The 115,343-nt window shown below is 35.4% G+C and carries 92 protein-coding genes (1 of these 92 running past the window's edge); 22 read left to right on the forward strand and 70 right to left on the reverse strand.

Annotation, left to right across the window (positions count from 1 at the left end):
• The first annotated feature begins 179 nt into the window (after positions 1-179).
• Positions 180-656, forward strand: coding sequence for a helix-turn-helix domain-containing protein (locus AC4BB2_RS12330; protein WP_490473197.1), 477 nt, complete (start codon positions 180-182; stop codon positions 654-656).
• A gap of 642 nt (positions 657-1,298) precedes the next feature.
• Here the strand turns inward: AC4BB2_RS12330 and AC4BB2_RS12335 are convergent.
• The 7 genes from AC4BB2_RS12335 to pepV form a co-directional block, all read right to left on the reverse strand.
• Positions 1,299-1,769: a hypothetical protein gene (locus AC4BB2_RS12335; RefSeq protein ID WP_490473198.1), complete on the reverse strand. Its 471-nt coding sequence runs from the start codon at positions 1,767-1,769 to the stop codon at positions 1,299-1,301.
• Between the two features lie 98 nt (positions 1,770-1,867).
• The gene (locus AC4BB2_RS12340; protein ID WP_490473199.1) at positions 1,868-3,388 is read right to left on the reverse strand and encodes an ABC transporter permease/substrate-binding protein; all 1,521 of its coding nucleotides are present in this window, start codon (positions 3,386-3,388) and stop codon (positions 1,868-1,870) included.
• Position 3,389: 1 nt separating this feature from the next.
• Positions 3,390-4,343, reverse strand: coding sequence for an ABC transporter ATP-binding protein (locus AC4BB2_RS12345; RefSeq protein WP_490473200.1), 954 nt, complete (start codon positions 4,341-4,343; stop codon positions 3,390-3,392).
• Between the two features lie 186 nt (positions 4,344-4,529).
• Positions 4,530-8,120, reverse strand: a complete 3,591-nt coding sequence (locus tag AC4BB2_RS12350) for a WxL domain-containing protein (protein WP_490473201.1) — start codon at positions 8,118-8,120, stop codon at positions 4,530-4,532.
• 27 nt (positions 8,121-8,147) lie between these two features.
• Complete coding sequence (locus AC4BB2_RS12355) at positions 8,148-8,471, reverse strand: pectate lyase-like adhesive domain-containing protein (RefSeq protein WP_490473202.1); 324 nt, start codon at positions 8,469-8,471, stop codon at positions 8,148-8,150.
• A 365-nt stretch (positions 8,472-8,836) separates the two neighbouring features.
• On the reverse strand, positions 8,837-12,988 hold the full coding sequence (locus AC4BB2_RS12360; RefSeq protein ID WP_490473203.1) for a WxL domain-containing protein: 4,152 nt from the start codon (positions 12,986-12,988) through the stop codon (positions 8,837-8,839).
• Positions 12,989-13,507: 519 nt separating this feature from the next.
• Positions 13,508-14,923 (reverse strand): dipeptidase PepV, encoded by a 1,416-nt coding sequence (pepV, locus tag AC4BB2_RS12365; RefSeq protein WP_490473204.1) that lies wholly within the window; start codon positions 14,921-14,923, stop codon positions 13,508-13,510.
• 153 nt (positions 14,924-15,076) lie between these two features.
• Here pepV and AC4BB2_RS12370 point away from each other — a divergent pair, with 153 nt between their 5' ends.
• On the forward strand, positions 15,077-15,928 hold the full coding sequence (locus tag AC4BB2_RS12370; protein ID WP_490473205.1) for an NAD(P)H-hydrate dehydratase: 852 nt from the start codon (positions 15,077-15,079) through the stop codon (positions 15,926-15,928).
• 69 nt (positions 15,929-15,997) lie between these two features.
• Here the strand turns inward: AC4BB2_RS12370 and AC4BB2_RS12375 are convergent, their stop codons facing one another.
• From AC4BB2_RS12375 to AC4BB2_RS12390, 4 genes are all read right to left on the reverse strand, one after another.
• Positions 15,998-16,819, reverse strand: a complete 822-nt coding sequence (locus AC4BB2_RS12375; protein WP_490473206.1) for a DUF2705 family protein — start codon at positions 16,817-16,819, stop codon at positions 15,998-16,000.
• Positions 16,816-17,703, reverse strand: coding sequence for an ABC transporter ATP-binding protein (locus AC4BB2_RS12380; protein WP_490473207.1), 888 nt, complete (start codon positions 17,701-17,703; stop codon positions 16,816-16,818). Before AC4BB2_RS12380 ends, AC4BB2_RS12375 begins: the two co-directional genes overlap by 4 nt.
• A gap of 126 nt (positions 17,704-17,829) precedes the next feature.
• Complete coding sequence (locus tag AC4BB2_RS12385) at positions 17,830-18,552, reverse strand: pseudouridine synthase (RefSeq protein ID WP_490473208.1); 723 nt, start codon at positions 18,550-18,552, stop codon at positions 17,830-17,832.
• 64 nt (positions 18,553-18,616) lie between these two features.
• Positions 18,617-20,266 (reverse strand): putative polysaccharide biosynthesis protein, encoded by a 1,650-nt coding sequence (locus AC4BB2_RS12390; RefSeq protein ID WP_490473209.1) that lies wholly within the window; start codon positions 20,264-20,266, stop codon positions 18,617-18,619.
• A gap of 448 nt (positions 20,267-20,714) precedes the next feature.
• Between AC4BB2_RS12390 and AC4BB2_RS12395 the strand changes: the two genes are divergently transcribed.
• Entirely contained in the window at positions 20,715-22,235 is a 1,521-nt protein-coding gene (locus AC4BB2_RS12395) for a UDP-N-acetylmuramoyl-L-alanyl-D-glutamate--L-lysine ligase (RefSeq protein WP_490473210.1), read from the forward strand.
• Between the two features lie 116 nt (positions 22,236-22,351).
• Here AC4BB2_RS12395 and AC4BB2_RS12400 read toward each other — a convergent pair whose 3' ends face one another.
• On the reverse strand, positions 22,352-23,260 hold the full coding sequence (locus AC4BB2_RS12400; protein ID WP_490473211.1) for an AEC family transporter: 909 nt from the start codon (positions 23,258-23,260) through the stop codon (positions 22,352-22,354).
• Positions 23,261-23,429: 169 nt separating this feature from the next.
• Entirely contained in the window at positions 23,430-24,623 is a 1,194-nt protein-coding gene (locus AC4BB2_RS12405; protein WP_490473212.1) for a multidrug effflux MFS transporter, read from the reverse strand.
• 454 nt (positions 24,624-25,077) lie between these two features.
• On the opposite strand from AC4BB2_RS12405, the gene AC4BB2_RS12410 reads away from it, so the two are divergent.
• Positions 25,078-25,425, forward strand: a complete 348-nt coding sequence (locus AC4BB2_RS12410; RefSeq protein WP_490473213.1) for a winged helix-turn-helix transcriptional regulator — start codon at positions 25,078-25,080, stop codon at positions 25,423-25,425.
• A gap of 116 nt (positions 25,426-25,541) precedes the next feature.
• Positions 25,542-26,213, forward strand: coding sequence for an NAD(P)H-dependent oxidoreductase (locus AC4BB2_RS12415; RefSeq protein ID WP_490473214.1), 672 nt, complete (start codon positions 25,542-25,544; stop codon positions 26,211-26,213).
• 78 nt (positions 26,214-26,291) lie between these two features.
• On the opposite strand, the gene AC4BB2_RS12420 is transcribed toward AC4BB2_RS12415, so the two are convergent.
• On the reverse strand, positions 26,292-28,757 hold the full coding sequence (locus tag AC4BB2_RS12420) for a heavy metal translocating P-type ATPase (RefSeq protein WP_490473215.1): 2,466 nt from the start codon (positions 28,755-28,757) through the stop codon (positions 26,292-26,294).
• A 719-nt stretch (positions 28,758-29,476) separates the two neighbouring features.
• Between AC4BB2_RS12420 and AC4BB2_RS12425 the strand changes: the two genes are divergently transcribed.
• Positions 29,477-30,058, forward strand: a complete 582-nt coding sequence (locus AC4BB2_RS12425; protein WP_490474701.1) for a lytic polysaccharide monooxygenase — start codon at positions 29,477-29,479, stop codon at positions 30,056-30,058.
• 310 nt (positions 30,059-30,368) lie between these two features.
• Here AC4BB2_RS12425 and AC4BB2_RS12430 read toward each other — a convergent pair whose 3' ends face one another.
• The 3 genes from AC4BB2_RS12430 to AC4BB2_RS12440 form a co-directional block, all read right to left on the reverse strand.
• Entirely contained in the window at positions 30,369-31,382 is a 1,014-nt protein-coding gene (locus tag AC4BB2_RS12430; RefSeq protein WP_490473216.1) for a LacI family DNA-binding transcriptional regulator, read from the reverse strand.
• Positions 31,383-31,541: 159 nt separating this feature from the next.
• Positions 31,542-32,207 carry a beta-phosphoglucomutase gene (gene pgmB, locus AC4BB2_RS12435; RefSeq protein ID WP_490473217.1) on the reverse strand — a complete coding sequence of 222 codons (666 nt, stop codon included), beginning with the start codon at positions 32,205-32,207 and terminating at the stop codon, positions 31,542-31,544.
• Positions 32,200-34,479 carry a glycoside hydrolase family 65 protein gene (locus AC4BB2_RS12440; protein ID WP_490473218.1) on the reverse strand — a complete coding sequence of 760 codons (2,280 nt, stop codon included), beginning with the start codon at positions 34,477-34,479 and terminating at the stop codon, positions 32,200-32,202. The genes pgmB and AC4BB2_RS12440 overlap by 8 nt, the downstream gene beginning before the upstream one ends.
• A 243-nt stretch (positions 34,480-34,722) precedes the next feature.
• Here AC4BB2_RS12440 and AC4BB2_RS12445 point away from each other — a divergent pair, with 243 nt between their 5' ends.
• The 3 genes from AC4BB2_RS12445 (at position 34,723) to AC4BB2_RS12455 (ending at position 38,565) form a co-directional block, all read left to right on the forward strand.
• Positions 34,723-36,903 (forward strand): PTS transporter subunit IIBC, encoded by a 2,181-nt coding sequence (locus tag AC4BB2_RS12445; protein WP_490473219.1) that lies wholly within the window; start codon positions 34,723-34,725, stop codon positions 36,901-36,903.
• Positions 36,904-36,988: 85 nt separating this feature from the next.
• Positions 36,989-37,810, forward strand: a complete 822-nt coding sequence (locus AC4BB2_RS12450; RefSeq protein ID WP_490473220.1) for an endonuclease/exonuclease/phosphatase family protein — start codon at positions 36,989-36,991, stop codon at positions 37,808-37,810.
• A gap of 119 nt (positions 37,811-37,929) precedes the next feature.
• Positions 37,930-38,565 (forward strand): NAD(P)H-binding protein, encoded by a 636-nt coding sequence (locus tag AC4BB2_RS12455; RefSeq protein ID WP_490473221.1) that lies wholly within the window; start codon positions 37,930-37,932, stop codon positions 38,563-38,565.
• Positions 38,566-38,603: 38 nt separating this feature from the next.
• Here AC4BB2_RS12455 and AC4BB2_RS12460 read toward each other — a convergent pair whose 3' ends face one another.
• The 3 genes from AC4BB2_RS12460 to AC4BB2_RS12470 all read right to left on the reverse strand — a co-directional run bounded on the left by AC4BB2_RS12460 (position 38,604) and on the right by AC4BB2_RS12470 (position 42,139).
• Complete coding sequence (locus tag AC4BB2_RS12460) at positions 38,604-39,443, reverse strand: sugar ABC transporter permease (RefSeq protein WP_069635717.1); 840 nt, start codon at positions 39,441-39,443, stop codon at positions 38,604-38,606.
• An 8-nt stretch (positions 39,444-39,451) separates the two neighbouring features.
• On the reverse strand, positions 39,452-40,807 hold the full coding sequence (locus tag AC4BB2_RS12465; protein ID WP_490473222.1) for a carbohydrate ABC transporter permease: 1,356 nt from the start codon (positions 40,805-40,807) through the stop codon (positions 39,452-39,454).
• 96 nt (positions 40,808-40,903) lie between these two features.
• A complete protein-coding gene (locus AC4BB2_RS12470; RefSeq protein WP_490473223.1) occupies positions 40,904-42,139 on the reverse strand; it encodes an extracellular solute-binding protein in 1,236 nt (411 codons plus the stop codon).
• Between the two features lie 360 nt (positions 42,140-42,499).
• Here AC4BB2_RS12470 and AC4BB2_RS12475 point away from each other — a divergent pair, with 360 nt between their 5' ends.
• Genes AC4BB2_RS12475 through AC4BB2_RS12485 form a run of 3 tightly spaced genes read left to right on the forward strand, consistent with a single transcriptional unit; the run spans position 42,500 to position 47,664 of the window.
• On the forward strand, positions 42,500-44,365 hold the full coding sequence (locus AC4BB2_RS12475) for a glycoside hydrolase family 13 protein (RefSeq protein ID WP_490473224.1): 1,866 nt from the start codon (positions 42,500-42,502) through the stop codon (positions 44,363-44,365).
• A complete protein-coding gene (locus tag AC4BB2_RS12480) occupies positions 44,286-45,935 on the forward strand; it encodes a glycoside hydrolase family 13 protein (RefSeq protein ID WP_490473225.1) in 1,650 nt (549 codons plus the stop codon). The genes AC4BB2_RS12475 and AC4BB2_RS12480 overlap by 80 nt, the downstream gene beginning before the upstream one ends.
• Positions 45,936-45,990: 55 nt before the next feature.
• Positions 45,991-47,664, forward strand: coding sequence for a glycoside hydrolase family 13 protein (locus tag AC4BB2_RS12485; protein ID WP_490473226.1), 1,674 nt, complete (start codon positions 45,991-45,993; stop codon positions 47,662-47,664).
• Between the two features lie 183 nt (positions 47,665-47,847).
• On the opposite strand, the gene AC4BB2_RS12490 is transcribed toward AC4BB2_RS12485, so the two are convergent.
• On the reverse strand, positions 47,848-49,338 hold the full coding sequence (locus AC4BB2_RS12490) for a lytic polysaccharide monooxygenase (protein WP_490473227.1): 1,491 nt from the start codon (positions 49,336-49,338) through the stop codon (positions 47,848-47,850).
• A 387-nt stretch (positions 49,339-49,725) separates the two neighbouring features.
• On the opposite strand from AC4BB2_RS12490, the gene AC4BB2_RS12495 reads away from it, so the two are divergent.
• Complete coding sequence (locus tag AC4BB2_RS12495) at positions 49,726-51,189, forward strand: AcpB/EbpR/MafR family transcriptional regulator (protein WP_490473228.1); 1,464 nt, start codon at positions 49,726-49,728, stop codon at positions 51,187-51,189.
• Positions 51,190-51,326: 137 nt separating this feature from the next.
• Here AC4BB2_RS12495 and AC4BB2_RS12500 read toward each other — a convergent pair whose 3' ends face one another.
• The 3 genes from AC4BB2_RS12500 to AC4BB2_RS12510 form a co-directional block, all read right to left on the reverse strand.
• Positions 51,327-51,887: a DNA-3-methyladenine glycosylase I gene (locus AC4BB2_RS12500; protein WP_490473229.1), complete on the reverse strand. Its 561-nt coding sequence runs from the start codon at positions 51,885-51,887 to the stop codon at positions 51,327-51,329.
• Between the two features lie 109 nt (positions 51,888-51,996).
• The gene (locus AC4BB2_RS12505) at positions 51,997-52,695 is read right to left on the reverse strand and encodes a glucosamine-6-phosphate deaminase (RefSeq protein WP_490473230.1); all 699 of its coding nucleotides are present in this window, start codon (positions 52,693-52,695) and stop codon (positions 51,997-51,999) included.
• 112 nt (positions 52,696-52,807) lie between these two features.
• Positions 52,808-53,578, reverse strand: coding sequence for a C39 family peptidase (locus AC4BB2_RS12510; RefSeq protein WP_490473231.1), 771 nt, complete (start codon positions 53,576-53,578; stop codon positions 52,808-52,810).
• Between the two features lie 250 nt (positions 53,579-53,828).
• On the opposite strand from AC4BB2_RS12510, the gene AC4BB2_RS12515 reads away from it, so the two are divergent.
• The 3 genes from AC4BB2_RS12515 to AC4BB2_RS12525 all read left to right on the forward strand — a co-directional run bounded on the left by AC4BB2_RS12515 (position 53,829) and on the right by AC4BB2_RS12525 (position 55,738).
• On the forward strand, positions 53,829-54,194 hold the full coding sequence (locus AC4BB2_RS12515; protein ID WP_490473232.1) for a hypothetical protein: 366 nt from the start codon (positions 53,829-53,831) through the stop codon (positions 54,192-54,194).
• A gap of 343 nt (positions 54,195-54,537) precedes the next feature.
• Positions 54,538-54,918 carry an ACT domain-containing protein gene (locus tag AC4BB2_RS12520; protein ID WP_490473233.1) on the forward strand — a complete coding sequence of 127 codons (381 nt, stop codon included), beginning with the start codon at positions 54,538-54,540 and terminating at the stop codon, positions 54,916-54,918.
• Positions 54,919-55,003: 85 nt separating this feature from the next.
• Positions 55,004-55,738 carry a class I SAM-dependent methyltransferase gene (locus AC4BB2_RS12525; protein WP_490473234.1) on the forward strand — a complete coding sequence of 245 codons (735 nt, stop codon included), beginning with the start codon at positions 55,004-55,006 and terminating at the stop codon, positions 55,736-55,738.
• 49 nt (positions 55,739-55,787) lie between these two features.
• On the opposite strand, the gene AC4BB2_RS12530 is transcribed toward AC4BB2_RS12525, so the two are convergent.
• The gene (locus tag AC4BB2_RS12530; RefSeq protein ID WP_490473235.1) at positions 55,788-56,402 is read right to left on the reverse strand and encodes a hypothetical protein; all 615 of its coding nucleotides are present in this window, start codon (positions 56,400-56,402) and stop codon (positions 55,788-55,790) included.
• 164 nt (positions 56,403-56,566) lie between these two features.
• On the opposite strand from AC4BB2_RS12530, the gene AC4BB2_RS12535 reads away from it, so the two are divergent.
• A complete protein-coding gene (locus tag AC4BB2_RS12535; RefSeq protein ID WP_490473236.1) occupies positions 56,567-56,965 on the forward strand; it encodes a DUF1622 domain-containing protein in 399 nt (132 codons plus the stop codon).
• Positions 56,966-57,000: 35 nt separating this feature from the next.
• Here AC4BB2_RS12535 and AC4BB2_RS12540 read toward each other — a convergent pair whose 3' ends face one another.
• The 3 genes from AC4BB2_RS12540 to AC4BB2_RS12550 are packed head-to-tail and all read right to left on the reverse strand — an operon-like array spanning position 57,001 to position 59,972.
• Entirely contained in the window at positions 57,001-57,234 is a 234-nt protein-coding gene (locus AC4BB2_RS12540) for a hypothetical protein (RefSeq protein WP_490473237.1), read from the reverse strand.
• Between the two features lie 12 nt (positions 57,235-57,246).
• A complete protein-coding gene (locus tag AC4BB2_RS12545) occupies positions 57,247-58,566 on the reverse strand; it encodes a PTS sugar transporter subunit IIC (RefSeq protein ID WP_490474702.1) in 1,320 nt (439 codons plus the stop codon).
• Positions 58,567-58,589: 23 nt separating this feature from the next.
• Positions 58,590-59,972 (reverse strand): glycoside hydrolase family 1 protein, encoded by a 1,383-nt coding sequence (locus tag AC4BB2_RS12550; protein WP_490473238.1) that lies wholly within the window; start codon positions 59,970-59,972, stop codon positions 58,590-58,592.
• A gap of 200 nt (positions 59,973-60,172) precedes the next feature.
• Between AC4BB2_RS12550 and AC4BB2_RS12555 the strand changes: the two genes are divergently transcribed.
• Complete coding sequence (locus AC4BB2_RS12555) at positions 60,173-60,940, forward strand: MurR/RpiR family transcriptional regulator (RefSeq protein ID WP_490473239.1); 768 nt, start codon at positions 60,173-60,175, stop codon at positions 60,938-60,940.
• 60 nt (positions 60,941-61,000) lie between these two features.
• On the opposite strand, the gene AC4BB2_RS12560 is transcribed toward AC4BB2_RS12555, so the two are convergent.
• Positions 61,001-61,783: a hypothetical protein gene (locus tag AC4BB2_RS12560; RefSeq protein WP_490473240.1), complete on the reverse strand. Its 783-nt coding sequence runs from the start codon at positions 61,781-61,783 to the stop codon at positions 61,001-61,003.
• Positions 61,784-62,048: 265 nt separating this feature from the next.
• On the opposite strand from AC4BB2_RS12560, the gene AC4BB2_RS12565 reads away from it, so the two are divergent.
• On the forward strand, positions 62,049-62,783 hold the full coding sequence (locus AC4BB2_RS12565) for a class A sortase (RefSeq protein WP_490473241.1): 735 nt from the start codon (positions 62,049-62,051) through the stop codon (positions 62,781-62,783).
• A 485-nt stretch (positions 62,784-63,268) separates the two neighbouring features.
• Here AC4BB2_RS12565 and AC4BB2_RS12570 read toward each other — a convergent pair whose 3' ends face one another.
• From AC4BB2_RS12570 to AC4BB2_RS12645, 16 genes are all read right to left on the reverse strand, one after another.
• Positions 63,269-63,511 carry a hypothetical protein gene (locus AC4BB2_RS12570; RefSeq protein WP_490473242.1) on the reverse strand — a complete coding sequence of 81 codons (243 nt, stop codon included), beginning with the start codon at positions 63,509-63,511 and terminating at the stop codon, positions 63,269-63,271.
• 173 nt (positions 63,512-63,684) lie between these two features.
• The gene (locus AC4BB2_RS12575; RefSeq protein ID WP_490473243.1) at positions 63,685-64,755 is read right to left on the reverse strand and encodes an acyltransferase; all 1,071 of its coding nucleotides are present in this window, start codon (positions 64,753-64,755) and stop codon (positions 63,685-63,687) included.
• Positions 64,752-65,711 carry a glycosyltransferase family 2 protein gene (locus AC4BB2_RS12580; RefSeq protein WP_490473244.1) on the reverse strand — a complete coding sequence of 320 codons (960 nt, stop codon included), beginning with the start codon at positions 65,709-65,711 and terminating at the stop codon, positions 64,752-64,754. Before AC4BB2_RS12580 ends, AC4BB2_RS12575 begins: the two co-directional genes overlap by 4 nt.
• Before the next feature lie 46 nt (positions 65,712-65,757).
• On the reverse strand, positions 65,758-67,431 hold the full coding sequence (locus AC4BB2_RS12585) for a hypothetical protein (RefSeq protein ID WP_490473245.1): 1,674 nt from the start codon (positions 67,429-67,431) through the stop codon (positions 65,758-65,760).
• Positions 67,432-67,605: 174 nt separating this feature from the next.
• Positions 67,606-68,352, reverse strand: a complete 747-nt coding sequence (locus AC4BB2_RS12590) for a hypothetical protein (RefSeq protein ID WP_490473246.1) — start codon at positions 68,350-68,352, stop codon at positions 67,606-67,608.
• A complete protein-coding gene (locus AC4BB2_RS12595; RefSeq protein ID WP_490473247.1) occupies positions 68,349-69,323 on the reverse strand; it encodes a DUF5067 domain-containing protein in 975 nt (324 codons plus the stop codon). The genes AC4BB2_RS12590 and AC4BB2_RS12595 overlap by 4 nt, the downstream gene beginning before the upstream one ends.
• Positions 69,320-71,926, reverse strand: coding sequence for a YfhO family protein (locus AC4BB2_RS12600; protein WP_490473248.1), 2,607 nt, complete (start codon positions 71,924-71,926; stop codon positions 69,320-69,322). The genes AC4BB2_RS12595 and AC4BB2_RS12600 overlap by 4 nt, the downstream gene beginning before the upstream one ends.
• Positions 71,927-71,954: 28 nt before the next feature.
• Positions 71,955-72,599, reverse strand: coding sequence for a signal peptidase I (gene lepB, locus AC4BB2_RS12605; RefSeq protein WP_490473249.1), 645 nt, complete (start codon positions 72,597-72,599; stop codon positions 71,955-71,957).
• Between the two features lie 26 nt (positions 72,600-72,625).
• Positions 72,626-73,390, reverse strand: coding sequence for a signal peptidase I (gene lepB, locus AC4BB2_RS12610; protein ID WP_490473250.1), 765 nt, complete (start codon positions 73,388-73,390; stop codon positions 72,626-72,628).
• A 22-nt stretch (positions 73,391-73,412) separates the two neighbouring features.
• Entirely contained in the window at positions 73,413-74,078 is a 666-nt protein-coding gene (locus AC4BB2_RS12615) for a YccF domain-containing protein (RefSeq protein WP_490473251.1), read from the reverse strand.
• Positions 74,079-74,099: 21 nt separating this feature from the next.
• Positions 74,100-75,176, reverse strand: coding sequence for a WxLIP family cell surface protein (locus AC4BB2_RS12620; protein ID WP_490473252.1), 1,077 nt, complete (start codon positions 75,174-75,176; stop codon positions 74,100-74,102).
• A 115-nt stretch (positions 75,177-75,291) separates the two neighbouring features.
• Positions 75,292-76,104 carry a WxL domain-containing protein gene (locus AC4BB2_RS12625; RefSeq protein ID WP_490473253.1) on the reverse strand — a complete coding sequence of 271 codons (813 nt, stop codon included), beginning with the start codon at positions 76,102-76,104 and terminating at the stop codon, positions 75,292-75,294.
• 30 nt (positions 76,105-76,134) lie between these two features.
• Entirely contained in the window at positions 76,135-76,941 is an 807-nt protein-coding gene (locus tag AC4BB2_RS12630) for a WxL domain-containing protein (RefSeq protein WP_490473254.1), read from the reverse strand.
• Between the two features lie 3 nt (positions 76,942-76,944).
• Entirely contained in the window at positions 76,945-77,337 is a 393-nt protein-coding gene (locus AC4BB2_RS12635) for an EF2685/EF0750 family sortase-dependent surface protein (RefSeq protein WP_490473255.1), read from the reverse strand.
• A gap of 348 nt (positions 77,338-77,685) precedes the next feature.
• A complete protein-coding gene (locus AC4BB2_RS12640; protein ID WP_490473256.1) occupies positions 77,686-78,402 on the reverse strand; it encodes a winged helix-turn-helix domain-containing protein in 717 nt (238 codons plus the stop codon).
• A gap of 370 nt (positions 78,403-78,772) precedes the next feature.
• Positions 78,773-81,961: an L-type lectin family protein gene (locus AC4BB2_RS12645; RefSeq protein ID WP_490473257.1), complete on the reverse strand. Its 3,189-nt coding sequence runs from the start codon at positions 81,959-81,961 to the stop codon at positions 78,773-78,775.
• 406 nt (positions 81,962-82,367) lie between these two features.
• Here AC4BB2_RS12645 and AC4BB2_RS12650 point away from each other — a divergent pair, with 406 nt between their 5' ends.
• A complete protein-coding gene (locus AC4BB2_RS12650; protein WP_490473258.1) occupies positions 82,368-83,861 on the forward strand; it encodes a helix-turn-helix domain-containing protein in 1,494 nt (497 codons plus the stop codon).
• Between the two features lie 13 nt (positions 83,862-83,874).
• Here the strand turns inward: AC4BB2_RS12650 and AC4BB2_RS12655 are convergent, their stop codons facing one another.
• From AC4BB2_RS12655 to AC4BB2_RS12775, 25 genes are all read right to left on the reverse strand, one after another.
• Positions 83,875-85,404: a helix-turn-helix domain-containing protein gene (locus AC4BB2_RS12655; protein WP_490473259.1), complete on the reverse strand. Its 1,530-nt coding sequence runs from the start codon at positions 85,402-85,404 to the stop codon at positions 83,875-83,877.
• A gap of 485 nt (positions 85,405-85,889) precedes the next feature.
• Positions 85,890-87,584: an oleate hydratase gene (locus AC4BB2_RS12660; RefSeq protein ID WP_490473260.1), complete on the reverse strand. Its 1,695-nt coding sequence runs from the start codon at positions 87,582-87,584 to the stop codon at positions 85,890-85,892.
• A gap of 109 nt (positions 87,585-87,693) precedes the next feature.
• Positions 87,694-88,269 (reverse strand): TetR/AcrR family transcriptional regulator, encoded by a 576-nt coding sequence (locus AC4BB2_RS12665; protein ID WP_490473261.1) that lies wholly within the window; start codon positions 88,267-88,269, stop codon positions 87,694-87,696.
• A 171-nt stretch (positions 88,270-88,440) separates the two neighbouring features.
• Complete coding sequence (locus tag AC4BB2_RS12670; RefSeq protein ID WP_490473262.1) at positions 88,441-91,149, reverse strand: BspA family leucine-rich repeat surface protein; 2,709 nt, start codon at positions 91,147-91,149, stop codon at positions 88,441-88,443.
• A gap of 213 nt (positions 91,150-91,362) precedes the next feature.
• Positions 91,363-91,632, reverse strand: coding sequence for a hypothetical protein (locus AC4BB2_RS12675; RefSeq protein WP_490473263.1), 270 nt, complete (start codon positions 91,630-91,632; stop codon positions 91,363-91,365).
• 87 nt (positions 91,633-91,719) lie between these two features.
• Entirely contained in the window at positions 91,720-93,111 is a 1,392-nt protein-coding gene (locus AC4BB2_RS12680; RefSeq protein WP_490473264.1) for a sensor histidine kinase, read from the reverse strand.
• Positions 93,108-93,782: a response regulator transcription factor gene (locus tag AC4BB2_RS12685; protein WP_490473265.1), complete on the reverse strand. Its 675-nt coding sequence runs from the start codon at positions 93,780-93,782 to the stop codon at positions 93,108-93,110. The genes AC4BB2_RS12680 and AC4BB2_RS12685 overlap by 4 nt, the downstream gene beginning before the upstream one ends.
• A gap of 91 nt (positions 93,783-93,873) precedes the next feature.
• Positions 93,874-95,103 (reverse strand): ABC transporter permease, encoded by a 1,230-nt coding sequence (locus tag AC4BB2_RS12690; protein ID WP_490473266.1) that lies wholly within the window; start codon positions 95,101-95,103, stop codon positions 93,874-93,876.
• Positions 95,096-95,785, reverse strand: coding sequence for an ABC transporter ATP-binding protein (locus tag AC4BB2_RS12695; RefSeq protein WP_490473267.1), 690 nt, complete (start codon positions 95,783-95,785; stop codon positions 95,096-95,098). The genes AC4BB2_RS12690 and AC4BB2_RS12695 overlap by 8 nt, the downstream gene beginning before the upstream one ends.
• Entirely contained in the window at positions 95,769-96,971 is a 1,203-nt protein-coding gene (locus AC4BB2_RS12700; protein WP_490473268.1) for an efflux RND transporter periplasmic adaptor subunit, read from the reverse strand. The genes AC4BB2_RS12695 and AC4BB2_RS12700 overlap by 17 nt, the downstream gene beginning before the upstream one ends.
• 203 nt (positions 96,972-97,174) lie before the next feature.
• Entirely contained in the window at positions 97,175-98,659 is a 1,485-nt protein-coding gene (locus AC4BB2_RS12705) for a sucrose-6-phosphate hydrolase (protein WP_490473269.1), read from the reverse strand.
• 2 nt (positions 98,660-98,661) lie between these two features.
• On the reverse strand, positions 98,662-100,128 hold the full coding sequence (locus tag AC4BB2_RS12710; RefSeq protein WP_490473270.1) for a sucrose-specific PTS transporter subunit IIBC: 1,467 nt from the start codon (positions 100,126-100,128) through the stop codon (positions 98,662-98,664).
• A gap of 189 nt (positions 100,129-100,317) precedes the next feature.
• Positions 100,318-101,307: a LacI family DNA-binding transcriptional regulator gene (locus AC4BB2_RS12715; RefSeq protein ID WP_490473271.1), complete on the reverse strand. Its 990-nt coding sequence runs from the start codon at positions 101,305-101,307 to the stop codon at positions 100,318-100,320.
• A 40-nt stretch (positions 101,308-101,347) separates the two neighbouring features.
• Entirely contained in the window at positions 101,348-102,358 is a 1,011-nt protein-coding gene (gene ruvB, locus AC4BB2_RS12720; protein ID WP_490473272.1) for a Holliday junction branch migration DNA helicase RuvB, read from the reverse strand.
• Positions 102,359-102,370: 12 nt separating this feature from the next.
• Positions 102,371-102,982 carry a Holliday junction branch migration protein RuvA gene (gene ruvA / locus AC4BB2_RS12725; RefSeq protein ID WP_490473273.1) on the reverse strand — a complete coding sequence of 204 codons (612 nt, stop codon included), beginning with the start codon at positions 102,980-102,982 and terminating at the stop codon, positions 102,371-102,373.
• A 187-nt stretch (positions 102,983-103,169) separates the two neighbouring features.
• A complete protein-coding gene (locus tag AC4BB2_RS12730) occupies positions 103,170-104,843 on the reverse strand; it encodes a peptide ABC transporter substrate-binding protein (RefSeq protein WP_490473274.1) in 1,674 nt (557 codons plus the stop codon).
• Positions 104,844-105,022: 179 nt separating this feature from the next.
• Positions 105,023-105,460, reverse strand: coding sequence for a peptide-methionine (R)-S-oxide reductase MsrB (gene msrB, locus AC4BB2_RS12735; protein WP_490473275.1), 438 nt, complete (start codon positions 105,458-105,460; stop codon positions 105,023-105,025).
• A gap of 98 nt (positions 105,461-105,558) precedes the next feature.
• Positions 105,559-106,053 (reverse strand): acyl-CoA thioesterase, encoded by a 495-nt coding sequence (locus AC4BB2_RS12740; RefSeq protein WP_490473276.1) that lies wholly within the window; start codon positions 106,051-106,053, stop codon positions 105,559-105,561.
• A 31-nt stretch (positions 106,054-106,084) separates the two neighbouring features.
• Complete coding sequence (locus tag AC4BB2_RS12745; protein ID WP_490473277.1) at positions 106,085-106,639, reverse strand: Maf family protein; 555 nt, start codon at positions 106,637-106,639, stop codon at positions 106,085-106,087.
• 30 nt (positions 106,640-106,669) lie between these two features.
• Entirely contained in the window at positions 106,670-108,760 is a 2,091-nt protein-coding gene (gene mutL / locus AC4BB2_RS12750) for a DNA mismatch repair endonuclease MutL (protein WP_490473278.1), read from the reverse strand.
• 39 nt (positions 108,761-108,799) lie between these two features.
• Positions 108,800-111,367: a DNA mismatch repair protein MutS gene (mutS, locus tag AC4BB2_RS12755; protein ID WP_490473279.1), complete on the reverse strand. Its 2,568-nt coding sequence runs from the start codon at positions 111,365-111,367 to the stop codon at positions 108,800-108,802.
• Positions 111,368-111,369: 2 nt separating this feature from the next.
• Positions 111,370-111,738, reverse strand: a complete 369-nt coding sequence (locus AC4BB2_RS12760) for a YlbF/YmcA family competence regulator (protein WP_490473280.1) — start codon at positions 111,736-111,738, stop codon at positions 111,370-111,372.
• Between the two features lie 113 nt (positions 111,739-111,851).
• Positions 111,852-112,184, reverse strand: coding sequence for a hypothetical protein (locus tag AC4BB2_RS12765; RefSeq protein ID WP_490473281.1), 333 nt, complete (start codon positions 112,182-112,184; stop codon positions 111,852-111,854).
• Positions 112,185-112,218: 34 nt separating this feature from the next.
• Positions 112,219-112,656, reverse strand: a complete 438-nt coding sequence (locus tag AC4BB2_RS12770) for a recombinase family protein (protein ID WP_490473282.1) — start codon at positions 112,654-112,656, stop codon at positions 112,219-112,221.
• Between the two features lie 388 nt (positions 112,657-113,044).
• Positions 113,045-113,182, reverse strand: coding sequence for a hypothetical protein (locus AC4BB2_RS12775; protein ID WP_490473283.1), 138 nt, complete (start codon positions 113,180-113,182; stop codon positions 113,045-113,047).
• 137 nt (positions 113,183-113,319) lie between these two features.
• On the opposite strand from AC4BB2_RS12775, the gene AC4BB2_RS12780 reads away from it, so the two are divergent.
• Together AC4BB2_RS12780 and AC4BB2_RS12785 are read left to right on the forward strand one after the other, a co-directional pair.
• Positions 113,320-114,102, forward strand: a complete 783-nt coding sequence (locus tag AC4BB2_RS12780) for a Hachiman antiphage defense system protein HamA (RefSeq protein ID WP_490473284.1) — start codon at positions 113,320-113,322, stop codon at positions 114,100-114,102.
• Positions 114,099-115,343, forward strand: the 5' portion of a protein-coding gene (locus tag AC4BB2_RS12785; protein WP_490473285.1) for a DEAD/DEAH box helicase. It continues 1,188 nt past the right edge of the window; only the first 1,245 of its 2,433 coding nucleotides appear in the window; it begins with the start codon at positions 114,099-114,101; its stop codon lies off the right edge, out of view. The genes AC4BB2_RS12780 and AC4BB2_RS12785 overlap by 4 nt, the downstream gene beginning before the upstream one ends.

A 115,343-nucleotide genomic window follows, 5' to 3' on the forward strand; every position in this document is an offset into this window, starting at 1 on the left:
TATACGCATATATCCAACATGCAAGTTGTAGTTTACATCCTTAAATACTTAATAAAAGAGATTTATACTTGATTTCCAGTATTTTATTCTTAACATTTACTGTAAAATATAATTAATTTATAATGTGAATTATGTTAAAATTAATTTATGTACATTTATATTTACACAGGAGGAATAACATGGAATCTTTAGGTTACAAACTTAAATCATTGAGAATGGAAAATAACTACACACAAGAAGAATTAGCACAGCAATTGTTCGTAACAAGGCAAACTATTTCTAAATGGGAAAATGGAAAAACCATTCCAGACATTAAAACATTAAATCAAATTTGTAGCTTCTATAATATTCAGTTAGCGTCTTTAGTATCAGAAAACACCCCTGATCAAAAAGAGATGAAGCATCCTATAACGTATATAAAATACTTAGCTCTTTCAGTAAATGTTGTTATAATATTCATTCTTTTGTTTAATTTAATACAAAGCTCTTTTTTTGCTTACACACATGGCGCTTTTACATGGTTTATTTTGTTTTTACTTGCTGTTATCCTGTTATCAAACATAGTGATTATCTTCATTTTAGATAGTTATAAAGCCTATTTATTCAATGTTGTGATCCCAGTGCTAATACTTATTATTGTTAATGTTATGATATAAAATAAAACAAAAAAGCTAGCCAAACGAATCTCGTTCAGCTAGACAAAATAAAAAGGCACTTTGCAAGAAGATGAGTTGAAGTGATTAAAATCTTTATCACTTTGATTTTTGGGTAAAAAAAGACCACTATCTTCCACGCTAAAGTAAGGATAGTGACAACGTAATAATCTATCGAGCTTTAGTCAAAACTCAACTAAAGAGTCCGTGTATCCGCACTGGCTTTTTTTGTAATCATAATGAATAATGATTACCTTCTTGTTTATGATGTCTTTCTTACAACGAATACTATAGAGGAGAAGATTTCCTTGGGACTAAAACTATCTGAACAAGAAAGAAAAATAGTGACTATTTTGTCCGCTGGAGTAATTTAAACGATTATTATCTATTCTACCGTTGATTGCCAAGATCCTTCCAAACTAAACAAGCTGGGTGTCTGGAACTATTTTTAATAGTAAGAAAAACAAAGGCACCTGACTTCGGTTCTTAGCGAAAATGAACTACTAGATCATCTTGAATTGATTTTTGGAAAAAACATGATTTCACTAAAAAAAGCAAACAGATCACCATTTCAATGGTTACCAATATAAATAAAAAACAAAGTACAACAAGATGATCATTCACCTTGTGCACTTTGTTTTATTTTTACTCTAATCCTAAAACAGCATATTTCTTTGCAAACTCGTTCATACTTGGCAACATGATTCCTATCATGATCAGACTAAAAATCACTCCACCGATTGCCCATGAAAGCAGCTCGCCTTTACCAATAATAGAAACGATCATTGATAACCACAACATCGTCATTAATCCGACAGCTTTTATAAAAAATAATGTTCCGTTATATTTTTTCACTTTTGTAATAAAGACATCTGTATAAAAACGGTACTCCATGTAAATGACAAAGGTTTCTACTACTATCACTACAAGTACCTGAACTAGAAGAAAACTGCTTTTCGGGAATAGTGAGCCAAATAATGTCATAATTAGATCCAGCACTATCGCCAGCACTGGCAACAAAATCGTGCGCCATTTCCTATTCAAACTGTTATAGTATCCCCAAAATGATTTTTGTTGAATACAGTTTAGCTTTTGATCCATATTTTCTTCGTACATACCGATATCCCCCTTTTTTTCAGTTAAGCTCTCCTTTTACCTAATAATATTAAACGTATCACATCAAAATAAATGATTCAATGTCTTTTAAGAAAATACTACTGTTTCTCTAGCATCCCTTGTTTCGTCAAATAATCATGCGCAACCGCCGCTGGATCTTTTTGCTCTACATTGACTTGGTAATTCATCTCACTCATCTCTTCTTCGGTGATTTTGCCAACTAATGGCTGCAACAATTCTTTTAATTCTGGATATTTTTCAAGAGTCTCAGCTTTCAACAGTGGTGCCCCTTGATAAGGTGGAAATAATTGTTTATTATCCTTTAAAATAACCAAATCGTATTGCTTCAATTCACTATCCGTCGAATAAGCATCTACCACATTGACATCACCATTATTGATTGCTTGATAACGTAAAGATGGTTCCATTGACTTCACATCTAAATTAAGATTATACAGTTTTTGTAATCCTTTATAACCATCATCACGGTCGATAAACTCTAAAGTGAAACCAGCTTTCAACTGATTTTCGACTTTTTTCAAATCTTCGATTGTTTTCAATCCATTCTCTTCCGCAAATGATCGTTTTACTGCAACCGCATAGGTGTTTTGGTAACGCATTGGTTCTAGATAATCCATATTTTCTTGTTTTTTGATTTGGTCACGTGCGTATTCATATACTTCTCTTGGATCTTTCGATGTATTCTTATTGTCTTTCAAAAATGTTTCTAAGACTGTTCCGGTAAATTCTGGATATATATCGATTTCTCCAGATTTTAATGCGTTATAGAGAAAGCTCGTTTTTCCAAAGTTTGATTTTAGATTGACGTGGACATCACTATTTGCTTCAATTAATTCTTTGTACATGTTAATCAAGATATCTGGCTCTGCACCTAATTTCCCTGCTACAGTGATTTCTTTTTGCTCTGCTTCTTGATGAGTGTAAACAAATGATCCTACCAACAAAGCTAGCAACACTGTAAACGCGACTGCAATCCTTTTAACTGTGGCTTTTTCCAATAAATGGATACAAAAGTTAAACAAAACTGCCAAAACAGCTGAGGAAATGGCACCAATCAAAATGAGATAAACATTGTTTCGATCGATCCCTAATAGAATAAACGTCCCTAAACCACCTGCCCCAATCAAGGCTGCAAGCGTTGCTGTTCCGATAATCATAACGGTAGCCGTACGAATACCCGAAATGATATAAGGCAAAGCTAACTGTACTTCAAATTTGATTAGTCTCTCTCGTTTATTCATACCAAATGCAATAGCGGCTTCCTCTAAAGAAGGATCAATTTCCGTCAAACCAGTATAAGTATTTTGCAAAATCGGAAATAGTGCATAGATTACTAAGGCGACAATTGCTGGCGGACTACCAATACCGATGATTGGAATCAATAAACCTAGGAGTGCCAAGGAAGGAATCGTTTGGAAAACCCCAGTGATTTGTAAGACGAATTCAGCCGCTTTTTTATAATTAGTCAATAAAATTGCTAACGGAATAGCTAAAAGAATCGCAATCAGTAATGACAGTAAAGATAGTTGAACATGCTCTACTACAGCTTGAACGAAGTCTTCTTTTCGTGCTATGAATGTTTCTATTAGTTTTCCCATATTATTGATCACCTTTTTCTATCTTTGACTCTAAAAAGCGTAAAATCGTTCGATCGGTAATTTCACCAATTGGACCGTTGTCGTCTATAAGCACAACCGTTTCCCCATTTACAAGTTGACGAACTATCGCCGACAGTGTCGTGTCTAAGGTCACTTTTGTTCCACTATCTACTTGATTATCTTCCACAAATCCCAATTTTAACAACTCTTGTGCACAGTAGTTTTCCAGATTAGAATGATCTTGTTGGAAAAATTGTGCTACGAAGTTATTAACCGGATTACTTCGGATTTTCTCTGGTGTGTCTGTTTGAACGATTTTCCCATCTTTCATTACACAAATTCTATCTCCTAAAAACAACGCTTCATTCATATCATGCGTTACAAAAACGATTGTACTAGCTAGTTCTTTATGAAGCTCTTTGATTAATAGTTGCAACTGTCCTCTAGAAATTGGATCTAAGGCACTAAAGGGTTCATCCATTAAGATTATGTCTGGTTTAGCTGCAATCGCTCTTAAAATCCCTATGCGTTGTTGTTCGCCGCCAGACAATTCAGCTGGTTTTCGATGTAAATACTCTTCTGGTGGTAAGCTGACTTTTCTTAATAATTCTTTTGTTCTTTCCCGTCTTTTCGTTTTATCCCAATGTTTCATTTCGGGAATCAATTCAATGTTTTCAGCAACGGTTAGATTTGGGAAAAGAGCGATTTGTTGAAGGACGTAGCCAATTGTTAATCGTAGTTCTTTTACGTTGTAGTCGATCAATCTTTGATTGTTAAAGTAGATATCTCCATCGGTGGGTTCAATTAGACGATTGATCATTTTTAATGTTGTCGTTTTCCCGCTCCCGCTCGGTCCAACTAATACAAAAAACTCACCGTCTTCAATTGAAATATTGAAATTTTCTAGTACTAACTGGTCGTTGTATTTTTTTGATACGTCTTTAAAATTAATCATTTGTTCACCTCATTTTTTCTTGTTTACATACTATTTTTACTATAGGAAAGTCATTGGCTAATTTTAGGTACGTTTATAAGTATACTTTATTACGCCATTTGTTTCTAACGACTTGATTCTATTATATAGGAAAAAACCTGACAACTGTCTGTCAGGTTTTAATCTAAAAATGTTTTATCATATTGTTTAATTTGGCACATTTTGCAGCGTCCAAGTCAATTTCCCTTGATACGCACCTTTATACGCACCATTTGGGACAGTCAGTTGGACGCCTTTTTTACGCGTGAGTCCTTCTTCTGTTGTCGCTTCTTCTGTATAGGATTCAAATATGTCTGTAAATCGGCCTTTCCCTTTGCCTTGAGTTGCATTAAAGACAGATCCTGTTGCGCCTTCTTTAGTCACGGTCACCGTATGTCCGACTGCTTCTTGGGTTTCTGCTCCACCAGATTTTACTTTTTCAGTTGGAATATACAATTCCCAGCCTTTTAATTCTTTCCCCTCAGGTGTTTGCAAGGGTGTTGTCATGGCTACACTCACACTCCAGCCTTTACCTGTTCCAGACATATCCACCACTTCAATTCCTGAGCTATAGCCTTTTGCACCTTCTGATGGTTCAGGCGTTACTTTATCCAATTTGGTTGCTCGTGTTGTACCGATCGGCGCATGTGGAAATTTAAAGTCGGAAACGGCTCGAATCGTAAATTCATCTGTCTGCGGTTCTTTGTCTGAAATTAGTTCTTCTGTTGGGCCCATAAATTGATATATGACCGTCTTTTGTTCATTCATTTCAATCACTGCTATTTCTGGTTTTTTCAGTATACTATAGCCTTGTTTTTTTACTGTTTCAATTGTTGATATAATCTGTTGTTCCTTTTCTAAATCAACAGATTGATTGGGTATCTTGTATAGTATCAACTCATCATGAATCTTCTGCCCATTTTCATCTTGGAATAAAATGGTTAAGGGTAACAGCTCTGTAACGGTTATTGTCGGTGCTGCTTCAAAAGAGGTATCATGAAAAACCATTTTTTGGCTAGGATTGATATTCCCAATGTCGTTGTTCGTTGTTGGAGGATTGACAATTCCTGCTTTTACTGCTGAACCTTCATGGTCTCTTGCAAAGAATTGAATCTTATCTCCTTCTTTTAATGTCACATTTTCAAGCAATAGTTCAAAATCACCTGTTCCATTAACAACTAAATTCGATGTGTCCATCATTTGACCATTAAGCGTTGCAGTGATTTCTGCTGTAGGATCTTCTACATGCCCTTTAATACTTTTAGCCAGATTATAAATTATCTTACTCTCAACTTTAACAGGCTTTGGTGGAATGATTTGGAACGGCTCGACTGTCTTTGTCAAAATTTGATTATCGAATCCTGCTGTTAATTCCCCACTTGTTAAGTTTACTTTTGTAATAGTAACTTTATCTCCAACTTCAAAGTATTTCCCTGTATCAATTTCAAAAAGTCCTCCTTGAGGTTCTTCTCCATAAATACGAATACCAGGTTTTTCCTTCGTATCTCCTACCGTCTTCACGTTTTCATAAACTTCTTTTTCCCCATTTACTCTTTGAACTTCTACAGTAACTTCTGCTTCGTCATCCCATGCTGGACGCGTTCGACTCAATCCAACGGGTAGACTTACTCGTCCATGAATTTTTTTATCTGCAGTCGTCGGTACTCTAAGCATATCTGCCACAGCCCAACGCGCATTATTACTACTTAAACGAGTATAGTTTGTTAACCCTCCCGTTCCGATTGTCGTTATGTTAAAATCGCCTGGTCTATTTGTTGCAGCAAGTTCTTTGAAATTTTCTCCCTTAAAGCCATAATCTAAATCACGGAAATTCAAATCGGGATCTTGTTCTAGCGAAGTCCCTTTTTTCCACAGAGACAAATCACTTTCAGTGGCCGTTAACGTTGATGTATTGTCTGCTTGCAAAATATTTCCACCGCCAGGTCGAGTATTACTGAAATCCATAAAGAATGGTTTATCAAACAGAACATCTAATCGACTCGTTGTTCTAAAGATTCCTACATTACTACTAGCGGTTTGACCTCTTGCTTCGAAATAGCCATCATTTCTAGCGATGATCGATCCCTTTTGCTCTTCCATATCAATCGCAGGTCCAGAATCAGCATTAATCCTTACTTCTGATCCTTTGCCTTCAACACTAAATTTATTGACATCTCCAGGACCTATATCTTTAACTGCAGTGTAATGAACGCCTTGGTTTCCATCACCACTTCCACCGTTATTTGCTGCCCCATTTCCTGGATTGTTTACTACAAATTTTCCATTATTCTTGACGTTCACTTGATTTCCAAAGCCCAATAATCTTAATGCGGCCGCATTCCCACCTGTTTTTTCAATAGTCAATTCTGCATTGTCAATATTAAAGGTATAATGTCCATTCCACAAAGAAGGTTGTCCACTTCTCATAAATCTCAATGGTGCCGCTGCACTTGAACTATCACCGTATGTTTCACCAGATTTAATAGTCAATTTAGCTCCAGCCGTTAAATCAAAGACACCATATGTTGACTGCATCACCATTCCACTAGATTTATTTGCGACAAGATCTACTTGCGCTTCATCAGAAATCATTATACGTGCACCTTGACTGTACGTATCAGCATCTCGATATCCTAAATAAATAGTTGCTCTTCCATCACTTTGAACCAGCCGATTACTTTCTCCTTTGATTAACGTTTCCTTTCCAGAAACCTCTAGGCTAGGGTTTCCCCCTTCCAATTGAATGCTATCTCCTTGTTCGACTTTAGCAACTACTTTTGATCCACCCTCTACTTTCATCAACGCCCCATCTCCAGCTAATTGAATGCCATTTCCAGAAGCCACTAAATTGACCTGACTGTTATCAGAGACCAGCATTTTAGGATTTTGTCCCTTCATATAAACACTAGATTCAAGTCGCTGTGTTTCGTGTTGAATATCTAATCTACTATTTTTTGAAATGTTAATTTGTGGTGCATCTATTTGAAACTCTAATACAGGTTTTCCAGAACCTTTTAGCGCTATCTGCCCACCATTTTGAACCGTTATTTTTGATCCTGTTGGCCTTGTGTTCATAGGACGCCCCATATAAATCCCGTTTCCATTTTCTGTTGCAATGTTTAATTTGGCATTTGTAACATCAAGTTCTGCTCCTATATAAGTAGCCATAGAAATTCCCGTACGTAATCCAGAACCATTAATTGACACTTCACTCTCTTCGCTTACTTTAAAAATAGTGGGTGGTTGGATATGTTGATTACTATAAAAATCAATAATAGGGATTGATGCTGTCACCTCACTATTTTCCGCACTTATGTCAAGAGTAGAGCCTCCAGCTATGTTAATCTCGGATGCATTTCTTATCACTATATTTGTTTGCGGATTTATTGATTCAAATTTCGTCGTCTTAATAATCAATTTCGAATTTTCAATCATCGTTAACTGAAAAGGTTCTTCCTTAAAACCACTGATTACCTTCATATCCTTCCGATTCATGATAACTTGCGCGCCACCTTGAACACTCATCTTAACTTGTCTAAATAAAACGAAGTTAGCATTTTTAGAGAGTTCACTATTAAAGATATTTTTCCCACCAGTAAAAACTAGATTTGACTGTTGTAAATTGGTGATTGGCGATTGGTTGTTTGGTCCTTCACTGACATTCTCCATTTCAACAGTGCTTATTGGCCCTGGATACATGGACTCATAATTGAGTAGTGCATATTCAAAACTTGTACCACTTAAAACAATATTTTCCAATCTAAAAGTAAAATTTCCGGAATACACCTAGAAACCTTGTGAAACTGACTCAAGTGTATATCCATTGCCTCTGATAACTAAATCCCGATTTATAGCATAAGTATCATAGGTCATCCTCACATTACTCTTTAATTCTATCTGTGTGACAGTTGGATCATATACAGCATTTTTTAATTGCACTCCACTGGATACTTGAACGAGCTTACCCTCAAATGTTGCTCTATGTACTTGATCGACTTGTTCTATTTCGTCCTCAGCTTTGATTGCTGTACTATCTAAATAAAAATTACCTATACTGATTATTCCTATAAGTAACATCCCAAAGATAACTAGTTTATTTTTATGTTTCAATTCATGACACTTCCTTTTGTAGAGATTAATTATTTAGTTGAAAATAGAGAATCATTTATTAAATTAATTGTTGGAAAAAGAAATTATTTTTACTGATAGCAGGAATTTAACCCTCTCGCTAACTCTATTCCCTGCGATACCCTTACTAATTCTACAGCGGATTCTAAATATATAAAACAACAGGTAAGCGCTTTCGAATTAAATTTAAATTACATTAAGCTGTGCGTAAGTATTAATAAAAATAGTATATGCTTTTAACTACTTATTTTTTAGGTATACAAAAAAACCTGACAACTATCGGTCAGGTTTTAATTTTTCGCTCAAAAATAGCTCATTACATTTTTATTCATTCACTATTGAGTCGCTTAATTCGGCACATTCTGTAGCGTCCAAGTCAGCTTCCCTTGATAGGTACCTTTATACGCACCATTTGGGACTGTCAGTTGAACACCTTTTTTACGAGTAAGTCCTTCTTCTGTTGTTGCGTCTTCGGTATATGATTCAAATAAGTTTATAAATCGACCTTTTCCTTTGCCTTGAGCCGCACTAAAGACAGATCCTGTTGCGCCTTCTTTAGTCACAGTCACAGCATGTCCAATCGCTTCTTTTGTTTCTACTCCATCAGATTTTACTTTTTCAGTTGGAATATGCAATTCCCAGCCTTTTAATTCTTTCCCCTCGGTTGTTTGCAAGGGTGTTGTCATGGCTACTTTCACATTCCACCCCTTGGCAGTTCCGGACATATCTGCCACTTCAATTCCTGAACTATAGCCTTTTGCACCTTCAGATGGTTCTGGTGTTACTTTATCTAATTTGGTTGCTCGCGTTGTCCCGATTGGCACATTTGGAAATTTGAAGTCGGAAACGGCCCGAATCGTAAATTCATCTGTTTGTGGTTCTTTGTCCGAAATTAGTTCTTCTGTTGGCCCCATAAATTGATAAATGACCGTCTTTGCCTCATTCATTATGATTACTTCTGGTTTTGGTTTTTTTAATAGATTGTATTCTTGTTTTTTTAATGTCTGAATCGTGCGTGTAATCTGTTCTTCCTTCGTTAAATCAACAGACTCATTTGGTGTTTTGAACATTGTCAAACTCTTATGAATCGCCCGGCCATTTTCATCTTGGAATAGAATGCTTAACGGCATAAGCTCACTCACATTAATTGTGGGCGCCGCTTCAAATGATGTATCATGAAAATTCAATTTTTGGCTAGGATTACTATTCCCTGTATCATTGTTCGTTATCGGTGGATTCACTACTCCTGCTTTTAACGCTGAACCTTCATGGTCTCTTGCAAAGAGTTGAATTTCATCTCCTTTTTTTAACGTCATATCTTCAAGAGACAGTTCAAAGTTCCCCCTATTATCAACAACTACATTAGATGTATCCAGAGGTTGTCCATTTAACGTAGCTGTAATTTCTACCGTTCTATCTTCCACATGACCTTTGATACTTGTTGCTTGATTGTTAATCGCATCACTTTCGACTGTAACAGGCTTTGGAGGAATGATTTGGAATGGTTCGACTGTTTTTGTCAAAATTTGATTATCAAATCCTGGCGTTAATTCCCCACTTGTTAAGTTTACTTTTGTAATAGTGACTTTATCTCCAACTTCAAAGTATTTCCCTGTATCAATCTCAAAAAGTCCCCCTTGAGGTTTCTCGCCATAAATACTAATACCAGGTTTCGCTTTGCTATCCCCTACTGATTTCACTTTTTCATAAATTTCTTTTTCTCCGTTGGCCCTCTGTACTTCTACAGTAGCTTCTACTTCATTATCCCACGCTGGCCGTGTCCGATTAAGTCCTACTGGTACACTCAATCGACCATGAATTTTTTTATCTGCAGTGGTAGGTACTCGAAGGACATCTGCCACAGCCCAGCGAGCGTTATTACTGCTTAATCGAGTATAATTCGTTAATCCTTGTGTGCCAATTGTATTGGTATTGAACTCACCTGGTCTATTCGTCGCACCAAGCGTGTCAAAGTTAGAGCCTTTGAACGCATAATTTAAATCAATAAAATTCAAGTCCGGATCTTGCTCTACGCCAGTTCCTTTCTTCCATAAAGATAAGTCACTCTTAGTAGCCTTTAATGTTGAGCTACTATTCACCGTGAAAATGTTCCCACCATTCCCTCGGGTATTCGTAAAGTCCATGAATAATGGTTTATCAAATACAACCTCTAATCGATCTGATGTTCTAAAAATCCCTGTATTTGTCGTAGCGGTCTTCCCTCTAGCTTCAAAATAGCCGCCATCCGAAGCAGTAATTAAACCTGGTTGATCATGCATATCAATTGCTGGACCTGAATTAGCAGCAATCCTTACTTCTGAACCTTGTCCAGTTACATTAAATTCATTTCTATCTCCAGTTGCATCAGGAGACTTCGTATAGTGAATCCCTTGATTTCCTACCGCGTCTCCACCATCATTAGGAGTGCCATTTCCAGGATTATTTATTGTGAACTTCCCATTATTTTTTACATTCACTTGGTTTCCATGACCAAACAATCTAACCCCAGCAGCACTTCCCCCACTTTTTTCAATGTTCATTTCCGCATTATCAATATTAAATAGATAATGGCCATTTTGACTACTTCCATAACCACTTCTCATAAATCTTAAGGTTGCATTTGCATTGGCAACATAGCCATCCGTAGGTCCAGACGTAAGGTTTATCTTAGCACTAGAGGATAGATTAAATACGCCATAGCTTGACTGCATAACCATTGCACTTGATAAATTAGATATCAAGTTTACTTCCGCCTGATCCTCCACCGTAATAGCTGCACCTGTAGACAGTCTCTCAGCATCAGGATTTCCTAAATAAATCGTACCCGCTCCATCTACGAATCTTTGACGATTGCTTTCAGACACAAACGATGTTCCCACCCCAGAAACAGTTAACTGCGGCTGATTCCCAAGCAAGCGGATGCTATCTGTATCGCCAACTTTACTGTTCATTTTTGATCCGCCAGTGACTGATAATTTAGCACCCGTTCCATCCAGTTGAATGGTTGGAGAGGTTAATCCATTCAACTTCACAGAACTATTCTTTTCTACCATCATATTTGGCGCATTTCCAACCATGTGAATTCCACCAGCTGCCATTCCTCCAGTTTGTGAGGTACTTTCCTGATTAAATTCACTTTCAGATACAGTAAACTGGGTATTACTTCCTTTCATCCATAAGGAACTTATACCTGAATTTTTTAAAGTAGTCTTACTCCCAGTTTTGACATTCATTGTTGGAAGAGTGCCTTCTAAATAAATATTTGATCCAGCGCCCCCTCCATTACGTTGCATATTCAACTCACTAGAATCGGTTACATTAATTGCCGTTTTATGTGTAGATAAAGTCCCCTTTCCAGACAAGTTGATACTTGATCCTGCCGTGTTGGTATTATGTTGGACATTGATTCTACTATTCTGTGAAACATTAATTTGAGGTGACACTGCAGTAACATCTATTACTTTTTCTCCTGCTCCCTCAAACTCTATTTGACTTCCTCCAGTCGCCTGAATTGTTGTATCCTTTCCATTACCTACAACAACATTAGACCCCAGTTTTGTTTTCATATTCAGCTTTGACTTATTCGTAGCACTAACGGCTGTACCATATGTTTCTCCTGGAAGATTGATCCCCGTACGACTACCTGTTCCAGAAATAGATATTTCGCTGTCTCCACTCACATATAAACCACTGTAGTTGATAGGATTGATATCAAAGTCTACAACAGGCACAGAGGTTGACGTATCTGATGCTAAAGCATTGACTTCTAAAGAGGAATTAGTTTTTACGTCGATATATCTCAGCCCTGTTAGAGGTGATTTAGGTGTAGCACTTTGTTTTGTATTGATAATCATCTTTGAATTTTCTGTGATGTTCAAATCGTATGACGTTGCGTTAGTACCTGTAACTTTTTTTATTATTGTACTGTCAGGCTGCTCTATATAAACTTCCGCACCACCTTTAAGTGTCATACTCGTCTGTGCAAATAAGTAGGGTTTAGCTATGGTAGCCTTAAATTCATTCTTTCCACCAGTAAAAACAACATGTGAAGAACCTAAATTCGTGATGACCCCCTTATTATTTGCTGCCTCACTTACATTTTCCATTTCCATATAACTTTTAGCAAGATAAGAAGGATAAGCAGCATACTCAAACATTGCCGATTCAAGATTATAACCTACTTTCATATTCTCCAATCTAAAGGTGTGCTTCCCATATCTTACCTCCCAAGTATGGCCTGTCATTTGTAAAGTAAAACCATTCCCTCTAATGACCAGATCTCTACTTATGGCTTCAGGTCTAACAGTGAAACCCATGGTTATATTATTTAGCATTTCGATTTGTGACACCTTATCATCGTTTACAGCATCTCTCATTTCCTCTCCGGTAGAAACTTGCCTAGTTTCCCCTTCAAATGTTGCTCTACTTGTTCCTGTGCTTCTATGTACTTGTGTCTGTTGCTGAGGTTCATTCTCAGCTTCGATACTTGTATTATTCAAATGAAAATAACCTATGGCAATTATTCCTATAAGGAAGACACCCAAAATCTGGATTTTTTTTTCATTGACCTTACACATCCTTCTTTCTTTTAACTATTTAATGGGGAGATACAGGAAATCATTATTTTTTCATGCGATTTTTTTATCAGAAAAGTTTCTTATTTCAATTATCTCAACATATGCAAGTCAAGATATCATTACTAATGATACATTGATTTCTCCATATAAAAAACAACAAGCAAGCGCTTTCTTATTACATATAAATGTGCATTGCCCTATAGTTTTGATGTGATTAAAGCTTTTCTCTCTCTCAACGTCCCCCATGTAACCCCTATTCACCGAAACACTCCGTTCCTTATATCAAAAAAAGGTGGATTATCACTATTCTTGATAGCGACATCTCACCTTTTTTGATCTAATCAATTTTGTTTAGACTTACTCAAATTTCTGTCCATTTTCATTTACAAAGATTATCTGAAAAATGATGATGAAGGCTATTCAGATGATCTTAGATTTTTACTACTTCGCTAGACGATAAATCGCATCCGCATAAATAGCTGTCGCACGGAATAAATCATCCAATGCCATAAATTCATTGGCTTGATGCATTGTATCTGTATAGCCCGGGAACATTGCGCCATAAGCCACACCACGTTTTAGTAAACGGCCATATGTTCCACCGCCAATGATTTGTTCGTGGCCTTTTTGACCAGTATGATCTTCGTAAACTTGTAATAATGTTTCAACCAATGGATCATCCGCTGGAACATAATGTGGTTCTTGGTTGCGTCCACCTTGAACGATTTCTGCACCGATTGCACCTGCTGTAGATTTTACGCCTGTTTCTAAATCTGCGGCTGTTGTGCCTTTAGGGTAACGGAAATTCAAGCTCATAAAGTTGCCTTCTTCGGCATCTTTCTTGAAGACGAATAAACCAGCATTCATTGTTAATTTGCCCATTTTAACATCTTCAAAGGCTACGCCTAATTTTTCACCATAGAAATCTTCGTGAACTAATGTTGCTGCCACTTGAATAAATCCTTTGGCTGCACCAGCAAATCCATAGCTATTTAAGAACACGGCTAAGAATGTCGCTGCATTGATTCCAGATTGTGGGCTAGCACCATGTGCGCCTTTACCAATCACTTTTATTGTCACTGTTGTACCATCTACTTCTAACTCACCAGAAATTGGTTCTTCATCCACAAAAACGCTAAATGCCCCTTGCATTTTTTCAGCAATTTTAGCAGTTGGAACAGTGATCACAGCTGTTGCTGTACCTGGAACCATATTTTCACGTAAACCTGCATTGAAGCTTTCTAAAACGTATTCGCCTTCACTTGAGCCGCCAAAACGAGCATATAGTGATACATTTCCTTTTTCACCATTGATGATTGGAAATTCTGCATCAGGAGAGAAACCAAAATCAGGTTTTTCTTCATGTTTGAAGTAATAATCCATATCGCCCCAGCCGCTTTCTTCGTCACTACCGACAACAAAACGAACTTTTTTAGATAATGGAACACCTAAGTCTTTGATGATTCTTAATGCATAATAAGCCGCCATACTTGGGCCTTTGTCATCACTTGAACCGCGGGCAAAGATTTTACCGTCTTTGATTACTGGTTCATAAGGATCGGTATCCCAACCGTCACCAGCAGGTACCACATCCATATGACCGAAAATCCCTAAGGTTTCATCTCCTTCGCCATATTCGATATGTCCAGCATAATTATCAACATTCTTAACAACAAATCCATCACGTTCACCATAAGCCAACATATGCTTTAAACCCGCAACAGGTCCTGGTCCAAATGGTGCTTCTGGTGTTACTTTTGAATCATCACGCTCACTGTTGATACGTAATAAATTTTGTAAATCTTCTAATAGCGCATCTTTACGTGCGTCTACTTCTTTTTGCCAATCAATTGTCATTTTTTAGTCACTCCAATTCATTATTCTCTACCTCCCCATCATACCACTAACTTGCTTAAAAGAAAAAGGCAGGAACAGTTTTTTCCGTAATATTTTGCTCTTACTCTCAAACAGATTTATACTGAAAGTAAATCATTAAAGGAGAAGATTCGGATGAAAGAATTATCACAAAAAAATTTGACAGATGTGATTCATCCCAGACCACAAAATTCTCACAAAGGAACCTTTGGACGAACAGTATTGATTGGCGGAAATGAAACGTATGGCGGAGCCATTATTATGAGTGCAGAAGCTGCAGTAAAATCAGGGGCTGGTTTAGTTTCAGTCATTACAGCAGAAAAAAATCACACTTCCCTTCATGCACGTCTGCCAGAAGCGATGGTACTTAATTGGGAACTGAAACAAGAAATAACGGATTTATTAACTAACGCCGATGTCATTTTAATCGGTCCAGGTCTTGGACTAAGTAAACAGAGTCAGAATCTGTTAGAAGAAGTACTAATACAGCAAAAATCTTCTCAATGGCTTGTAATCGATGGATCGGCGATTACACTATTTGCTGAAAAGAACTACTCATTGAATTATCCAGAACAGATCATTTTCACACCTCATCAAATGGAATGGCAACGATTAAGCGGATTAAACATCGTCGATCAAACGATTGAAAATAATCAATTAGTTCAAAAAAAACTAGGGACATCAATTGTTTTAAAAAGTCATCGAAGCGAAATTTATACATCAGATGAACACTATCAAAATCCACTAGGAACCCCAGCCATGGCAACTGGCGGGATGGGTGATACATTAGCTGGCATAATCACTGGTTTTCTGGCTCAATTTCAAGATAAAAAAGGGGCTCTTTTGGCAGCCGTTTATCTTCATAGTTTGATTGGAGAGGAGCTTAGTAAAACTTGTTATGTCGTTTTACCGACTGAAATTAGTAACCAGTTACCGCAATATATGAAATACTTTGAGAATTTAGTCAAAAAAACAGAGGAAAGATGAGCGTCATTTTCCCTCTGTTTTTTATTAAAAATATGGCTAGAACGCCTATAAAATGAAATGCTTCCTTTGCTAGACTTTTAGGTCTTTGCGTTGATAGAGCATATAAGAACCTACTAAAAACACAATCCCACAGGCGACTAACGCTGCTATATTCCCTACAGAAAGCCCTTTTTCTAATAGATTACTAGGAATACCTAGATGAATTGGAGAAAGATTTTTAGCCCAACTAAATGAACTATTTAAATCAGAAAAAATACCAATCAAGTAAAAACCAAACACTATCCCTAACGAAATCCCTGTACTCTGTTTACTAGATGTTAAAAGTGTCGAAAACAAAAAGCCTAATGCTAAGAAAAAGAACAAGATCACAGCTTCTTGCCAATAGATTTTACTGAGTCCTGAAATAATTTTGCTTGCTGAATCACTTGATTGTTTAAACACCAGAGTAGCTCCAATAGATGCAGCAAACGACAATAACCAGAAAATAGCCAATATACCGATATTTGCAATCAATTTTCCACTGACGATTCCCACACGTGTCACTGGCTGAGCATATAAAAACTCAATCGTTCCATCGGTTTCTTCTTTAATCAAAGCTTGAGTCCCTAGCATCATCGCATAAATAGATGCGGCCAAAAACATATACTGAAAATAATACGCGAAAAAGCCGGTAGAAACTAAAAAACTCGTTTGTCCGCTGGCACTAAGATTAAATGTTTTTAGTAACGCCGGAGAGAGTCCTTTTAAAGAAGCATCCATAACGTCTTTCATAGCTGAGTCATGCATTTGTGGATAAACAGCACTAAATCCAAAAACCACAACGATAAAAATAGCTAACCAAATAAATAAGCTTTTAACTAACGATTTCCCTTCTATTTTTGCCGTAATCATTTGCCTGTCCCTCCTTCATATAACGCCATGAATTGATCTTCTAATTCTGGATTAGTAATCGTAAAATCTTGAATCGAGGCATCATCTAATAAAGGCAAAACTGCACGTAAATCTCCTTCGTACAATAAACGGGTTTCATTTCCTTGATGCTTCAAAATCGCCGCACCGAGTTTCTCAAACACAGATAATGGGATTTCATCACCAATCAATGTTATCACTTTTCCTAATGATTTTTCTTTTGAAACCTCTTGAACCGTAATAATTTCACCTTGGCGAATAAACGCTGCCCGATGTGCATGCTGTTGAACTTCGTTTAAATCATGACTAGATAAGAAAATCGTCATGCCATTTTTATTATGCTTTTCTAACTCTTCAAATAAACGATGCTGCATCAACGGATCTAACCCGTTGGTCGGTTCATCTAAAATCAATAATTCTGGAGTTGGTAATAGTCCTGCTGTGATAGCGATTTTCTTTTTATTTCCCAATGACAGCTCTGACATTTTTTTCTGAATGTCGATATCAAACAGCTCAATAAAATAGTCAATTTGCTTTCTGCTATTACTTAATTGATGAAAATCAGCTACATATTTTAATACGTCCAAAGTAGTCATATTGGGATAAAAACGTACATCACTAGATACATACCCAGTTCGTTTACGAATTTCTTTAGCTTCTTTAACACTGTCTAAACCAAGTAAGGTAGCCGTTCCTTGATCTGGATAAATGAAATTCAGCATCGCTTTGATAGTTGTTGATTTACCTGCACCATTCGGTCCGATAAAACCATAGATTTCACCCTTTTCAACAGATAAATCTACTTGATTAATTGCTGGTTGCTTTTTATATAATTTAGTCAATCCCTTAAGTTCAATGGCATTCATCTTGTTCCTCCTCATCATTGACTCGCTAGTCAAAAAAAGTATATCTTTGTAATAGCTTTTAGTCAAAAAAAATGTAACCGAATCAACTACTTGATAACAGCTGTTTCTATTACATTTTCTCTTAATTTATTTATTGTTTTTTAAGTTTTCAAGTTCGTTTTCTGCCAAGGCTCGATATTCTCCTAAAGCTAGTTCATCATCCAACCATAAACCTCCCATACGTAAACGTTTTAAATAAACAACTTTTTTATCCACGGCTTCAAACATCCTCTTCACTTGATGGAATTTACCTTCTTGGATAATCAGCTGAATCTCTGATATTTCGTTTCCTTCATCTACTGATTTAATCATTAATTTACTAGGTTTTACCTGCTCGCCATTAGTTAACGCAAAGCCTGCAGCAAAATGACGAACATCCTCTTGTGTAACAAGTCCCTGAATTTTTGCGAAATACTCTTTATCTACATGTTTTTTGGGTGATAACAATTGATGAGCTAGTTGTCCATCATTAGTCAAAAGTAACAAGCCTTCGGTATCTTTATCAAGTCTACCAACAGGAAATAGATCTTCTCTAAAGTCTTCATCCTTCAATAGATCAATCACTGTTTGATCTCGTTTATCTTCTGTCGCAGAAATGACTCCTTGAGGTTTATGAAGCATATAATAGTAAAATTTTTGATAGCTTAATTGTTCTCCCATAAAGGTAATAACATCTTCGGCTTCATTAATCTGAGTTTTACCATCTTTTACAATCCTGTTATTTACAGATACTAAACTTTTTTTCAGAAATTGTTTAGCTTCTTTACGGCTGCCAACACCAGTTTCTGCAAGAAATTTATCTAATCTCATAGGCTCTCCTTAATTTTTTCTCTAATAAAATAGCGGAACATTACGTCCCGCCATTTTATTAAGTCTATTTTATTTTCAATTTACGGCGAATCTTACCGACGCTTGCGCCTAGTAATTGATCTGCTAAACGAAGTTTGATAGTAATATATCCATAAACCGCTCCGCCAAACGCAGCAACAATCATAATTATTAAGAATGATTGGAATTTACGCGTTGGATCTAAGAAAAGATACAAAAATTGTCTCATTAACAAAGATGCAATCATCATTACAAGAGTGATTAAGAAAATCAATAAACCACGGCGTAACGTCAAGCCAAAATTAAATCGGCTAACTTTTTTGATTTTTCTCATAATCAATACACACGATAAGGTAAAACCAATCATGGTAGCAATCAAAGGTCCATAAACTTCAAAAAGACGAACACTTGGGTATTGAACAATCAATTTTACTGCTAAACCTAACCCAAAATATTTAATTGCAGCTTCATTTTCGTACATTCCCATCAACATTGTTGACGACAACATATATAGTCCCATAAACAAACCTGCAAAACAAGCTTGGATCAAGACCGATACACCTAATGCATCTGGTGCATAAAACATCGTATATAGTGGTTTTGCCAAGACGATCATACCAAAGGTCGCTGGTAGCATGACAAACATAAATAGCTGTAAATTGTTACTGATTAATTTAGATAAGTCACGATAATTTTTTAAGGTAATTGCCTCAGTAATCAACGGCAACCCAGTAGCTGAAATCGATGTTGCCAAAGCAATCACGACCATCGTTAATTTGTCTGGATTAGCATTAAAAATCGCAAATAATGTTCTCAATTGACTACCAGAATAGGTTGTAAATGTATTCATAAAATTAGAAAACGTGAACTGATCCACTAATTTAAATACCGTTACACCTGAACCAACAATGATAAAGGGAATCGCTTCTTTTAACGTCTCTGTCAATAGCTCTTTTGTGGATGCTTCATGCTCATTGGCACTGTGTGCTGCAAGATAATCAAACATTGGTTTTTGTTTACGAATATAGAAAATCAATACAACTAAACTAGCCAGCATTCCAATAAATGCCGCAAGAGTCGATTGTGTTACCGCACTAACGTAATCGCCATCAATGACTTTCATGATGATAAATGCTGTCAATAACATGTAAAAAACACGCGCAACTTGTTCAACGATTTGTGACAAGGCATACGGCATCATGTCTTGGTTTCCTTGGAAATATCCTCGAACAACACTCATACATGGAAAAATCAATACAGCTAAACTTAGTGAACGCATCGTAGGAATCAGCTCTTCCCCGCCTCCTGACCATTTCGCCAGAAGTGGTGATGCTAGATACATAACGATCGCAAAAATCCCGCCTAAGATAGCCATCAATTGAAGAGCTTTATAAAAAAGCTGTCGGCTAATCTTGTATTCATTTAACGAATTGTAATAAGACGTCTGCTTTGCAATAGCGGCAGGAATACCTGCTGTTGATATTAATAAAAAGAGAGCATACACCGTATATCCCATTGAAGATAAACTATTTGCTTCATTGGCGTGTGTTCCCATCCATGCATACCACGGGATAATATATACCGCACCCAACAAACGAGAAATTATATTACTAGCTGTCATCCAAGCTGATCCTTTAACCATTTTCTCTTGATTGGTTAAGATTGGTTGATCAGCAGGATTTGGTTGATTTATCATTTAACTCCTCCAACTTTCTTCAAACATGCTTCCTTTATTTTAATTGTTAAATCAAGTATATGCAACGACTTTCTTTAATAAATTAACTTATTTATATTTTCCTCATTGATTTTACAAAAAAAAAGCGAACATGATTTTTTTAATATATGAATACCAAATAAATACTCCGTTCCTAAGTATTTATTTTTACTTCATAGTTAGACATTAAGGTATATTTCCTAAATCGTATATTGTAATTATTTTTATATTTTTAAAAAATATGCTTTTTATATAGTCGTTATTTAATTAGCCTTTTATGAAAAAAATAAAGACTTATGTTACTGATTTTTTTCCAACTGCCAGCAAGCGCCTTGAAGTTTTACCGTTTAAATTGTATGATGAATTTCTAAAAGCTTTTTATTCCCAAAATCTTACATTCAGATTTCAGATACCGCTTGGAGGCGTAATGATGACTATTTCTTTAGAAAAAATCCGTGAATGTTTACTTAAAGAACATCTATTAAAAGAATTTATTTCTGCTGAAGGTTGGTCTTTGACCATACCTAGCTCGTTTAACAATAAAACATTTGATGCTATTTCCTATGATTCCCGCACAGTAAATCGTAACACCCTTTTTTTCTGTAAAGGAATGAATTTCAAAGCAGAGTATTTAGACAAGGCCATCCACTCTGGCCTTGACGTATACGTGGCAGAACAGCCTTACGATGACGTATCCGCACCACTAGGTATCATTGTCACAGATATAAAAAAAGCAATGGCTGTGTTAAGCATGGCTTTTTATGACTATCCTCAAAACAAATTGAAATTAATTGGTTTTACTGGTACCAAAGGAAAGACAACGGCTGCATATTTTACTAAATTTATTTTAGATCACACAACAAATAAAAAAACAGCGATGTTATCTACCATGAATTCTACTTTAGATGGTCAAACCTTTTTTAAATCTCATTTGACTACGCCAGAATCCCTTGATCTTTATCGAATGATGGCTGAAGCTGTCAACAATGATATGACGCATTTTATTATGGAAGTATCCTCACAAGCGTATAAAACCAATCGCGTATATGGTTTATTTTTTGATGTCGGTATTTTCTTGAATATTACACCTGACCATATCAGTCCGATTGAGCATCCAACCTTTGATGATTACTTCTACTGTAAACGTCAACTGATCAAGCATTCAAAAACGATGATTTTAAATCGTGACTCAGATTATTTCCAACTATTAAAAGAAACTGCTGAGTTGCAGGAAACGCCTTATATCGTTTATGGCGATCAACAAGCATCAGATGCAGACTATATCTACCAGACCAATGCTGAAGATTCTCTCGCTTTCTCTATCTCAGCAAAAAATGACACACTAGCCATTACCGGAGACTATCAACTACGATTAGGTGGAGATTTCAACAAAGGGAATGCCTTAAGTGCTGTTCTAGCAAGCGCCTTAGTGGGTGCTGTACGAAGTGATTGTCAACAAGGTATCAAAGAAACCACTGTCCCTGGCAGGATGGAATTATTGACTAATAAAAACGGCGCAAAAATTTATGTCGATTATGCACACAATTATGATAGTTTAAAGAATCTTCTGACTTTTGTCAAAGAAGAACATCCTACCGGCCGTATACTTGTGGTTATCGGCAGCACTGGAAACAAAGCTATTTCTAGACGGAAAGATTTTGGTACAGTTTTATCTGAACTGGCCGATGTTGCTATTTTAACAACAGATGATCCAGCTGATGAAAATCCAGTAACAATCTGTGAAGAAATCAAAACTCATATTACAACAAACATCCCAGTTGAAATCATTATTGACCGTGGCGATGCTATCAAAGAAGCTCTAGCAATTAGCAAAAAGGAAGATGCCGTTGTTTTAGCTGGTAAAGGAGCGGACTTGTATCAAAAAGTTGGCGAAGTGGACACACCTTATGACGGAGATTATCAAATCGCTGAACGTCTAATTCGTGAATAGTAAACAGAGGTTGGAACAGCAACTATTTCCAAAATAGTTGCTTCTGATTCCACCTTTATCCGAATTCCAAGAGACTGAGCTATGACTCGCAGAGTTATGTCTTACTCTCTTTTTTATTATCCCATCAAGATCATCACTAGCGTCATCAATACCAGACTAATCAAAATACTTGCAGAAGAAGTAAAACCAACCGTTTCTTCCGGCATACCTGCTTTTACACTGTTGATTACTGAAAATGTCGGCATCGGTGCCAAACTCAATACAACTAAAACGATTCTTAACAATGGGTCTAGAGGAATCACAAAAGCAAATAGACACGCAAAGAATGCTCCGCATAAATAGCGCCAAAATAACACTTCTTTAACTAAACGTAAGGCTTTTTTAGGTAGTTTCAATTCAAAATACAACCCGATCATAAACATCGATAAAAAACCATTTGCTTTGGCGATCATTTCTAACACGCCTAATAACTCTAAAGGCAATCCAATATGAACAATCCGTAGCGACAACATAATCATGTAGGCTGTAAAAGGAGCTGATTTAAACAAAGATAATACAATTTTTTTCAGCGTGGTTTCTTCTTTGGTCCCCACCATTTTATCAATCAGCAATGTACTTCCACCTGTCAACATCACGCTATTACCAATATCAAACATCAGCAAAAATGGTACCGCTAATGGATAAAATCCTTGTATAAAAGGCAAACTAAAGTTGCCGATATTGTATCCTGACATTGAGTACATTTGAAATTTCTGTTCCAAAACAGGGCGTTTTTTACTCACTCGGCTACCAATCAAAATCACCAAAGTATTCAATACAATCCCCATTATCAACAAGAAAAACAATGTTCCTGAAACATCAACACTGGCTAAACTGACAATGACTGTGGCTGGCAATGTAATATTTACAATAATCACCGACAACATACTACCATCTGCTTTACTTAATAAACCGATCCGCTTCATCAAATAGCCTAAAAATATGATGAAACAAAACCCAATCGCTTGTAATAAAATCTCCCTCAATCTGCTCGCTCCCCACTTCATTACTTTCTAACATTAACTCTAACATAACTTATAGCAAAAAAGGGCTACGTATCATCTATTCCCTAGAAAAGACTTACTTATCTCACTACCTCACTCCGTTTACTCAAAAAAACATCCACGCATTTTGCGCAGATGTTTTTTATATTATTTATCCTTTTTTCAGTAGATAAGTTCGTGTTAAGAGTAACATTACGACACCTATCACAAGAAAATAAAGTGGCATTATTAACAATGTTCCATTATGAAGCTTACTCATTCCAAATGTAAACATACTGACTAGCAAGTAATACCCTAAGCTAAAAATTGCTCCTGCAGTTCCAATCACATCTTGGAAATCTGACAAAGCCAAGCTAAGACAATTAGGCAACGCCGTTCCTGTACCTGTTAGGAGGATAAAAATCCCAACTAGCATCAGCAAAAACTGAGCTGATGAAGGAAGAAAAGTTGCCGCACTGGCTAAAAACAAGAAAATTGCTCCACACAACATCGTTTTAATTCCGATAAGAATAATTTTTTCTGGCTGATAGATTGCTAGCAGCCGCTTAGATAATAGGGAACCTAAAATTGAGGCACCAGCCACACCCATTCCTAAAAAACCATAGGTCGCTGTTGATAAATGAAATTCTTCTATAAAAATAAATGGGGCTTCTGCGTAATAACTGAATAAAACGCCATTGATAGCTCCAATCAAAAAGCCATAGGTCAAAACCTTTGGATTCGTTACAAGTCTCTGAATGATTGGTAATAATTTCACTGGCACTCGTTTACTTACTTGAAAGGTCTCTGGCAAGCGTAAAAAAGCGTAGCAAAAAATCATGACACTCATCAATACTAATACAAGAAAAACAGCTTTAAATCCCCAATATTGATCAACAATACCGCCAATTAAAGGTCCAATTGCGGGAGTAAATGCAAGGGCTGCTGACACTTGTGCAAATAATGCGTGGCGTTGATTGCCTGAATAACTTTCCCGCAATATTGTTTGTGTTACAACTGAGCCTGTACTAGCACCGAAGGCTTGAATAAACCTAGCCAATAATAATACTTCGATTGTTGATGACTGGAAACACAGAAAACTGCCAAGCCCATAAAACAACAAGCCATAAAGCATAGCTTTACGCCTACCGATAAAGTCAGACAACCAGCCCCATAAAAAAACGCCTAGTGCAAAAGCCAAAAAATAAATACTCAACGTTAACTGAACCGTTGCCATTGGTGATTGAAAATCACTGGCAATGTCAGGTAATGATGGTGTAAAAATCGTTTCACTAATTTGTGGAAATCCCACTAAAACGATTATTAATGCTAAAGATGGTCCACGTGTTTCGATGTTTTTTTTCAAAATAATTCCTCCTAGTTACTTATATTAAAGGGGTGAAAAAAAACATCTAACTCCGGGAAGCGGCGGGAGCATGATTAATATTAATTTGTATGTATTCATCTGCTTGTCACTTCCTTTTCTTTTATTTCATACGCTCATTTCGTATCTTTTATATAGTAACACAGCTCTTAATTCTATTTCAATTCCAATAATGATGCTTTGAAAAAGTTTAGAAAATTTAAATTTTTGATGCACAAAACAAAAAATTACTCCTAAATTTACGATTATGAGTAATTTAGGACACGATGTTTGGACAATACATAAAAAACTTTCTGCTTGTATTGTTGAAAAGGATGATTTCTCAAATCGTTGAGTATTTTTCAAGACAATTCATTTCATCCCGAAATATGGTTATGCTATAATACATCATTCATCACTGGCATTTTTAATAAAATAAACACTAGGATGTGATAAAATGACAAATCGAAAAATACATAATTGTTTAGATGGCTGTTCTGTAGAGTCAACCTTACAACTAATTTCAGGTAAATGGAAAAGCGTGTTGCTGTACCATTTGATTTTTGAAGGTGCTTATCGTTACAGTGAATTACAGCGCTTTGTACCTGGAATTACTAAAAGAATGTTGTCGTTACAATTAAAAGATTTGGAAGCAGATGGACTAATCAGTCGAACAGTTTTACAGGAAAAACCTATAGCTGTCAGCTATTCAGTGACTGATTACGGTCGAACATTGACTCCTGTTATTGAATCAATGTACCATTGGGGCAATTCATTTAATACACGTCAATTAAAGAGTCAATAATCCTTTAAAAGATGGTATAAAAAAATTCCCCGATTTACAATACTCGTTGCTTCCCTTACACTAAAGTCACATATTGCTTCATGCAATAAACTATAATGTAAAGGCAGGAAGATGACTTGAATAGAACAAAGGAAGAAAAACGAAAAGAAATTCTAACAGCTTTTGAACACCGTCATGCGACAAAAGCTTTTGATCCAAATAAAAAAATCGCAACAGAAGATTGGGAAACAATTTTAGAAGCAGCTCGTCTATCCCCAAGCTCATTTGGATATGAGCCTTGGTCGTTTCTACTAATAGAAAATACTCAAGTAAAAGAAGAGTTAAAAGAATTTTCTTGGGGAGCTGTTAATAGTTTGAATGGAGCTAGTCATTTTATCATTGCTTTGGCACGCAAAAATGTTGTATCGGATAGCCCACATGTTAAGCATATGGTAGAAGACGTATTTGGTCTCCCTTTTTCACCAGACGCGCCGCAAACTCAAATGTTCAAACAGTTTCAAACAAAAGATTTTGACCTAAACACCGAGCGTTCATTGTTCGATTGGGCGTCTAAACAAACGTATATCGCATTAGCGAATATGATGACTACCGCAGCGTTATTAGAAATTGATAGTTGTCCGATTGAAGGGTTTAATCGAGTTGAGGTGGAATCTTATTTAAGTAGAAAAAGATTGTTAGACACTAGTGAATTCGGTGTTTCTTATATGCTTGGATTAGGTTATCGGACAAAAGAAATACCACTAAAAAAACGTCAAAAAACGAATGAAATTCTGACAGTTATCGAATAAAAACAAAAAAAGACTACTTTCTTCAATATTCACTAAGAAAGTAGTCTTTTTTCTTGATAATATGTTAGTTTATCTCATTTATTTCTTCAACACTGAAGGCTTAAACCCTTTCAATCTCAAAGCATTCAACAATACAGACACTGAACTAAAACTCATCGCAGCTCCTGCAATCATAGGATTTAATAATGGACCTCCAAATAGGTACAACACACCCATCGCAACTGGGATGCCTAATGTATTATAAGCGAATGCCCAAAATAGATTTTCTTTGATATTTTTGATCGTTGCTTTACTTAATTCTACCGCTGTCGGCACATCCATCAAGTCACTTCTCATCAATACAATATCCGCTGATTCCATGGCAACATCTGTCCCTGAACCGATTGCGATCCCAATATCTGCTTGGGCTAATGCTGGTGCATCATTGATTCCGTCACCAACCATCGCAACTTTCTTACCTTCTTTTTGTAGCTTCATCACTTCATTGGCTTTATCTTCTGGTAATACTTCGCTTAAGACACGATCGATTCCTACTTGTTTTGCGATTGCTTGTGCAGTTCGTTTGTTATCACCTGTAATCATAGCAACTTCGATACCCATCTGGTGCAGTTTTTTGATTGCTGGAATACTGTTTGGTTTGATGGTATCCGCTACTGCTATGATTCCTGCAATATCGCCGTCTTTAGCGATATACATAGGTGTTTTTCCTTGTTCTGCTAATTGATCCGATATTTCACCTAAATTGCCTAAAGTGATTCCTCGATCATCCATCAATTTTTTATTTCCTAATAATAAACGACTACCTTCAATCGTTCCTTCGATTCCGTGACCTGGAATAGCTTCAAAAGCTTCTGTTGAGGCAAATACTAATTTTTTTTCTTCCGCCCCATTAACGATGGCTTCTCCTAACGGATGTTCAGAACCTTTTTCAGCTGATGCCGCTAAACGTAACAACTCATCTTGTGTCATGTTATTCGCTGTGACAATATCGGTAACTTTCGGTTTGCCTTCTGTAATTGTTCCTGTTTTATCAAAAACGATTGTTTGGATTTTATGGGTTGTTTCCAGTGCATCTCCACTTTTTATTAATACGCCATTTTCAGCACCTTTACCTGTTCCTACCATAATGGCTGTTGGCGTTGCTAAACCTAATGCACACGGACAAGCGATGACTAAAACTGAAATAGTGATTGTTAAAGCGAACACCCATGATTCTTGTCCTAAGAAATACCAAGCAAAATCTGCTAGTACAGATAAAACCATTACGATTGGTACAAATACACCAGAAATCTTATCCGCCATTTTAGCGATAGGAGCCTTTGATCCTTGAGCATCTTCAACTAATTTGATGATTTGAGATAAGGCTGTATCTTTGCCGACTTTTGTCGCTTTAAAACGGAAACTACCGTTTTTATTGATACTTGCGCCAATCACATTATCTCCAACTTTTTTCTCAACAGGCATACTTTCACCAGTTAACATGGATTCATCAATTGCAGATGAACCTTCAAGTACAACACCATCAACCGGAATTTTTTCTCCTGGGCGAACAATGATTGTATCGTCTAGCTGAACACTATCAACAGGAATTTCCATTTCTTGATCGTTACGGAGAACTCTTGCATTTTTTGGTGCCAAGCCCATCAATTTTTTGATTGCTTCTGAAGTTTTCCCCTTTGAAACAGCTTCAAAATATTTCCCTAAAGTAATCAAGGTTAAAATCACACCTGCAGATTCATAATACAACGCCATTGTAAATTGCGTGTCACCAGCAAAAATCATCGCCGTACCATATAAACTATAGGCAACTGCGGCACTTGTTCCTAACGCAACTAAGGAGTCCATATTGGGATGACCTTTGACTAATGCTTTAAATCCGACTATGAAGAAGCTTCTACCTAAGTACAACACTGGTATCGTCAAAATCAACTGGAGCATCGCAAAGGTTTCTGGATGCATCATCGGATCTATAAATGCCGGTAAAGGCAGCCCAATCATATGGCCCATCGCTACATATAATAAAGGAACTGTGAATACAGCAGAGATCCAGAAACGTTGCCACATATCTTTGATATGTTTTTGTTTCTTTTCTCGATCTTTGTCTACCGTATCTGCTGAATCTACCTGCTCAACTGCACCATAACCAGCATCAAAAACAGCTTTAGTGATATCAGAACTATTTAAAACAGATGGATCAAAATCAACAACCATTTTTTCTGTTGCTAAATTGACGGATGCTTTTGCTACACCATTTAGTTTACTTGTTGTTTTTTCAACTGCTTGGGCACATGAAGCACAGGTCATTCCTTCTATATCAAACGTTCGTTGTTGAACATTGCTTAACGCTTCATACCCTGCATCTGCCACGGCTTTTTGAATGTCTTTTTCTGATAATTTCTTTTCATCGTACTCGATGTTTAGTTTTTCTGTAGCTAAATTGACTGTTGCTTTTGAAACGCCAGTAAGCTTGGTCGTTGCCTTTTCTACCGTTTGTGCACATGAAGCACAAGTCATTCCTTCTATATCAAATGTTTTTACTTCCACGATCTCCATCTCCTTTGTCTTTTGCCACTTTTTTTATTTACACCACCAAAACGACTATTTTTGTAGTCACTATATTTCTTCTTTATATTAAGTTAGAATAATCAGTTTGTCAACAGAAAAAATTTGTTGATTTTATTTAGTTAAATACAAATAAGCAAGTGCTGAAAAAATAAAGATCCCGTTTACCTCGCACTCTTTAAGTGAACGATTTCTATTCTAGCTTCATTCCATAAAGAGTTCCTCCACTTTTGAAAAGTCCATTCGACCTATTTCCCCCGATCATTTCCGCTAATTTATTTAATATTTATATTAATATTCTTTCTGTACTCACCATTTTATTTTTATTATATAATCCAATTATACAAACCTACTCACTAAACACCATATTATTATATTCTTTTTGTAATCTAGTTCGACTATTTAGTTTTTATTTAAAACCCCTTTGTACATGTTCATAAACTAAAATAATCCGTTGTTTTATACTAAGTCTGGAAAATACAAATAGAACTAGCAATAGATTTCTCACATTTTCACCATTGTTATTTTATTCCTTTTTCCAACCGAATATTAAATAACGTACATAATGATTGGTAAAGTTATCCCTCAGTGATATGATCAACTTGTAAATAATTATTCCATCAAATTGTAGAGGAGAGAATATTTTGAAAAAGAAATCTTTAACGTTATGTTTATTCGCTTTAGGAGTTACAGGATTAACAATGTTTAGTGGTAGTAACGAGGTATCTGCTCACGGATATGTGAACCAACCTGCCAGCAGAGTAGTAAATGCAAAAGCAAATGGTTTCGGTTGGGGACCAGGAGAAATTTCATCACATCCAGAAATTATCTCTACACCTCAAGGAATCGAAGCACCCACTGCTGATTTAGATGCCGGAAAATTAAATGGTAAATTGGCCTCTGCTGGATTAGACGTTTATTCACCATTAAATGAACAAACATCAAACAGATGGGTCAAAACTTCTATCAACACCGGTGAAAATAATTTCAATTGGCATCACACTGCCATTCACAAAACAAACAGATATAGATACTACATGACAAAACAAGGTTGGAATCAAAACGAACCGTTAACTTTGAAAAACATGGATCTTATTAAAGTCATTGGTCAACCAATTGGCGAGGACTTTCCAGCAGGAGAAGGTTTTACTCCTAAAGTAGATGAAACACAAAAAGTAAACATCCCTTCTGACAGAAGCGGATATCATGTTGTTTATGCGGTTTGGGATATCAATGATACAATCAATTCATTCTTCCAAGCTATTGATGTAAACGTAAAATAATCTATTTAATCGTGGAAAATATTTATTCTAGCCAGAGGCATTTGTCTCTGGTTTTTTGAGTTTATTGCAAAAAAAAGAGGCTAGGACATAACTCTTGGAGTTATATCCTAGCCTCAAGGAATCCGAATAAACGGTGGGAACAAAAGCAACTACTACACTTCGTTTCGATCACATCAAGTTCCAAGTGCTAAAACACTAAGATTTGAAAGCTTCGGAAATAAGTTGACATTTACAAAAATTTGAAATGCCATTTTCGTGAATCCCTTCTTATTTCTCGGAGTTAAACACTTCTGTCCCAGCCTCCTAGCATTTATCTCTTCAAAGAAAGAACCGTCTCACGCTTAATCAACTTATGAGGAATCACTAAACGAACCCCTGTCGCTTCTTTTTCCTGTAGCGATTCTATCAGTTTTTGCATACCCATTTTACCTAATTCAGCAATATCGATATCAATGCTTGTAAGGTAAGGATGCACTAACGTCGCATAAATCGAATTATTAAAACTGATTACAGAAAAATCATCTGGCACACGATAACCATACATTTGTGCTAATTGAATCATTCGCATCGCAAAAATATCGTCAATTACTACAGCGGCAGTTGCTTTAGTTTCTTTTAAAAGCTCTTCAAATGCTACATAATCTTCTGGCGTTTCCATATCTACTGAGGGTAACACCGCTAAACCTGCTAACATCATCGCTTTTTGGTAGCCAAAATATCGCTCATAATAGACATTTTCATGGGTTGTATTAGTAATGAACAAAATATTTTTATGCCCATTTTCAATCAAAAAATCTGTTGCATGTTTTCCTAATAATTGATTGTCATTATCCACATAAATAACTTTATCTTCGTTTACATAAGGCTGACCGATCAACGAGAAAGGAACGTGGTTTTCAAATAAATACTCGATTACTGGATCCTCTTTATCTGAATAAAGGAGAATAAATCCATCAACTTGTTTTTGGCGATGCATAAGTTGAACATTTTCTAGCAAGGTCTCAAAAGACTGTGCTGTAGCGATTGCTGTTGTCATATCGTGTTTACGAGCTTCATCGTTGATTGATTCAATGATTTCTAAATAAAATGGATTGCCCATCCGCTCACGAGAATCTAAAGGCGGTAAAATCACGCCTACAGCACCTGAGGAACGCTTGCCAAGATTACGTGCAGCGATATTTGGAACATACCCCATTTCTTCCATTACTTTATAGACTTTTTTCTTCGTAGCATCTGAAATGCTAGAATGATCATTAATCACTCTGGATACAGTAGAGGTAGCAACACCAGCTTTTTTAGCAACATCTTTAACAGTAATCGTCATCTATTCCACTCCTTTCACAGTTATTTATACTTACAGGTTCAAATAATTCCATCGTAGAAAATAATACCACAGACTATGCCTAGTTGCTATTAACATTTCCATTCAGAACCAACTTAATAGCTTTATCCCTAAAACGGAAGATTAATAATCAACGAAATTCTACCTTACTTCTTGCCACACAGTTGTTAAAAAATCTATTGTCAATTCTTCTGTAGAAGAAACAAGTCTGATATCCGTTCCTAAATCTTCTGGACGTCCAACACCGATTGGCAGGGCACCACTGGCAATAATCGCCTGAATCCCCGCTTTTGCATCTTCGATTCCAATACATTCTGCAGCTGTCAATCCAACTTCTTCAGCAGCTAATTGAAAAATTGCCGGATCTGGTTTTCCTTTCGCTACTTTTACTGGATCTGCAATACCGTCAAAGTACTTCATCAACGCCATTTTTTCTAATAGAAACGGGCCATTTTTACTAGCCGAAGCTAAAGATATTTTGATTCCTTGGCTTTTTAAACTTTCTAACAGATTCAAAATCCCTGTATACACATCAGCAGGACTAACTTGCTGGATCATTTCTACATAGTATTCATTCTTCCGCTGTGCCAGTTCAGCAAATTCTTCTGGGGTAAATTCTCCAGATCGTCCGCCATGAGTCAACAACAATTTCAGAGAGTCTTCCCGGCTGACTCCTTTTAACTCTTCATTGAATGTACGATCAATCGTAATCCCGATTTCTTTCCCCAGACGTTTCCACGCTTGATAGTGGTATTCAGCCGTATCCGTCAACACACCATCTAAATCAAACAAGACACCTTTAAACATCTTTTTCCACCTTTTCCATTCCAAAAACTAGTTCATCCACTAAAACCATTTTTTCTCCATATAACGCAAGAGACAATTCAGCTCCTGAAACAAGTTGTAATCGGACATTTTTTTGATCTACTGTGATATATAACAAACGCCCACGGTAATTCACATGAAAAGCATAACTTGTCCAAGTGCTAGGTAAAAACGGTGCAAAGCTTAACTGTTCATTAGCGGTTTTCATTTGTGCAAATCCTTGTACGATTGCAAGCCAGCTGCCCGTCATCGACGTAATATGCAATCCATCTTCTGTATCATTGTTATAATTATCTAAATCTAGACGAGCTGTTCGCTGATACATCTCCACCGCTTTGTCTTCCATCCCAAGCTCTGCCGCTAAAACCGCATGGACACTAGGTGATAAAGAAGATTCATGAACGGTCATCGGCTCATAGAATAAAAAGTTTCGTTCTTTTTCTTCTCGTGTATAACGTTCGTTAAAGAAATAAATACCTTGTAAAACATCCGCCTGTTTAATAAAGCACGAACGTAAAATCCGATCCCAAGACCAATGTTGATTCAACGGTAAATCTTTAGATGAAAGTGCCGTTCTCGGCATTAGATCTTTATCTAAAAAGGTATCATGCTGTACAAAAACACCTAACTCTTCATCAAATGGATAATACATATTTTCAATAATTTCTTGCCATTTCGCTTGTTCTTCCACTGAAATAACTACACGCGTTTCAGCTTGATACTTAGTATAATTATCTAATGTATATTGCAACACCCATGTGGCAATGGTATTTGTGTACCAGTTATTATTGATATTGTTCTCATATTCATTCGGACCTGTGACACCATGAATCATGTATTTTTGTTTACGTTTAGAGAAGTGAACCCGATCCGCCCAGAAACGTGCGATTTCCGCTAAGACTTGTAGACCTTCATTTTTTAAATACTCCCTGTCACCTGTATAATTCACATAATTATAAATAGCGTAGGCGATTGCACCATTTCGATGGATTTCTTCAAAGGTGATTTCCCATTCATTATGACATTCAATTCCAGTAAATGTCACCATTGGATATAACGCTCCAGCTAAACCTTGTTGACGAGCATTGTGTTTTGCCTGTTCCAATTGATTGTAACGATATTTCAATAAGTTTTTCGTCACTTCTGGTTTGGCTAAAGCTAAATAAAGAGGCACAGCATAGGCTTCGGTATCCCAATACGTGGCACCGCCATATTTTTCACCAGTAAACCCTTTTGGCCCAATATTTAACCGTTCATCTTCCCCGTAATAGGTTGTAAATAATTGGAATAAATTAAAACGAATACCTTGTTGCGCCGCATCGTCTCCTTCAATCACCACATCAGCAAGAGCCCAACGTTTCTCCCATGCTTCATTTTGTTCTTTTAATAATTCATCAAAATTCTTCGTGTTTTCTTTTAATAATTGAACCGCTATTTCTTGTTGCTCAGCTTCTGGCACATCACGACTAGTCAAAACAATGACTTGTTTTTCTATACTGACAGCTTCACCTTCTGCAAGATTCACCTGAAATTCTTGTTGCACTTTCAATGATGCAGTCTCAGCTATACCTATTTTAGCATCTGTTAAATGCTTCATTGCACCTGTCACACTAAACTGTTCAATGCCAAAAGGATTAGGAATCGTACGGGTGGTCAAAAAGCCGACTGTTCCTTCAAAACCTGATTGTTGCGCTTCCCAAAACATTTCATCGTAGTTACTGTCTTCATTGCGAACATCTCCATCTACTTTTGAGACGATTTGGATATCAGCAGTCCCTTTCAGAACTTCTGCTGTTACGCGAATGACAGCTAGTTCTTGCTGAACAATACTTAAGAAACGCTCGAACTTAAATTTTACACTTGTATTCGCACCTTCAAGGATGAATGTTCGAGTCAATAGACCATTGTGCATATCTAATTCCAAATAGAAATCTTTTGGCTCTTGGATACCTAAATCAACAGGTTCCCCATTCACAAAAATATCCATAGCGATAAAGTTCAAAGCATTGATAACTTTACCAAAATAATCTGGATAGCCATTTTTCCACCACCCGACTCTCGTCTTATCTGGATACCAAATACCAGCTAAGTAAGTTCCTTGATGATGGTCTCCCGTATATTGTTCTTCAAAGTTCCCTCTCATTCCCATGTAGCCATTCCCCATTGATGTTAGTGACTCTTGTAAACGTCGTTGGTTCCGTTCTAGTTGATGCGTAGAGATTTTCCATGGGTCTATTTCAAATAAATGATTCATTTTCTCTCCTCCTGTAAATGTTCTGCTTCTTAGCACCATAATAAACGCAACCGATTGCATTGTCAATTATTTATTTATTTCTCTTCCCTTATCATTTGAATATTCTATACATATCATGATACCATCATTTTATAAGTAAAGAAAAAGAATCGAATTCAATTAAGGGTTTACAAAAATAAAATTCTGCTCTATACTACAAACAACGAAAACGATTGCGCAACTATTGCAAAGGAGAGAAAATGAATGAAAAAAATCTTAAGTTTTGAGTTTTGGCAAAAGTTCGGTAAAGCTTTGATGGTTGTAATCGCTGTAATGCCTGCTGCAGGTTTAATGATCAGTATCGGAAAAACAATTCCTTTAATCAATCCTGATTGGACAGCACTCACTACAACTGGCGGCGTTATTGAAAATATCGGCTGGGGTGTCATTGGCAACTTACACATTTTATTTGCACTAGCAATCGGTGGCAGCTGGGCAAAAGAACGAGCTGGCGGTGCATTCGCCGCTGGACTTTCTTTTATTTTAATCAACCGAATCACTGGTTCAATTTTTGGCGTAACTAGTGATATGTTAGCAGATGATAAAGCCTTCACACACACTTTGTTCGGCACAAAAATTATGGTCAAAGGATTTTTCACCAGCGTTTTAGAAGCTCCTGCTTTAAATATGGGGGTTTTCGTTGGGATTATTGCTGGTTTTGTCGGGGCAATGGCCTTCAACAAATACTATAACTATCGCAAACTACCTGATGCACTTTCCTTTTTTAACGGAAAACGTTTCGTGCCATTCGTAGTCATTCTTTGGTCAACGATCGTATCTATTATTCTAGCAATTATTTGGCCTTACATCCAAGCTGGAATTAACAATTTTGGTTTATGGATTGCTCAATCTCAGGATACTGCTCCGATTCTAGCGCCGTTTTTATATGGAACTCTCGAACGCTTACTATTGCCATTCGGGCTACATCATATGTTAACGATTCCTATCAACTATACACAGCTTGGCGGTACTTATGAAATTTTGTCTGGCGCACAAGCAGGAACTCAAGTTTTCGGACAAGATCCCTTGTGGTTAGCTTGGGCAACTGATTTAGTAAACCTAAAAGGTATTGGCGATACTTCGCAATATAATCATGTATTATCCAATTGGACTCCCGCTCGTTTTAAAGTTGGACAAATGATTGGTGCTTCCGGTATTTTGATGGGAATGACTCTAGCAATGTACCGTAATGTTGATCCAGACAAACGTGCAAGTTATAAATCAATGTATCTCTCCGCTGCTTTAGCTGTATTTTTAACAGGTGTTACCGAACCGTTGGAATTTATGTTTATGTTTGCAGCCGTTCCATTATACGTTGTTTACGCACTGATCCAAGGAGCAGCTTTTGCAATGGCCGACATTGTCAACTTACGTGTTCATTCTTTCGGAAATATCGAGCTTTTGACTCGAACGCCGTTAGCAATAAAAGCTGGTTTAGGCAGTGATTTACTGAATTTCCTTCTTTGTACCATCCTATTCGGTGTATTCACTTATTTTATCGCCAACTTCATGATTAAAAAATTCAATTTTGCCACACCTGGTAGAAATGGAAACTATGATAATAATGATATTCAAGCAGATGCAACACCAATAAGTAATCAAACAACTGACGGAATCGACACCCAAATCATTGAAATTATTCATTTATTAGGCGGAAAAGAAAACATCGTTGACGTAGATGCCTGTATGACACGCTTGCGAGTGAGCGTTACGGATAAAACTAAAGTTGGAACAGAAGAGGCTTGGAAAAAAGCGGGAGCTATGGGATTGATCGTTAAAGATAACGGTGTTCAAGCAGTTTACGGACCTAAAGCCGATATTTTAAAATCAGATATTCAAGATTTGTTGGATTCCAATGTTCGTATTCCGACACCACAACAAGCTCACCAACCTGATTCAACAACGACAGATACAACAGATTTTCTAGACATCACAAAAAAAATCCTTCCCGTCGCTAAAGGTGAAGTCATTGCCATCGAACAAGTAGATGATCCCGTTTTTTCACAAAAAATGATGGGTGATGGTTTCGCGGTTATCCCTTCGACCGAAATGATTTACGCGCCAATCGATGGTGTTATTAGTAGCATTTTCCCATCAAAACACGCATTAGGGATTCAAACAGACGAAGGAATCGAAGTCCTTATCCATATGGGACTTGATACCATCGAAATGAAAGAACCCGCCTTTACGATTCTTGTTACTGAAGGACAAAAAGTAACGGCAGGTGAAACAATCGCCAAGGCTGATCTAGATAAAATCAAAGCCGCAGGTAAACAAACAACAATGATTGTAGTCTTTACAAATGGCGTAAAAATCAATGCTTTCCACTTAGATAAAACCGGTGAACAAAACCCTAAAACCGTCATCGGACGTTTAGAAATCTAAACCCATTTCAACTTCAAACGGGTTTAGGATAAACCTCAAAACATTTTATCCTAAACCTTGTTTTCTATCATCAGGAGGAACTCCCATGAACGTATTAACATTAAACACACACAGCTGGTTAGAAAATCATCCTTTAGAAAAATTACATCAACTAGCAACTCAAATCATTAAAGAAGACTACCTGTTGATTGCTTTACAAGAAGTTAACCAACGCATTGACAGCTTGCCAGTCACTATTACCAACGATTTCCACCCAACAGAAGAACAACTACCTGTTCACGAAGACAATTTCGCCTACCTCTTAGTTCAGTACTTGAAAGAACAAGGCTATCACTACCATTGGAGTTGGGCTTATAATCATATCGCTTATTCTACTTACCAAGAAGGCGTCGCATTACTATCAAAACAGCCGATTGAACCTACAACTGTTGTCATATCCACTGAAAAAGATCCTACTGACTATCGCAGAAGAGTCTTATTGATTGGTCAAACAAAACTAGGAGAAAAAGCAATCACTGCTTTAAGCTGCCATTACTCTTGGTGGGCAGATCAAGATGGTTTTGATTACGAATGGAAACAAACCGAGAACGCCTTACAAAACTGCGTCTCTCCTTTAGTAATCATGGGAGATTTTAACAATCCTGCTTCAACTAAACGAACTGGCTACGACCTTGTTTCAAACAGTTCTTTACACCTACAAGACAGCTTTTTAACTGCCGAAAAAACAATTGGTGAACACACAGTAGAAAAAGCCATCGACGGCTGGGGAGAAAATCAAGAGAAATTGAGAATCGATTACATTTTTACCTCACAAGAATTGTCAGCTATCCGTTATAAAATCGTATTTGACGGAAAAAGCACGCCTATGATTAGCGATCATTTCGGTGTTTCCGCAACGCTTCAATAAAAAAATCAGGGTGCGCTAGAGAGCAATTCGACTCTCCAGCGTACATTTTCTTTGTCCCCTTCTGAAAAACAATGATAAACTGACTCTAACAACATACTTTTAGAAAGCAGGAGCAGCATATGAATATCACTATTTTTGGCGGAAGCGGCTTTATCGGACAAAAACTTGCTGAAGAGTTGGTCAGTCGAGGCCATAATGTAACAAGTATTTCCCGAAGCGGCAAACCAACTAACCTAACAACTTCATGGGCACAAAAAGTCCAGTGGCTTTCTTCCGATATATTAACAGACGATCTTTGGCACCCCGCTGTCACCAATGCTGAGTGGGTGATTGATGCGATTGGCATCCTTAAGGAAACCCCTTCTAAAAACATTACTTATGAACGCTTTATTTACGAACCCGTCCAGCTTATATTAGCTTATTTAAATAAACAAGAACACCCAGCTAACTTTGTATTCTTATCCGCCAACAGCGCACCATTCTTTTTAAGAAAATATATGGATGCCAAACTTCAAGCTGAAGAACTGATAAAAGAACAAGCTAGACAAAGCATCATTTTCTACCCTAGTTTAGTCATGGATAAAAAACGCTATACCTCCATCATCGGTGGCAATATGATTCGATTACTTAAAAAAATTCCCGGAGCAAGAAAATTTGTCCAAGGCTACGATCCTATTTCAAGAGAAAAACTAGCTATCGAAATCAGCCATGTCATCGAAGGAAACACTTCTTCTTACACGCAGAGACGAAAATAAAAAGCATCTCCTCAACGGAAATGCTTTTTTCACCTTCTTTATCCCTTTACAGAACCACTAGTAATTCCTTCTACATAATATTTTTGCATAAAGATAAACAGCAACGTAATCGGAACTGCAATCAGCACACACCCCGCTGTAAATGCCATAAAGTACTGATCGATTTTATCTTTCGTCTGCATTGTAAACAACCCAATTGCCACAGTATACTTATTAACATTATCTCCTAAAATAATTTTCGCAAAAATAAAATCCATCCACGGCGCCATAAATGCCATCAACGCTGTATAAACAATGATTGGCTTACTTAAAGGTAAAGTAATCTTCGTAAATATCTCAAACTTACTCGCACCATCAATCATCGCTGATTCATCTAACGCCATCGGAATCGTATCAAAAAAGCCTTTTGCAATATAAAAACCTAACGCTGCCCCAGATGAATAAACCAAAATCAATGCCAACAAACTACCTGTTAAATTCATCGCCTTCAAAATATAATACACAGCAATCATACTCATAAACCCAGGAAACATATTCAACACTAACGCTAATTTCAAAAATGGTTTCCTTGCTCTAAAACGCAAACGACTCAATGAATACGCCATCGCAATGGTAATCAAAGTCGACAAAATACAACTGCAAACCGCCACAAACAACGTATTTAAAAACCACTGAACAAAAGGATAGGTACTGCTAGTTAATAACATTTTATAGTTTTCAAACGTGAACTGTTTAGGGATAAAGTACGTTACAAAAGCTCCACCTTCACTTCTAAAACTCGTTAAAACAATCCAGACAATCGGGAATATCCACACAATTGACAAAACCGTCAATAGCAGATAATGAATAATCAACGTTTTTCTTTTTTTCGATTTCATAGGTCTCTTTACGCTCCTTCCGTTTTAAACGAACTACTTCGCGTATAAGCAAATAACGAGAAGACTGCCGAAAGAACAAAAATAATAATCCCAATGACCGAGGCTAAGTTATAATCAGCCGCATTCACCGTCAACTTATATAACCATGTAACCAAAAGATCTGTTTCACCAGCAGAATGATAATTACTATTTGCCGGTTGTCCACCTGTTAGCAAGAAAATCACATTGAAATTATTGATATTCCCAATAAACTGCTGAATCAAACTAGGTGCCATGACAAACAAAATCTGAGGAAAGGTAATATTCCTAAAAATCTGAAATTTATTTGCCCCATCGATTTCAGCGGCTTCTATTTGGTCCGTTGGTAAATTCGTAATAATCCCAGTCGCTACTAACATCGTCACTGGAATCCCAACCCACATATTCACGAAAATAACCGTGACTTTCGCCATTAATCCATCAGTTAAAAAAGGAATCGGCTGATCAATCAGCCCCCAATTTTGCAAAAGAGCATTGACCGGTCCAGAACCGTTAAATAAATTTGCCATCAGTAATAAACTAACAAACTGTGGAACCGCCATCGTAATAACGAAGATCGTCCGCCAAACTTTTTTCCCTTTTACTCCTTTAGCATTGATTAGCAAAGCTAACAAAATCCCAAAGAAAAAGGTCGTCGCTGTCGCCAAAACTGCCCAAATCAACGTCCAAGTTAGGACTGGGAAAAACGTCCCAGCAATGTCTCCTGTCAACACATTGCCAAAATTAGCAAACCCAACCCAATGAAATAAATTTTTCGGTGGTAAATGGTTGTGATCATAACTAGTAAATGCAATAGAAATCATGTAAAGAAGCGGTAAAATCGTAAATGCCAGCACACCCAATAAAGGAATACTCATCAAAGTAATATAAAATTTATCATTCAACAAACTATTTAAATCCTCTTTTAATGTTGGCAAAGAATGCCCCATTTGTTTCAACACATAAATTTTACGAGCACTTCTTAAATTTACGATATACAGAAAAATAAAAAGTAAAATCAGAATAATTGCAGCAATCCCAAACAATAATAACAGCATCGAATTATCCCCAGGTTGTTGCACCTCAATTCCCAACGCCTCATCCATAACCCAACCTTGAGATTTCGTTCCCAACGTTTGCAACATTGATAATGCATGAAAACCATTAATAACTAGCCATGCTATAAAACCAATCTGTAACAGTAAAAACGATAATCCTTTAACAATTTGGCCATTCACCAAATTGGCTGAACCCATAAATAGATAAGAAAATTTCGTTGGTATATCTCCTTTTTTGAATAACTCTCTAAATGAAATTTGACCCTCCGCCTTTGCTTTTCCCTTCATAACGTTTCACTTCCTGTTCTTTAAATAAGAAAAGAAGCTGAGACAAAGCTCATGGAGTTTTGTTCCAGCCTCAAACTCACCCTGATTGGCGAAGAATTATTTCTCTGATTTACTGGTATCTTGAACTAATTTATCTAATTTAGGTAAATATTGATCTTCGGAAATTTTTCCATTATACGTATCATTGATGACCGCATCAGCTGGTCCCCAGAAAGAAACCATCGCTGGAAGTTTTGGCATTACAACAGAATGATCCGGGTCACTCATGGTCATTACAGCTTCTGCTACCTTGTCGGATTTAACTTTCTCATCGGCTTGAGCTTCTTTATTTGCAGGAACTGTGCCGTTCTTCTCAAAAACAGTCAATTGATTTTCTTTATTTGTTAAAAAATCAGCTAAAGCCATTGCTGCAACCGGGCTTTTAGTCGATGCATTAACACCAAATAATTTCACACCCAAGAATGCTTTTTGCTGCACCGAACCATTACCTAAATCAACTGTAGGATATGAAGCAACGGCAAAATTATTCCCTAAAGCTTTCTCTACATCTAATTTAGACCATGGACCAGATAAGAAAGCATCGATTTTACCATTGCCTAAATTAGAAAGCGCATCAGCATTTGATTGAATCACACCAGGATTTTCCTTTTGCGAGCGAATCCACTTCAAGACTTGAACGCCTTTTTCGTTGTTAAAATTCGTCCCTTTGATGTCTTCGCCATTCTCTCCATATAACTCGTCACCATTTGACATGAATAATGGTGTGAAAATATAGTTAGCACCTGCTTCACCAAAGTTTGCACCTAGCTTCCCTTTTGCCGTTAATGTTTCCCAACTTTTCACATCATTTTCAGTTAATTTCTCTTTGTTATAGTACAAAATTTGCGATTCCACGCCATATGGGTAACCATAAAGTTTCCCATCGTAAGTTGCAGCTTCTACTGCACTCTCGGTACTATTTTCGTTTACACTATCTTTATATTTTGTATTAGCATAAATAATCCCAGCATCAACCATTTGCCCTAATTGATCATGAGGCATCATGAATACATCCGCCGCCGCACTTGGGTCTTTTTTCAGATTTTCTTGAGCCGTTGCTGATTCACTTGGTTTTATCGTTACTTTCCAATCTTTGTGTTCTTTTTCAAATTGTTCCACTAACGGTTTGTACGTATCAACAAACGCTACATCTACCCACAACTTTATAGAAGCGTTTTCATTTTGGCCAGAAGTTTTTTCATCTGAAGATCCTCCGCCACAAGCCGCAAGTACAAATCCCGTCAATGCCATTGTTACCCCTAACGTCAAAAGCTTTTTCATGTTTCTTTTCATCTTTTGTTCCTCCTAGGAATTTTTTACTGTTCTTTTCTCTTACATTGTGCAATCGTTTGCGTAAAATGTCAAGTTAAATATAAACGAATGATGAAAAAAATTTATAAACATAATACAAAATAGGAAATATCAATTTATTAGATCAGAGAAAAACCTTAATTAATTAGCATTTAAAATTAAAAAACGAGCTGGACTAAGCTTTCCCTCTCTATTCTTTTTATTCTAAGAAGAAATAGTTCCTGTAATAAAACGAAATGCAATCGTTTGCGAAAAATATATTGAAAACGTTTTTCTTATGTGTCATAATATGGGTGGCTTTAGAAACGAAGACTAAAAACAATCACAGGAGGGAAAAATCAGATGAACACTGCAGCAATCCATCACCAACCAGAAAGCGAATTCGCTTATTTATACACAGCTGACAAAATGCATATTCGGTTACGAACAGGCAGAGGCGATATAAAGAGCGTCGCATTAATCAACGGCGATCCTTATCAACTTGAACATAACGAATGGTTCAAATCAACAATTCCGATGGAAAAATACCTTTCCACCATCACTCATGATTACTGGACAATAGAAACATCCGCACCTCACAGACGTCTAAGTTACGCATTCAAAGTGGAAGGAATGGATGGAACTCAGTTATTTTACGGTGATCATGGTTTCTTCCCTTATCAAGATGCCACTTTAAAAATGGCGAATAATTATTTTAAACTCCCTTATTTCCATGAAGCAGATCGTTTCAAAGCTCCTCAATGGGTGAAAGAAACTGTTTGGTATCAAATTTTTCCTGAACGTTTTGCAAATGGCGACCCTACAAATGATCCTAAAGACACTTTAGCCTGGGGGAGCAAAGAGCATCCAGGACGGGACGACTTTTTTGGCGGTGATTTACAAGGGGTTTTAGACCACTTAGACCACCTTGTTGATCTGGGAATCAATGGTATTTACTTTTGTCCGATTTTCCAAGCTTCCAGCAATCATAAATATGATACGATCGATTATTTTGAAATTGATTCAGCTTTCGGCGACAAAAAACTTTTCAAAAAATTAGTGGATGAATGTCATAAAAGAGGTATTCGTGTCATGCTGGATGCCGTCTTCAATCATATGGGGGATTTTTCACCTCAATGGCAGGATGTTGTTAAAAACGGGGCGGATTCACCTTATGCAAAATGGTTTCATATTCATAAGTTTCCAGTCACCTATACACCGACTACTAATTTTGAATTTTCCGATGACATCACTTACGATACGTTCGCCTTCACCCCTCATATGCCCAAATTAAACACAGGCAACAAAGAGGTACAGGACTATTTACTAGAAATCGCTCGCTATTGGATCGATGAATTCGATATCGACGCATGGCGTTTAGACGTAGCTAACGAAGTGGATCATCGTTTTTGGCGAAAATTCCACGACGTTTGTACAGAAGCTAAACCAGACATTTACCTTCTCGGAGAAATCTGGCACTCTTCCCAACGTTGGCTACACGGAGACGAATTTCACGGAGTAATGAATTACGCCTTTACGGATGCAATTCTTTCTTACTTTGTTTACCAAACGATCCCTTTAAGCAAACTAGTTTCCGAACTAAATCATCAATTGATGCTCTACCGTGAACAAACGAATCAAATCATGTTCAATGTTCTAGATTCTCATGATACACCCCGCTTATTAACGATTGCCAAAAACAATAAAGAGCTCATGAAACAAGTCTTAGCATTCACCTATTTACAAAAAGGCGTTCCTTGTCTCTATTATGGAGATGAATACGCTATGGATGGAGAAGGTGATCCAGATTGCCGCAAATGCATGGTATGGGAAACCGATGAACAAGACCAAGACATGTACCAGTTCATCAAAACTTTAATAGCATTCAGAAAAGAACACCAGCCTCTTTTGTCAGAAGGAAAATTGCGTTGGTATGAAATTGATGAACAAACAGGTATCATTGATTTCGCTTATGAACACGAAGGAAAAATGCTCCGAAGCATTTTCAACACTGGCCAACTACCAGTCTATATCGAAAAAGAAAAGATTTTACTCTCCACTCAAACACAATCACTAGATGAAAGAGCAATTGAGCTTGCACCTTACGGTTTTGCCGCATCATTAGAAACAATAGAAAGGATTGAAAACAATGACACAACCCGAAACAAACACTCATTGGTGGCAGGAAGCCGTCGTGTATCAAGTTTATCCACGGAGCTTTCAAGATAGCAACGGTGACGGTATGGGCGATTTAGTCGGCATTATTCAACGCTTAGATTATTTAAAAAAACTAGGTATTAGCGCTATTTGGCTTAGCCCTGTCTATCGTTCTCCAAACGATGACAACGGCTACGATATCAGCGACTACGAACAAATCATGACGGAATTTGGGACTATGGCAGATATGGATAAACTGATTCAAGAAGCGCAAAAACGAAATATAAAAATCATTATGGATCTAGTGGTCAATCATACTAGTGACGAACACCCTTGGTTTATCGAATCTCGCTCCTCTAAAACGAATCCTTACCGTGATTACTACGTTTGGCGCAAAGGTATCCACGGTGAAGCTCCAAATGACTTAGAATCCACCTTTCTGGGTTCAGCTTGGCAGCTAGATGAACCTAGCGGAGAGTATTATCTACATTTATTTAGCAAAAAACAACCCGATCTAAATTGGGAAAATCCTGCTGTTCGAAATGCCATCTACAATATGATGAACTTTTGGATTGATAAAGGCATCGGTGGTTTCCGAATGGACGTTATCGATTTAGTAGGAAAAATCCCAGATCAGAAAGTTACTGGGAACGGCCCAAAACTTCATGACTACTTACAAGAAATGAACGCTAATACTTTCGGCGGGAAAGACTTGTTGACGGTTGGAGAAACTTGGGGAGCTACACCCGAAATCGCAAAATTATATTCCGATCCCAAAAGAAATGAACTTTCAATGGTTTTTCAATTTGAACATGTCGCTTTAGACGAAGAACCCGGAAAAAGCAAATGGGACTTAAGACCATTGCAAATACCAGAACTAAAAAAAGTCTTTTCAAAATGGCAGACAGAACTTGGCAACCAAGGGTGGAACTCACTTTTCTGGAATAACCATGACCTTCCACGCATCGTTTCTAGATGGGGAAATGACACCATTTATCGTGAACAAAGCGCCAAAATGCTAGCAATTTTACTACACATGCTAAAGGGAACTCCCTATATTTATCAAGGAGAAGAAATCGGCATGACCAATCGCGTCATTCATGACATCTTAGAAGTTGAGGATATTGAAAGCAAAAATATGTATGCCGATCGAATTAAAAAAGGATACAAAAAAACAGATATCCTAGCTGCTATCAACGTCAAAGGCCGAGACAACGCTCGCACCCCGATGCAATGGAATGACACTAAAAACGCGGGTTTCACAACCGACACACCTTGGTTAACAGTTAATAAAAACTACCAAGAAATCAACGTCGCCAATGCTTTAGCAGACAAAAACTCAGTCTTTTATACGTATCAAAAACTGATTGAACTTCGCAAAAATCACCCCTTAATCGTTTGGGGTAACTTTGAATTAGTGGAAAATACAGCAGCCGAAGTTTTTGCCTATTACCGACATCACCAAGGTGAAAGTTGGCTAATTGTTTGTAATTTTTCAGACCAAGAACAATTATTTTCTTTAGATAAAACTGCATCCGAAACGATTATTGCCAATACAGAAAAAAATTACAACAAACTTGCCGAGAGAATACTAGAACCTTACGAAGCTTTTGTGGTCAAACTATCCGAATTCACAAATTAACTTTTGGAGCTAAAAACAAGTTTGTTACCACTTTTAAAACTCGGAGGAACACAACATGCCCAACGCCGCAATAGAAATTAAAAAAACTAACAACATAGAAAAAAACAGTTGGTGGAAAAATGCCGTAGGTTATCAAATTTACCCTCGTAGTTTTAAAGATAGTAATCACGACGGTATCGGCGATCTAAATGGAATCCGTCAAAAACTCCCTTATTTAAAGGAGCTAGGGATTGATTTCATTTGGATTAATCCAATCTACGCTTCACCTAACATTGATAATGGTTATGACATCTCAGATTACCAAGCCATTCATGAAGATTTCGGTACAATGGACGACTTTAAAGCATTACTTACAGAAGCTCATGAGCTAGATTTAAAAATCATCATGGATCTGGTTATCAACCACACCAGCGATCAACACCCTTGGTTTTTAGAATCAAAAAAATCGCTAGACAATCCTTACCGCGACTATTATCATTGGGCTGACTCTACAAAAGATCACCTACCAAATGATTGGCAATCCTTTTTCGGCGGTTCTGTTTGGACTTACCACGAACCAACAAAACAGGCTTACTTTCATGTTTTCGCAAAAGAACAACCTGATCTTAATTGGAAAAACCCTCGTGTTCGCCAAGAAATTTATCAAATGATCCGTTGGTGGTTAGATCTCGGTATTGACGGTTTCCGAATTGATGCTATCAGCCATATCCAAAAAGAACCTTGGGATTTTAAGATTACAGATAATCAATGGGCTCCCTTTATGAATGTCACTGGCATCGACACCTATTTAAAAGAGTTAAATGCTATTTTTAACGAATATAATATCATGACTGTCGGCGAAGCCAGTGGCGTACCCCATCACGAAGCGGTTGAATGGACAGGCAACAACGGATATTTCAATATGATTTTCGAATTAGAACACTGTAAACGAATCGGTGAGACTGGGCATCAAAAAGGCTCCATCCCGCATTTGAAACACTCCTTAAACCAATGGCAAACAAGCCTAGCTGAGGACGGTTGGAATGCTTTATATTTAGAAAATCACGATACCCCACGCAGCGTATCCGTTTATGGAGATGATTCACCTGAAGCAGCTAAAGCGTTAGCTACCGTTCTACTTCTATTAAAAGGGACACCCTTTATTTACCAAGGGCAAGAAGTCGGTATGACCAACTATCCTTTTAGCTCAATTGAAGAAATAAACGCTGCTGATACGATCCATTTTTATCAAACATTGCTGACACAAGGAAAAATGACGAAAGAGGCTTTAGCAATTGCGGTTAACTGGTCCAGAGATCACAGCCGCACACCGTTCCAATGGGAAGATTCTCTACACGGAGGCTTTTCAACAACGGAGCCTTGGCTGAAAGTCAACGACAATTATCGAAGAATCAACGCCGCACAAAAAGATGTTGAAAATAACAGTATATTTCACCACTACCAAACATTGATTCAGTTAAGAAAACAGACAAACGCCCTTATCCACGGCGAATTCAAATTACTATTACCAGAACATCCAACCATTTTTTGTTATACACGGACAACCGAAACAGAACAATGGTTGATCCTCGTTCAGCTAGATCAGAAACAAACATCAATCACTTTCCCAGATTCTTTAAATGATTCAAACTGGGAAGAAGTCATAACAACTTCAGAGATGAAACCTTTCCAACAACATATGACTCTTTCAAACTATGAAGCTCATGTTTATCGAAGCACAATAAACTAAAGATCTCACTTAAAATAAAAACAAAGAGAAAACCGTTCGTTTCTCTTTGTTTTTTTATTCTATTCCCTATATTATTTGTAAATAAAGAAGCATTGGACAAATCATTGTCCAACGCTTCTTTTAATACTATGTCGTAATTATTATGTTCGGTTATTACTATGTCATACAGGTATTAATTATTATTTACGCAAGTACCCAAACAGATGAAGTATCTGGTTTGTCGCCTTGAGTCCACCATTTTGCTTTGTATGTTTTACCTTTGTAAGTTACTTTATCTCCGCCGCTATAAGCTTTATTTGTTTCCCAGCCCATTACTTTGTCAGAAAGAAGTTTCCAAGCATCTGATTTATCTGGACGATCGCCTTTGCTCCACCATTTTGCTTGATACTCTAAATCGTTAAAGATAACTTTATTGCCTTCTGTATAAACTTTATTGCTATCCCATGTAGTTTTACCAGGTTCTACTTCAACTTCTTTTTCTTTTGTTTTCACAGTAAATACAGCGCTTGATTCTGAAACATTGCCGCCAACACTAATTGCTTTTACTGTATATTTATAAGTTGTATTTGCTTTTAATCCATTATCTTTAAAGCTTGTTTTTTCTGTTGTTGCAACTTTTTTACCATCACGGTATACTTCATAGTTTTTAACACCTAAGAAGTGTGTTGATTTTGACCACATTAAATCTACAGATGTTTCTGTTGTTCCCATTGAGTGAACGTTTGTTGGAGCTGTTGGTTTTTGGTTATCTTCTGTTGATGATGATTGTGTTGTTGCTTTTACTGCTGCACTCTTTTCAGAGATTTTACCATTTGTTCCAACTGCTTCAACTTGATAAGAGTAAGTTGTTTTTTCAGCTAAGTTCGCATCGTTAAATTGAGTACCGCCAACTGTCGCAACTTTCTTGCCATCACGGTAAACATTGTATTCTTTTGCATTTGCAACGTTATCCCAAGTTAATTTAAGTGTAGATGTTGTTACATCTGCTGTTTTTACATTTGTTGGTGTTGCTGGTGCTACTTCAACAGGAGGTGTAGTTTCGCCATTCCCTGTTATATTCACATCAATTACATTGTAAAATGCATTTGGAGTATCTGCAACATCCCAAACTGCTAAGATAACATGGTAACCAGAATGGTCCGCAGGAATATTCACTTGGTGCGTTTTATTATTTGATGCAGCTGAACCATCATGTTTCACTTCACCAATTAATTGTAGATCTTTTCTTGCTAATGGTTGTTCTGGATTCCAACCATTTTTAGTAATATAGTAGTGCCATTTAGATGTACTGTGAGGAGCTGTATAATGCCAAGAGAATGAATTCATCCCAGTTTTAATATCTTGTTTTTTCCAACGATTGAAACCAGTGCTATCTAATACAAAGTCAGAAATTTGACCTAGTCCGCCATTCGCTGAAGCAATACGTCCATCTGCTGGACCTGCTTGTGGGAATCCCTTAGGCGCTTCTAAAGATTGAGGGTTGGTAATAACCATTCCATATTTTTCTAGAGCTGGTCCCCATCCAATTGTATTTTTATCTAATGATCCTTGGTAACCACGCGCTGCTGGTTTTTCTACATATCCATGAGCATCTGCTTCATTTGCATTTAACAGACCCGCTCCACCTAGTATAATTGATGACATCAATGCTAATCCTAATAACTTCTTATTCATAATTTTCCTCCACTCATTATTTCGCCTTCAACTGGCTTAACCCTAGTTTAAACGCTATTCAATAAAAAAAAGGGTCATTTATGGTCACAAAAAAGGAAGAGTTGGTTGAATTCAATTCTAATAATAAAATATAAATAAATTTCAAACAAAACTTGCTATTTATTACAAATGTTATATCAAAAAATAACTTTAAAAGGTCATGTTTTTCTTTTAAAAAGAAAAAACTGAACTATATATTTCTAATTATTTTAAAAAGACAATCGTTATTATTCGTTGTTGTATAGACAAAACAACCTGTTTCAAGTTAAAATATAAACCGGCCTGAAATTTATTTCATTACAGGCTGAACAAATATAAAAAATATAAAAAAAAGAAAGTGTTGATATAATGAAAGATATACTCTCTTCTCGATCTAAACGCCAATTAGAGTTAATGGAGATTTTAGCCGATAACGAATGGGTCACTTTTGCAGCAGCCTCTGAATCTTTAAATGTTCCTGTAAAAACACTGAAATCAGATATTATTGAGTTGGAAGCTTTACTTACTCCAGCGACAATCGAATCTTCAAAAAAATACGGTATTCGTTTAGCAACAAATTTTGGTTTCTGTAAAACAAGTATTTATCAAAAATTCTTAAAAAATAGCGTTGAGTTTCAATTAATTGAAAAAATATTCTTACATAATTTTTCTACCATTATTGATTTAGCCGATGATCTTTATACTAGCGTCTCTACGATCAAACGAATCGTTCTGCGGGTGAATCAACATCTTCAAATAGAAGGATTTACCATTAATCTAAAGAAGATGCAACTTGTCGGTGATCCACATAGTATTTGTAATTTTATGCAACATTATTTCTATGAGAAGTACGGCGTAGCTGAAAGTCTCTTAACTAATGCTCAGCTAATGATTTTAGATCAAGTCGGTTTTCAAATCGTCAAACAAGCGACACCTAATAGCGAATCAAACAATTTAGATTTTTCTTTACTAAATCGTTTACGTTTTTACACTTATACTGTTATCCATTTATTAAAATATAATAGTGAAAATCAACTTTATGATGTTCCAGAAAAAGTGTTTCCAATTATTAATGATACATATGCTTGTGATGAATTTTATAGTCAGTTTCAGTTACCCTTATCAGCGGATAACTTAAATACCATTTTCTATTTATTTTTTAGCGATCAATATATCGACTCCATCGATACCTTACATAAAATAATAGAAGTTGATCGTCAAGCCTTGTTAAAATATCAAAAAATCCAAACGCTTCTAGAAGAAATAGAAAAAAGGATGACTTGTAAATGCAATAATTTTGAAAATGTTTTTATGAGTCTCTACAATCTAGAATGTCAAATCAATGGTCGTACTTTTATTCTACATGATAAAAATAAAGAATTTTTTTCAGGAATCAAAAATCTATATGGTCATTTTCCGATGGAACTCATTCATTCTTTGCAGGCTATTTTCTATTCAAGTCCGTACAAAGACTATATGGTTTACGAATCCATCTCTATCCTATTTACGAATTGGCCAAATTTACTGGATCGTTTGGAAGATTCAACTCCCACAATGAAAGCTTGTCTCTTGTTCAACTCTGGTCTAGACTATATGAACATGCTTTCTGAACGAATCACTTATTATTTACGAGGACGCTTCTCTTGTACCCCATTGCATGTTACATCTTTGGAAGATTTGGAAAAAGAAGCCTCTGAATATGATTGCATTATCACTAATATTCCTGAGATCTATATCAATAACATTCCCATCATTGTCATTCCTCTGATTCCTGACGTGAAAAGTTTTGATAAATTGATGTTAGTTTATGAAGATCATTTTGAAGGGCACTAAATTTCTTTCTAAAAAAAAACCAGCTTAACCAAAATTGGGGGTTAAGCTGGTTTTTTATTTCAAACGTTATCATGTATTCGGAGTTAAAATATAACAGAAAAACTGATTTTAATTTGGGATCAAACTCCTATTTTCACTTATTTTTTACATTTAAAACAACGACGCAGGTGATCGTCCACAATGCCTGTTGCCTGCATAAATGCATAAACCGTAGTTGTTCCTAAAAATTTAAAGCCTTTTTTCTTCAAATCTTTGCTAATTCTATCAGATAACTCGGTTGATGCCGGAACTTCTTTGATATCTTTCCAACGATTTTGAATTGGTTTATGGTCGACATATGACCAAATAAATTCATTGAAGCTGCCGTATTCTTTTTGGATTTCCATAAATACCTGCGCATTATTGATTGTTGCATTAATTTTCAGTTTATTTCTAATGATGCCAGGATCTTCTAATAAGTCATCAATCTTTTCTTGTGTATACTTAGCGATTTTTACATAATCAAATTGATCGTAAGCACTGGTTAATGTTTCTCTTTTTTTGAGAATCGTTGACCAACTTAAACCAGCCTGCATACTTTCCAAAATCAACATTTCAAACAGCTTTCGATCATCATGTTCAGCTGTTCCCCACTCTTCATCATGGTATTTCTCTTCCAATTCATTCCCGATTGCCCAATCACACCGTACTTTCTCCATATATTTCTCCATTCTTTTGTCTTTTATCCAAGAATAACACGAGAACGTACGTTTGTAAACTAGTAAAAAAAGACCGAGACAACTTACTGTCTCAATCTTTTTTGCTCGCTTATTTATCTAACTCACTAGCTGCTTCATCATCTAGAATAACCGTAAGATTAGGATGTAATTGCAAAACAGAGGCTGGGAATTCTTCTGTCACAGGTCCTTGTAGTACATTTTTCACTATTTCAGCTTTTTTCTTACCGTTGACGATCAGAATCAAATGTTTCACCCGCATCACGCTAACCGGTCCCATTGTGACAAACTCCAAATCTTTTTCCATCATCTCTGGTACAAACCAAGGTTCTTTTCCAGAAACCTTTATTTTATATGTTAAATTTTCGAAACTAGTCGTTGTTGGCATATTCCCACAGAAATGTCCATCTCCACCTAAACCAATCAACATCGCATCCAATCCGCCATCCATAGCCAAACGCTTATCTTGTTCTGCATAATTTTCTACAGTTAATGGATGGATATTTTCTTCATTGATATTTGCGGGAGTGAAATATAATTTTCGCAAATCTGTGATAGTAACACCTTCTGCTTGATTAGTTACAGGAATTTCATCAAAATTATAGTAATGGACATTCTCATAGTTTGGAGAATCTTTTACGATTTCTACCATTTTTTTATAAACTCCAACAGGTGTATTTCCTGCTGTAATAGATAAATTAACACGTTTATCTTGGCTCATATGCCCTAATAAAATATTCTTGGTAGTTTCGCTCATCGCTTCAAAGTCTTTTTCGATAATAATTTTCATCTTGTTCACTCCAATTCCTTTTTATACTTCAATTGTATAATGTGGGAACCATCCCATGTCAATGGTTTTTGAACATTTATTAAAGTGAGAACAAAGAAAGCAATCATGATGTTTACTTGTATATTGCCCAAAAATTCAGCGCTTCATTCATTAATTCATCCGCTGTAAATTCTTTTTTCGAATGCCCCTTTTCTTCAGAGTCATTGGGATCATTCACCCAGAACTTTCCATTATTTGTCCCACTAAGCACCATGATGTGACCTGTTTTTGTAAACAAGCCTGGTTTTACTGAAATAATCACCGGATGATTTTGTTTTAACTGTTCTTCCACTGCTGTGATATTCGTTTCAAGATCTTCAAATTGGTATCCTTTGACCATAGCAAAATCAGAAAACGCAGACCAAGCTGTCCCTTCGCCTTCCATGAAATAATCATTTTTTGACCAGTTTAAAATATCTTGTGGTGTAGATGGCTTATTATCTAAGAAAGAAGCGACCATCGCTAAAGAAAGAATCGCACAGCCATTAATTTCTATGGTATCCCCCTCAGGGTTTCCCATACCATAAGAGATTGCTTTCCATTTATCATCCGTTTGTAACAACAAATCCATTGGCATTCGGTTAGTAAATTTCCCTTGCCTTAAATCTTCGTTGACTTGTTCAGTATAAGTAAGTTCTTTGACTTTTTCCGGCTTTTTTTCTTTCTCACTTGTCTCAATCGTACTTACTTTATCCGCCGCTTCATCATGGAATAAAGATGAAAAGCCATGCCCTTCTTCCATAGGAGCAATTTTAGCTAAGACAGCTCCTGCAAATGCCGTTACAACAAGTAATGCTATGATGTAAACTTTTGGTTTTTGGTTTTGTTTTGGTTTTTGTTTCATCAGTATCTCCCTCTATTAAATTGAAAGCACATTGGATTAATTACACTTTCAAAAACGAATCACATAAATAAATAGGTAATCGTACTTCTTAATATTACTGAATCTAACGAAAAAAGCAAGTCTGAGTAATTATTTATTAAAATTAAACCGAACATATTTTCTTGAAATTTTTGTCTTTTTTAGGTAGAATGGTAGTATCTGATTATTCAGAGTCTGATAGTAGCAGTAAATTTATGAAGGGGGTAGAAGAATGGACAATAACCATAAATCAACAATGAAAAGCATTTCAAAATTGATCAGCCAATCTTCCCAAAGTTTCTTTTCGGCCTTTTTAGAAGACTCTAAAGATAAGAAGAGTAAAAATAAAGAACGTGAAGAAATTCTTAAGAAATTACAAGTCGCTTCTGCTCAAAAAAGTTTAGTTGTTTTACAATTAAAAGAAGTACCAACTTCTCAAAAATTTGAAACAGCTTCTGGATGGATTGTTTCTAAGAGTATTACTGACTCAATCATGTTGCGCTTGCAAGAAGATAATCAACAAATCCGGATGATTCCTGTTGAACATATAAAGAAAGTCAGCACGTTGTTGAAAAACGACAAACGGCAAATCAAATAAAAAAATAGTCAAACAGCAAACCACTTTAAGTTTCGCTGTCTGACTATTTTCTTTTTTAAACGAATTATTTCCATTATAACCAAGCCCACAAGTGCTCATAAAAAAGTTATAATAGACATGGAAATCATGTGAAGCCCTCGATATCTTCACGAGTTTCAAAATAGCTAGTGCTTTAACTTAAAAGATGCAAAATGATCGATTATTTCCGCATTTAAAGATGGTTCAATAGTTGCTTTTTCAGTAAATAAGCTGCTTTTAAAGACACAGGAAGTACTCTTTCGCCCGTTTATGATTCTCAAATCATTCTACAAATTCCTATTTAAAAGAAAATGGAGGAAAAATAATGCAACTGAAATTATTAGATACAATGAATTATTCAATCATGAAATTCCCAGCTCATACCAAAATCCCTACTGGATTTCACGAAATCAAAGCTTTTAAAAGTATCACCTATACAGAAGACGAGTGCTCAATCATTGCTCCAGAAAACACACTGCCGATAGAACAAGCACTTTCGATTGATAACGACTGGTTCATCATCCAAATCGTAGGAGAACTGGACTTCTCACTAGTTGGTATTTTAACCCAATTAGCCAATCCATTAGCAGAAAATCAGATCTCCATCTTTACTTTATCTACATATAATACTGATTACCTGTTAATCAAAAATAGCGAAAAGGACAAAGCAGTCCAGATACTGAAGAATTGCGGACATACTTTTTAAGTTTCTTTTACATGTATTACTCTAACAATCTGATACAATAAAATAAAATAGACAAAAAGCATCCGTGCTAAAAGGAGACGATTGAATGAAGAATGAATATGACAACCCCAATTTTTTTGAAGCATACAGCCAGATGGATCGCTCTAAAAAAGGACTAGAAGGGGCTGGTGAATGGCATGAATTAAAAAAACTACTTCCTGATTTTACTGGAAAAACAGTTTTAGATCTAGGTTGCGGTTACGGCTGGCATTGTCGGTACGCAGTGGAAAATGGAGCTGAAAAGGTTGTAGGAATTGATTTATCTGAGCGCATGATTGAAAAAGCGAAAGAAATGACCGATTCTTCCAAAATCAGTTATCATTTAATGAGTATGGACGAAATTGATGGCTTAAACGAAACATTTGATATTGTGATTAGTTCATTAGCCTTTCATTACGTACCTTCTTTTGATTCTATCGCAAAAAAGGTCAACCACTGTTTAAATACTGGCGGCGATTTTATTTTTTCAACAGAGCATCCAATTTTTACCGCTCAAGGAACAGAAGACTGGATTTACGATCAAAATGGTGAACCTATCTATTGGCCTGTAGATCGTTATTTTGACGAAAGCATACGTGAAACGATGTTCTTAGGAGAAACAGTGATGAAATACCATAAAACTTTAACTACCTATTTAAACGGACTCTTAACAAATGGCTTTCAAATCACCCGTTTGGTTGAACCAATGCCTGCTACAGAAATGTTGGAAGCAAGTGCTGAAATGAGAAATGAATTACGCAGACCGATGATGTTGTTAGTTTCTGCAAAAAAAATGAATTAACAAAAAAGGAGGCAAAAGCACATCTTACAAAACTGCTTTTGCCTCCTTTTTATTTTCTATTTATCGAATTAGACTCAATCACTTCATTTTTTCTAACTTTCTTGAAAACAACCTCTCGAAAAGCATCCGATTTTTTCGACAAAAAATACGTATAACCTAAACTTGAAAAACCAATCAAAGCCCATAAAGACCACCCAGTATCACTATCTCCGAATCGGATAGAAGACAGTAAATCCCGCAAAACTTCGTTAACAACCTCACTAAAAATTTCATTTCCATCAAGAGGAACATGTTCAAACAACCATTCATTTAAAAATTGAGCAATTAAAATCAATAGCCATCCACACAAGTAAACAATTCCACCTTTTGCTGTCACAATTTTTCTATAAATTGGTACTTCATTCCCAGCTTGATCAGTAAAATAAAACTGTTTTTCTTGTTCTACTCGTACCTGAGTATACTTTGCTTGATAAAAACTAATGACTAAACTCACCGCTACAATAAGTAGAAGCTGCCAAACCGCTGTAGCTGTTAATTTGAATGTCAAACTCAATGACGCCAGCGCAAAAAGAGGCATAATCGCGTAACTCCAGCGACTGACCTTGTTGTATTCAAACTGCTCCCGAATAAAATAAACAAATAAAACAATAATTAATAGATACATGAACGTCTCTCCCAAACTTAAACTTCCTGTCAATTATTATGCTAGTCTAAGTATACATGGACTCTCTCTATTTTCAACTTATACGTATTACTATCATACGATCCATTGGAAATAACAAATAGGAACTGCTATACTAGAATTACAAACAAAAGGAGGCAAACACTATGCACGATTTAGCACAAATGATCATGGATAATTTAATCCCTTTTTTTGATTTGTTTATTTTGGCATTAAATATTTTTTCAATCGTTGTTTTAATTTGGGGCGTTATTATGGCCGGAATTGATTTTCTAAAAAGTGAACGTAACGATCGAAATCGAATCGTCATGGCACGCCAAAATAATTTTATTAAAAGCTTTCTCGGCAGTTACATTCTACTTAGTTTAGAAATACTCATTGCCGCTGATATCATTGAATCAATCATTAAACCCACCTTTCAAGATATTTTAAAATTAGCTATTTTAGTAGTGATTCGAACAGTGATCTCTTACTTCTTGCATAAAGAAATCGAAGATGCATTAAAAGATAAAGAAAATGAAGCTGACGCAAAAAAGACGAGCTGATCTAATCTCCTCGTCTTTTTTCTATTTTACATTATTCATCTAGAATTGATTTGATAAGTATACTTGATTTGCAGCATTGTAGCGCAAATCAATGTCACAACAACAACTGGAATCAATGATCCTATCCAAGTACTGACCATAGCCGCTACACCAATAAAAAGAATAGCTCCTAAAATCAATTGCCACAACCTTCTTTGAATAAGCAGCTGATTTTCTTTCAATAAATAATGCGTACCAAATATGAGACATCCACTCATGATATAAATCATCTTTTCAACTCCTTATTTGGCTTCAACAACAGCAGTATCCTCTTCATTTCCAGCCTCTTGTTCCACTTGGATTTTTTCAAACATTTTAAAGAACGGATAATAGATCGCCAAGGATACCGCAAAACAAACAAAAACCATCACAAATGCCACCCAATTCCAATTAGACGTAATCAATGCTCCTAAAGGCGCTGGAATAGAAAACGGCGGTTTAACCATCATTTTGGGCATCCATCCTAACGCTGTAACAATATAAACCAAAATCGTATTAACGATGGGAACAGTGATAAAAGGGATTGCAAGCAATGGATTCATAACAATCGGTGCACCAAAAATCACTGGTTCATTGATGTTGAAAATACCTGGCAAAATCGATAACTTCCCTAATTGTTTCAAATACTTCGATTTAGAAAATAAGAATAAACAGACAAGTGCTAATGTTGCTCCCGTTCCGCCCATTTGTGCATACCATTGATAAAACTGCTCCGTAAAAATATTTGGCAATTGAAAAGCGCTCGTCCCATTTTGAAACAATTCTGCATTTTCTAAAATTGCCTGATCCCAAAATGGACGAATAATTGGACCAAGAACGGCATGTCCATGAATCCCCAATGTCCAGAACAAGCTAATCATAAATTGTGTAATAATCCCCCCAAAAAGATTGTTCCCTGTTAAAAATACCTTTAAAGGCGAGATAGCTATACTTAGTAACTCATTTAAATTAAAATTAAAAAAATGACGAGGAATCCAGAAAACTAAAATCACCAATAACGTCGGCAACAACGCTGCAAATGATTCACCTACTACCGGTGGAACTCCTTCCGGCATTTTAATTTCCAAATTTTTCTCTTTTGTAAAACGATAAATCTCAACAGAAATCAGCGCTGCCACAATCGCTCCAAATAATCCTTGGGAACCTAACGATGTAATCGGAATATAACGACCGCCTGCAACAGCATTTCCAGCAATATCCACACCTTCTTGAAGATTGACTGGCACGACCATCAAAAGTGTCGCTAGCATCGAAAGGAAGCCGCTAGTGATTTTATCTAATTTATACGTATTACCTAAAAAGGATCCAATGGTAAAAGCCGCATATAAAGACATCAATCCTACAGTAAAGCGAAAAGGAACATCTAATGCCGCCAAATAAGGTGCAATCATTTCCGAATATCCAGGAATCGGTAAATTAAGTAAAATCGTAAAAAATGAGCCGACAATCGTTAATGGAAGAATTGAAATCAGTCCATTTCTAATTGCTTGTAAGTGCCGCTGATTACCAATTGCGTTCGCAATCGGCAACAGTTTCATCGCCAAATTATCCAGAGTTTTCATCATAAAAATCAGCTTTCCTTTCTTTAATCAAACCCGTTATGTTCGACCATTTCTTTAAACCATAGACCCGATTTTTTCACTTTTTTCTCCCCAGTTTCCAAATCCAGACGATAAAAACCATAACGATTCTTATATGCATTCCCCCAAGACCAACAGTCCACAAAAGTCCACATATGATAGCCTAGGCAATTACTGCCTTCATCCATCGCTTGATTTAAATACACTAAATGCTCCTTCAAAAAATCAATGCGGTATTCATCTTGCACCACACCTTGTTTAATAAAAGCCTCCTCACCTTCAATCCCAATTCCATTTTCGGAAACAAACCAATCAATATTTCCATACTCATCTTGAATTTTTTTAGCAATATCATAGAGCCCTTTCGGATAAATCTCGATACCACGGGACGTATTCATCCGTCTACCCGGCATAATATACTCATCGAAGAACCACTCTGGTGAAAAAACTCCCTGGGGATTCGGCAGACATTCTTTTGCTTTCACCCTACGTGGACGATAATAATTAATCCCTAATATATCTATATTCGTAGATGCAATTAGATCTAACTCCCCTTTGCTCACTTTCGGAAGCTGATTATATTCCTCTAAAACTTCTCTTAAACGTTCTGGATAGTGTCCCTTTAAAATCGCATCATTGACACTCTTGGTATAAAATAAATCTGCCATTTCAGCGGCATACAAATCGGCTGGATTTTGGCTACGAGGATACACAGGAATCACATCCATAATAATTCCGATTTTCCCCGGCAAATTCATTTCACGATATACTTTAACTGCTTCACAATGCGCCAAAATTATATTGTGTAAAACTGTTGCAGCTCGTTTAAAATCCACAACATAAGGATAATGACGATCATGAAGATACCCCGCTTCTGCTGGAATCATTGGTTCATTAAATGTAAACCAGTACTTCACTCGATCACCAAATAATTCAAAACAGGTCTTTGCATATTGCTTATAAGCTTCAACTACTTCTTTATTCTCAAATCCACCTTTTTCTTGAAGCACCATCGGCATATCAAAATGATACAGATTTATAAACGGCTCCACACCTCTTACCAGCAATTCATCAATCATCTTATTATAAAATCTCACAGCTTCCGGATTCACTTCACCCGTTCCCTGAGGTATTAACCTAGACCATGATATCGAGGTGCGAAATGAGTTAAATGAAATATCCTGCATTTTTTTTATATCTTCTTGATAATCTTGATAAAAAAGAGAGGTTCTTTCAGTCGTAACACCATCATAAAAGCGATGATTATACTTCTTCGACGAATAGTCCCAAATATTTTCCCCTTTTCCGTCTCCTACTTGTCGCCCTTCCGCTTGTGTTGCACTGGACGCCGCCCCCCAAAAGAATGTTTTCGGAAATTCTACTCTCATTATCTCTCTCCTCCATATTTATTCTAAATTTGCTGATAAAGAACACCTAAGTATCTTGCAGATTGCGCTTTCACAATCTATAATTGGAGTATAGCATTGATTATAATGTTTTGTTATACGCTTTCATTCCATTGTGATAAGTGTCGTTTTTTGTCATTTCTCACAATATTGTTACAGCTTGTAACCACAAGGAGGACGCTATGCTTTTTTTAGATTATATCCCTGATTTAAATCCTTTAGAATACGAAATTTATCACTATATCGCTAATAATTTAAAAACTGTTACCTACATGCGAATCAGAGATTTAGCCGACGAAACACATACCAGCACTGCTAGTATTCTACGTTTTTGTCATAAATTTGAATGCAATGGCTTTTCCGAATTTAAAGTAAAGCTTCAATTATATTATGAATCCATCAATCAAGCACAAATTTCAGACGTAGATGAAACCCAGCACATACATTTTCTAGAACGTGTTAACGAACCCTTTCTTGATAATAAAATCCAACAAGCGGTAGACTTACTAGCTGACAAAGGACTTGTTCTTTTTCTTGGCTCAGGCTCTTCTGAACCCATTGCAGCTTATGGATCACTATACTTTACGAATTTATCTCAAACTGCACTACGTATCGAAGATCCATCCAATTATCCAATCGAGTGGTTTCCAGACGATATATTGGCACGGACCTGTGTAATTGCTTTATCAGTCACAGGTGAAACCAAAGAAATCATTCATTACATCAAACGTTTAAACACTAAAAAATGCCCGATTATTTCTATCACTAATAGTGACAGCTCCACCATTAGTAGAATGTCTGATTTGAATATCCCATACACAATCAATCGGGAAACTATCTACAAAACTAGTGATAATGATGATAAAACCATCGAACTCACTTCACAATTACCCGCTCTTTTTCTCATTGAGAAAATCGCAAAACGCTTACGTTTACAGAAAAATATTTAAAGAAAAAAACAAGCAAGAAAAAAGTCGTACACTTTTTCTTGCTTGTTTTCTTCTATTCTATTAAGCCTGTCTCGGAAAATCTACTAATCCGAAATCATCTTCCTGCATCAAACGCCATGAACGTTTGGCTGTATTGTAAATCAATATAGCAATCACTGGCTCATTTCGATAAGCAAAGTTTTTCGTCTTCCATAAAGAATCCTCTACTACATGAATAGGAATATGATACTCTTTACCTTTAATATCCATCTGATCGAAACAAAAAACAACACCTTCTTGTAAAATCGGCTTCATTTCTTTCAGTAATTCTACATCTAGTTTTTCAACAGAAATCCCTCGTTTGAAGAACGTTTTACGATCGTTGACTTTTTCCAAAATCACTCGCGTAATCTTATCTGCCAAAATTCGATAAAATTCATCGATATAACGATAATAAACCCGCGTCATACGATCAACAAACTCAAAGAAGACAAAATCATTTTGTAATTTATAAAAGAACGGTGAATGCAGACTCGTTTTCATATGACCAAAATAAAGAAGCTCTGAAATTTCTAACGGTGTCAATTCTTTAAGCATCGCAATATCTGAAAAATCAATCCATTTAATTTCTTCATTCGTCTTTTGACGATCAACCGTCGAAAAATATTGATTTACCTGCTCTTCTCCGCGAATAACTTTTAATCCGCTATGCATGTCATATTCTCCTTCTTCTGCTGAAGGGTTCAGTAAAAGTAAGTTCTTTGGGTGATGAACAATGGAACGAGTAAAGTCTGTATGTGTAATTCCTTTAGATAAAATCGCATTACTCGTCATATCAATATGTACATAAATTAAATCTAACATTTGTTTCATCACCCCCACAATAGTCTTCTATTTATATTCTACAATATTTCATAAAGAAAAGCTTGTGTCTTTTATTTTAAGATTCAGTTACAAAGAGATAAAAAAGACTCATTTCATTGTTAAATAGGATATATTACCTCCAAAAACCTCTCCATCATCATCTTTTTAAGGATCCTTTTGCGAAACATTTTTTAGAAAAAAATAATATTTAGAACTAGGGTTTCAATTTGATTTATGATACACTTAGATAAAAAGGAGGGAGAATATGGCATCCAGAAACACACGCCCTAAAAAGAAAAATAGAAAACGAAATTGGCTAATCAATATATTCTTATTCCTATTACTGATTGTCGGTTTAGCACTTGTTTTCAACACACAAATCAGAAATATTCTGATCCAACAAAATGGCAAAACTTACGCTATTAAAAATCTAACACCAGACGAAATCAAGGAAAATAATAAAAAAGACACGACTTTTGACTTTGCTGCAGTTGAATCTCTAAGCACAGAGGCTGTACTTAAAGCACAGCTTGAAAATAAAAACTTACCTGTAATCGGAGCTGTCGCACTCCCTGATGTAAAAATCAATTTACCAATTTTCAGAGGATTGGATAACGTTGTTTTACTAACAGGAGCAGGAACGATGAAACCCGATCAAGAGATGGGCAAAGGCAATTATGCACTAGCTAGCCATCGTGTACAAGATATGATTTCTTTGTTTTCACCATTGGAATATTCAAAACCTGGTGAATTGATTTATACAACAGATCTAGATAATGTTTATACATACAAAATTAATTATGTAGAAAAAATCGATCCTTCTCGTGTGGAGTTGATCGATGATGTACCAGGCAAAAAAATGATTACGTTGATCACTTGTGGTGATATGTATGCCACCACCCGAATTGCCGTTCAAGGAGAATTGGAGTCAGTGACACCAATCAAAAAAGCGACAAAAGCTATGACTGAAGCATTCCAAATGGAACAGTTAACGTTATAGTATTGATGAGTAGTTATTTCTTTACTAGTTTCTTATAAAAACCAACGGAATTCTGTTTTTTAACAGAATTTTGTTGGTTTTTTGTTTTAATCGGTAGAAAATTATTTTTAATGACAATAAGACATTTAAAGTCAGAAAATTTCTCGACACGCAAAATGATAACTATATAAATAATAAAATTGAAAGCTTACCTGAGTTAGAAGGTATAAAAATTGCATTTACAGAACCAATTGAACTAACACCTGTATCACGAAATTTATTCCTTTTATTAACAAAGTTAGAGATAATTAAAGGAGCTAATTATTTAGATACAAGTAAAGTGGTAGATGTGTCATCAATGTTTAATACTACTCTTGCTCTAACCTCTAGAAAAAGAAAATAATAATTGGCTTTTTAATCTCCATTTCTGATTATAGAGCATTCGGCTGCAAATGAACGTACAAATAAAATATAGCATCACAACACTATTTATAGGCGTTGTGATGCTATATTTTTCTCAAATCATTTATAAAACGACTAGGTTTTTTTATTCGTTGATAACTATATCGAATCGTTGATAAAATCAGTACAATCGGATACATGAACAACGTCACTGCGAACCATTCCACGCTAAAAACAGATATAAACGATATATGATAGGTGACTGCATATATCAAAGGTAATACAATAGACAACGCCCCATAATATAAACTCATTTCAAAAACAACTGTCTTATATAAACGTTTCATGATTCATTTCCCCAATCTTTTTTACTCTTATCTAATAGATCTCTCTCGTTGTTATTTCTCTACTTTTCTATTGTAAAGTTTTTTCTCAAGAGAAACATCCATCTTTGGTCTGAGATTTAGGGGATTTTTTATTTTATGTTCTATCATTTGCAATATGTCATAATAAAAGAACATTACAAACCTATCAATCCTTGAATTTTAGTTCCTAAAAACATAGCTAAAACATCTATTTTAAATAGTTTAAATAAAACAGTCCTCACATAATCAATTAGCGTACATGAAACGTAAATCAAGATACCATATGCGAAAATTTTTATCACAGCTATCCAAATATTCATATCAACCAAATCTACAAAAGAATTTTTTAATATAAAATAAAAAATAATAGGATGCGTATGAATTAGATAAACTCCAAATGAAAATGGTGCAACTTTGGAAACAATATTTATTGTTTCCTTATTTGTGATATTCAGTTTTAAGAATATCACAAATAGAAAAATTGAACTACTTAGTATCAAAGGAGAGACATAATCAATAAACCAATTTCTTTCCATTATTCCTTCATGAAAAGGAATAATGGCAGTGAAAATTATTAAACACAGAGATAATCCATTTACTCCCCAGTAGCTTAGCCATATTTTTTTCACTTGTATTGTGTTGACATCTACATGGAGCTTTAAGTATGCTCCTATAATATACATAAATATCAACCAAATCATACTATAGCCTTTATACATATTAAAAGGATCAGACTTTGAAAAAACAGACAACGTTCCCAATAGAAAAATAATGACAACACCATATCTGAATTCTTCTTTCTTCAATTGTTGAAGCCCTTTATTCAGTATAGGAACAAATAAAAATAGTCCTGCATAAGCTGTAAAAAACCAGTAGCTCTTAGTCAAAAGTGGGAAAAACATATTAATAGGCAAAGAGAACGTTTCTCCACTTCCTAGAATAAATTGGGCAACAATACTTAGTAAAACTGAATAAAAAAACACTTGAAACCACAGATATAGAAATTTTTCAACACGCCATTTTGCCTGAATCATGAAATATCCAGAAATCAATGCGAAACAGTTCACACCAACAAAACAAAGTGTTTCTATGCTCCAAAAGAAAAAGTAATGAAAACTACCTGATGGAGTATTTTCCAATATCCCCCCAATTCCAAGTATATGCAAAATAACAACCATGAACATAGAAACAATTCTTAATAAATCAACACCTATATGCCTACTCATTCCTTAACTTCTCCCTCATCATTAGGCAATTTTTGATAATATTCTTCTACAAAATATAGTGGACGCTTCTTAGTCTCATTAAAAACACGCCCCAAATATTCTCCAATAATGCCTAAAGAAATTAATTGTAAACCTCCCAAAAAAAGAATACCAATCATCAAAGAAGGATAGCCCGAAACGTTAGCTCCCAATAACAATGTCTGGATCAACACAATCATCATGTAGATAAACGCAACAACAGAGACTGTAACTCCAATCATAGCTGAAATTCTTAAAGGCAGTGTTGTGTATGATGTAATACCATTCATTGCTAGGTTAATCAATGACGAATATTGCCATTTCGTTGCTCCACCGGCCCGCTCATCGGCATCATAAAACAATGCTTTTTTCTTAAAGCCAATCCAACCATATAATCCTTTAGTATATCGTTCATGTTCTCGGAGCTCTTTCAAAGCATTTATCGCTTTTCGATCTAGCAATCGAAAGTCCCCCGCATGAGGATATACAGTTGTTTTACTCGTTTTTTGAAGAATTTTATAATAAACTGAAGACATCATTTTTTTTAGAAATGATTCTCCTTTTCGTTCTTTACGAATCGCATAAACATCGGAATATCCTTGTTCCCACCAATGAATCATTTCTTTAATCAATTCTGGCGGTTGCTGTAAATCTGCATCAATTACAACAGCTGCGTCCCCTTGTGCGTAATCAAACCCTGCCAACATTGCTATTTCTTTGCCATAATTTCTAGATAAGTCCAACAATGTGATTCTTCCGTCTAGTTCTCTTAGTTTTAATATAATAGGTATACTTTGATCCTTGCTCCCATCATTCACAAATAAAAATTCAAATGTATAGTCAACACACATCTGACTCATTATATCTAATCTATGATAAAGCGATTCCAGTACTTCTTCTTCATTCAAAAATGGTATTATAATTGTTATTCTTTTCATTTCTCACTCAACCTTTACTTAACTACCTCACCAAAGAAATTTCAGATTATTTATAAAAAAGAATATAGTCTTTATTTTGATATACACTAAATTCTTTAAGCTTCTCTGAGTTTTTGCTTATGTCCACTCCTCTATGATAAAGATACGCTACCTGTCCCTTATCATCTTCTACAAAATTCTGCTCTCCCATGAACACATATTGAGAGTAATGATCAGAAGTCATATTTGTCGTTCGTTCAAAAGGAGTATCTCTACTCGCTTGATATTCCACTGGAGATACTGGATCGTAAAATCGGAAGAAAATAAACGCCAACTCATAAATCTGTGGCAAACTAGTTCGATCTACATAAACAGTATTAAGTTGTTTTTCTTTTCCAAACTGAATAACGTCATTCAATGTTTGAGGAGCCATATACTTACTATCTTGCAGCTCATTTCGGTGAAATACATTATAACTAAATAGAAAAGAAACAAATAATAAACTAAAACAAACAACAACTGAACCTATAATAGGTTTCTTATCCAACGACCATAAAGCTTCTAAACCATATCCCATAACAAGAACAACCGGAAAAATAAATACATTCCAATGATGAACAACTGGAACAACGATTAAAATCAGTGGTATCGGAGCAATTAACCAAGCTAAAGTTATTTTACTTAAATGACAGTTATCCTTTACAACCTTTACAATGCCTATACTAAATAATAATACCCCCGCTAAATTGTAAAACATTCCATAATTAGGCAATGAACTAAAAATCAAACCATCTCTTCCAGAAAGTAAGAATCCATGAATTCTCTTTAAATTATCAACAAAAGCAGCCACAATATTATCACTATATAAAATAGTTTGCCCTTCATTCTGACTACCTAATAACTTTGTAAAAGTAATACCAAGAATAGTGACAGACTCTTTACCAAAATACTGTAGATAAGCAAAGAAAAGGATCGGTAAAATTGTCACTATCAATATAAGGACTAACCCTATCCCTTGATGAAGGCTCATTAACTGATTTTTCCAGAAATAAAAAAGTAAAAATAATAAGAAAATCGGCAGAAAATACCAAGTAGCTATATAAGCATAGGCAGTTAGACCTATTAAGAATATCGCTCCTCCATAGAAAAAATTTTGTTTTTTCCCACTTGTCTGTATACCTAATTGAAGCAAACAAAACGCTATAAGTAGCAGATGAGGGGCAACATTGGCATCTAAACCAAATCGGCTAATCATCACATGCCAAGGATTAATAATCAATAGGAAAAAAATCGACAGTACAAAACGCCGAGACAACTTCATATGAAGTAGCGTCCACAATACAACAAGCAAAGTAATTGAAGAAAGACATACCATAGCTAGTCTTGTACTAATCAAGTTCAATCCAAATAATTTAACAAATGGTAAAGACAAATAAGAATAAAGTGCAGATGGACCTGTGCCATACCCAATTAAATAAATGGGCCAAGAATTTAACGCACTATCATGTCCATAATTTGCAAGAGCCCATGTATCATAACCAGACATTGCCTCATCAATTTGTAATCCAGGTAACTGCCCTAAATTTGCATACCTCGTAAGAAAACCAACACAAACTAAAACAAAAAGCACCTGTAAGAACTCCTTCTGTTTAACAGATGTTGCTTTTTTAGATTCATTCCAGAGTATCCATCCTCCGGCGAATAAAAATACGCACATCACCCCATATAAAATAATTGTCATTTTCTATCTCCTTTTTTGTGTCACTCGACTAAAAACTAATATGTAGATTTATAACTAGATAAAACTGAAGAAGTACCCACTCATTTGTATGAATATGAAGAACTTCCACATAATCCTATACACATAGCTGAGTACTTCTTTCCCTTCTGATGTTAAACTTTAATTTTTATATGATTAATATATCTGATCAGAAATTTCTCCATAAAGCTCTCTAACTGTTCCATCCGGATCATAGACCGCAGCGATTTCTTTTAAAAAGCCTTCACTTTTTTTCAATCCAGCTGTATTTGAAATAATCGTTAAATAATCATCTGTTATAGGTTCTTTCGTTTCTCTCACTTTTTTTTCATACCCTGCCAAGCCTTCCATAACTGCTTTATTGGGTAATTTCATGTTCTTACCTATTTCTGTTATTAACTCGCTTAAATTATCATTAGGTAACTTCCCACCTACTGGAGCGATTTTCACATTAATTATTTGGGATTTTAAATACATTCGCTCTTGGTCGATCGAATAAGCATAATTCAATTTGAGTTCTGCAATAACTTGTAGTTCTTTTTCTTTATAGAATGTATAATGTGTTTGAAATTCCAATTCTTTATCTTTAGCAAAAACTGAATACTTTGTTTCACCAGCCTTAACTGTTTCAGACGGAATCACTTTATCAAACAGTTTCTTTGTTTCTTCATAATAGGCAGGAATACTTAAGTGATATTTTTCTTTTAATAAACTGAAAGCTTCCTCCTCTGTCTTTAAACTTGAGTAGTCAGAATCACCAAATGACCTCTTACGCTCATTTTCCCAACTTAGTGATTTATCTTCCTCTGAAAAATGACTATAACGGCTAGCTTTACTACATCCTGCTAGCGTAAGGAAAATGCTGCAAAAAACAATAACCAAAATCCGTTTATTATTTGTCATTCTGGAACCACCACCCTTGTTGGTTTACGATCTGGGAATGCTTCTTTGGAGTAACTTAATTCAACTGTACTGTTGTCTGAAATCTCATAGAGAACAACACTTTCCACACTATCACCTTTTGGAACAGTTTCGGATTGTGTTTTAACTAAGTCCAAAACATCTAAAAAAGATGTGTCTTCTGGCAATTTTCCAATTGGTAACTCTTTTTCGTTTTGTTTCGCTGTTACCAAATCGTTCCAGATAGAAGGCTGAATAGATTCTTTGTTTAAATTTGTAAATGTGTAGCGAATAGCTAATAGTTTCTGATTATTTTCCCCAGTCACTTGTCTGACAGCCGTTGTTTCCATTTTGATATCTTTATTCTCAATAGTAACTACGTCGCCTTCTTCTTTCTTCTGCTCTTCATGTTTTTTTTGAGATTTTACTTCATCAAATTTCACTTCTTTAAGTGTATCAACTGCTGCATCGATTTTTAAAGATCGTTTCTTATATGAATTGTCATCTGCTGAATAAAATGTCATTTGAACAAAACCGTGTTCCGTCCAGATGTAATAGAAATGCGCCCAGACAACTTTCTCCTCAAACTTTGTATTCAGCGTATACTTATAGGCTGGATAGGTTCCAACTTTAAACTCTTTCATATAGATATCTTTAGCTTCTTTATAATGATAACGTTCTTTTAATTTCTCTCTTGTCGCTTCTCCAAAACCTTTTTGTCCCACCTCAGCTACAGGAGTGCTTGTAATAAACAGATAAGAATTACTTTTAGTATCTTCCGCACTAAAATCTGTCTGCAGTCCATAATTTAGTTTCCCGTCTACATCGTCTTTCCATTTAGAAGGTAACTGCATTTCATAAGATACACCATGACTCTCAAAATTTTGTTTTTTATCATCTAGTTGGCTTGTACAACCTGTTAAAATAATCGTTAAGGCTGTAAAAAATAGAGCAATTTTTTTAGTCTGTCTCATTTAATTCTCTCCTCTTTATCTGTATTCCCGATTTTTTTGCAATAATAAATATATGCACAAAATAGCAATACACAAATAATGAATAATATACCGCCAAGCTTCATTCCTTTTGGATAATAGATCAATTGAACGTTATGTTTTCCTTTAGGTATTTTCACAGCGACTAATGCATCCTGAACAGGATCTATTTTAGCTGGTTTCCCATCAATGTTTACTTGCCATCCTTGATCATAAGGAATGGTAGTGAAAATGACTTGTTCTTTATCTACTGACACATCGGCTTGCGCCTTGTTTCCTTTTACGTCAAAATGAACAGCTTTTTTATTGATTGCTTGAATAGCCTGACTTAGTGTATCTGTTTTTAAAACAAGTACAGTAGGACGAATTAATCGAATCGTAGGTTGCCCGGTGAAAGAGGCAGTTACCTTTATTTTTTTCTCTTCTTTATAGTAACCAAGATTAAAATAAGATCCTGTGGAAGACAAACCACTTTTACTTTTATGGTCGCCAACACTTACTTCAGCATTTGCCTGACCCATATCATTTACTGAAGCACCTATATCTAAATTTAAATACGCTTGTGCATTTGCTGGTACATTAACTTCCCAAGTGATACTCTGTGGTTTTCCATTATTACTCTTCTCGGAAAAAAATGTCACATCTCCTTCTTCTCGAATGTACATGTTTTCTCGGGACACTTCTTTTAGTCCCGTAAACTGAAAAACAGGTTCTTTCATCTCAGATAGTTGTTGAATCAATGCCGTTTGATTCTCATTGTTTTCTTTATCATATATCCCTTTGTCTGTCAGCATCCCTAAAGGCAATGCATATTTATTTTCGTAAAGTGCATACGCTCCTTGTTCTGCAACTTTTTCAAAACCAAATTTTTTCGGATCATTTTTTGCTAAATTATATTTAATACCAAGCAAATCATCCATAAAAATAGTGTTATTATTGTACATGATAGTCAAATTGGTACCCGGAGAACGAAAGCCTAGACGATTCAAATATTGAGAAGAGTGGCGATTACGAACAGATGAAAACATTGTGACTCCAGAATAATCATGATTGAAACTATCTGTTCGACTAATTCCATCTAAATTTTCCATTCGGTAGAAAAAATCATTTCTAGATTTCGATTCACTTACTAATTTTTCAATATCCTCATATGATTTTGTGTACTTATCCCGGTAGACATACCCCCACTCTTTATTGATTCCCGCTATTGTTTGGCTCGTACTAAAAAATACTTCTCCACATACAATACTGATAAAAAGAATTGGTATTACCCAATTAAATGAAGACCACTTTTCTTTCGCCATGAAAAATAACAGATAAACTAATAGAAGAACGACCGTTATTATCAAGGATTCTTGTGTAATGTAACCATATCTTTTTTTGTTTGATATAATAACAATTACTACAAAAATACTTATCATTGTTAGAACGATATTGACTAGAATGTTCATATCTTTTTTTTCAAATTTCTCTAAACCAAAACCTGCTAGAATAAGGACTAATACTGAATAAAGAAAGCTGAAACGGAATAAAAACATGTTCGGTGAATGAAGACCTTGCCAAAATAAATTTAAAGGTTGAATATAAACACTCGCAACCATAAACAGAAGTAAGGCACCATATAATAATTTATTCTTCAAAGAAACTTTCTTACTAACAAAATAGAATATGGCAAATATTAATGGTAATAACCCAACATAAACAAACGGTGCGCTTCCATATTTTGACGTATCATAGGTGCCGGGCATGCTTTTTACAATAAAGTCCCAAGGTCCTGTATTCCATGTAAAAAGTTGACTGATTGCATCTAACTGCTCACCATTCGTCATTAAATCAACGACTGATGGAAGGATGATCACCATTGAAGCTCCACCTGCCAACAAGGAAGTAATCAAATATGGAAGAATCGTTCTCTTATATCTTTTCCAATCCGTCAATAAACGAACAACAAAGAATAAGAAGCTAAACACCCCCACCATAAATGCCATGTAATAGTTCGACACAAATAATAAAAAGTAGCTCACAAACAATAGCCCAGGGCTTTTATTATCCATCACTCGCTGAATTCCCAATAAAACTAACGGTAGATAAATCAAAGCATCCATCCACATTAGCATAATTGAATACGCTACAGTAAAGCCCATTAAGGAATAACAAACACTTAAAGTAAGCTTCAGCCATTGTGGCAACCGATATGTATTATGTGCATAAATCCAAAATGTCACACCTGTAGATCCTATTTTTGTTAATAGGATCAGGTACATAGCATCTGGCATATGTATATTATCAAAGAAAAAAACCAAAAAACTATAAATACTATTCACATAATAGCTCATCAATGAAACAAAATTCAGCCCTAACGAACCTGTCCAAGTGTAAAAAAAAGATTGTTTTCCGTGTAACACATTGTTGAATCCTGAATAAAAATTGACCAATTGACCGAAACCATCACTAGCCAAAACCGTTCGGTCACTTGTAGGATAGATCCCCAAACGAAAATAGCTAATTGCCATAATAACGACAGGAATCAAAAAGCTGAAACTAATTGCCAAAATATTTTTCTTAATAAATAATTTCCACTGCATTATATATACGCACATCCTTATATCATTTTTAATCAATTGGTCCTAGCCTATTGAATGGATAGTACCGAAACTTAACAACACCTTCTATTTTTTTCAAATCAACTAAACCTAATTGACGACTATCTGTGGAATTGGATCTATTATCTCCCAATACAAAAAACTGATTATCCGGAATAGAGGATAGTCCTTCAAGCTTTGCTGCCACTTCCCAAGTCACCCGAACCTTTAAAGTACCATCTGGTAAATCAACTCCCGAAAGATTCCAATCATTTTGCGGAGTCGGATTAGATGGAGCCATTTGATAATTCAGATAAAGAGTATTTTTATCTAACCAAATACGATCACCAGGTAATCCCATTACTCTCTTAACGTAAGACTCCTGTTTTTGATCTCTAGGCTGAAAAGTAATCAAAGAATATCGATTAGGTACTTCATCCTTAGCTACAAATAATCGATCACCCGTTTGTAAAGTTGGCAACATTGACTCACCACTAACCATATGTGTTTTAATCTTTATCAGAAAAAATACTCCTACTAACAGAATTAAAACAAAACCTACTTCTCTAAATGCAATGGAGAATCTTTTTTTCGTTTTTTTGCCTAATTTTCTTTTTTGAGCGTTGCTTGAGCAAACGTCAAACCATTTTTGTATATATTGTTTTATTTTTGACATCATTTACTTCCTCTGAATGGATAGATTTAAAATTGTTGAATTTGATGGATAGGAAATATTCTCATTTCAACTACGCCAACAATTTCTTTTTCATCAATGAAACTGTACTCTCTACTATCTGTAGCATAAGGTCGATTATCTCCTAAAACTATGTATTTTTTTTGTGGGATATTTTCAAATTCTGGATACCAATCTTCTGTATAGATGGTTTTACTACTTTTTGCACGTTTTACTTCTTTCTCCAAAAAGCGTTCATAGACATCTCTATTGTTAATATACAGCTGGTCATCCTTATAATAGATATTTTCCCCTGGTAAACCAACCACCCGTCGAATAGATGTTTCTTGACTTTCACTATCTCTATATAGCACCAATTTGAAGCGCCTAGGTTTAGCAAGTTTATTGACAAAAAACCACTCACCATTATTCAATGTTGGAGCCATGGAATACCCTTCAATTTTAGTTATAGAAAATATAAAGAAAGATAAGACATACAAAAGAATTCCTAATATAACCAAACTAACCCCAAACTCTAGTAATGTTCGTTTGATACGAACTCGCCAATGTTTTTTTCGGTAAATAGGTTTTTTCTTAGGAATTCGTTTAGTAGGTCTTTTTTTTCTATGATTAGCAGTCAAATTTTTTTGAGATTTTGACACTTGTTTTTTTTTCAAGTTACCCTTTTTGTTTCCCTTAGAATCTGATACTTGACTGTCAACTTCTTTTTTTTTGCTTCTATTAACTAACTTTTCGGGACGTGAGTGCATAGTGTTCCTTTTTTTTACACTCATATACAAACCCCTCTTATTCTACTTATTTTTTCTGTTTTAATGCAGCTTCATTCACACTGAATTGTTTAAATAATTTTTTTTGCGTCTGTTTGATACGTTTCAAATCCTCAATATAATTCGTAAGTTTATTTTCATCACTAAGTTGTTCTTCCGTCAATGAATATATATTTATACCATAGTCACGTAGTTGGACATAGTAACGGGTCATTATCTGTTGCCCCTCTTTGGATAATCCGTTTTCTGGTGTTGAACTTCCATATGAAGCTAATAATGAAGATAATTCCAACAATTTTTCTCTTGTCTTCCTTAAATCCGCTCCATTTTGAAGACTAATCAAACTTTTTTCTACTTCATCTGTAAGGAAATAACTTTGAACAATTATATTGCTGTCTGCTGAAGATAAATTCGTCATTTGATAATAACGAGCATACATTCCACCGCTAATGGAAAGAGCTGACAAAACCAACAAGAAAATGCCTCGTTTTACATAAGTAACCTTCTTTTTCTCCAACTGACGACGCATTCGTATCCAACGTTTCTTTTTTTGTTTATTTTTTGGCCGCTTTTGTTTTAGACTATTATATTGCTTCTTTGTGATAAAAAATAAAATGAAGAAAAACAACCCTATCACTAAACCTAGCAGTGCAATAGATACTCCACCAACAAACAGCCAATCTAAAACAGTCATGTTTTGTCTCCTCTATGATTGTTATTTTTTCTGTTTTTTGGCATTCTTTTTCTTATTTCTTAATTTTTTCTTTTTCTTAGAAACTGTGCGAACTCCAAAATAGATAATAAGTAATGTAACCAAAACTCCGCCAACAATCATTGAAATCAGTTTCCAATTGATTCCTCTATCTTGAACAAGAGAAACATCTTGTGCATTATATTTATCCGCATCGTCTTGGGTAACCGTGAAATCTTCTTTCCACTCCCATTTTTTATCTCCTGATGTCACTACAATATGCCCTGTATAATCACCAGCTACAATCTTTTCTCCATTCAAATTCACTGGAAACTCAATACCTGAATTAGGAGCCATTCGATAGTTTTCTTTTTTCGAGTCGTATAAAACTTCATCTGATCCTTTTTTAACGATTTGAGCGTCAATAGTCATTTCTTCAACATAATCAGCTTCAATATTTGAAAAGTTAACTATAAAGGCATTCCGATAATTCGTTAAACCAGCAGAAATTTTATTGAAAACTAGGTCTGGCTGGAGTTTTGTATCTGATTCGCTTAAGAGCATTCCGATAATATAGGCGTATTTGTTTACTACCCCCTTCGCTTTCTTGTCTGCTTTCTTTTCTTCCTTTGTTGCAACTTTTTGTAAGTAAATCCCACCGGCTATATATCCATCATATTTTTCGGATGGCATGGTAATCTCTACTGGAACCTTTTTAGTTTCTTTAGGAGCAAGACTTACTTGCTCAGTAACTTTTACAATATCCTTGATATTGTATTTCAATGATGGATCATTTTCAATCTTTGATGGCCCATACTCGATTACCCCATTACTGTTCGTTTTTGCACTATTGACTGCTAATTCAACAGTAAGTTCTTTATCTGTCGTATTTAACAACTCAATTTCAACTGTTTGATTTTGACTTGGATTCATGCGTAAATCAAAATAACCAACATTTCCTAACTGATTTTCGGGCTTAATTACTTTATAGTTATATCCGATACCTGATGTTTCTGCTGCATATGTTGTTTCTGGAACAATCAGTAAGAAACAGGTTATGTATAATAGAAAAAGAATTGCTTGTTTAAATTGTTTTATCATCGTTGTTTCCTTTCCATTTCATTCATTTGTTTAAAGAAACAAGGTACCGACCCACAAACGAGGGTCGGTAAACCATTATTTCTATTTCAATGTTGCCTTTTAAAAAAAATTAGAACTATTTTGCTGCAGTCATAACCCAAGTAACTTGACCTGTGTATTCAGCATCAAAAAGTGTATGTTCATTTTTAATTGTTAATTGCACTGATTTATCTGACGCTCCGATACCAGTTGCTGTTAATTTACCAAAGTGAATGTATGATTGACCTTGACCTGTTAGTTTTTCTGCTTCAGAGTCACCCTCTTTTTTAGAGTTATCTACAACAATTGCTGCTTTATCCTCTGATACTGTTGCTTCCAGTTTAACTTTACTAGAAGATAAAGCAATTTTATCAGCTACGTTTGATTTAACACCGATATTTGTGTACTTTAATTCTGAACCAGTAAGTTTACTTTCTAGTGTAGTATTCCCTTCTTTATATGTTGCTTTCAAAGGTTCTGTAATTTGAGCAGTTAAAGTATATCCATGGTTTGCTGTAACACGAGTATCTTTAATAACAACGTTATTAGCCATAACACCAGCTGGTTCTTCATAGTTTTTAGCCCAGAATGTACGAGCAGAGCCATCAGTAAGAATAGAATTTTCACCAAAACTTAAAGGCGTTACATCTTGAACACCAAATGTTACTGGTCGAAGAGGTCTAGTAATTGTACCTGACACAATATCAGTATCTTGTGAACCACTTGGGTCAGTGATCACATCACGTGTAGTATTTGTATCATCAGCAGTATTACGTGTGAATTGGATATCCATGTCTCCTGCTAATGTACGATCTGCTTCTGCATCAGCCTTTGTGATTCCTGGTACAGCTACCGCTACTCCTACAGCTGCTAATAATACAGCGCCGCATAATTTGTGTGTTAATTTCATTTGTGTTTCCTCCTAAGAATATGTTTTTATTTATGGCAACTCGGAAATAATCCAAGTTAACACCGTTGAGTATGTCCCTGAGTCTTTTTTAGTAACTCCTGGGATAGTTAGGCTAACCGCATCATTCATGTAAACGGCTTGATTATCCATTGAAGGATTTGTTACTGGTTTACCTTCTTTGTCTAATCGAGGTGTCAGAGTCGAATTTTGCTCAACTTGATTGTCAGGCGATGCACCAAATACGATGCTCCAGGTTCCTGCTCCCGTTCCTTTTTGTGCTTTTGCCAATGTGTATGTTTCACCGATATTATTCAAATGAATCACTTCTTTTGAAATATCCGGGGCTTGGCCCATACCTTTAGAGGTATTAATCCAAGATTTATCTAAAGAGATAGCAGCACCATTTAATTGGCTGTTCTCTTTATTCTGATTTTTAAATTGTGTTTCTTGACGAACTTGTAGTGTCCAGCCATTACCGTTACCACGGTAATCTGAGACTTGGATAAAGCTCCCACGAGGAGTGATTTGACCTTTGAACAAGTGTGCGTCAGCAGCATAACTAATATCTTTAGCAGCAATCTTATTGCTGTTAAAATCAAGATGAGGTACATAATCAATACGCAATGGACCATCAGTCTTCCCATAAGTTCCTTCTTCAACAGGCAACTCGTTATCGGGATTTTCCGGATCTATTACTCGGTATTTCGGATCAACGGTTTTAAAGGATATATCCATATCACCAGCAGTACGATCTTCTTCCGCATATGACACACTTGAAGTATTTAGTGCTACAATTACAAGAAATAGACCAACGGGTAACCCATAATATTTTTTCATTATTTATTCCCCTTTCCCATCATTGTCTTGTGCTGTTTTTTTATTTTTCAAAAATAAGAAAACAAATACTGCAACAATAAGAGCAACACCGCCAACAGATAATCCGGCTTTAACTAGTTCACCAGTCGAAGGAAACCGTCCTGTGGGTTTTGTTGGAGTGGGTACAGGTTTATCATTTGAACCAACTGATGTTTTTGGTTCTTCATCACTTTCTGAAATTTGTGTTGTTTCAGACGTTTTTGGTTCTTCTGACGAATCATCAAACAAGACAATCTGACCTTGCGTAGGGGCTTCCCCCCCATCAACAGCATTTATTTTTTCATTATTTACTATCAAAAATGCCCCAATTAAAACAAACGATAGTGCACTTTGAATCATCCAACCCTTCTTTTTCATCATTTCCCTCCTCTTATTTATTTTGCACTTTCTAACGTAATTCTTATCTCTGCTTTATTCTTCCCAAGATATTTTAGTGAAAACTCTTAGACAACTTTATAGTCCTTTATTAGATTTAAATTCCCTAATTCAATTATCAGATTTCTATCTGAACCAATACTAGCTAATCGGTTGTCCATTTAACTTAACACTGCTTAGAATCACGTTCTCTGGAAATACTTTAGTGTCGTACATACGTTTTATACAATACTGCTGAACCATCTACGATATTCTTGATTTGAGAAGTGAATGTTACTTGTTCACCATTATCCATACCACTTTAATTTATTCATTGTGAATATACCCCTATTACATAGAAAGCATATACCCTTTTGAACGAATGGTTTTGATATACTTTGGCTTAGTAGTATCTGTTTCCAATTTTTTACGCAAATGGAAAATCAGATTACTTACACGATACTGTTTATTGCCTTCTTCACAATTATTAAAATCATCCTTCCATACATTTTGATAAATTTCTTCATATGTAACAGCTTGACCAATATGCTTGACTAAGAATGAAATTGTCTGAAATTCTAATTTTGTTAAGTTTATTTCTGACTCTCCTTCTAAAAGAACGCTCAAATTATTGGGAATCAATTCTAAAGAACTCTCTGTAACCTTCTGATCAAAAATAGATTTTTGATTACTCATAGGCATATTCTCTTCTTTTACTCTCTTCAATACATTTGAAAGTTGTAAAATGAATTCTTCTTGCTCTTCTTCTTTGTCAGCTACACCATCAGCACCTAATTGGAGGTAAATCAATTTACTTGTCTTAGACAGATTCTCAGATAATACCCAAATCAGTCCTTTAACATTTTTTCTAAGCTCTAAGATTATTTCACAGGTACTCTTTAAGCTAAGGGCTGAAGTTTCTTCAATTATTAAAGCATCCATCTGAGGTGCCATAGTTACTACCTCATCTTTTGTTAATGTATATACTTGATAAGTAGTTTTTTTTAGTCGCTGTACATATGTATTATTTGTGTGCTCATTCGCTGATATTATTCCTATGTTGTACATACCTTACTTATCCTCTCTCTTTTAAAATTAATTATTTTCATTTTTATACTTTTACCACATCCATAATTATATATTTTATATCTCATTTTTATTTTCGAATCTTACGTTTTTTTCCGCAAACATTGAAATTCCCCTTTTATACATCGCATTTATCGTTTTACCTGTATTGTTTTTTATAATAAAAAAAATCAAAGTTTCTATTCATATCATAATAAATATAATTTTTTTATAATACAATTAACTACCAGAGATTATCCTTCAATGGTGATCTCTGATCTGTTAAACCACCATTGAAGGAATCTTATCCCAATTGTTATAAAATTCTATTTCTCGAAATAGTACTCTTTGTTCCTAGTTCTTCTACTACTCTTTATTTTGCATCTTCTAGTGTAATTTCTATCTCTGCTTTATACTTTCCAAGCGATTTTAATGATCCTTCTGAAAACTCAATGAAGAAGCCTTCTCCTTTAGACCATTTTTCCTTAGTAACATCATACTCTTTTGTCGTGTTTTTATGCTGAACGATTGTACTACTGCTATCATTCAAAACTACAACGTCATCCATATCTTTATACTTAATTGCTTCTGGTAAAACGAGTTTTTCTTGATCTATATGATGAAGTGGTGTTGTTACTTTAGCTTTAAGTGTCCACGGTTGTTTATTTGATCTTGCATCAGAGACAACTAATGAACCATCAATTGATTTCGACTGATATTTAGTTTTCTGTAACGTGCTTGTTACTACACCAAAATCATACCTAGCTGGAGCTGATTGGAGTTCTAATAAGCCTACATAATAATACTCAATTAGATGGTCTTTACCAAACTCAATCTCTACTCCTTTTGACTCAGGTAAATCTTCGGCAAGAATCGTCTGGTCATGCTCAATAACTACCTTAGTCAACCTATACCCTGGTATTTCCCTAGGATAAACAATCGTTTTCTCGCCTGATGTACCTTCTATATCTTCATCATCAAGATATACTTCCGGTTCATCCTCTACTTCTTCATAATAAACAACAGTATACTTAGATTTTATAGGTTTGATTGTGAATGATTGCAATGCGCCAGAATTCGCAGTCACCTCAGCACCACCAGTACTTTCTCCTTTAAGCGTGTATGCTTGTTCTACTTTCAACTCTGAATCTAAAGAGGGGGTCGTCTTCTCAGATTCAACATCGTAGGTCACTTTATAGTTTTTCATCGGAGTTAAATTCCCTAATTCAATTGTCAGCTTTCTATCTGGACCAATACTAGCTTTCCCTGCTGCAATCGGTTGATCATTTACTTTAACGCTACTTAAACTCACGTTTACGTTCTCTGGAAAAGCATTAGTTGTCGTATAGATAACATTATTCAATACTGATGGATATTCAGCAGTATTTTTAATTTGAGAAGTGAAAGTTACTGTTTCCCCTTCTAAAATACTCGGTTTAGAGATGGCTAAACTTGCTGACAGTTTCGGTTTAATTTGATAATAGAAGGTTACTTCTTCGACATCTCCAAAGTTTCCTGTAACAGGATTTTTCAATGGTTTTTGCTCCACATCATCAAGTTCTACTCTACTTAACAGATAGTCTGGGCTATCAAACTTAGGTATCGAATAGGCTTGTCCAATTTCACCTTCAACACTTGCCGGATTGGTAACCCCTGGCACTTCCATTCCCATTCCATCATCAATTAAATGATTGACATTAATTGTAGCGAAGCTTTGAATAATTGTAATTTTAATTTTTTTCTCTACTTTTTTTGTACTTTGACCATAAGAAGCGGTCACTTCGTACACTCCAGGAGCAACTGGACTAGGCAATGTCTGTAACGTTACATCCGCTAACGCATTGTCCATAGAGGTTACGGCTTGTTCTGTATAGGACCAAAGTTTTAAACCTGCTTTTTCTCTAATCATGGCGAGAAGAGCTGCTTCTGTTTTAGGATACTCCTTCGCGGTTACACTAAAATCTTCTCCATACATCAAGTATTCACTGCTTTTAGCGACCTGACTATTTTGGATAAATAAAGGCACTGTGACAGTTTGGAAATTTCCGGCTTCATCAGTCAGTATCACTTCAAAACTACTAGATCCTAAAGAACCTACAATAGTAGCGAAGTCTTGGCCTTTTTTCAAAGAAACCTTAATTTTATCTTTTGGAGTGACGTTGTCCTGATAGCTTGTTAAGAAGCTCTTATAATCCAGTGCTTTCTCCAATGTATCAGTGTCACCTTTATCTACAAATGTTAATTTTCCAGTTCCGGTTGGTGCTGTACTGTCTGTTGTATACTTTATTTTGTATGAGGCTAATGCATCAGAAATAAAATTATATGCATTCAAATTCATATTTATTGGTAACTCAGTATCCGCAGTTATACCGCTATCTTTTACGTTAAACTTTATATCAATTTCACTGTCAAGTAAGCTTAAATCTTTTGCCAACGGTATACTTATATCATTCCCACTAATTGTAGGAGTAACCGGTTGATTGTTTAAATAAAAGGTACCTGTCTGGTATTTTTGCTTTGGTGATAATGTAAACTTATATGTTGGATTCAATAAATTTTGTTTACCACCTGAATACTTTCCTTTATAGTGGACGGTTACCTCAGAATTTTGTTTCGTACTTTCTACAACATCACCATTTTTGTTTAAAATTTCTAAACGATCATCATAGTACACCAATCCAGGTACCGTCTTGAAAATAGCTGATGCGTCAAGGGTATTATAAAACCCAGGTGACGTTCTCTCTCCAGTGGCAGCAGTAAATCCCCAATACACACTATCTGTGTCAAATGTATCTCTGTTTACAACCGCCGTAACCGGAGGTAAGTCCCCAAATTGATAGGTTAATGCTCCATTGTTTGATGCATCCCACGCTTTCCATTTCACCTTTAATAGACGCCACTTAAAATCCCCAAAATACCAAGATCCGGGATCATGCTTCTTTGAGTATTGGACCTCAGAATGATTTATACTTCTAACTACAGGTCCTGCGGGATTCTTAGCGTCGCTATTAGAATAGGTAGACGTTTTACCTGGGAACGTATACGCCATATGTCCCCTATTAAGGTTCCAATCCAGGTTTTGATCATAATCATCTGACCATTTAATATCCATCTCTATTGCGAAACTCTTCTTTAGCTGTATCCCATTGGGGTCAAGTTTCCAGGTACCATTTTCATTAATGAATTTGTCTCCATAAATCCCCATCCCTTTGAATGGAAGTCCACTATAATTTGTGACTTTTTCAGGATCATTATGCATCACAAATGCCACTCCTTCAGCTTGCCCCCCCATATAGATATACATTTCAGAATAGAAGTTCCGTCTTAAATCCAGCTTAGTGTCCTCAGTTGAAAAAATTGCTCCAGTTTGATTTTCATAATCAGATTGTACTAACAGTACCTCACCATCTTTAATCACAGTATCTGAGCCAGTTGGTATACTAAAAACATCGGTCAAAGGAATCCCCGATGGGTTTTCGAATGTTTCATCTGCTTTAGCAATTACTGGTGTACAAAAAAATGTTACCCCAACGAAAAATAGTATTTTTTTTAATCTTTTCATTTTCTCTTATCCTTTCTTACTTATGTTTTTATGCTACCGATACATGCTCCGTAAGAAAGAGCTATTTAATTATCAACAACATACTCACTTCTAAAGTGAATTATTACCGAACTGTTTATTCTTTCCTCTGTTTACCAATTAAGTGGTATGTTTTTAGATTTCACTCCTTTTAGAATTGATTTCCAATTAGATGTTTAAATTAGATGTATAATCAATTATATATTTTATTATGTTGTTTTCATTTTCTAAATCTCCTTATTTTTCAGAACATATTGAAAAATACTTTAAAAAATAACTGGATAGCTTATTTTTTTTAACTTTTACTTAGTTTCGTGTTATATTTCTATTAGGTGAATTTGTACATATCCGTTTGTTATTTAGTTTAAAAAAGGAGTACATTAATAATATGAATAAAAAGTTTATGAAAAAAAATGAAGCGAATAAATTTGATTTATTCAAAAAAATACTTTTTAGTAAAAATGGCATCAGTATTCAAGAAATTATTACTCATTGTGGTGATTCTAAAAGTACTCTTTATCGATATATTCAACAGATAAATGAAGACTTAGCGCTTGCATTTCCGGAGGAAGTCATCATAATTAATCAATCAAAATCCTTGTTGTTTATTTCTATTCCGGAATCAATGAGTTTTGCCTATGTAATTGATTTTTTAAGATTCTACTATATTACTGTATCTCCTGAATTTACTATTTTTTCTGCAGCAGCTGATAAAAATTTTGGTTCATTAGAATCTCTTGCGCAAAACGTCAATTTAAGTCCGTCATATACATATAAAAATTTAAAATCTTTGAATAATCTTCTAAAAACTTTCAATATAAAAACTGCATTTGGTGATCGTTCTAAAAAAACAAATATTTATGGCGCAGAATCTGATATTCGCTTTTTTTTATTTTTCGCTTATTGGGATATCCTTAAAGGATTGTTTTGGCCATTCAAACGATCCCCTCAATATTTTAAAAGTTTACCTGTTCCAATTAATGTTAATTTGTCACCATCTCAAAATACTCGACTTCGTTATTTTCAAAATATTACCTATTGGCGAATCCAATATCTAAATGAAAAAATATCGATTGATGAAGATTTTTTTGCTTATTTGGTGATTTTAAATAAAATAAATCCTACAACTTTTACTGTAGATTTGAAAAACACCTTATCTTCTAGTGAAATCGCTATGGAAGAGGCTTACTTTGGTTTCTTGGCTAGATTTTTTATTGCTGATATTGATACAAGAGAAACTAAACAAAAAACTGCTAAATTATTCCTAGAATCTAATTTAGCGTTAGCTGTCAGTAGTAAAAATTTGCTTAGATTATTGAAAGAAAAATATGATTTATTAGTATCAGAAGAAGATTATCACTTTTTTTTCTACCAATTAATGATTACACTTATTTACGTAAAATTTATCGGTATCGATTATGAATCTGTGTCAGAGTACGACAAACATATATCATTACTTGATGTTGAAAACAATACTTTTTATAAAATGGAAAATGAGTTGAATACTCTTGTCCGTTCGTTTTTCAAGAATGAAGCAAGTATTAACATGGAGCTATCCCCTGGTTTAGTGAATTATATGACAAACTCACTCTTTTATATTGTAGACAGCTCTAAGAAAACCCAGCCTTTGACTATTTATTGTCAATATTCTAAAAATTTTTATGCTGTTGATGAAATTAAAAACGGGCTGTTAAATATTTTTGGTAAAGAAGTTATCCGTTATACGGAGGATATCACTGAAGCGGATATTGTCATTTCAGATTGTTATGAAGGAGATATTGATAATAATATATTTTTCTATTTTGACAATGCTTTTGATCGAAGTTCTTGGCGATCTTTATTTGCCTTTGTGAATTCTAAGCTAGATAGTGCTGCTTTTTAAAAACAACTATTCTTCAAATAATGTTAATTTCCTTAGGTACAACGGTTCGCTTATTGTATTTTTTTAGAACTTCTTTTTTCACGCCATTGATAGCCTTGTTAAAATCACAAAGATCAGAGAAAGAATTTACAAACACTACTTTTGTCTGTTCTGTTACCTCTGGTAGTGGAACATCGGTAAGTAATATATCAGGTTTATCACGTAAATCTGAAACCAATTCTATTTGTGCAGCAAACATCAAAGATATTTTATTGATAATGATTGTTTCTTCAAATATTTTAGAATTTTGAACCATCACTTTAACAGTAGGATAGGTATATTCTTGAATTTCATTTAATAACATATATACTATCAAATACACATATTCAATAAATGTAGATTTATTTATATGTTTTTTTATTTCCACCCACCTTTCTTTATAAATAGTAGATAGCAGTAATTCTTCAACAATCGTTTTGACTTGTTCTATTGTTTTCAGTTCTGCTTCATCTTTATAATAGAAGTTTTCTGGGTCGTAAACGTATTTGAAAATATTCACATCAATATAGCAAGTAGATAAAACCAAATGCATTTTGTCTATTTCTTGTCTAATTCTAAGAGATAGTTTGAAAGGATCGTTGCTAAAATTTGGAAAAAATGTATCTATAATTTTTTCTGTCAATAAATCACTTGCCTCAATGAAAGAAAAGTTTTTCTCATTAAAAAAAGTAAGGTATTGATCGTATTGAATTTTTTCTGTAATCATATCTTCTTTATACATAAAGAGTTGGATAAAGCTTAGTTCTTGCCAAACTTGGTCCAATGATCGATTTTTTTTTGAGCGAAAATAATCAAGTAAAACTTCTTTGTACTCGAATTTTGAGTTTTTAGCTAACTCCACTAGGATTCCGTTATCGCAATTATGCTTTCGAGAAGAGCGAATATTACTCATATAAACTAACAAACAGATTTTTCTCTGCTTTACTTCATTAAGTAGTGACCAATTTTCGACATATTTATACATATACGCTTCAATTTCTCTATATTCTTGAAGTTTAAATTCCCATTCATTTGATACTTGAGAAAAAAATAGAAAAAAGAAGTTTCTTACTTTTAATTCATCTCCATAAATTTTGTTATTTCGAGATAATTTTAAATCAAATTTTTTTAATACTGAGGATAACTTTTGTCGGTATCTTGAAAATGTAGAAGGGCTTATAAATTCTTGTTCACAAAATTTTTTCACATCTACTTTCTCGTACAAAAAAATATTGTAAATAATTTTATATAAAATTGATTCTTTTAAATATCCTGATGCAATTGTCATTAAGTCTAAATTTTCTGCAAATATTCCTTTAATTGTTTTATTTGCATAAATAATTTGAAATTGCTCCGATGAAAAAGAAAATTCTTGCTCGAATTGTCGAACAATTTGTAAAACCGTCTTTTCAGAAAGATCTATACTCTCAGATATTTCTTTTATACTGACAATATTTTCTTTATTATCTATGTAGCTTAAAACTTTTAATTTTCTATCATAAGTTTCATCTAAAAATACTCTCATTTTGACCTCCTAAAACAAGTAACTTTTCAATTGTTTTCCCCAAAACAACCCCATTTCATAAATATATCTCTTATCCTCTCTTTTTTATCTCTTTTTTTACTTTTTTTTCGATAGAAATTGAAATATTTTTTATTGACAAGGATTATTATGCAAGATTATCTAGTTTTTTTTTACTCATTTTCAGTATTTTTTGTATCAAAAAAAGATAAAAAAGTTATAAACGTTGATTTAACTTTCTTTTAGTGAGATTACTCACAAATAAATATTCTAATATTTTTTTGTGAAATTAAATGTAAAAAAAAACAAGTGACTAACATACAACTCAAATAGTCATACATCAATCACTTTTTTTAATTATCAGGTTCAAAGCTATACCCTTTTTGTCAGCACTCTATTTCCCTCTGAACGTTTTTACTCAGTATTATACAAGAAATTTTCGAAGACCTTGGTTTTCCATAAACTTTTACTTCCTATGAAATCAATTCTTACCTAAACATAGTTTGAGCAGCTTTTGCTAAAACTTTTGGATCACGGTTATAAGGTGTCACAGGAGCAATTTCTTTATTAATATCAAACAATTGATAAACAGCCATTCTAGCGGCACGTACAGAGTACTCTTCTGTAAAAACCATATCTTTAGGTATTTCTACAAATTGACTGACCATGGCAAAATTCGTGCTATTTTCAGGGACAACTTGGGGACGGTCAGTCATTTTACGTGGTTGAAACTGCGCATCAATGTAAGGCATATAAACAGGAATGACGTTAACAACATCTTTTTTTATGTCTTCCCAATCGGTTTGCCAACCCATTTGACAAATCCATTCATATAAAATTTCTTCTCCCGTACAATCACGCATCGGTTTTTTCACATAATCTCCGACTTTATCTGTATAAATACCATAACCCCAGAAAATCGTTGTATCAGGATCTTGATTTTTAAAATGCGGTTGAGCAGCAACAACGGTACTCATCAGCCAACTTGAATCTTTCAAAGTCATCAACGCACCTGATCCAGGTATATTTCCTGAAAATTCTTCGATTCGTTTTAATAACTTGTCTCCACGGCATGTGACAGTAAAACTTTCCCAGTTCGTTTCCTTCTCGTTACCAAAGAAAGGTTCTGGATTACCTAATCCATCTTTCTTTTTAGCAATATTCCGCCAAAGTCGAGCAGAGCGTGATTCTTCTGTGACAGCTGGTGCTGGATTACTCCAATCACCTTCTGTAGTACTGTCAGTCATCGTTCCATTAGTCATCATCACTATATCTTCATCCGACAATTCAATGGTTTCTCCATTACTTAATTTCAAAGCTGTAACGGTTATCTCAGCTCCTGGTTTAAATTCTAAATCAATCACATCTTCGTTCAACGTAAAATCAACACCGTGTTTTTCTAAAAATGTTTTTAACGGTAAGATCACACTGTCATATTGATTCAGCGCAGTACGTGTTACGCCTTCTAAAGTATCAATTCGTGAAAATTCTAAAATCATTCGATTCATATAACGACGCAATTCAAAAACACTGCTCCATTTTTGGAATGCAAAGGTCGTTTGCCACATGTACCAAAAATTCGTTTCAAAGAAATGAGGACCAAACCATTCATCAATGGTGATTCCGTCTAGATTTTCTTCAGGGGCTGCTAATAGTTTTGACATAGCTAGGCGATCTTCATTATCAAGTCCCATTGTATGTGAATTAACTATCTCTTGATTTTTTGTTACTAAACGTGCTTGAGCATGAGTTGGATGTAAGTGGTCGAAATTTAGAATTTCTTCTGTCACACTATGATTGGGCCAAACTAATGACGGGATACTATCAAAAAGTTCCCAGAAGTTTTCATAGGTTTCTTCGTTTAGCATCCTACCACCTCGAGCGACGAAACCTTTTTCGTCCGTACCAATGCCGTCATTACTACCGCCTAGAATTTTCATGCCTTCGATCACATGGATGTTCTTTCCATTAAAGTTCGCATCGCGAATCAAGTAAGCTGCTGCTGCCATTGTAGCAATCCCGCCGCCAATCAAATAAACCTGTTTGTCTCCATAATAACGGCTGTTGATTTCTTCTTCTACTTCAGCGACTTTTTCTAGTTTCTTTTCAGCGGATGCTTTTTTAGCAAGATAGGCTGCACCTAACGCACCTACTGCAGCTAATCCAATGTGACTTTTTTTCATGAGAATCCCTCCGATTCATTTTATTGAACCTAGCGTACAATGATTCCTCACAAAAGTCTTGTGATAGCCTTTCCATTCCGTCTTCTTTTTAGACACTTTAGACACTTTGTCATAATAATTCATTTTCCTGCGCATATAACCGATAGGAGAAAAATTCCGTGTCTTTGGCTAAACGGAACAACTGCGTTGCAATTTCTAAAGGTGATTCTTTATAACTGTCTAAAATCCAATCAATCAAAACACCACTGCAACCATAAGAGAAAAATCGGGCATAAAATAGCTTGTCTTCCGGTAATAACTGGTTTTCCTTGTCGACTTGATTGAATAAATTGATGAACAGTTTATTGGTGATCTCTGAAAAACATATTCTCAAAACATCTGAGTCTGAACTGACTGTATTATAGTAGAAATCGCTTTTTGACTGGATTGCTTTTAGCATTTTTAGGGCTTGCTCTTCCCAGTTATCAATGCTTACGTCTGGTGAGTCTAGATAGATCAGTGCATCGTGAGTATAAATCCAGCGTAGTAAATCATTTTTATCTGTAAAATGGTAATAGAATGTTTGACGATTTAGTCCAACTTCTTTGGTGATATCTTGGACACTGATTTTACTGTATAATTTTCGACCGCATAATTCGATTAATGCAGATGAAATAGCTTTTTTGGTGATTTGTGATTCACTCATAATTTTTTCCTCGCTTTTTTTAGTTAGGTACATCATACCAAAAAAATGGGGGAAAATATAAATATAGCAAGAAAAAAAGTTAAAAATTGATATTTTTGTTCGAAACTACAAATAAAACGCTCCTGGAAAATATTTCCTGAGCGTTTTATTTGAGTGCCTGTCTAACATTGCTTATTTAGTTTTATTGTAAATTCCAGAATGAGAGCCATCGTATTGAACGATTAATTCTTGAGTATCTCTATAAACAACCGCTTTATCTTCAGATGTCCATTCACCATTTAATAAAGAACAGTTTGATTTAAGTATTGTTCTCTCCCCAAGTTTAATTTGCTCTATCTTATTTGCGCTTTGGAACATGCCTTGCATATCTTTTATATTAGAGGTGTTGAAATTAGAGATATCAAGAGCTTTTACAGATGAGCAATAGAACATCCCAGACATATTAGTTACACTAGACGTATCGAAATTGGATAAATCTAAGGAGCTTATACTAGTAGTACTCCCAAACATAAAGAACATATTTTGTACCTTAGAGGTATCCCAATCAGATAGTTCTAAGGATTTCAATCTATATGCGTGAGAAAACATGTTGCTCATATCGTTTACATTAGAGGTATTCCAGTTCGATACATTTAATGACGTGAGATATGATAGTCCATGAAACATATTGGACATATCAACCACACGCGATGTGTCCCAATTAGATAAATCCAACGATGTTAATTCATCTGAAGAAAAGAACATTCGTGACATATTGACAACTTCAGAGGTATCAAGTAAGTGTATATTTTCAATAGATTTTAACCGATAAAGATTAGCAAAAAGATAGCTTGATTGTTTATTTAATTTGACTTTTCCTGTAAATTTTATATGTTTTATTGCCTGTTTATTTAAAGCTTTTTGTTGGATAGTTTCATATATTCCCTCTTTTTCAGAAGTTGACGGGAAATTCCCTTCTCCAAAAGTAAGTGTTTGTGAACTTTCATCCCATGTCCAAGGAGCAGTACCATAACTAGTTTTTTGATCAACTGTAATGTTACATATTGCAGTTTTCCCACCATCTTCACTAGTCACAGTTATTGTTGCTTTTCCTGATTTAATCCCCTTAACTATCCCTTTTTCAGTAACTGTTACGACTGTTTCATCTGAACTACTCCACTTAACTTTCTTATTTGTAGCATTTTCAGGAGAGATTTTAGCCTCTAATTGTCGGATTTCTCCTTGTGATAACAGTACATTTTGTGAATCAATTTTTATATCCGTAACAGAAATATTTTTCCCAATTCTAACATCCATTACATCAGCCGGACCTGTCAATATTTCTATCTCTGTATCTAAATAACGACCATCAGCTAACTGTGTTGATGGAACTGTTGATGTACTAACTTGTGTTGATTGCCACTCATTGAAACCTGAAGTAGCTTCTCCCAGATAATAAAATGGGTCACTACCTGTATACTCATTTCTTTTATATTTAGAATACCCAATTACATTCTCATCGGCTTCCAAAACGGTAACTAGCTGGTGTTCATTATTAATATTGCCTGAGGTATAATTACTGTTTACACGATAGATTCCAATACCACCTTTTATCTTCCTAGTGAAGGCCTTCATACCAAGATCAAATCCTGATAGTTGTCTATTTTCAATTAAAAAATATTCATTTGGGTTTTGGCTTTGTATTTTAATAATTGTTGGATCTGAAAAATCAGCAATAGCTTTCACTTTCTTTTCATAAAATTGGGAAGGATCTACTTCTTCATAGGGAACACCTAAACTAATTTTAGAGTACGCATCTAATCCAACTGGAGTACTACCTTCGGGTACTGACGTACTAATAGCTCCCGTGGCACCTATAGACATCAAACTCGTTATCCCCAGTCCAGCACCACTTTTTTTTTCTATATTATACAAATCTGGCAATTCTAAATCATGTCCAAATTCATGACACATAACCCCTATTGTAGTCTGTTTATCTGTCCCCCAATCATTCATTTTTTCTCCAAACATTGTAAAATCAGTAAATTTTAAACTATTTGCTTCTGTTAAATGACTATGATAACCTTTATGTCCCCATACAGATTTTCCATAGCTACCCAAACTTTGTTCATAACCAGCTAGAACAAACATAATATGCAACTCATTTAATTCAATCCTCTTATTCCCATTTGTATCATATTCAGAAAAATCAACTTTTTCTTTAAGCTGATGGATCACTTTCCTTGCAATATCAAAACTATCAAAGCTCTCAACTCCATAGCCAGTACCTGGATGTTCTTGATCTAACGCTACTTTTAAAATGCCATTTTTCACAAAATCCGTATCTTTAGCTGGAGTTACATTAATTCGTTGATTTGTTTGTTCTAAGAAGAAATTTTTCACTGTATTCCCTTCAGTTGAAAAGATTTTTTGATACCACTCTTCTTCTGAAGTGATTAATGAAACATCATTAAACTCAACCAATACAACTAATACATTTTGATCTTTATTCCATTTCGTTCCACTTCTTTTAACTTGTTCCTGATTGAATCTATTTCTTTCTTTTTTTCCTATTTCCTTTTGAACTAAATCAGATTCTCTTACTACATCTTTAGGCTTTGGATCAATTCCTACTTTTGCAACGCTAGTTCTTGTTTTGGGATTATTGTCACTTGTCTTATAGTACCAATAATTATCTTCCCGTTTCTCATAGACACTTCCGTCTTCTCCTGAAACATAGTGAAAAAATTCATCTCCATGTTGTATCGCTTTTATTTTAGTTCCATCTGGTTGTGTGTAGCTTTGCAATTTTTCAAGTGCTGGCATACCATATCCTTCTTTTGAAAAACTCACTAATCCAAAAATAACTACTAACCCTGCCAATAATAATACCTTTTTCATAATTTCCCTCCTACATCAAACTTAATTTCCCTTTTAGATTAAATACTTTATACTTCTGAAGTAACATGCAACCAGTCTATATCATTAACTCAATAAAATAAAGTCTTTTTTTTACTAAAAAAAATAAAAAAATTACATAAAAAAATAAAAAAAGTACAGCCAAAGCTGTACTTTTTTTATTTTATTTGTTTATCTTAATATAACTACCTCTTTTTAATCGAACCCCTGAACGTCCACATCATCCATGTCAACGCCTTCTGGAAGGGTCACTTCTGTTCCGTCTGCAAATGTCTTGATGGTGAATTTTTGTCCATCGATTTCTTCAGTACGTTCACTTACAACATCTGATTGTTTTTTATCCATCTTCTTCCCTTTTAATTCACCTTTATTCCCTGCATCGTTATCTGTCTTACCACCGCAAGCAGATAATGTAACCATTAGTATAGCTGATAACATTAAAAAGCTGATCGTTCTTTTCTTCATTCCTAAATTCCTCCTAAATATCTTACTAAAATCAGTTTATCAGAGGAATGTAGATTCTATTTGCATAGTATATGGATTTCATCTGTATTATACAATTGATCTGACTTTAGAGGCTAATGTTAATGTAAACCTCATACCAGTTTTATTTTCCATCGCTTCAAAGGTGAATGGGATATCATTTTTCAATAATAATTCAGAAACAATATATAAACCCAAGCCTGTCCCACCATCTTTTCTTGCACGAGCATAATCTGGGCGGTAAAATGGTAAAAATATTTTATCAATTTCTTCTTTTTCCAGTGGTGTGCATTGATTTTCAATGACTAAATCTGTCGAATTTAGGGTAATGGTGATAATCCCTTGTTTTTTCGTATATTTTAAGGCATTGCTCAGAAGATTCATGATGACACGTTTTATTTCCTCCATATTGCAATCGATCATTATATCTTCTAGTTGCACTTCAAACGTCAATTCTTTTTGAACTGACATCAGTTCGAATAAAGAAAGTGTTTCATTAAGTAAATCAGTCAGTGAAAATACTTCATTTGATGTTCCAAATTTTTCTACACTTTCTAGTTTAGAAATAAACAAAACATCTTGAACTAATTGACTTTGTGATTCTAATATTTCTTTGCATACTTTCAAATAATAATCTCGATCTTTAAAACGACCGACATTCAAAATCATCCCTTCAATAATTCCTAACATTGCAGTAATTGGCGTTTTCAGCTCATGAGAAGCAATCCGCATGAATTCTGATTTCGAGTGTTCAATAGCATTACTTTTTTCCAACTCAAGGTTCAATGACTGGATGTTTTTCAGTAGCGAGAGGTATAGGAATTGAATGTTACTTTCCAGTTCACTAATTTCATCTTTTCCTTTAACCACATAATCTGTTGGCTCTTCTAAAGCAACCATGCTTTTTGTTCGATTGCTTATTCTATGCACTCTTCTTGTTGCCCAATAGGAATAAATATAGGCCCCAACTCCCCCAATTAAAAAGCTTAAACCAAGAATATATGGATAAATTTTTAGTAAAGTTGCTTTTATTTCTCTAATTGGAGCTGAGAACATATTAACTTTAATTTTATATTTATTTCCTTCTGAGTCTTTAATTGTTGTTGATAGTATAGGCACAATAGAGTCTACCATCGTAGTCATAACAACCATAGCATTCTCACTAAGGTCTTCAATGCTTTCATCAGTATAAAATGGATAAACAATCTGGTTATTTGAGCTTTCTATAGTCCAAGTTGTAGCACCTTGAGTCATTTCCTCATTGTTTATTATTTCTTGAATTTTTTCAATTGGCTTATTTTCTATCTTTTTAATAACCTCGTTTGTACTTTTAATTGCGTTATCCTTTTTATCACTTTCATAGACAATCGGTATAAAATAATACAGCAAACTAAAGCTAAATGTAATGCCTATACTAATAACTGCTGACGTAAAAAGAAATGTTTTTGTTCTTGTCTTCATTTTTCTGCCTCTAACATGTATCCTATTCCCTTGATTGTTTCAATTTTCAATTCTGGGATTTTTTTCCTAATATTTTTCATATGGCTGTCAATCACTCGATCATTCGCTGTAAACTCATATCCCCATATAGTTTCAATCAATTGTTCTCGGGTTACTACACGTCCTTTATTTTTAGCTAAGTTTTCAACAATTCGGTACTCTATTTTTGTTAAAGGAACTCGTTCACCTTGGGAAAATATCATAGCTGAATCAAAATTTATTCGAACATTTCCATGATGAATTTCGTTTTTATCTGTTTTTGGTACTTGCTCTGATCTTCTTAACACTGCTTGGACTCTTTTAACTAATATCGTAGGTGAAAATGGTTTTATTACATAATCATCGACTTTTTGTTTAAAGCTAATCAGCTGAGTATGTTCTTGATCGATTGCAGTTAACATAATAATTGGCACATCAGATGTTTTCCGAATTTTTTCTAACAATTCCAACCCACTGATTGTCGGTAACATAATATCTAAAAGGATTAGATCCAATTCTTCTTTTTCAATTATTTGCCACGCTTCTTCACCATCTAAAGCCGAAAAAAGCAGATAGCCTTTTTCTTCTAAAAAGTCAGTAATCACTTGGTTAGTCATTGTATCATCTTCAACTACTAATATTTTTGTTTTCATTCTAACCTCCCCTTTCTATAACACACAGAGAAACTATAGTTGAACAGTATACACTCCCCGTCAACTATAGTTCATAATTTTTTTCTATATACTATTCGTATCTAAGAGCTTCTATAGGATCTAACTTCGATGCTTTAACAGCTGGCATTAGTCCAAATACAATCCCAATGATTGAACAAAAAGCAATACTTCCTACAACAGAAAGCAATGAAACAACAAATGGATAATGCATAATTGATGTTACTGTCTTACCAATTATTATACCTAAAACAATCCCTAATAATCCACCAAAAATTGTCAACGTAACTGATTCCACTAAAAATTGTTCCAAGATGATTTTCCTTCTAGCCCCCAATGCTTTTTTCACACCAATCTCTCTCGTTCGTTCTGTCACAGAAACAAGCATAATGTTCATAACGCCAATTCCTCCAACAACTAAAGAAATACTGGCAATTCCCGCTAGAAGTAAAAAGTTTGACCGATTGAATTGTTCTAATTGTTTTTCGATGTTTTCAGAATTTCGAATACCAAATTCATAATCAGATGCTGGTATAATATTATTTAACAACCTAGCAACTTCTGGTGCTTTCGTTTTTAGCTGATCCGTTGTTTTTGTTTGGATCATCACTTTAGGCTCGGGATTTAGTTCGTTTGTTACTTTATCCCATTGAGTAATCGGAACAATAGCCTTACTCTTTTCACCAAAACTCATCATGTCATCTTCATTTTTTTCGTCTTCATATACACCAATTACTTGGAAAGGATAACCATTGATTTCTACGTATTTTCCAATCCCTCCACCTTTGGGAAAATTAGTATCATACGCTTTTTTATTCATTACAATAGATTGCTGACTTCCTGTATAATCAGCTTCTGTGAATAATCGGCCTTCAACAACTGTTTTTTTGTCCATTTCAAAATAATTTGTTGTTGTTGCCATTATTGAGGTGCTTTCACTTTTTTGTCCTTGATAAATTTTTGAGTCTTTTTCATAAACAATAGCTACATTTTTAATACCTGTTTGATTTTTGATTTCATTCATTTGATCTTGTGTCAGTATTGGAAGGTAAGTAGGTTTCTTTTCTTTTGAGTTTTCACTAAATCCTGATCCATTAAATTGGCTTTTTTTACCATACTCGACATCCATTGTATTGTTGTTACCACCGACAAATTGCTTTTTCATGTTCGCTGTGTTTCCTTCAATAATACTAAAAATCGCAATAATCGCTGCAATACCAATAATCACACCTAGCATGGTCAAAATAGAGCGGAGTTTGTGGGCCCAAATGGATTGTAAGGACAACATAATATTTTCAAGCATAGACTTTTTCCTCCACCTCATCTTTCGTTATATGACCGTCTCTAAGAATGATCTTTCTTTTCGTAAAGTCTGCAACCTCTTGTTCATGGGTAATAATAATAATCGTTTTTCCTTCATTATTTAATTCAGAAAATAAATCCATTATTTGTTCACTATTTTGTGTATCTAGAGCACCTGTGGGTTCATCTGCCAAAAGAAAATCAGCATTTGTGACTAAGGCTCTCGCGACAGCTACCCTTTGCTTTTGCCCACCAGATAACTCAGATGGTTTAAAGGATACTCTATTTTCTAATCCAACTTTTCTCAGGGCTTCTAAAGCTCTTTCACGACGTGTAGCTCGATCAACTTTTGAATAAATAAGTGGTAATTCAACGTTTTGCAATGCCGTTAATTTTGGCATTAAATTAAAATTCTGAAAAACAAAACCAATTGTTTCATTTCTTAAATCTGCTAGTTGATAGTCTTTCATTTCACCTACATTTCGATCATTTAAACGATAGATCCCCTTCGATGGTTTATCTAGACATCCTATAATATTCATCAATGTAGACTTACCTGAACCTGATGGTCCCATAATGGAAACATACTCACCTTTTGAAATGGAAAGGTTGATTCCTTTAAGAATTTCTACTTCTTCTGAGCCTTGCCAATAAGACTTACGAATATCACTTAGGTTGAGCATCTTGTTCAACCTCCATCCCTTCTTGTAAATTAGAGGCAGGATAAACGATAGCATCTTCTTGTTTGATACCTGATTTAATTTCTACAGTACCGTTTTCTTTGTTTTCTTCGCCTACTTCTACTTTTGTTTTTGTTAATTTATTATTTGTTGCTTTCCATACAAATGTGCTGTTCTCTTCTTTCATAAGATAGCCACTAGGCAAGTTAATCTTACCTGGTTCTGGTTCTTTAGGGATGACTTTAATATATACATGTTTACCAATAGATGGTGGTGTTTCTGATTTATCAACAACGACTTTAAATGGATATTTAGAGGTGTTTTGGTTTTCGTCATCTTTTTGATCACCACCATCGTCTGTTGTCAAACTACCGATTTTTGTGATTTTCCCTGTCCAGACTTGTTTATTATCATTTCTATCAAAGATTTGTACTTGTTGATCCACAGTAAATTTATCTTTATTAAACTCATCTACTTTTCCTTCTACATATTGAATAGATGCATCAATCACTTCCATAAAAGGAGTTTCACTTTTTTCAGCGGCTGGTTTGTTCATTTGATCTTTATCAATTGATTTGATTACGCCATCAAATTGTGCTTTTACTGTGTTCTGCGAGTTTTTTTCCGCTGCTTTATCCACTAATAACTGGGCTTTGTCTACTTCTATTTGAGCACTGGCAACTTCTGCTTCTGCATTTGACGCTTCCATATAAGCAGTATTAAGATCTTCTTCTGAGGTCTCATCTTTTTTCGCATTCGCTTTCTTTTTATTGTATTCATTCCATTTTAGATTTGCTGCTTCTCTTTTTTGTGCTACAGCGTTAGCTTGATTCGTCACTCCAAGTTGTGCATCTTTTAATTCTGTCTCATTATCTACACTGTAATAAGTAAATAATTCTTGTCCTTTCGTTACGGTATCTCCTTCATTTACATGAACTTCTGTGACAATCCCTCTGTTTGCATCTAAAGTTATTTTGCTCTTAGAGTTTGGCAAAACCGTTCCAGCCAACATAGCATCAGAGCCTTTTTGGGAACTCTTCATCACATCCATCACTGTTTTTGATACCACAGGAGCAGTATCTTCAGCATCTATTTGTTTGTCGTCTTTGGTTAATACAAAATATAATCCTCCTGCTATTATCGCTGCTACAATTATTGCTGATCCTATTTTAATCTTTTTATTTTTCACTATTTTTCCTCCACTGGTTATTTGATACACTTACTTTAGCAGAGTTTCATGGATTCTATTTGTATCTAATCTGGATTTTTTCTGTATATTATACATAATAAGAAAAAATGGATTCAATTAACACGAACTAGACAAATAATCTCTTTTATAAATTTAAACATGCTGGAATCACTTGATTTTATAACCAAGTGATTCCAGCATGTTTAAATACTCCACTTATTAATGACAGCTTGCGTCGTTCCACCTTCACTAATTATAGAAATTTCATCTTGAAAATCTTCTGTAAAAATTCTCGAAGTAAAGGTTATTTCTCCATCATTAACGAAGATTTCTACAGATGATGTATCCACAAATATATGCAGATTGATTGTCGATTTGTTATATGAGACTTGTCTGGTTGTTCCGTACGTTTTTGCAAAGGGTATTCCACTATCCGTACGATCTAAGATTAGTTTACGTTTGATTTGATCGACGTAAATTTTTGTCCCCTTGCTTTTATTCCCCCTCAGTAACAAACCAAACTGTTCTGCTGTAGAAGAGAGTTCTGCTTGAAGTTCATAGGTAGTTCCTGATAGTTCTGGTAATTGTTTGGTTTCAGAAATGTTTGCGTTGATCTGGATATTTTCTTTTCTTAGCTGCTCCAACTCTTTGATTGGTTGTTGGTATAAACGACCTCTCACCAATTGAAGTTCTCGAGGAATCGTCAAACAATGCGCCCAATTGTCTCGATCACTAGGATACGTGATTTCTGGTAATCCCATCCAAGCAAATAAAATCCGACGACCATCTGGAGTGAGTGTTGTTTGTGTTGCATAAAAATCAAATCCAGCATCTAATTCTTGAAACATTCCATGGTTAAACTTTCCAGTCGCCAAATCAAGAGGGGGCCCTACGATATAACCTGTCTGGTAAATATTTTGATAGTGATCTTCTATTGGTTCCAATCCTTGCGGAGAAAACAGCAAAATTCCCTGTTCAGCTAATTCAAAATAATCTGGGCATTCCCACATATAACCAAAATTCAGCAAGTTGGTTTGAATTTCTCCTATTTTTGACCAATTTAGTGCCTCATCAGATTGAAATAACAAACAAGCTCCTGTCTCATTTTGTCGCTGCACTCCAATTATTGCATAATATTTCCCTGCTTGTTCCCAAAGTTTTGGATCTCTAAAATGATCTGTATATCCTTCCAAGCTTCCTCTAATCAGAGGTTGAGTATGTTTGTTAATTCTTCCATTTTTATCCATTCTAGCAAGTAATTGATACGGAATTCGTTCCCATTTTTCAGTCCGAACATTTCCTGTATACATTAAAAATAATTCATCACCAACAACTAGACCGCTTCCTGAAAAAACACCATGGCTGTCATATTCCGTGTCTGGACTTAATGCTACACCAACTTCTTGCCAATCTACTAAATCTTTTGACATAAGATGATACCAATATTTCACACCGTGAACAGGTCCCATAGGAAACCATTGATAAAACAGATGATAGGCCCCTTCAAAATAACAAAAACCATTGGGATCATTTAATAATCCTGATTTTGGTTGAATATGAAAAACTTGGCGGAATTTACTATCAGAAACTTGTTTTTCAAGTACATCTATCTCTTTTTGAGAATAGGCTTCATATCGTTTATATCTTTTCTCCCTAGTCCATTCTGAATTAATGTCCGGATTTTTCATTTCTAAACAACTGCTTTCTTTTTAAATAGATTAAATGTTTGACTTCCCTCATTCGCTAATTCGTCCGAACCTTTTCCTGTTTTAATTAACATGAATGTCGCTCCGAAGGTTACTACTGTTGTAAGAAGTAAGCCCATCACAAATACTAAAATGGAGGATGGCGTGATTGCAATAATTCCGGGAAGTCCAGCTGCACCAAGTGCCACTGCTTTCACACGAAAAGCTGTGATAAAGGCTGAACCCACACATGAACCAATCATTGCGGCATAAAATGGATAACGTAACTTTAAGTTCACACCAAACATTGCAGGCTCAGTAATACCTAAATAGGCAGAAATTGAAGACGCAGTTGCCAAGCTTTTGATTTTTTCATTTTTCGTAATAAATAATACGGCTAAACAAGCAGCTCCTTGCGCAACGTTAGACATAGAAGCAATTGGAAATATAAACGTTCCACCTGTATTGGTGACATCTGCTAACAATTGCGTTTCTACCGCAATAAAACTATGATGCATGCCTGTAATAACTAAAGGTGCATAAAACAAACCTATGATTCCACCACCAATAAATCCTGTATTTTCATATAACCAAATCAATCCATCTGTGACTAGATTTCCTGCCTCTCTTGTCACAGGACCTACTATAACAAACGTTAAAAAAGCTGTAATAAAAAGAGTCAATAATGGCGTTAATAAATTGTCTAAAACAGAAGGAATAACTTTTCGCAAGGCTTTTTCTATTTTAGCTAAAAGATAGGCTGCAACCAGAATAGGAAGGACAGTTCCTTGATACCCGATTTTTTCAATATGAAAACCAAATAAATTCCATGAATCAGCTACTTCTTTGCCGATATTGTAGGCATTCATCAAGTCTGGATGCACCATAATCATCCCCAGCGTTGCACCAAGATAAGGATTACCACCAAATTTTCCAGCTGCAGAAAAGCCAATCAACACAGGTAAGAAGACGTAAGCTGCATTTGAAAAGGTGTTAATCATTGCCGCTACCCCTTCAAATTGAGGATACGCCATAATCAGTGACTGTCCTTTAAAGAATAGGTCCTCCGCTGTAAAAATATTGTTTAATCCCATCATCAATCCGCAGGCAACAATTGCCGGAATAATTGGAATAAAGATATCAGACAACATTTTCACACCACGTTGAATTGGATTTAATTTTTTTGAGCCTACTTCTTTTAGTTCTTTTGTAGACATTTCTTGTAGTCCAGTTAACTTCGCAAACTCTGCATATACTTCATTGACGGTTCCACTACCTAAAATAATTTGAAATTGTCCCGCATTATCAAAAGTGCCTTTGATTTCTTCGATTGACTCTAGTTGACTTTGTTGTTTTAATTGGTCGTCTTTTAAAACAACTCGAAGCCTGGTTGCACAATGTGTTGCAGCTTCAATATTTTCTTTTCCGCCAAGTGCTTGTAAGATTTCTACAGCAATTTTTTTGTAATTCATTGGTTTCCCTCCTCCTTACGGAACCGGTTCTTTAAACGATCAAAAAAATATTTTTGGAACCGGTTTTATATTTTCAATAATAAAGCCCTTTCATATAATTGTCAATCATTTTTTCTACTTACTGGTTTTCAGGAAATAATTAAAAGGATGAGCTAACACTAAAAATAGTCTTATTTCATCCTTTTTCTATTATTCTGTCGTCAAATCAGCCAAACTATCTCTGTGATAAACATCAAAATCAATCACTGTTTTTCTAGGAATCTCTTCTCCTTTGATTAGCTGATCTAAATAATGAAAACTTTTTTCCCCTGCTTCAACATATCGAAAATGGACAGTACTCAATGATGGATAAACATAATCACTGATATCATAGCCGCCAAATCCGGCTAAAGATAGTTTTTCTGGAACAGCTATTTTCATTGTATGAGCTGCTTTTAGCAGACCAACTGCAATATTATCCGTTGCAGCAATCCATAAGCTGCTATGATTAGTTTCTAATTGACTCATGCCAATATCTATTGCATCTACCATACTAAAGGTTGTTTCTATCACTTCAACAGAACTTGAAGTTTCTTGTTTAATGGCATCTAATACCCCTTTTTTTCGTAACACACCTACTGCGCGGTCATTTTCAGCAACACTAAAATAAGTGATTTTACGATGTCCAAGTGCTAGTAATTGTTGTGTAAATTCAAAACCAGCTCGGTAATCATCATGAACAACAGAATATACCTCTTCATGCTCTTGACCAACAAAAATCGTTGGAATTCCTACTTCTTTTACTGCTTGGATATGTTTGTCTGTAATTTCAGTAGCCATTAAAATGATTCCTGAAACTTTTTCTTTAGCAAAAGCATAAATTCTACGAACTTCTTCTTCCGTACTTTGATTCGTATTAGCAATTAGCAATTGATAATCATGTGCCTGAACTTGCTTATCAATCCCTTCCAATGTTGCGATTGCTGCTCTTGAATCTAAGCGGGGAATAATACATCCGATTAAACGACTGTTTTTCGCTTTCAAACTTTGAGCAAAGGTACTAGGAACATAATTATGTTCTTTGATAACAGCTTCAATCTTACTTGCAGTCCCACTACTTATTGATCCGCCATTTAAATAACGAGACACAGTACTTTTGGCAACACCTGCTATTTTCGCTATATCGTTGATTGTAATCATGTCTACGTACCTCATTTCATTTCTGACCTATTTTGTTGCTTTATTCTTGATAATAAGATTCATAGCCAAAGTGTTCATAGGCTAAAGCTGTCGCAATCCGACCTCTTGGTGTTCGTTTGATAAATCCCTTTTGGATCAAATAAGGTTCATACATATCTTCTACCGTTTCTGTTTCCTCACTGATATTCACAGCTAAGGTGCTTAAACCAACAGGGCCACCGCCATATAATTCGATCATTGTTTTCAATAATTTTTGATCCACATAATCTAAGCCTTGATGATCCACTTGTAATAATGTCAACGCTTGATCTGCAATGCTGCGATCGATTGTACCATTTGACTGAACTTGTGCAAAGTCACGTACACGTTTTAATAAGCGGTTAGCAATCCGAGGGGTCCCACGGGAACGACGAGCTATTTCAAATGCCCCTTCTTCAACGATTTCTGTTTGAAAAATATCAGCAGAACGTAGAACGATCTCTTTTAAATCTTGGGTTTCATAATATTCCATATGAGAAATAATCCCAAAACGATCGCGAAGCGGTGCTGATAACATCCCCGCTCTGGTTGTGGCACCGATCAATGTAAAAGGTGGTAAGGGAAAATGGACTGGATGAGCAGTCGTACCTTGACCTACCATAATATCCACATAAAAATCTTCCATAGCAGAATATAGCATTTCTTCGACTACACGAGGCAGACGATGGATTTCGTCAATAAATAAGACATCCCCTGGTTCCAATTCATTTAAAATCGCAACTAAATCTCCCGCTCTTTCAATTGCAGGACCACTTGTAGTTCTAATATTGACATGCATCTCATTTGCAATCACCATCGCCATTGTTGTTTTACCCAGTCCTGGCGGGCCGTATAAAAGTGTATGATCTAGTGCTTCTTCACGATTTCGGGCTGCTTCGATGTAGATCGTTAATTCTTGTTTTACTTTGTCTTGACCGATATATTGTTCAAGAAATTGGGGACGCAGTGACTTTTCCAGTGATTCTTCACCTTCGCTTGTTTCAGCGGAAAGTAGTCTTTCATCTTCTGTCATAGCTATTCCTCCTTAGCGTTTCATCATGAATTTCAATGCGTTACGTAGATACTCATCGGTTGCTTGTGCACCTAATTCTTCTAGTTTCGGTGTAATTCGCTTGATTTCTTTTTCGCTGTAGCCTAACGCACTTAATGCTTCTAATGCTTCTGTTAGGGATTGATTTGCTGATTGGATATTCGGTGTTTTAGCCATTGCTTCAACAGCGGCATCAGAAGTTTCCAACTCACCTAATTTTCCTTTTAGATCTAGAATCATTTGTTGTGCGGTTTTTTTACCTACACCAGGAAACTTGGTTAAATAAGCAGCATCTTCGCTTTCAATCGCATTGATCAACCCACCGTGATCTTCTGAAGCCATGATTGCTAGTCCACTTTTTGGCCCGATTCCTGAAACACTGATGAGTTTTAAGAAGAGTTGTTTTTCATCTAAATCGCTAAATCCATATAGTGAATGAGCATCTTCACGAATAACTTGATGAACATAAATTTTGATTTGTTGATCTGTTTTTCCAGAATAACGGTAAGGATTACCTACAGAAACCTGATAGCCTAGGCCATTTGTTTCTACTACAATATAATAAGGACTGATAAAGGTAACTTTACCAATGATATACTCGTACATAATTTCACCTTTCTACATATAGCTAGGACAACTATAACTCTTGTCTTGACTATTTCTTGCGTTTTGCACGCACATACGTTTCTATTTTAGCATAGATTGCTAAAAATCAGTAGCTTGAAAAAGAGCAGATTATTGATAAAAAGAAAGTCAGTACGAATTATGGTTAAATTCGTACTGACTCTATTTTTTATTCAGAAATATACGTCCATTTATAGTCATATCTTGCGCCAGCTCCGTGAGCTACAACACCTTTGACTTTTTTACTACGCATATGCGCTTCTGCTTTTTGATAAACAGGGGCAATTCCCATATCGTCCATCAATAATTTCTCAGCTTCCACCATATCATCCCAGCGTTTTTCTGGATCTGAAGCATCTTTACTACCTGAAGCTTTGACTAATTCATCGTATTTTTCATTTGAATAACGACCTCTGTTATAAGAGCCGCCTGTTAAGAATAAGTCAGTGAAGCTGCTTGGATCTGCATAGTCAGCACCCCAACCACCCATAATCACTTCAAAGTCACCATTCTTACCACGATCTAAACGGACAGTAAATGGTACGTTTGTCACAGTGACATCAACACCATCTAAGTTTTCTTTCACGGCACCTTGGATATACTCTAATATTTTTTTCGTAGAATCTGTGTCATCTCCGACAATATCTAATTTGAATGTGCTGATTCCTAATTCTTTTTTGGCTTTTTCCCAATATTTTTTGGCTTTTTCTTTATCATATTTCAACATATCTTTGTTTTCATCTGCAAAATCTTTGTTGTCTTTTGGAGAATAAGACATTCCTTCTGGTACCAATCCTGTCGATGCAACTGAACCATCCCCTAGAATTCGGTCAACAACTGCATCACGGTCAATTGAATATGAAATAGCTTTTCTTAAATTAGCATTATGGTACGGAGATTTTGCATCTCTTTGATTGAATTCAAGATAAGACGTGCGTGCATCTTTTTCGATAACTAATTCTGGATCATCTGCCATTTGTTTTGCTAGTTCTCCACTTAAAATCACGTCATCTGCTTGTCCATCTTGGAAAAGATTTAATGAAGTTGGTGCTTCTTTTACTACTTTTACTTCGATTTTATCTAATTTGACCGTTTCTTTATCCCAGTACTGATCATTTTTTGTATAAGACCACTCAGTATCCGTTCCTGCACCGTCAAAATCAGTCAATGTAAATGGACCATTGTAGACAGAAGATTCACTGTTTGATGCATAGTCTTTGCCTTTTTCCTCTACTATTTTTTTATTTTGAGGGAAAAATGACGGAAAGGCCAACAAGTAATCAAAGTATGGTGTTTCTTGCTCTAGCGTTACTTCTAGTTCATAATCACTAATTGCTTTGATGCCTAGTTCATCCAAACCTTTTTTCCCAGCAGAAACATCTGCTCCATTTTTTACCAATTCAAACATATAGGCATATTCGGCGGCAGTCTTAGGATCTGCGGTACGTTGCCAACCATAGACATAATCTGCGGCTACTACGGGATCACCATTCGACCATTTTGCGTCTTCTCTTAGCTTGAATGTATAAGTTAACCCATCCTCACTTTTCTTCGCCATCTCTGCTGCTCCAGCAGCATGAGGCTTGCTTTTTGCATCTAATCGGTACAAACCTTCATAAATATTATTAAAGGCTGAAAAGCTGATAGTATTTGTTCCTAATGATAAATCTGCTGTAGGCATTTCTTGTTGTACGACTAATTTAAAAAGCTGTTCCCCACTCGCTTTTTTCCCTTTCGTACTGTTATCTGTGGAATCAGTATTGCTTCCTCCTCCACAAGCTGCTAACATCAGCGTTGACAGCATCATGACACTTGCTAATTTTGTTATCTTCGTCTTTTTCATTTTTTTCTCCTCAATAATAAATAGTATTCTCTTCAAATTCTAATCTTTCTGAATGTTCTTATATTACTAAAATTAAAGACAAATAGCAACCATTTTTTTAACAACAGAGTCATTTACTTTAGAACCGTACTAAAAAAGCCTATCCAAGCATTTATTACTGCTCAGATAGGCCAAAATTTTTATTCAAATAAAGATTTATATTCTTCGTATCCTTCTTTTTCCAACTCATTTACTGGAATAAAACGTAAAGCTGCCGCATTAATACAATAACGTAACCCACCTTGATCTTGCGGTCCGTCTGTAAATACATGTCCTAAATGAGAATCGGCTTCTTTACTGCGAACCTCTACTCTGTGCATCCCTAAAGAAAAATCAGCTTTTTCTTTAACTCCACGTTTTTCAATTGGTTTAGAAAACGCCGGCCAACCGCAACCTGCATCATATTTATCTTTTGAGCTAAAAAGTGGTTCGCCACTTACAACATCTACATAGATTCCCTCTTGGTAAAAATCGTCATATTTGCCAGTAAAAGGTCGTTCTGTTGCATTTTCCTGAGTTACGGCATATTCGATATCGGATAGCTTTTCTTTCAACTCTTCTTTTGATGGTTTTTCCATGACAAATCACACCCTCACGTTTTAGTTAGTCTTATCATAGCATCATTGAGAAAAAAACACTCACTTTCTGTTTAGAAAATAAGTGTTTCACTAGGTTATTAATTCCAAGGAATATCTAGGTCGATATGCTTAGCAAGATTGATACTGTCTTGTAGTTTCTCTTGTCTAAATTGTTTCCTTGCTTCATAGCCTTGACAGATAAATTGTTCTTCTTTCGTCTCAGGTTCAATCGTATCCGGCAAACTAGCACCTTTTGGCACTACAAATGTCATAAAACAAGTTCCCGCCAGATAACGTTCTCCAGTAAATAAATCTTCACCGATTACTTTAGCGAATATCTCCATTGAGCGCTTACCAACACCCGATACATAGGCATCTATGCAAACCGCATGATTCGCTTTTAAAGGTGCGAGAAAATCTAAATGGTCAACAGATGCTGTCACGATTGCCGCTCTTGACACGCGAACAGCTGAAAGTCCAGCCGTTTCATCCAGCCAAGCCATCAGTTGGCCGCCAAACAAGGTTTTATGAAAATTTAAGTGAGGATAGGTAATCATATGAGTTTGAACAGCTCTTGTTTGAGAACATTTCATTAATTTTTTTCCTTCTTTCATCGTTCAATCATTACTGAAAAGTTGGCAACATACGATACAAGGTAGCAATCGGTAGTCCCATGATTGAATAGTAATCCCCTTGAATATTTTTGACTAATAAGGCACCTTGTTCTTGAATACCGTAGGCTCCTGCCTTATCTTTATACTCATTTGTATCTAAATAACGATTGATTTCTTCATCTGACAGGTCGTAAAATTCCACGGTTGCCGGAACTGTCGCTGAAGATTCCTGGTCATTTTTCATTAGGACAACACTTGTATATACTTTGTGTGTACGTCCACTCAACTGACGCAACATACGAAAGGCATCGTCTCTGGAAGTTGGTTTCCCTAAAATTTTATTATCGATTGTCACGATTGTATCGCAACCGATAACTAAGTCATTTGGATACTGTTTTGCAATATGCGCAGCTTTTTGTGCAGCCATAGTTAATACATAATCCATCGGGGTAAAATAGCTTTTGACTTCTTCGTTGATATCGGCTGGAACAACGTCAAAATCAGAAACGATCCTCCCTAACAACTCACGTCTGCGAGGAGATTGAGAAGCTAAAATCACTGCCATTTATACAAAACCTTCTTCCTCATACATTTTTTAATGTGGATCTTGAATTCGTTTAAACATTTTTTCCATGTCTGAATTTGTAAAGTGAATCAGCACAGGGCGTCCATGCGGGCAATTAAAGGGATTTTCACAAGTTTCCAGATCCTTCAATAAAACCCTAGCTTGTTGTTCATTTAAATAATGGTTGGCTTTGATTGAACGTTTACAGCTCATCATAATCGCTGTGGCTTCGCGGAATTTTTTCACACTGACTGATCCTGTAGTCAAAAACATATCAATCATTTCACGGATGATACTCTCTTCTTCTCCTGCTGGATACCATGTTGGATGAGAACGGATAATGAAACTATTTTGCCCAAAATCTTCTAAGTGAATGCCGACTTTTGCCAATGTTTCTTTTTGTTCTTTGATTTTCAGTGCATCGCTATTTGGATAATCGATCACGATTGGTACAAGTAATTCTTGTAGATCATCGGTTACTTCGCCAATTTTCTCTCTAAAGTATTCATATTTGATTCGTTCTTGAGCCGCGTGCTGATCGATGATGTACAAACCATTTTTACTTTGAGCAAAAAGATAGGTTCCATGCATCTGACCAAAATACTCTAGTTCTGGAAAACGTTCTTTCGGCCGTTCATCTGATAATTTGTTCAGTGCTTTGTCTAACTCTCTTTGGGAGCTTGTCGCTGAAAAATCAAATTCAGGATGATGGCTTAATTCTTCTTCATAAACTTGTTCATCTATTGCTTTAGCTTCTTCCCGTTTTTGGACTTCCGCTGACTCTTTGGGCTCTTCTGGAGATTCAGCTGGATTTGCGTCAACTGCAACGGGTTTTTCTTCGTAAGGTGAACTAAAAGCATGTGCCATCAAGGCTTCTTTATCAATATCTTGTTTGGTTGAGTTTTCTTCTGTTTTCTTTTGTTCATATGCAGGTTTTTGGGTTGAAAATCCTGCGGTGTTTTCTTTGACAAAAAAGTTCCCACTAGCTGGATCATATCCCAAACTTCCTGGTTTACGAACAGGTTTAGACGTTTCCTCTTGTTGCGTTAAAGGAATTTCCATCTGTTCGACTTTAGGTTGTTGTTCAATTTTCTTTTTAAAGCCAAGATTATCTGCTGCATTTGGAATTAGCTGTTCATGGCTTAAAACGGCACGAATCGCTTCAGTAATCAAAACCATCAATTCTTTTTCTTTACTTAAACGTACTTCTTGCTTTGTTGGATGGACATTGACATCAACCAATAATGGATCCATCTCAATTTCTAATACAGCAAGCGGGAAACGTCCTACCATTAATTTGGATCCATAGCCATCTACGACTGCTTTATTTAAGGCGAAATTTTTGATGTAACGTCCATTGATGATTGTTGATAAGTAATTTCGGCTTGCTCTAGTTACTTCGGGTAATGAGACATAGCCTGTTAATTTAAAATCTAAATCTTCCGCTTCAATTTTCAGCATTTTCTTCGCTGTGCCAATCCCATAGATACCGGCAATTGTTTGTTTCAAATCCCCATTGCCTGTGGTATTCATCATTTTATTCCCGTCATGAACTAAGCGAAAAGCAACATTAGGATGACTTAAGGCCAAACGGTTAACGATATCTCCTACATTAGCTAACTCTGTTTGAATCGTTTTAACATATTTTAAACGAGCGGGCGTATTGAAAAATAGATTGGAAACGGTTATTTTCGTTCCTTTTCTTAAAGGGGCAGGGCGATGTTCTTCTACCTTACCGCCTTTCATCTGTACGTAACTGCCTTCTTCTTCTTCCGAAACAGCTGTTTCTACGATGATTTCAGAAACGGAGGCGATACTGGGCAGGGCTTCGCCACGGAACCCTAAGCTGCGAATGCGGAATAAATCGTCTCTTGTATGAATCTTACTCGTTGCATGGCGTTTAAAAGCACTAAGAATGTCTTCTTTTGCAATTCCTTCACCATTATCGATGACTTGGATTGTTTTTAGTCCTGCTTCTTCAATAAAAATATCGATTTGAGTACTGCCGGCATCGATCGCATTTTCTACTAGTTCTTTAACAACTGATGCAGGACGTTCTACTACTTCACCAGCAGCGATCTGATTGGCAAGTTGTTCTGATAACTCTTGTATTTTCCCCATCTGTCGGATCCTTTCCTTGCTCAGTTTTTTCCCTACGTATTAGATTCTTTTTTGTAACTCATGCAATTTGTTTAATGCATCCATTGGTGTAATTTCTAATAAATTTATTTTCTTTAGGGTATCGATCACACCTAATTCATCTGTAGACACTTCTTTAAATAGCGATAGCTGTCCAGTATCTTCTTTGATCTCATCTTTGTATTCAACAGTTTTAAGCGGTTGTTCTTCTGATTCTAATGCTGAAAGAATCGTTGCGGCACGCTCTAATAACGTACTTGGCAAACCTGCAATTTTGGCGACATGGATACCATAACTTTTATCAGCCGGCCCATCCATCATTTTATGCAAGAAGACCACTTCGCCATTTTTTTCTACCGCACCAACGTGAACATTTTTCAATCCAGTCAAGGTCTCATCTAAGACGGTCAATTCATGGTAATGGGTAGAAAACAATGTTTTCGCTTTGACTTCTCTATGAATGTACTCAATGATTGCTTGTGCTAAAGCCATTCCATCATAGGTTGCTGTTCCTCGACCTAATTCATCGAAGAGAATTAAGCTATTTGGTGTAGCATGACGCAAGGCTTGATTGGCTTCCATCATCTCCACCATAAAGGTACTTTGACCGGCAATCAAATCATCTGACGCTCCGATTCTAGTGAAAATTTGGTCAAAAATCGGTAAATCAGCCGATTCAGCTGGAACAAAACAACCGATTTGAGCCATTACAACGGTCAAAGCTAATTGGCGCATGTAGGTACTTTTACCAGACATATTTGGTCCTGTAATCAATAGAATGATATTGTCTTTACTCATATGGACACTATTTGGAATGTATTCTTGATGTCCTAAGACTTTCTCTACAACTGGATGACGACCTTCGACAATATGTAGTTCTTTGCTATTGCTTTTTAGTGTCGGGCGAACATACTGGTATCTTTCACTCACTGTAGCAAAAGCTTGTAGTACGTCGACTGCACTGATGGTTTTCGCCAATTTTTGTAGACGTTCAATATTGGTTTTAACTTGTTCTCGAACTTCTAGGAATAATTGATATTCTAAATCTACTGATTTTTCTTCTGCTTCTAAAATTAAGGTTTCCATTTCTTTTAGCTCAGGTGTAATGAAGCGTTCTGCGTTGGCTAAGGTTTGCTTTCTTTCATATTTTCCTTCTTCTAAGTTCGCCAGATTGGATTTCGTTACTTCAATGTAGTACCCAAATACACGATTAAAGCCGACTTTTAGCGTTTTTATGCCTGTTTCTTGGCGTTCTTTCGCTTCTAATTCAGCTAGCCATTGTTTACCGTGGCGCATTGCATCGCGGTATTCATCTAATTTTTCGTTGTAATTGTCTTTAATGATATTACCTTCAGTGATCGCAAGTGGTGCTTCTTCATTGATTGCTTGATTGATCAATTCAACAATATCTTCAGCTGGATTTAAATCTAGTAATAGATCATTCCATTCGCCTTGGTTGATACCGACAATTAGCTCCCGAACAAGAGGCACTTGTTCTAGCGATGTTTTTAGTTGGATCAAGTCACGTCCGTTTACATTTCCAAAGGCTACACGACCAGCCAAACGTTCTAAATCATAGACTTTCGTCAATGTAGTTTGTAAATCCACGCGTTCAAAGTATGCATTCAATAAAGATTGAACCATTTCTTGACGGGTTTGAATTTGTTTTTCCTGAATCAAGGGACGATCTAGCCATTGCTTTAATAAACGGCCGCCCATCGCGGTTTTAGTTTCGTCTAATAACCATAACAACGTACCTTTTTTCAAGCCAGTTCGAATCGATTGAGTCAGTTCTAAATTGAATTTAGAATAGTGATCCATTTTTAAGAAATGATCTGGTTGATATTCCACCGCTTTTTGAATATGAGCTAAACTGCGTTTTTGGGTCGTTGTTAAATAGGTTAGCAATTTTCCTGTTACATCTACTTCCAACGGATGCGTTAATTCACTTGTTAAAAAGCTGAATTCCGCATTTTCTTCTGCTTGATTCTGTTGGGAAAAAATAATATTTAAACGATCTTTCAGTGTTTGCTGCAATGTTTCTGATAGCGGACTGCCTAAGACGATTTCTTTCGTTTGAAGTGCTGATGCTTCATTAATCACACCGTCTTCATCACCTAAGACAGCTGTTTTTAATTCTCCTGTGCTTAAGTCCACATAAGCCAAACCGAACATCCCATTTTCTTCCACAATGGCGGTTAAATAGTTGTTATCTTTAGCATCTAGCCCTTTACTAGTCATTACAGTTCCTGGGGTAATCAACTGTACAACTTCTCGTTTGACCATTCCTTTGGTAGTTTTTGGATCTTCCACTTGTTCGCAAATAGCTACTTTATAGCCTTTTTCGATCAATGTATCGATATATCCTTGAGCAGCATGATGAGGAATGCCGCACATTGGAATTGGATCGTCGGCATTTCGGTTTCGACTAGTTAATGTTAATTCCAATAATTGTGACGCATTCACTGCATCTTCATAAAACATTTCATAAAAGTCGCCTAATCGATAAAATAAAAAAGCGTCTTGATATTGGTCTTTGATTGCTAAGTATTGTTCCATCATTGGTGTATTTTTAGTTTTTTGCGGCATTGTTACCCTTCCTTCTCTAATTCTTCGTTAATTCTATATTGAATCATGTCTGTGACGTGCTGTAAGAGGTCGTTGGCTTCCATCAGTTGCTCTCTATACGCTACAACTAAGGGATGCTCATCAAATTCTTTGGTCAGCTCGTCCGCTCGTTTGATTGCTGCTTTTTCTGCTTCTGGTTTGTCATAATGAGCAAATTGAACTGCATCTTTTTGAGCGGCTTTGATTTGTTCTACAAGCTCCGTAAGTTTCTCATTATTTTGAACTTTTTCTTCTAGTTCTTTATAGCGTTTGATTAAATCATCTTCTCCAATCAAAGCTAATAATTTTGTTAACTCTTCATTGATTCCTTTATCTGTAATGGATGGCTCCATGATTTCACACCTTCGTTTTGGATAAGATTTTTTTAGAAAGTAAGTCTACTTATTTTAACATAAATCTAGTAGAATCAACAGTTTACAGGAAAGAAACCAGTGAACTCTCCTTTTTATAGATAGCTTAAATACAATCCCAGCAGACACAGGACCAATGAAATGACTACCAAGATAAAATGGATTAGTTCTTTTGTACTTCCACCGGTTAATTTTGAGGTGGAAGGTCTATAGGTTGGGTTGATGCTTTTAGCCTTGTAATCCACAACACTATGAAACAAGCTATCTGATGGCACTAAAAACAAAAGCATGCTTGCATAGATAACAGCCATAGGTATAAAAATGGACGTTTTGATCCAAAAACTGATTAATATTCCTAAAATCAAAGGAGCAATAACATATAACGAACCAACAGCCACAGCTCTTAAGTATTCTTTTTTCATTTTCATCATTCATCCCTCTATTAAAAACATCTTTTGCAGTTTATTGTATAACATACGCTAAAAATTGGAAATAGTATTTAAAACAAAAAGAGGCTGGGACATAACTCTGCGAGTTATATCCTAGCCTCAAGGAATCCGAATAAACGGTGGGAGCATACAAGCAACTTACTTCTCTACTTCTCGGAGTTAAACGCTTACGGCTTAGCCTATCCATTTTATAAACACAAAATGTTACTTGTTTGCTATCACTAGCTAATTGTTTGGCAAGTTTAATTGACTTATCTAACTGCGGGCGGGTATCGTCATTTCCTGATTTTTTCTCTTTGAATAGAACGTCGCAATCCTTCAATGCCTCTGTCTGAACAGATAGTCCAAGTTTTTGCCTGTCGTCAATTGACGAAACTCGGGCATATCCAATCCTGATAATATCTAGTTGTTCTAATTCTTGCTGTTTAGTCTTTCTTTTTAGCTTTTGCATTTGAAAACCTCCAATGTATTAGTATTTGTTATTAAATTTATATTGTAAGAGGAGGAAGAGAAAGTTAGAAATAAAAGACATACAAAAAGACCTGCAACGTATTATGGTTACAGTCTTATGTGTGGGCAAGATTATTAGTTTTTATATTATTGTTCTTTATGATGGGTTCATAGCTATCATGTGATACAAAAAAGAGGCTTTCAATATCTGAAAACCTTTTCTAGTTAGTGGGCGTACGCCATATTATTTTAATTTTTGTCTTTATGAGTAATAACCCTAGCTTGCTCATACTTCATGTTAGACGGTCTAGTTTGTAAATGTATAGAGAAACTTGTTTACCTTGGTTAGTCAGCTCCTTCGCTAACCTAATAATTCTGGGCGGCCGTCATTACTTCTGCTTTGTCTCTCTAAATAATACATCATAGTTCGAAAAAGCTTCCGTCTTGATTTCGACACTTAGGCGTTGACGGTCGCCTAAAGATGATACTCGAATATAGCCTATCTTCACTTTGTTTGATTGTTTCATTTTTTACCTCCATTTTCACTTTTATCTATATAATCGTACAATGAGATAGTTAAATAAAGTATTTTTTTAAAATAAATATTTATTTCAATATAGATGGTATAATGTTACTAAAGTATATATTTTTAGGAGGACAAAAAATGAATGGCATCACTGAGAAAATTATGGATAATCATTCTATTTTCTATATTGAGTCATTAACTAACGAACTTAAACTAAAGATAAAGGACGAATTAGTAGCTTTATGTCATGGTGAAGCTCACAGAGATTCAACCTTTCCGATTCACTCAATATCAACAACAATTTCGCAACTTCTAAAACGATACCCAGCTGAAGAAAATAAGCAGAAAGGGTTTATAGGGGAAATTTTACTAAATATAGTCATTAGAGAATACTATAATAATTTTGAAGTAGCCTCTCCTTTTTTCAACAAAGAAGAAGCAGGGTCAGCAAAAAAAGGCTTTGATATTATTTTGTTTGATAAGAATGATAAAAGTGTGTGGATAACTGAATCTAAAGCTGGAAGTGTTAGCAATAAAAAGCCACAAACAGTTGACGAGAAAATAACTGAACGGATAACGACGGCTGAAAGGGATTTAAATACTCGACTCAATGAAGACAATCAGACTATTTGGCTGAATGCTTTTAATGATGTTTCAATTTCTATGAATGAAAGTGATGAAAAAGAGGTTGTAAAATCTATAATTGGACTGGGCAGTACAAGTAGTACTAAATCTTGTGTCATTCTTGGAGGAATAGCTTTTCATGATATTAATGAAAAGTTTCGTGAAGATACAATTTTAAGAAAAAAAGATAGAGTTATCAATTCTAAAAAATTTTCCAAAGTCAAACTAATTGCCATACAAAAGAACACTTACAAGAAAGTAACTGAATACTTAGAAGAGGTTGGTGGTACTTGTTGAAAAAGATAACGTTAAGTAGGCTAAAGAATACAGAATTCCCTAAAACCTATAGTCATCTACTTCTTTCTGACGAATTAAATGAGAGTCAGTTGAAAACTATTTTAGCTTTATCAATGGCATTTATTAAATTTCAAAATAAAGAGATTAACGATTTGGGATATAGGCTAATACTTCTTTATAGTAAAAAAACGAGAGACTACAAGCCATTATATGAAATAAGTCAAAACAACGGATTGATTCCTATATCGAAATATATTTATTCTTTCCTAGGATACGGAGATAAGTATGGGAATTTGCAGACCGAAATAAATGATATACAAAACATTAAATACCAAATAAACAATGTATATCGCACTAAAGAGCAGAAAAATCTTATTGACTTTACTTATGAAAATCAGCAGAGGTCCAAAGTGATTATTGCTCCAACATCATATGGAAAAACAGAACTTATAATTGATATGATTCAAAAAAACGAAAATTATAATATCTGTATTGTTACTCCCAGTAAATCATTATTAGCTCAAACTAAAAGACGAATAATGAAAGTAATTGGTAATAAAAAAATAATAACTCAGCCGGAAATGTATTCCGAATCTGAGGATAGAGTTATTGCTGTGCTTACTCAAGAAAGACTACTAAGACTGTTGCAGCTTCATAAAGAATTATCTTTTGACATGTTAATCATTGATGAAGCTCATAATTTATTAGAAAAATCTCAAAAGGACAGTAAACGCAGCATTCTTTTAGCTAGTGTGATTATTTTGTGTTTTTCCAAAAATAATAATCTAATTTGTAATTTTTTGACACCTTTCATGAGATCTTTGGATAATTTAAAAGTAAAATATACTAATATTGATTTTGTTTCGCATATTGTAACAGAATTTGTGAAATCTGAGTTGTTCTATTTTCATGATATACGTGAAGGTAAAGAAGAATTATACGATCAATATATGAATGATTTTATTCCGATTAAAACCAATAATTACTATCAAACAGATAGCGAGCTTATATTAGCAAAAGCCGATAAAAAAAATATCATCTATTTAAACAAACCAAAAGACTTGGAGAAATTTGCGGAAGAGCTAAGTCAAAACCAAAATATTATTGAATCTCCAATTATAAAGAAAGCCGTTAGTGATTTAAAAAAATTTATTCATCCAGAATATAATTTAGCACGATTTTTAGAACATGGTGTTATATATCACCATGGAGCTGTACCAGAATCAGTTAGATTTTTCATT

This window comes from Enterococcus sp. AAFC-DPL-5146, from assembly GCF_058216635.1.

What these genes read in the sequence shown, in the direction of transcription:
- AC4BB2_RS12660 (WP_490473260.1), bottom strand. Translation starts at nt 87,584, where the DNA reads ATGAAAAAAAGTCACATTGGATTAGCTGCAGTAGGTGCGTTAGGTGCA.
- AC4BB2_RS12695 (WP_490473267.1), bottom strand. Translation starts at nt 95,785, where the DNA reads ATGCTCAACCTAAGTGATATTCGTAAGTCTTATTGGCAAGGCTCAGAA.
- mutS (WP_490473279.1), bottom strand. Translation starts at nt 111,367, where the DNA reads ATGCCGCAAAAAACTAAAAATACACCAATGATGGAACAATACTTAGCA.
- AC4BB2_RS12340 (WP_490473199.1), bottom strand. Translation starts at nt 3,388, where the DNA reads ATGGGAAAACTAATAGAAACATTCATAGCACGAAAAGAAGACTTCGTT.
- AC4BB2_RS12335 (WP_490473198.1), bottom strand. Translation starts at nt 1,769, where the DNA reads ATGTACGAAGAAAATATGGATCAAAAGCTAAACTGTATTCAACAAAAA.
- AC4BB2_RS12640 (WP_490473256.1), bottom strand. Translation starts at nt 78,402, where the DNA reads ATGTACAACATAGGAATAATATCAGCGAATGAGCACACAAATAATACA.
- AC4BB2_RS12505 (WP_490473230.1), bottom strand. Translation starts at nt 52,695, where the DNA reads ATGAAAATTATTATCGAAAAAGACTTTGAAGCGATGAGCGAAACTACC.
- AC4BB2_RS12485 (WP_490473226.1), top strand. Translation starts at nt 45,991, where the DNA reads ATGCCCAACGCCGCAATAGAAATTAAAAAAACTAACAACATAGAAAAA.
- pgmB (WP_490473217.1), bottom strand. Translation starts at nt 32,207, where the DNA reads ATGTTTAAAGGTGTCTTGTTTGATTTAGATGGTGTGTTGACGGATACG.
- AC4BB2_RS12630 (WP_490473254.1), bottom strand. Translation starts at nt 76,941, where the DNA reads ATGAAAAAATATTATGGGTTACCCGTTGGTCTATTTCTTGTAATTGTA.
- ruvA (WP_490473273.1), bottom strand. Translation starts at nt 102,982, where the DNA reads ATGTACGAGTATATCATTGGTAAAGTTACCTTTATCAGTCCTTATTAT.
- AC4BB2_RS12465 (WP_490473222.1), bottom strand. Translation starts at nt 40,807, where the DNA reads ATGAAGGGAAAAGCAAAGGCGGAGGGTCAAATTTCATTTAGAGAGTTA.
- AC4BB2_RS12395 (WP_490473210.1), top strand. Translation starts at nt 20,715, where the DNA reads ATGACTATTTCTTTAGAAAAAATCCGTGAATGTTTACTTAAAGAACAT.
- AC4BB2_RS12670 (WP_490473262.1), bottom strand. Translation starts at nt 91,149, where the DNA reads ATGAAAAAGGTATTATTATTGGCAGGGTTAGTAGTTATTTTTGGATTA.
- AC4BB2_RS12650 (WP_490473258.1), top strand. Translation starts at nt 82,368, where the DNA reads ATGAATAAAAAGTTTATGAAAAAAAATGAAGCGAATAAATTTGATTTA.
- AC4BB2_RS12555 (WP_490473239.1), top strand. Translation starts at nt 60,173, where the DNA reads ATGCTTTTTTTAGATTATATCCCTGATTTAAATCCTTTAGAATACGAA.
- AC4BB2_RS12740 (WP_490473276.1), bottom strand. Translation starts at nt 106,053, where the DNA reads ATGAAATGTTCTCAAACAAGAGCTGTTCAAACTCATATGATTACCTAT.
- AC4BB2_RS12580 (WP_490473244.1), bottom strand. Translation starts at nt 65,711, where the DNA reads ATGAAAAGAATAACAATTATAATACCATTTTTGAATGAAGAAGAAGTA.
- AC4BB2_RS12480 (WP_490473225.1), top strand. Translation starts at nt 44,286, where the DNA reads ATGACACAACCCGAAACAAACACTCATTGGTGGCAGGAAGCCGTCGTG.
- AC4BB2_RS12510 (WP_490473231.1), bottom strand. Translation starts at nt 53,578, where the DNA reads ATGAAACAAAAACCAAAACAAAACCAAAAACCAAAAGTTTACATCATA.
- AC4BB2_RS12615 (WP_490473251.1), bottom strand. Translation starts at nt 74,078, where the DNA reads ATGACTGTTTTAGATTGGCTGTTTGTTGGTGGAGTATCTATTGCACTG.
- AC4BB2_RS12595 (WP_490473247.1), bottom strand. Translation starts at nt 69,323, where the DNA reads ATGAGACAGACTAAAAAAATTGCTCTATTTTTTACAGCCTTAACGATT.
- AC4BB2_RS12685 (WP_490473265.1), bottom strand. Translation starts at nt 93,782, where the DNA reads ATGAAAACAAAAATATTAGTAGTTGAAGATGATACAATGACTAACCAA.
- AC4BB2_RS12770 (WP_490473282.1), bottom strand. Translation starts at nt 112,656, where the DNA reads ATGCAAAAGCTAAAAAGAAAGACTAAACAGCAAGAATTAGAACAACTA.
- AC4BB2_RS12760 (WP_490473280.1), bottom strand. Translation starts at nt 111,738, where the DNA reads ATGGAGCCATCCATTACAGATAAAGGAATCAATGAAGAGTTAACAAAA.
- AC4BB2_RS12385 (WP_490473208.1), bottom strand. Translation starts at nt 18,552, where the DNA reads ATGAGATTAGATAAATTTCTTGCAGAAACTGGTGTTGGCAGCCGTAAA.
- AC4BB2_RS12690 (WP_490473266.1), bottom strand. Translation starts at nt 95,103, where the DNA reads ATGCTTGAAAATATTATGTTGTCCTTACAATCCATTTGGGCCCACAAA.
- AC4BB2_RS12430 (WP_490473216.1), bottom strand. Translation starts at nt 31,382, where the DNA reads ATGACGATTACTGTTAAAGATGTTGCTAAAAAAGCTGGTGTTGCTACC.
- AC4BB2_RS12705 (WP_490473269.1), bottom strand. Translation starts at nt 98,659, where the DNA reads ATGAAAAATCCGGACATTAATTCAGAATGGACTAGGGAGAAAAGATAT.
- AC4BB2_RS12710 (WP_490473270.1), bottom strand. Translation starts at nt 100,128, where the DNA reads ATGAATTACAAAAAAATTGCTGTAGAAATCTTACAAGCACTTGGCGGA.
- AC4BB2_RS12560 (WP_490473240.1), bottom strand. Translation starts at nt 61,783, where the DNA reads ATGTTAGATTTAATTTATGTACATATTGATATGACGAGTAATGCGATT.
- AC4BB2_RS12665 (WP_490473261.1), bottom strand. Translation starts at nt 88,269, where the DNA reads ATGAGTGAATCACAAATCACCAAAAAAGCTATTTCATCTGCATTAATC.
- AC4BB2_RS12490 (WP_490473227.1), bottom strand. Translation starts at nt 49,338, where the DNA reads ATGAATAAGAAGTTATTAGGATTAGCATTGATGTCATCAATTATACTA.
- AC4BB2_RS12745 (WP_490473277.1), bottom strand. Translation starts at nt 106,639, where the DNA reads ATGGCAGTGATTTTAGCTTCTCAATCTCCTCGCAGACGTGAGTTGTTA.
- msrB (WP_490473275.1), bottom strand. Translation starts at nt 105,460, where the DNA reads ATGGAAAAACCATCAAAAGAAGAGTTGAAAGAAAAGCTATCCGATATC.
- AC4BB2_RS12680 (WP_490473264.1), bottom strand. Translation starts at nt 93,111, where the DNA reads ATGAAGACAAGAACAAAAACATTTCTTTTTACGTCAGCAGTTATTAGT.
- AC4BB2_RS12765 (WP_490473281.1), bottom strand. Translation starts at nt 112,184, where the DNA reads ATGAAAATGAAAAAAGAATACTTAAGAGCTGTGGCTGTTGGTTCGTTA.
- AC4BB2_RS12525 (WP_490473234.1), top strand. Translation starts at nt 55,004, where the DNA reads ATGAAGAATGAATATGACAACCCCAATTTTTTTGAAGCATACAGCCAG.
- AC4BB2_RS12535 (WP_490473236.1), top strand. Translation starts at nt 56,567, where the DNA reads ATGCACGATTTAGCACAAATGATCATGGATAATTTAATCCCTTTTTTT.
- lepB (WP_490473249.1), bottom strand. Translation starts at nt 72,599, where the DNA reads ATGTCAAAAATAAAACAATATATACAAAAATGGTTTGACGTTTGCTCA.
- AC4BB2_RS12375 (WP_490473206.1), bottom strand. Translation starts at nt 16,819, where the DNA reads ATGATTACGGCAAAAATAGAAGGGAAATCGTTAGTTAAAAGCTTATTT.
- pepV (WP_490473204.1), bottom strand. Translation starts at nt 14,923, where the DNA reads ATGACAATTGATTGGCAAAAAGAAGTAGACGCACGTAAAGATGCGCTA.
- AC4BB2_RS12380 (WP_490473207.1), bottom strand. Translation starts at nt 17,703, where the DNA reads ATGAATGCCATTGAACTTAAGGGATTGACTAAATTATATAAAAAGCAA.
- AC4BB2_RS12730 (WP_490473274.1), bottom strand. Translation starts at nt 104,843, where the DNA reads ATGAAAAAGACGAAGATAACAAAATTAGCAAGTGTCATGATGCTGTCA.
- AC4BB2_RS12440 (WP_490473218.1), bottom strand. Translation starts at nt 34,479, where the DNA reads ATGAATCATTTATTTGAAATAGACCCATGGAAAATCTCTACGCATCAA.
- AC4BB2_RS12470 (WP_490473223.1), bottom strand. Translation starts at nt 42,139, where the DNA reads ATGAAAAGAAACATGAAAAAGCTTTTGACGTTAGGGGTAACAATGGCA.
- AC4BB2_RS12645 (WP_490473257.1), bottom strand. Translation starts at nt 81,961, where the DNA reads ATGAAAAGATTAAAAAAAATACTATTTTTCGTTGGGGTAACATTTTTT.
- AC4BB2_RS12635 (WP_490473255.1), bottom strand. Translation starts at nt 77,337, where the DNA reads ATGAAAAAGAAGGGTTGGATGATTCAAAGTGCACTATCGTTTGTTTTA.
- ruvB (WP_490473272.1), bottom strand. Translation starts at nt 102,358, where the DNA reads ATGACAGAAGATGAAAGACTACTTTCCGCTGAAACAAGCGAAGGTGAA.
- AC4BB2_RS12625 (WP_490473253.1), bottom strand. Translation starts at nt 76,104, where the DNA reads ATGAAATTAACACACAAATTATGCGGCGCTGTATTATTAGCAGCTGTA.
- AC4BB2_RS12500 (WP_490473229.1), bottom strand. Translation starts at nt 51,887, where the DNA reads ATGGAGAAAGTACGGTGTGATTGGGCAATCGGGAATGAATTGGAAGAG.
- AC4BB2_RS12780 (WP_490473284.1), top strand. Translation starts at nt 113,320, where the DNA reads ATGAATGGCATCACTGAGAAAATTATGGATAATCATTCTATTTTCTAT.
- AC4BB2_RS12550 (WP_490473238.1), bottom strand. Translation starts at nt 59,972, where the DNA reads ATGAGAGTAGAATTTCCGAAAACATTCTTTTGGGGGGCGGCGTCCAGT.
- AC4BB2_RS12370 (WP_490473205.1), top strand. Translation starts at nt 15,077, where the DNA reads ATGAAAGAATTATCACAAAAAAATTTGACAGATGTGATTCATCCCAGA.
- AC4BB2_RS12330 (WP_490473197.1), top strand. Translation starts at nt 180, where the DNA reads ATGGAATCTTTAGGTTACAAACTTAAATCATTGAGAATGGAAAATAAC.
- AC4BB2_RS12425 (WP_490474701.1), top strand. Translation starts at nt 29,477, where the DNA reads ATGTTTAGTGGTAGTAACGAGGTATCTGCTCACGGATATGTGAACCAA.
- AC4BB2_RS12545 (WP_490474702.1), bottom strand. Translation starts at nt 58,566, where the DNA reads ATGAAAACTCTGGATAATTTGGCGATGAAACTGTTGCCGATTGCGAAC.
- AC4BB2_RS12655 (WP_490473259.1), bottom strand. Translation starts at nt 85,404, where the DNA reads ATGAGAGTATTTTTAGATGAAACTTATGATAGAAAATTAAAAGTTTTA.
- AC4BB2_RS12590 (WP_490473246.1), bottom strand. Translation starts at nt 68,352, where the DNA reads ATGACAAATAATAAACGGATTTTGGTTATTGTTTTTTGCAGCATTTTC.
- AC4BB2_RS12540 (WP_490473237.1), bottom strand. Translation starts at nt 57,234, where the DNA reads ATGATTTATATCATGAGTGGATGTCTCATATTTGGTACGCATTATTTA.
- AC4BB2_RS12475 (WP_490473224.1), top strand. Translation starts at nt 42,500, where the DNA reads ATGAACACTGCAGCAATCCATCACCAACCAGAAAGCGAATTCGCTTAT.
- AC4BB2_RS12565 (WP_490473241.1), top strand. Translation starts at nt 62,049, where the DNA reads ATGGCATCCAGAAACACACGCCCTAAAAAGAAAAATAGAAAACGAAAT.
- AC4BB2_RS12775 (WP_490473283.1), bottom strand. Translation starts at nt 113,182, where the DNA reads ATGAAACAATCAAACAAAGTGAAGATAGGCTATATTCGAGTATCATCT.
- AC4BB2_RS12520 (WP_490473233.1), top strand. Translation starts at nt 54,538, where the DNA reads ATGCAACTGAAATTATTAGATACAATGAATTATTCAATCATGAAATTC.
- AC4BB2_RS12455 (WP_490473221.1), top strand. Translation starts at nt 37,930, where the DNA reads ATGAATATCACTATTTTTGGCGGAAGCGGCTTTATCGGACAAAAACTT.
- AC4BB2_RS12570 (WP_490473242.1), bottom strand. Translation starts at nt 63,511, where the DNA reads ATGAAACGTTTATATAAGACAGTTGTTTTTGAAATGAGTTTATATTAT.
- AC4BB2_RS12530 (WP_490473235.1), bottom strand. Translation starts at nt 56,402, where the DNA reads ATGTATCTATTAATTATTGTTTTATTTGTTTATTTTATTCGGGAGCAG.
- AC4BB2_RS12345 (WP_490473200.1), bottom strand. Translation starts at nt 4,343, where the DNA reads ATGATTAATTTTAAAGACGTATCAAAAAAATACAACGACCAGTTAGTA.
- AC4BB2_RS12620 (WP_490473252.1), bottom strand. Translation starts at nt 75,176, where the DNA reads ATGATAAAACAATTTAAACAAGCAATTCTTTTTCTATTATACATAACC.
- AC4BB2_RS12460 (WP_069635717.1), bottom strand. Translation starts at nt 39,443, where the DNA reads ATGAAATCGAAAAAAAGAAAAACGTTGATTATTCATTATCTGCTATTG.
- AC4BB2_RS12495 (WP_490473228.1), top strand. Translation starts at nt 49,726, where the DNA reads ATGAAAGATATACTCTCTTCTCGATCTAAACGCCAATTAGAGTTAATG.
- AC4BB2_RS12600 (WP_490473248.1), bottom strand. Translation starts at nt 71,926, where the DNA reads ATGCAGTGGAAATTATTTATTAAGAAAAATATTTTGGCAATTAGTTTC.
- AC4BB2_RS12515 (WP_490473232.1), top strand. Translation starts at nt 53,829, where the DNA reads ATGGACAATAACCATAAATCAACAATGAAAAGCATTTCAAAATTGATC.
- AC4BB2_RS12410 (WP_490473213.1), top strand. Translation starts at nt 25,078, where the DNA reads ATGACAAATCGAAAAATACATAATTGTTTAGATGGCTGTTCTGTAGAG.
- AC4BB2_RS12715 (WP_490473271.1), bottom strand. Translation starts at nt 101,307, where the DNA reads ATGATTACAATCAACGATATAGCGAAAATAGCAGGTGTTGCCAAAAGT.
- AC4BB2_RS12445 (WP_490473219.1), top strand. Translation starts at nt 34,723, where the DNA reads ATGAAAAAAATCTTAAGTTTTGAGTTTTGGCAAAAGTTCGGTAAAGCT.
- AC4BB2_RS12450 (WP_490473220.1), top strand. Translation starts at nt 36,989, where the DNA reads ATGAACGTATTAACATTAAACACACACAGCTGGTTAGAAAATCATCCT.
- AC4BB2_RS12390 (WP_490473209.1), bottom strand. Translation starts at nt 20,266, where the DNA reads ATGATAAATCAACCAAATCCTGCTGATCAACCAATCTTAACCAATCAA.
- mutL (WP_490473278.1), bottom strand. Translation starts at nt 108,760, where the DNA reads ATGGGGAAAATACAAGAGTTATCAGAACAACTTGCCAATCAGATCGCT.
- AC4BB2_RS12585 (WP_490473245.1), bottom strand. Translation starts at nt 67,431, where the DNA reads ATGACAATTATTTTATATGGGGTGATGTGCGTATTTTTATTCGCCGGA.
- AC4BB2_RS12575 (WP_490473243.1), bottom strand. Translation starts at nt 64,755, where the DNA reads ATGAGTAGGCATATAGGTGTTGATTTATTAAGAATTGTTTCTATGTTC.
- AC4BB2_RS12675 (WP_490473263.1), bottom strand. Translation starts at nt 91,632, where the DNA reads ATGAAGAAAAGAACGATCAGCTTTTTAATGTTATCAGCTATACTAATG.
- lepB (WP_490473250.1), bottom strand. Translation starts at nt 73,390, where the DNA reads ATGAGTGTAAAAAAAAGGAACACTATGCACTCACGTCCCGAAAAGTTA.